The organism is Desulfuromonas versatilis (assembly GCF_019704135.1).
GTDB classification, from domain to species: Bacteria; Desulfobacterota; Desulfuromonadia; order Desulfuromonadales; family NIT-T3; genus Desulfuromonas_A; species Desulfuromonas_A versatilis.
In genome coordinates, this window is the sequence record NZ_AP024355.1 from 1,251,326 (window position 1) to 1,362,944 (window position 111,619).

The 111,619-nt window shown below is 62.6% G+C and carries 120 protein-coding genes and 7 tRNA genes (1 of these 127 only partly in view); 108 read left to right on the forward strand and 19 right to left on the reverse strand.

Going from position 1 to position 111,619, the window contains the following annotated elements; genetic code table 11:
* Positions 1-77: the end of a YceI family protein gene (locus tag DESUT3_RS05495; RefSeq protein ID WP_221251444.1), read on the forward strand. Its footprint begins 595 nt before the window's first position; only the last 77 of its 672 coding nucleotides appear in the window; the start codon falls outside the window, past its left edge; it ends in the stop codon at positions 75-77.
* Positions 78-105: 28 nt separating this feature from the next.
* On the opposite strand, the gene DESUT3_RS05500 is transcribed toward DESUT3_RS05495, so the two are convergent.
* The 4 genes from DESUT3_RS05500 to DESUT3_RS05515 form a co-directional block, all read right to left on the reverse strand.
* The gene (locus DESUT3_RS05500; RefSeq protein ID WP_221251445.1) at positions 106-894 is read right to left on the reverse strand and encodes a TIGR01458 family HAD-type hydrolase; all 789 of its coding nucleotides are present in this window, start codon (positions 892-894) and stop codon (positions 106-108) included.
* A gap of 603 nt (positions 895-1,497) precedes the next feature.
* Positions 1,498-2,199 carry an MgtC/SapB family protein gene (locus tag DESUT3_RS05505; protein WP_221251446.1) on the reverse strand — a complete coding sequence of 234 codons (702 nt, stop codon included), beginning with the start codon at positions 2,197-2,199 and terminating at the stop codon, positions 1,498-1,500.
* A 122-nt stretch (positions 2,200-2,321) separates the two neighbouring features.
* Positions 2,322-2,600 (reverse strand): hypothetical protein, encoded by a 279-nt coding sequence (locus DESUT3_RS05510; protein ID WP_221251447.1) that lies wholly within the window; start codon positions 2,598-2,600, stop codon positions 2,322-2,324.
* 106 nt (positions 2,601-2,706) lie between these two features.
* A complete protein-coding gene (locus DESUT3_RS05515) occupies positions 2,707-4,197 on the reverse strand; it encodes an AAA family ATPase (protein WP_221251448.1) in 1,491 nt (496 codons plus the stop codon).
* 242 nt (positions 4,198-4,439) lie between these two features.
* Here DESUT3_RS05515 and DESUT3_RS05520 point away from each other — a divergent pair, with 242 nt between their 5' ends.
* The 95 genes from DESUT3_RS05520 (at position 4,440) to DESUT3_RS05990 (ending at position 86,967) form a co-directional block, all read left to right on the forward strand.
* Positions 4,440-6,152 (forward strand): proline--tRNA ligase, encoded by a 1,713-nt coding sequence (locus tag DESUT3_RS05520; protein WP_221251449.1) that lies wholly within the window; start codon positions 4,440-4,442, stop codon positions 6,150-6,152.
* A gap of 35 nt (positions 6,153-6,187) precedes the next feature.
* Positions 6,188-7,420, forward strand: a complete 1,233-nt coding sequence (locus DESUT3_RS05525) for a DUF4388 domain-containing protein (RefSeq protein ID WP_221251450.1) — start codon at positions 6,188-6,190, stop codon at positions 7,418-7,420.
* Positions 7,417-8,151 carry an orotidine-5'-phosphate decarboxylase gene (pyrF, locus tag DESUT3_RS05530; protein WP_221251451.1) on the forward strand — a complete coding sequence of 245 codons (735 nt, stop codon included), beginning with the start codon at positions 7,417-7,419 and terminating at the stop codon, positions 8,149-8,151. Before DESUT3_RS05525 ends, pyrF begins: the two co-directional genes overlap by 4 nt.
* Before the next feature lie 5 nt (positions 8,152-8,156).
* Positions 8,157-8,906, forward strand: coding sequence for a 23S rRNA (guanosine(2251)-2'-O)-methyltransferase RlmB (gene rlmB / locus DESUT3_RS05535; protein ID WP_221251452.1), 750 nt, complete (start codon positions 8,157-8,159; stop codon positions 8,904-8,906).
* Positions 8,903-9,409, forward strand: a complete 507-nt coding sequence (locus DESUT3_RS05540; protein WP_221251453.1) for a hypothetical protein — start codon at positions 8,903-8,905, stop codon at positions 9,407-9,409. The genes rlmB and DESUT3_RS05540 overlap by 4 nt, the downstream gene beginning before the upstream one ends.
* Before the next feature lie 156 nt (positions 9,410-9,565).
* Positions 9,566-9,641: transfer RNA gene (locus DESUT3_RS05545), tRNA-Thr, on the forward strand.
* Positions 9,642-9,687: 46 nt separating this feature from the next.
* A tRNA-Tyr gene (locus tag DESUT3_RS05550) sits at positions 9,688-9,772 on the forward strand.
* Between the two features lie 117 nt (positions 9,773-9,889).
* Positions 9,890-9,966, forward strand: a tRNA-Gly gene (locus DESUT3_RS05555).
* Between the two features lie 40 nt (positions 9,967-10,006).
* Positions 10,007-10,082: transfer RNA gene (locus tag DESUT3_RS05560), tRNA-Thr, on the forward strand.
* 123 nt (positions 10,083-10,205) lie between these two features.
* Positions 10,206-11,405: an elongation factor Tu gene (gene tuf, locus DESUT3_RS05565; RefSeq protein WP_221251454.1), complete on the forward strand. Its 1,200-nt coding sequence runs from the start codon at positions 10,206-10,208 to the stop codon at positions 11,403-11,405.
* Between the two features lie 56 nt (positions 11,406-11,461).
* The gene (rpmG, locus tag DESUT3_RS05570; RefSeq protein WP_092054182.1) at positions 11,462-11,611 is read left to right on the forward strand and encodes a 50S ribosomal protein L33; all 150 of its coding nucleotides are present in this window, start codon (positions 11,462-11,464) and stop codon (positions 11,609-11,611) included.
* Positions 11,612-11,660: 49 nt separating this feature from the next.
* Positions 11,661-11,737, forward strand: a tRNA-Trp gene (locus DESUT3_RS05575).
* Positions 11,738-11,776: 39 nt separating this feature from the next.
* Positions 11,777-11,962 (forward strand): preprotein translocase subunit SecE, encoded by a 186-nt coding sequence (gene secE, locus DESUT3_RS05580; protein ID WP_221251455.1) that lies wholly within the window; start codon positions 11,777-11,779, stop codon positions 11,960-11,962.
* Between the two features lie 20 nt (positions 11,963-11,982).
* Positions 11,983-12,516, forward strand: coding sequence for a transcription termination/antitermination protein NusG (nusG, locus tag DESUT3_RS05585; protein WP_221251456.1), 534 nt, complete (start codon positions 11,983-11,985; stop codon positions 12,514-12,516).
* 100 nt (positions 12,517-12,616) lie between these two features.
* Entirely contained in the window at positions 12,617-13,039 is a 423-nt protein-coding gene (gene rplK, locus DESUT3_RS05590; protein WP_221251457.1) for a 50S ribosomal protein L11, read from the forward strand.
* A gap of 27 nt (positions 13,040-13,066) precedes the next feature.
* Entirely contained in the window at positions 13,067-13,771 is a 705-nt protein-coding gene (rplA, locus tag DESUT3_RS05595; RefSeq protein WP_221251458.1) for a 50S ribosomal protein L1, read from the forward strand.
* 240 nt (positions 13,772-14,011) lie between these two features.
* On the forward strand, positions 14,012-14,530 hold the full coding sequence (gene rplJ, locus DESUT3_RS05600) for a 50S ribosomal protein L10 (RefSeq protein ID WP_221251459.1): 519 nt from the start codon (positions 14,012-14,014) through the stop codon (positions 14,528-14,530).
* Between the two features lie 46 nt (positions 14,531-14,576).
* On the forward strand, positions 14,577-14,960 hold the full coding sequence (gene rplL, locus DESUT3_RS05605) for a 50S ribosomal protein L7/L12 (protein WP_221251460.1): 384 nt from the start codon (positions 14,577-14,579) through the stop codon (positions 14,958-14,960).
* Positions 14,961-15,043: 83 nt separating this feature from the next.
* Positions 15,044-19,153 (forward strand): DNA-directed RNA polymerase subunit beta, encoded by a 4,110-nt coding sequence (rpoB, locus tag DESUT3_RS05610; RefSeq protein WP_221251461.1) that lies wholly within the window; start codon positions 15,044-15,046, stop codon positions 19,151-19,153.
* Between the two features lie 92 nt (positions 19,154-19,245).
* A complete protein-coding gene (gene rpoC / locus DESUT3_RS05615) occupies positions 19,246-23,439 on the forward strand; it encodes a DNA-directed RNA polymerase subunit beta' (RefSeq protein ID WP_221251462.1) in 4,194 nt (1,397 codons plus the stop codon).
* Positions 23,440-23,590: 151 nt separating this feature from the next.
* Entirely contained in the window at positions 23,591-23,962 is a 372-nt protein-coding gene (gene rpsL, locus DESUT3_RS05620; RefSeq protein WP_221251463.1) for a 30S ribosomal protein S12, read from the forward strand.
* 22 nt (positions 23,963-23,984) lie between these two features.
* Entirely contained in the window at positions 23,985-24,455 is a 471-nt protein-coding gene (gene rpsG / locus DESUT3_RS05625) for a 30S ribosomal protein S7 (protein ID WP_221251464.1), read from the forward strand.
* 36 nt (positions 24,456-24,491) lie between these two features.
* Positions 24,492-26,570 (forward strand): elongation factor G, encoded by a 2,079-nt coding sequence (gene fusA, locus DESUT3_RS05630; RefSeq protein ID WP_221251465.1) that lies wholly within the window; start codon positions 24,492-24,494, stop codon positions 26,568-26,570.
* Between the two features lie 17 nt (positions 26,571-26,587).
* Positions 26,588-27,787 carry an elongation factor Tu gene (gene tuf, locus DESUT3_RS05635; protein WP_221251454.1) on the forward strand — a complete coding sequence of 400 codons (1,200 nt, stop codon included), beginning with the start codon at positions 26,588-26,590 and terminating at the stop codon, positions 27,785-27,787.
* 15 nt (positions 27,788-27,802) lie between these two features.
* A complete protein-coding gene (gene rpsJ / locus DESUT3_RS05640; protein ID WP_221251466.1) occupies positions 27,803-28,111 on the forward strand; it encodes a 30S ribosomal protein S10 in 309 nt (102 codons plus the stop codon).
* A 29-nt stretch (positions 28,112-28,140) separates the two neighbouring features.
* Positions 28,141-28,779 carry a 50S ribosomal protein L3 gene (gene rplC / locus DESUT3_RS05645; RefSeq protein WP_221251467.1) on the forward strand — a complete coding sequence of 213 codons (639 nt, stop codon included), beginning with the start codon at positions 28,141-28,143 and terminating at the stop codon, positions 28,777-28,779.
* 32 nt (positions 28,780-28,811) lie between these two features.
* Positions 28,812-29,432 (forward strand): 50S ribosomal protein L4, encoded by a 621-nt coding sequence (rplD, locus tag DESUT3_RS05650; RefSeq protein ID WP_221251468.1) that lies wholly within the window; start codon positions 28,812-28,814, stop codon positions 29,430-29,432.
* Positions 29,432-29,725, forward strand: a complete 294-nt coding sequence (locus DESUT3_RS05655) for a 50S ribosomal protein L23 (RefSeq protein ID WP_221251469.1) — start codon at positions 29,432-29,434, stop codon at positions 29,723-29,725. The genes rplD and DESUT3_RS05655 overlap by 1 nt, the downstream gene beginning before the upstream one ends.
* A 33-nt stretch (positions 29,726-29,758) precedes the next feature.
* Positions 29,759-30,583, forward strand: coding sequence for a 50S ribosomal protein L2 (gene rplB, locus DESUT3_RS05660; protein ID WP_221251470.1), 825 nt, complete (start codon positions 29,759-29,761; stop codon positions 30,581-30,583).
* Between the two features lie 36 nt (positions 30,584-30,619).
* A complete protein-coding gene (gene rpsS, locus DESUT3_RS05665) occupies positions 30,620-30,898 on the forward strand; it encodes a 30S ribosomal protein S19 (protein ID WP_221251471.1) in 279 nt (92 codons plus the stop codon).
* A 25-nt stretch (positions 30,899-30,923) separates the two neighbouring features.
* Positions 30,924-31,256, forward strand: a complete 333-nt coding sequence (rplV, locus tag DESUT3_RS05670) for a 50S ribosomal protein L22 (protein ID WP_221251472.1) — start codon at positions 30,924-30,926, stop codon at positions 31,254-31,256.
* A gap of 20 nt (positions 31,257-31,276) precedes the next feature.
* The gene (rpsC, locus tag DESUT3_RS05675; RefSeq protein ID WP_221251473.1) at positions 31,277-31,912 is read left to right on the forward strand and encodes a 30S ribosomal protein S3; all 636 of its coding nucleotides are present in this window, start codon (positions 31,277-31,279) and stop codon (positions 31,910-31,912) included.
* A 26-nt stretch (positions 31,913-31,938) separates the two neighbouring features.
* Positions 31,939-32,364, forward strand: coding sequence for a 50S ribosomal protein L16 (rplP, locus tag DESUT3_RS05680; RefSeq protein WP_221251474.1), 426 nt, complete (start codon positions 31,939-31,941; stop codon positions 32,362-32,364).
* Positions 32,354-32,542: a 50S ribosomal protein L29 gene (gene rpmC / locus DESUT3_RS05685; protein ID WP_221251475.1), complete on the forward strand. Its 189-nt coding sequence runs from the start codon at positions 32,354-32,356 to the stop codon at positions 32,540-32,542. The genes rplP and rpmC overlap by 11 nt, the downstream gene beginning before the upstream one ends.
* Before the next feature lie 21 nt (positions 32,543-32,563).
* The gene (gene rpsQ / locus DESUT3_RS05690; protein ID WP_221251476.1) at positions 32,564-32,830 is read left to right on the forward strand and encodes a 30S ribosomal protein S17; all 267 of its coding nucleotides are present in this window, start codon (positions 32,564-32,566) and stop codon (positions 32,828-32,830) included.
* Between the two features lie 10 nt (positions 32,831-32,840).
* A complete protein-coding gene (gene rplN / locus DESUT3_RS05695; protein ID WP_221251477.1) occupies positions 32,841-33,209 on the forward strand; it encodes a 50S ribosomal protein L14 in 369 nt (122 codons plus the stop codon).
* Between the two features lie 24 nt (positions 33,210-33,233).
* The gene (rplX, locus tag DESUT3_RS05700; protein WP_221251478.1) at positions 33,234-33,563 is read left to right on the forward strand and encodes a 50S ribosomal protein L24; all 330 of its coding nucleotides are present in this window, start codon (positions 33,234-33,236) and stop codon (positions 33,561-33,563) included.
* Between the two features lie 12 nt (positions 33,564-33,575).
* Positions 33,576-34,139, forward strand: coding sequence for a 50S ribosomal protein L5 (gene rplE, locus DESUT3_RS05705; protein ID WP_221251479.1), 564 nt, complete (start codon positions 33,576-33,578; stop codon positions 34,137-34,139).
* A gap of 1 nt (position 34,140) precedes the next feature.
* The gene (locus tag DESUT3_RS05710) at positions 34,141-34,326 is read left to right on the forward strand and encodes a type Z 30S ribosomal protein S14 (RefSeq protein ID WP_221251480.1); all 186 of its coding nucleotides are present in this window, start codon (positions 34,141-34,143) and stop codon (positions 34,324-34,326) included.
* Between the two features lie 23 nt (positions 34,327-34,349).
* Complete coding sequence (gene rpsH, locus DESUT3_RS05715; RefSeq protein WP_221251481.1) at positions 34,350-34,748, forward strand: 30S ribosomal protein S8; 399 nt, start codon at positions 34,350-34,352, stop codon at positions 34,746-34,748.
* Positions 34,749-34,774: 26 nt separating this feature from the next.
* Positions 34,775-35,314 carry a 50S ribosomal protein L6 gene (rplF, locus tag DESUT3_RS05720; RefSeq protein ID WP_221251482.1) on the forward strand — a complete coding sequence of 180 codons (540 nt, stop codon included), beginning with the start codon at positions 34,775-34,777 and terminating at the stop codon, positions 35,312-35,314.
* A gap of 35 nt (positions 35,315-35,349) precedes the next feature.
* A complete protein-coding gene (gene rplR, locus DESUT3_RS05725) occupies positions 35,350-35,718 on the forward strand; it encodes a 50S ribosomal protein L18 (RefSeq protein ID WP_221251483.1) in 369 nt (122 codons plus the stop codon).
* Positions 35,719-35,744: 26 nt separating this feature from the next.
* On the forward strand, positions 35,745-36,236 hold the full coding sequence (rpsE, locus tag DESUT3_RS05730; protein ID WP_221252482.1) for a 30S ribosomal protein S5: 492 nt from the start codon (positions 35,745-35,747) through the stop codon (positions 36,234-36,236).
* 24 nt (positions 36,237-36,260) lie between these two features.
* The gene (gene rpmD / locus DESUT3_RS05735; protein WP_221251484.1) at positions 36,261-36,440 is read left to right on the forward strand and encodes a 50S ribosomal protein L30; all 180 of its coding nucleotides are present in this window, start codon (positions 36,261-36,263) and stop codon (positions 36,438-36,440) included.
* Between the two features lie 19 nt (positions 36,441-36,459).
* Positions 36,460-36,900: a 50S ribosomal protein L15 gene (gene rplO, locus DESUT3_RS05740; protein ID WP_221251485.1), complete on the forward strand. Its 441-nt coding sequence runs from the start codon at positions 36,460-36,462 to the stop codon at positions 36,898-36,900.
* 1 nt (position 36,901) lies between these two features.
* Complete coding sequence (gene secY / locus DESUT3_RS05745) at positions 36,902-38,212, forward strand: preprotein translocase subunit SecY (RefSeq protein WP_221251486.1); 1,311 nt, start codon at positions 36,902-36,904, stop codon at positions 38,210-38,212.
* 17 nt (positions 38,213-38,229) lie between these two features.
* Positions 38,230-38,877 (forward strand): adenylate kinase, encoded by a 648-nt coding sequence (locus tag DESUT3_RS05750; RefSeq protein WP_221251487.1) that lies wholly within the window; start codon positions 38,230-38,232, stop codon positions 38,875-38,877.
* A 2-nt stretch (positions 38,878-38,879) separates the two neighbouring features.
* Positions 38,880-39,626, forward strand: a complete 747-nt coding sequence (gene map / locus DESUT3_RS05755; RefSeq protein ID WP_221251488.1) for a type I methionyl aminopeptidase — start codon at positions 38,880-38,882, stop codon at positions 39,624-39,626.
* Between the two features lie 87 nt (positions 39,627-39,713).
* Positions 39,714-39,827 carry a 50S ribosomal protein L36 gene (gene rpmJ / locus DESUT3_RS05760; RefSeq protein WP_066725456.1) on the forward strand — a complete coding sequence of 38 codons (114 nt, stop codon included), beginning with the start codon at positions 39,714-39,716 and terminating at the stop codon, positions 39,825-39,827.
* A 21-nt stretch (positions 39,828-39,848) separates the two neighbouring features.
* On the forward strand, positions 39,849-40,217 hold the full coding sequence (rpsM, locus tag DESUT3_RS05765) for a 30S ribosomal protein S13 (RefSeq protein WP_221251489.1): 369 nt from the start codon (positions 39,849-39,851) through the stop codon (positions 40,215-40,217).
* A gap of 11 nt (positions 40,218-40,228) precedes the next feature.
* Positions 40,229-40,624 (forward strand): 30S ribosomal protein S11, encoded by a 396-nt coding sequence (gene rpsK / locus DESUT3_RS05770; protein ID WP_221251490.1) that lies wholly within the window; start codon positions 40,229-40,231, stop codon positions 40,622-40,624.
* Positions 40,625-40,644: 20 nt separating this feature from the next.
* Positions 40,645-41,274, forward strand: a complete 630-nt coding sequence (gene rpsD / locus DESUT3_RS05775; protein ID WP_221251491.1) for a 30S ribosomal protein S4 — start codon at positions 40,645-40,647, stop codon at positions 41,272-41,274.
* 42 nt (positions 41,275-41,316) lie between these two features.
* On the forward strand, positions 41,317-42,333 hold the full coding sequence (locus DESUT3_RS05780; RefSeq protein ID WP_221251492.1) for a DNA-directed RNA polymerase subunit alpha: 1,017 nt from the start codon (positions 41,317-41,319) through the stop codon (positions 42,331-42,333).
* A 44-nt stretch (positions 42,334-42,377) separates the two neighbouring features.
* Positions 42,378-42,860 (forward strand): 50S ribosomal protein L17, encoded by a 483-nt coding sequence (rplQ, locus tag DESUT3_RS05785; protein ID WP_221251493.1) that lies wholly within the window; start codon positions 42,378-42,380, stop codon positions 42,858-42,860.
* Between the two features lie 143 nt (positions 42,861-43,003).
* A complete protein-coding gene (gene trpE, locus DESUT3_RS05790) occupies positions 43,004-44,485 on the forward strand; it encodes an anthranilate synthase component I (protein ID WP_221251494.1) in 1,482 nt (493 codons plus the stop codon).
* A gap of 2 nt (positions 44,486-44,487) precedes the next feature.
* Positions 44,488-45,054 (forward strand): anthranilate synthase component II, encoded by a 567-nt coding sequence (locus DESUT3_RS05795; protein WP_221251495.1) that lies wholly within the window; start codon positions 44,488-44,490, stop codon positions 45,052-45,054.
* An 87-nt stretch (positions 45,055-45,141) separates the two neighbouring features.
* Entirely contained in the window at positions 45,142-46,194 is a 1,053-nt protein-coding gene (gene trpD, locus DESUT3_RS05800; RefSeq protein ID WP_221251496.1) for an anthranilate phosphoribosyltransferase, read from the forward strand.
* Between the two features lie 44 nt (positions 46,195-46,238).
* Complete coding sequence (gene trpC, locus DESUT3_RS05805; RefSeq protein ID WP_221251497.1) at positions 46,239-47,021, forward strand: indole-3-glycerol phosphate synthase TrpC; 783 nt, start codon at positions 46,239-46,241, stop codon at positions 47,019-47,021.
* A gap of 19 nt (positions 47,022-47,040) precedes the next feature.
* A complete protein-coding gene (locus DESUT3_RS05810; protein WP_221251498.1) occupies positions 47,041-48,393 on the forward strand; it encodes a TrpB-like pyridoxal phosphate-dependent enzyme in 1,353 nt (450 codons plus the stop codon).
* A 48-nt stretch (positions 48,394-48,441) separates the two neighbouring features.
* Positions 48,442-49,062, forward strand: a complete 621-nt coding sequence (locus tag DESUT3_RS05815) for a phosphoribosylanthranilate isomerase (RefSeq protein WP_221251499.1) — start codon at positions 48,442-48,444, stop codon at positions 49,060-49,062.
* Positions 49,063-50,259: a tryptophan synthase subunit beta gene (trpB, locus tag DESUT3_RS05820; RefSeq protein WP_221251500.1), complete on the forward strand. Its 1,197-nt coding sequence runs from the start codon at positions 49,063-49,065 to the stop codon at positions 50,257-50,259.
* A 99-nt stretch (positions 50,260-50,358) separates the two neighbouring features.
* On the forward strand, positions 50,359-51,630 hold the full coding sequence (locus DESUT3_RS05825) for a DEAD/DEAH box helicase (protein ID WP_221251501.1): 1,272 nt from the start codon (positions 50,359-50,361) through the stop codon (positions 51,628-51,630).
* A 23-nt stretch (positions 51,631-51,653) separates the two neighbouring features.
* Positions 51,654-52,184, forward strand: coding sequence for an SRPBCC family protein (locus DESUT3_RS05830; protein ID WP_221251502.1), 531 nt, complete (start codon positions 51,654-51,656; stop codon positions 52,182-52,184).
* Positions 52,185-52,187: 3 nt separating this feature from the next.
* Positions 52,188-52,868: a uracil-DNA glycosylase gene (locus DESUT3_RS05835; protein ID WP_221251503.1), complete on the forward strand. Its 681-nt coding sequence runs from the start codon at positions 52,188-52,190 to the stop codon at positions 52,866-52,868.
* Positions 52,869-52,926: 58 nt separating this feature from the next.
* Positions 52,927-53,733 (forward strand): tryptophan synthase subunit alpha, encoded by an 807-nt coding sequence (trpA, locus tag DESUT3_RS05840; RefSeq protein WP_404827033.1) that lies wholly within the window; start codon positions 52,927-52,929, stop codon positions 53,731-53,733.
* Positions 53,734-53,790: 57 nt separating this feature from the next.
* A complete protein-coding gene (locus DESUT3_RS05845) occupies positions 53,791-54,573 on the forward strand; it encodes a 3',5'-cyclic-nucleotide phosphodiesterase (protein WP_221251505.1) in 783 nt (260 codons plus the stop codon).
* Between the two features lie 34 nt (positions 54,574-54,607).
* Positions 54,608-55,456: an acetyl-CoA carboxylase, carboxyltransferase subunit beta gene (accD, locus tag DESUT3_RS05850; RefSeq protein ID WP_221251506.1), complete on the forward strand. Its 849-nt coding sequence runs from the start codon at positions 54,608-54,610 to the stop codon at positions 55,454-55,456.
* A 3-nt stretch (positions 55,457-55,459) separates the two neighbouring features.
* Positions 55,460-56,731 (forward strand): bifunctional folylpolyglutamate synthase/dihydrofolate synthase, encoded by a 1,272-nt coding sequence (locus tag DESUT3_RS05855; RefSeq protein ID WP_221251507.1) that lies wholly within the window; start codon positions 55,460-55,462, stop codon positions 56,729-56,731.
* 54 nt (positions 56,732-56,785) lie between these two features.
* Positions 56,786-59,380: an LPS-assembly protein LptD gene (locus DESUT3_RS05860; protein WP_221251508.1), complete on the forward strand. Its 2,595-nt coding sequence runs from the start codon at positions 56,786-56,788 to the stop codon at positions 59,378-59,380.
* Between the two features lie 239 nt (positions 59,381-59,619).
* Positions 59,620-59,922 carry a ComEA family DNA-binding protein gene (locus DESUT3_RS05865; protein ID WP_221251509.1) on the forward strand — a complete coding sequence of 101 codons (303 nt, stop codon included), beginning with the start codon at positions 59,620-59,622 and terminating at the stop codon, positions 59,920-59,922.
* 108 nt (positions 59,923-60,030) lie between these two features.
* The gene (locus DESUT3_RS05870; protein ID WP_221251510.1) at positions 60,031-60,369 is read left to right on the forward strand and encodes an FtsB family cell division protein; all 339 of its coding nucleotides are present in this window, start codon (positions 60,031-60,033) and stop codon (positions 60,367-60,369) included.
* Positions 60,370-60,697: 328 nt separating this feature from the next.
* Positions 60,698-62,362, forward strand: a complete 1,665-nt coding sequence (argS, locus tag DESUT3_RS05875; protein WP_221251511.1) for an arginine--tRNA ligase — start codon at positions 60,698-60,700, stop codon at positions 62,360-62,362.
* A gap of 15 nt (positions 62,363-62,377) precedes the next feature.
* Positions 62,378-63,103 carry an SPOR domain-containing protein gene (locus DESUT3_RS05880; RefSeq protein WP_221251512.1) on the forward strand — a complete coding sequence of 242 codons (726 nt, stop codon included), beginning with the start codon at positions 62,378-62,380 and terminating at the stop codon, positions 63,101-63,103.
* Positions 63,100-64,104, forward strand: a complete 1,005-nt coding sequence (locus DESUT3_RS05885) for an SDR family NAD(P)-dependent oxidoreductase (RefSeq protein WP_225911634.1) — start codon at positions 63,100-63,102, stop codon at positions 64,102-64,104. Before DESUT3_RS05880 ends, DESUT3_RS05885 begins: the two co-directional genes overlap by 4 nt.
* Before the next feature lie 61 nt (positions 64,105-64,165).
* Positions 64,166-64,242, forward strand: a tRNA-Met gene (locus DESUT3_RS05890).
* A 48-nt stretch (positions 64,243-64,290) separates the two neighbouring features.
* A tRNA-Met gene (locus DESUT3_RS05895) sits at positions 64,291-64,367 on the forward strand.
* Between the two features lie 77 nt (positions 64,368-64,444).
* Positions 64,445-65,821, forward strand: a complete 1,377-nt coding sequence (gene tilS / locus DESUT3_RS05900) for a tRNA lysidine(34) synthetase TilS (RefSeq protein ID WP_221251513.1) — start codon at positions 64,445-64,447, stop codon at positions 65,819-65,821.
* 102 nt (positions 65,822-65,923) lie between these two features.
* Positions 65,924-67,798, forward strand: coding sequence for an ATP-dependent zinc metalloprotease FtsH (ftsH, locus tag DESUT3_RS05905; protein ID WP_221251514.1), 1,875 nt, complete (start codon positions 65,924-65,926; stop codon positions 67,796-67,798).
* Entirely contained in the window at positions 67,799-69,007 is a 1,209-nt protein-coding gene (gene folP / locus DESUT3_RS05910) for a dihydropteroate synthase (RefSeq protein WP_225911635.1), read from the forward strand.
* A 44-nt stretch (positions 69,008-69,051) separates the two neighbouring features.
* Entirely contained in the window at positions 69,052-69,828 is a 777-nt protein-coding gene (cdaA, locus tag DESUT3_RS05915) for a diadenylate cyclase CdaA (RefSeq protein ID WP_221251515.1), read from the forward strand.
* A gap of 2 nt (positions 69,829-69,830) precedes the next feature.
* Entirely contained in the window at positions 69,831-70,517 is a 687-nt protein-coding gene (locus DESUT3_RS05920; protein WP_221251516.1) for a CdaR family protein, read from the forward strand.
* On the forward strand, positions 70,514-71,884 hold the full coding sequence (gene glmM / locus DESUT3_RS05925; protein ID WP_221251517.1) for a phosphoglucosamine mutase: 1,371 nt from the start codon (positions 70,514-70,516) through the stop codon (positions 71,882-71,884). Before DESUT3_RS05920 ends, glmM begins: the two co-directional genes overlap by 4 nt.
* A gap of 2 nt (positions 71,885-71,886) precedes the next feature.
* On the forward strand, positions 71,887-72,606 hold the full coding sequence (locus DESUT3_RS05930; RefSeq protein ID WP_221251518.1) for a pyridoxine 5'-phosphate synthase: 720 nt from the start codon (positions 71,887-71,889) through the stop codon (positions 72,604-72,606).
* Between the two features lie 11 nt (positions 72,607-72,617).
* Entirely contained in the window at positions 72,618-72,995 is a 378-nt protein-coding gene (acpS, locus tag DESUT3_RS05935; RefSeq protein WP_318836028.1) for a holo-ACP synthase, read from the forward strand.
* The gene (locus tag DESUT3_RS05940; protein ID WP_221251520.1) at positions 72,992-74,566 is read left to right on the forward strand and encodes an NAD(P)H-hydrate dehydratase; all 1,575 of its coding nucleotides are present in this window, start codon (positions 72,992-72,994) and stop codon (positions 74,564-74,566) included. Before acpS ends, DESUT3_RS05940 begins: the two co-directional genes overlap by 4 nt.
* Entirely contained in the window at positions 74,553-75,002 is a 450-nt protein-coding gene (locus DESUT3_RS05945; RefSeq protein WP_221251521.1) for a CBS domain-containing protein, read from the forward strand. The genes DESUT3_RS05940 and DESUT3_RS05945 overlap by 14 nt, the downstream gene beginning before the upstream one ends.
* 3 nt (positions 75,003-75,005) lie before the next feature.
* The gene (gene tsaE, locus DESUT3_RS05950) at positions 75,006-75,497 is read left to right on the forward strand and encodes a tRNA (adenosine(37)-N6)-threonylcarbamoyltransferase complex ATPase subunit type 1 TsaE (RefSeq protein WP_221251522.1); all 492 of its coding nucleotides are present in this window, start codon (positions 75,006-75,008) and stop codon (positions 75,495-75,497) included.
* Positions 75,494-76,909 (forward strand): dihydrolipoyl dehydrogenase, encoded by a 1,416-nt coding sequence (lpdA, locus tag DESUT3_RS05955; protein ID WP_221251523.1) that lies wholly within the window; start codon positions 75,494-75,496, stop codon positions 76,907-76,909. The genes tsaE and lpdA overlap by 4 nt, the downstream gene beginning before the upstream one ends.
* A gap of 56 nt (positions 76,910-76,965) precedes the next feature.
* On the forward strand, positions 76,966-78,198 hold the full coding sequence (locus DESUT3_RS05960) for an aspartate kinase (RefSeq protein WP_221251524.1): 1,233 nt from the start codon (positions 76,966-76,968) through the stop codon (positions 78,196-78,198).
* A 104-nt stretch (positions 78,199-78,302) separates the two neighbouring features.
* A complete protein-coding gene (gene cimA / locus DESUT3_RS05965; protein ID WP_221251525.1) occupies positions 78,303-79,883 on the forward strand; it encodes a citramalate synthase in 1,581 nt (526 codons plus the stop codon).
* Positions 79,883-80,437 (forward strand): ComEA family DNA-binding protein, encoded by a 555-nt coding sequence (locus tag DESUT3_RS05970; RefSeq protein WP_221251526.1) that lies wholly within the window; start codon positions 79,883-79,885, stop codon positions 80,435-80,437. Before cimA ends, DESUT3_RS05970 begins: the two co-directional genes overlap by 1 nt.
* A gap of 664 nt (positions 80,438-81,101) precedes the next feature.
* Complete coding sequence (locus DESUT3_RS05975) at positions 81,102-82,205, forward strand: dihydrolipoamide acetyltransferase family protein (RefSeq protein WP_221251527.1); 1,104 nt, start codon at positions 81,102-81,104, stop codon at positions 82,203-82,205.
* A gap of 3 nt (positions 82,206-82,208) precedes the next feature.
* The gene (locus DESUT3_RS05980) at positions 82,209-84,626 is read left to right on the forward strand and encodes a Lon protease family protein (protein WP_221251528.1); all 2,418 of its coding nucleotides are present in this window, start codon (positions 82,209-82,211) and stop codon (positions 84,624-84,626) included.
* Between the two features lie 487 nt (positions 84,627-85,113).
* A complete protein-coding gene (locus tag DESUT3_RS05985; RefSeq protein ID WP_221251529.1) occupies positions 85,114-85,593 on the forward strand; it encodes a hypothetical protein in 480 nt (159 codons plus the stop codon).
* A 222-nt stretch (positions 85,594-85,815) separates the two neighbouring features.
* Complete coding sequence (locus DESUT3_RS05990; RefSeq protein ID WP_221251530.1) at positions 85,816-86,967, forward strand: sensor histidine kinase; 1,152 nt, start codon at positions 85,816-85,818, stop codon at positions 86,965-86,967.
* A 76-nt stretch (positions 86,968-87,043) separates the two neighbouring features.
* On the opposite strand, the gene DESUT3_RS05995 is transcribed toward DESUT3_RS05990, so the two are convergent.
* The 5 genes from DESUT3_RS05995 to truC all read right to left on the reverse strand — a co-directional run bounded on the left by DESUT3_RS05995 (position 87,044) and on the right by truC (position 89,582).
* Positions 87,044-87,424: an acyl-CoA thioesterase gene (locus tag DESUT3_RS05995; RefSeq protein WP_221251531.1), complete on the reverse strand. Its 381-nt coding sequence runs from the start codon at positions 87,422-87,424 to the stop codon at positions 87,044-87,046.
* A 63-nt stretch (positions 87,425-87,487) separates the two neighbouring features.
* Entirely contained in the window at positions 87,488-88,105 is a 618-nt protein-coding gene (locus DESUT3_RS06000; protein ID WP_221251532.1) for a pyroglutamyl-peptidase I family protein, read from the reverse strand.
* Positions 88,106-88,134: 29 nt separating this feature from the next.
* Entirely contained in the window at positions 88,135-88,383 is a 249-nt protein-coding gene (locus DESUT3_RS06005; protein ID WP_221251533.1) for a hypothetical protein, read from the reverse strand.
* Positions 88,384-88,396: 13 nt separating this feature from the next.
* Positions 88,397-88,747 (reverse strand): DUF3147 family protein, encoded by a 351-nt coding sequence (locus DESUT3_RS06010; RefSeq protein WP_221251534.1) that lies wholly within the window; start codon positions 88,745-88,747, stop codon positions 88,397-88,399.
* 67 nt (positions 88,748-88,814) lie between these two features.
* Positions 88,815-89,582, reverse strand: a complete 768-nt coding sequence (truC, locus tag DESUT3_RS06015) for a tRNA pseudouridine(65) synthase TruC (protein ID WP_404827034.1) — start codon at positions 89,580-89,582, stop codon at positions 88,815-88,817.
* An 89-nt stretch (positions 89,583-89,671) separates the two neighbouring features.
* On the opposite strand from truC, the gene DESUT3_RS06020 reads away from it, so the two are divergent.
* On the forward strand, positions 89,672-90,064 hold the full coding sequence (locus DESUT3_RS06020) for a phage holin family protein (protein WP_221251536.1): 393 nt from the start codon (positions 89,672-89,674) through the stop codon (positions 90,062-90,064).
* A 17-nt stretch (positions 90,065-90,081) separates the two neighbouring features.
* On the opposite strand, the gene DESUT3_RS06025 is transcribed toward DESUT3_RS06020, so the two are convergent.
* A complete protein-coding gene (locus DESUT3_RS06025; RefSeq protein ID WP_221251537.1) occupies positions 90,082-91,632 on the reverse strand; it encodes a phosphotransferase in 1,551 nt (516 codons plus the stop codon).
* Positions 91,633-91,883: 251 nt separating this feature from the next.
* On the opposite strand from DESUT3_RS06025, the gene DESUT3_RS06030 reads away from it, so the two are divergent.
* Both DESUT3_RS06030 and DESUT3_RS06035 read left to right on the forward strand, forming a co-directional pair.
* Positions 91,884-92,393 (forward strand): ferritin-like domain-containing protein, encoded by a 510-nt coding sequence (locus DESUT3_RS06030; RefSeq protein ID WP_221251538.1) that lies wholly within the window; start codon positions 91,884-91,886, stop codon positions 92,391-92,393.
* A 108-nt stretch (positions 92,394-92,501) separates the two neighbouring features.
* A complete protein-coding gene (locus DESUT3_RS06035) occupies positions 92,502-92,861 on the forward strand; it encodes a hypothetical protein (protein WP_221251539.1) in 360 nt (119 codons plus the stop codon).
* On the opposite strand, the gene DESUT3_RS06040 is transcribed toward DESUT3_RS06035, so the two are convergent.
* The 6 genes from DESUT3_RS06040 to DESUT3_RS06065 form a co-directional block, all read right to left on the reverse strand.
* Positions 92,851-93,834, reverse strand: a complete 984-nt coding sequence (locus tag DESUT3_RS06040; RefSeq protein ID WP_221251540.1) for a TAXI family TRAP transporter solute-binding subunit — start codon at positions 93,832-93,834, stop codon at positions 92,851-92,853. The genes DESUT3_RS06035 and DESUT3_RS06040 overlap by 11 nt on opposite strands.
* Positions 93,835-93,946: 112 nt before the next feature.
* Positions 93,947-94,435 carry a universal stress protein gene (locus DESUT3_RS06045; protein WP_221251541.1) on the reverse strand — a complete coding sequence of 163 codons (489 nt, stop codon included), beginning with the start codon at positions 94,433-94,435 and terminating at the stop codon, positions 93,947-93,949.
* 231 nt (positions 94,436-94,666) lie between these two features.
* On the reverse strand, positions 94,667-95,650 hold the full coding sequence (locus tag DESUT3_RS06050; RefSeq protein WP_221251542.1) for a TRAP transporter substrate-binding protein: 984 nt from the start codon (positions 95,648-95,650) through the stop codon (positions 94,667-94,669).
* 90 nt (positions 95,651-95,740) lie between these two features.
* Positions 95,741-97,024, reverse strand: a complete 1,284-nt coding sequence (locus DESUT3_RS06055; RefSeq protein WP_221251543.1) for a TRAP transporter large permease — start codon at positions 97,022-97,024, stop codon at positions 95,741-95,743.
* 4 nt (positions 97,025-97,028) lie between these two features.
* Positions 97,029-97,541 carry a TRAP transporter small permease gene (locus tag DESUT3_RS06060; RefSeq protein WP_221251544.1) on the reverse strand — a complete coding sequence of 171 codons (513 nt, stop codon included), beginning with the start codon at positions 97,539-97,541 and terminating at the stop codon, positions 97,029-97,031.
* A gap of 516 nt (positions 97,542-98,057) precedes the next feature.
* Positions 98,058-98,666, reverse strand: a complete 609-nt coding sequence (locus DESUT3_RS06065) for a DUF4126 domain-containing protein (protein ID WP_221251545.1) — start codon at positions 98,664-98,666, stop codon at positions 98,058-98,060.
* A 208-nt stretch (positions 98,667-98,874) separates the two neighbouring features.
* Here DESUT3_RS06065 and DESUT3_RS06070 point away from each other — a divergent pair, with 208 nt between their 5' ends.
* Entirely contained in the window at positions 98,875-99,129 is a 255-nt protein-coding gene (locus DESUT3_RS06070) for an FmdB family zinc ribbon protein (protein ID WP_221251546.1), read from the forward strand.
* Positions 99,130-99,212: 83 nt separating this feature from the next.
* On the opposite strand, the gene DESUT3_RS06075 is transcribed toward DESUT3_RS06070, so the two are convergent.
* The gene (locus DESUT3_RS06075; protein WP_221251547.1) at positions 99,213-100,202 is read right to left on the reverse strand and encodes a GGDEF domain-containing protein; all 990 of its coding nucleotides are present in this window, start codon (positions 100,200-100,202) and stop codon (positions 99,213-99,215) included.
* Between the two features lie 474 nt (positions 100,203-100,676).
* On the opposite strand from DESUT3_RS06075, the gene folD reads away from it, so the two are divergent.
* The 7 genes from folD to gcvPB all read left to right on the forward strand — a co-directional run bounded on the left by folD (position 100,677) and on the right by gcvPB (position 107,830).
* The gene (folD, locus tag DESUT3_RS06080) at positions 100,677-101,528 is read left to right on the forward strand and encodes a bifunctional methylenetetrahydrofolate dehydrogenase/methenyltetrahydrofolate cyclohydrolase FolD (protein WP_221251548.1); all 852 of its coding nucleotides are present in this window, start codon (positions 100,677-100,679) and stop codon (positions 101,526-101,528) included.
* 91 nt (positions 101,529-101,619) lie between these two features.
* Entirely contained in the window at positions 101,620-102,264 is a 645-nt protein-coding gene (locus tag DESUT3_RS06085; RefSeq protein WP_221251549.1) for a methylenetetrahydrofolate reductase C-terminal domain-containing protein, read from the forward strand.
* Between the two features lie 70 nt (positions 102,265-102,334).
* The gene (locus DESUT3_RS06090) at positions 102,335-103,198 is read left to right on the forward strand and encodes a methylenetetrahydrofolate reductase (protein ID WP_221251550.1); all 864 of its coding nucleotides are present in this window, start codon (positions 102,335-102,337) and stop codon (positions 103,196-103,198) included.
* A 33-nt stretch (positions 103,199-103,231) separates the two neighbouring features.
* Positions 103,232-104,332, forward strand: coding sequence for a glycine cleavage system aminomethyltransferase GcvT (gcvT, locus tag DESUT3_RS06095; protein ID WP_221251551.1), 1,101 nt, complete (start codon positions 103,232-103,234; stop codon positions 104,330-104,332).
* Positions 104,333-104,505: 173 nt separating this feature from the next.
* Positions 104,506-104,889 carry a glycine cleavage system protein GcvH gene (gene gcvH, locus DESUT3_RS06100; RefSeq protein WP_221251552.1) on the forward strand — a complete coding sequence of 128 codons (384 nt, stop codon included), beginning with the start codon at positions 104,506-104,508 and terminating at the stop codon, positions 104,887-104,889.
* A gap of 140 nt (positions 104,890-105,029) precedes the next feature.
* A complete protein-coding gene (gene gcvPA, locus DESUT3_RS06105; RefSeq protein WP_221251553.1) occupies positions 105,030-106,379 on the forward strand; it encodes an aminomethyl-transferring glycine dehydrogenase subunit GcvPA in 1,350 nt (449 codons plus the stop codon).
* Positions 106,376-107,830, forward strand: a complete 1,455-nt coding sequence (gcvPB, locus tag DESUT3_RS06110; protein WP_221251554.1) for an aminomethyl-transferring glycine dehydrogenase subunit GcvPB — start codon at positions 106,376-106,378, stop codon at positions 107,828-107,830. Before gcvPA ends, gcvPB begins: the two co-directional genes overlap by 4 nt.
* A gap of 51 nt (positions 107,831-107,881) precedes the next feature.
* Here gcvPB and DESUT3_RS06115 read toward each other — a convergent pair whose 3' ends face one another.
* Entirely contained in the window at positions 107,882-108,811 is a 930-nt protein-coding gene (locus DESUT3_RS06115) for an energy transducer TonB (protein WP_221251555.1), read from the reverse strand.
* Positions 108,812-108,995: 184 nt separating this feature from the next.
* Here DESUT3_RS06115 and pta point away from each other — a divergent pair, with 184 nt between their 5' ends.
* The gene (gene pta / locus DESUT3_RS06120; protein WP_221251556.1) at positions 108,996-109,997 is read left to right on the forward strand and encodes a phosphate acetyltransferase; all 1,002 of its coding nucleotides are present in this window, start codon (positions 108,996-108,998) and stop codon (positions 109,995-109,997) included.
* A gap of 93 nt (positions 109,998-110,090) precedes the next feature.
* On the opposite strand, the gene DESUT3_RS06125 is transcribed toward pta, so the two are convergent.
* Positions 110,091-111,356, reverse strand: a complete 1,266-nt coding sequence (locus DESUT3_RS06125) for an acetate kinase (protein WP_221251557.1) — start codon at positions 111,354-111,356, stop codon at positions 110,091-110,093.
* Positions 111,357-111,619: the final 263 nt, after the last annotated feature.

Consider the following 111,619-nt stretch of genomic DNA (forward strand, 5'->3'; position numbering starts at 1 on the left):
TGTTCGGCGGGTTGGTCAAGGTCGAGAACAAACTTAACGTCACCTTCGACATCGTGGCCAGGCCCCAGGGCCAGTAACCCCCCCCCCAAACGTCCCGTCAGCCCCTCAGCTTCCCCGGCGGCTTTCCCACCAGGCGGGAAGATCGGCCACCGAGTCCAGAACCCCCTCGGGACAAACCTCCAACCCCAGGTCCGTCGGCCGGAACTTTCCCGTCCGCACCAACAATCCTTGCAGCCCCGCCCGCTGGGCCCCCTCGATATCTCCGCGAATATCATCGCCGACCATGAAGGTCTGCTCCGCAGGCGTCCCGAGGGTCTCCAGCGCAGCCCGGAAGAACTCGGGGGCGGGTTTGCCCAAGACCCTGGCCTGGACCCCGGCGGCATGCTCCAGGGCCACCACGAAGGGAGCGACATCCAGGGACAGGCCCCGGGATGCGCGCCAGTAGCGGCTCATCCCCAGGGCGATGAGCTGCGGTCGGGGCTCCTCCATCAGCAGGCGGAAGGCGCGGTTGAGGCGGGCGAAATCCCACTGTTCCCCCAGAAAGCCGACAACCACTGCCGCCGCCCCGCTCTCATCCCCGGGGTCGAGAAGCGGCAACCCGGTGAACTCGGCCTGGGTCGCCTCGGGGACGAACAGGGCTACCGGGCCCGCATGGCGGCGGCGCAGCCAGTCGGCGGCCACCACCGACGGGGTCAGGATCTGCGATTCATCCGCCTCGATCCCCATCCGCGCCAGCCTCTCGACCAGCGCGCTGCGGGGGCGTGAGCTGGTATTGGTCAGAAAAAGGTGGGCGATCCCTTTTTTCCGGACCCAGGCAATGGTCTGCCGGGCCCCTTCGATCGGCTTTCCCGCCTGATAGATCACCCCGTCCAGGTCAAACAGTAAGGCTCCCATGCACATTCCTCATCGGGCAATCGAGATTGCTGCCGCAATTTTCCTAAGCTTAGCAGCAAAATCGTGCCGATGCAGCAGGGCTGCATGGTCGGGTTTCATAAATTCTAAGGGTGGCGGATTTGCAGCGGGGGGGGGCTGGCGAGGGCGGAGGTGTTGCTGATTAATGGGCCCGCCGGCAGACGAATTGAGCCCATCCCAGTTTCTTGCGAGCCCGGGAGGAGAACTGCAGGGAGATTGGTCTGACCTTTTTTGCGGTTTGCGGACGGTCCTGTTCCCTGGCCGGGCGGGAGCTGCGCAGCAGGAATGCCATCTGCTGCAAGGTGCATCTTTTCAGGATGAAGCCGATCATGTGGCGCCCGCCAAAGGAAAAGAGAGACCCCGATGCTCGCATCGAGGGTTTTGTCTTGTGGTTTACGCTAAATGGTAAGACCAACGACAGGCAAGTGTCAATGCTCTATTTTTCATAGAATAACGTTTGTGTTTTTGCTGTGGCGTCAGGGCTTTTCCGGGTTGAGGAGCGCGGGGGGAGGGGGGTGGAAAAAAATTAATGGCCGTGAAAGTCGCGAAAAATGAAACCCTGTCTCGTTTTCCTGAGGCGAAGACCTATTTGAAGTTTATCCGCCGGACCCCGGCCAGGGTGGAAATGGCCTGGGTCAGCTCGCGACCGATGCGGCGATGGTGATTGGTGATGATGAACTCGTAGCAGACCTCGCATTTGGCAAGATCGAGGCTGGATTCGATATTGTTCAAACGCAGGTTCCTCTCGGTAAGCAGGCCCTCCAGCTCTTCGTAGATTCCGCCGCGGTTTTCGGCGATCACCGTCAGAAACAGGTAGCGGTCTTTTTGGATGACCGGTTCGAGTTTTTTCAGCCAGATCAGGCTGGCCAGGGCCACCGCGGCGGCCATGGCCGCAGGTGCGACCAGCCCCATGCCGAAGGCCATGCCGAGGCCGGCGGCCATCCACAGCGAGGCGGCGGTGGTCAGCCCGCGGATATTGACCCCTTCCTTGAGGATCACCCCGGCGCCGAGAAAGCCGATGCCCGAGATGATCTGCGCCGCGGCCCGCGATGGGTCGAGGCGCACCACCCCGGTGCCGGCCAGGTCCCCGTACTTGAGATAGAAGGCTTCGGAGACCACCATCATCAGGCAGGCCGCCACGGCCACCAGAAGGTGGGTGCGCAGGCCGGCGGGGCGGCCGTGTTTTTCCCGCTCGACGCCGATGATGCCACCGGCCAGGGCGGAAAGGAGCAGTTTGACCAGGACCATGGCCTCGTAGCTGCCGTGGAGAGTGTTTGCCAAGAACATCGGGAACTCCTGTCGCGGGGAATGGGTTCTGCCAATGTACTCCCCGGACGGCCAGGATGCCACCCAAAACGACGAGCCCGGAGATTTCAGCGGGAGGGTGCGGGATTGGCGGAGGGGGAGGGTCAGCCCAGGACCTCGGGGGGGATATCGTCCTCGAGCGTGGCGATGGCGTCCTCGAGCAGGCCGGCGACCTCGAAGCATTCTTCCCAGCGGGCGAACTGCAGGATCTCCCGCCAGGGGGCGCGTCGCTCTATGGCCTTGGCCGTGGCGCTCTGCGCAGGCAGCCGTTCGCGCATCGCTTCGAGTAGCCAGCGCACGGCCTCGATCTCCTGGCGCACTTCGCTGCGCACCGCGGCCCGTTCGGCAAAGGGGACTTCGCGGATTTTGCCCTGGTCGCCCAAAACATGGTCTCCTACTTCAGGGGGGTGAAGGAGGGGGAAGCCGGTTCCTGTTTCAAGTTTAGGGGGTGGCGCGGCCAAAGCAAGCCTGGCGCAGGGGTGCCGCAGGCTATTTGGCACCCGCGCGGCCGGCGGGGACGGCCCGTTTGAAGGCCCAGGCCTCGATCTTCTTTAGTTGTTCGGCCATGGTCACCGACAGGGGGACGGTGCGGCTGATGGCTTCGAGAATGTCCTGCTGGGTCATCTCCCGCCCCTGGGCGGTGGCTTCGAAGCAGGCGCTGGCAACCGCCTGCTCGATCTCTGCTCCGGAGAAGCCCTTGGCCGAGTGGGCAAGCATGGCCGGGTTGAAGCTGCCGGGGTCGAAGTTCCGTTTCTGCAGGTGGATGCGGAAGATCGCCTCGCGTTCTGCCACCTCGGGCAGCGCCACGTAGAAGATCTCGTCGAAGCGCCCCTTGCGCAGGACCTCGGCGGGGAGCATCTCGATGGCGTTGGCGGTGGCAGCGACGAACACCGGGCGCCGTTTTTCCTGCATCCAGGTCAGAAAATAGCCGAGCACCCGCGAGGCGGCGCCCCCTTCGGCCTTGAACCCCTGGCTGGAGATGCCGGCTTCGATCTCGTCGATCCACAGCACGCAGGGCGCAAGCGCCTCGGCGGTGCGGGTGGCCCGGCGCAGGCTGGTTTCGGGAGAACCGAAGGCCCCCGAGTAGACCGTGGCCATATCGAGGCGCACCAGGGGCAGCTTCCAGCGCGCGGCGATGGCCTTGACGAACAGGCTCTTGCCGCAGCCGCTCACCCCCATCATCAGTACGCCCTTGGGGAGGTTTTTGCCCTCGGCCAGGGCGGCGGCGCCGAAGGCCTTCTCGCGCTTGGCCATCCAGTCCTTGAGGTTGTCCATCCCCCCGACCTGCTCGGGGCGCACGTCGTTGTCGACAAACTCCATGATGCCGGTCTTGCGCAGCTTCTGTTTTTTGTCGCGGTAGAGGGCGGCGACCACGGTCTCGAGCCCGGCCCCCCGGGTGACCCGGGCCAGCCGCAGCGCCCGTTCGAGATCGGGCAGATCGAGGCCCTGGGCGGCCAGGGTCAGGCGCGCCAGGGCCTCGGGTTCGGCGAGGATGGCGTCGTGGCCGAGTTCCTTGCCGCGGCTGGCCTCCAGCCAGGCGAGGATCTCGGCCCGGTCGGGCAGCCCGTGGTCGAGCAGCAGGAACTGGTCCTGCAGTTCCGCCGGTATCCGCGGCTCGCGGCCGAGAAAGACCAGGGTCTTGCCGGGCTGCTTGCGGGAGGCGGCAAAATCGAGGAGCAGGCGCTGGATGAAGGGGTTGTCCTGCCAGAACCAGTGAAAGTCCCTGAAGACGAAAATGCCCCGGGGGCCCTGGCCGATGGCCCAGCGCAGGGCCGCCTCGGGCTCGTCGGTGCCGGGGTGGCCGGCAAAGCCGCCGCTGCAGCTCCAGCTCAGCGGCTCGCCCAGGCCCTTGATGACGCCGGTGGCGGCGCGGTGCACCAGGGCCGCGGTTCGCCCTTCGTTGGGGGTGCTCAGGTACAGCAGCGGGGCGCCCGCCGCAACCAGCTGGCAGAAGTTGGCCAGGGTCAGCTGCTCTTCCATGTTTGCTCCTCGTGAAGTAGAGATCCGCCACTGTTATATATACCATTGACGGTGGCATGTCCATCGGCGCGACCCTTCTCCTCCCCGGGGAGGGCAAGAGGACGAGATTCCTTGCAATTGCTGGGGAAATAGGCTAGTTTCTCTGCGGAAATGCTCCGAGCTCCGGGCTCTTGCAGGCTTCTGTCCGATTGTCGCGGACCTGCCGCGTCCGGTTGAACCCAGTCTGGCTATCGAGGTTTTTCATGCGCTATACCCAATATATGCTCAACACGCTCAAGGAGACCCCCGCCGATGCGGAGGTGACCAGTCATCAGCTCATGCTGCGCACCGGGATGATCCGCAAGGTTGCCGCCGGCATTTACAGCTACCTGCCCCTCGGCCTGCGCTCGCTGCGCAAGGTGGAGAACATCGTGCGCGAGGAGATGAACCGCGCCGGCGCCATCGAGATCCTCATGCCGATGGTGGTGCCGGGCGAGCTCTGGCAGGAATCGGGGCGCTGGGAGCAGTACGGCAAGGAGCTGCTGCGCCTGAAGGACCGCAAGGAAGCCAGCTTCTGCCTCGGACCCACCCACGAGGAGGTGGTGACCGACATCGTGCGCCGGGAGATCCGCTCCTACCGCCAGCTGCCGCTCAACCTCTACCAGATCCAGACCAAGTTCCGCGACGAGATCCGGCCCCGCTTCGGGCTGATGCGCGGCCGCGAGTTCATCATGAAGGACGCCTATTCCTTCGATCTCGACGAGGCCGGCGCCGACAAGGCCTATGAAAAGATGTACCAGGCCTACCGGCGCATTTTCGAGCGCTGCGGGCTGAAGTTCCGCGCCGTCGAGGCCGACACCGGCGCCATCGGCGGCAGCTTCTCCCACGAGTTCATGGTGCTGGCCGAATCGGGCGAGGACGCCATTGTCTCCTGCGACAGCTGTGAGTACGCCGCCAACGTCGAGAAGGCCGAGCTGCGCGCCTCCGGCCAGCCGGCGCCGGCCCCCGGCCAGGAACTGCAGAAGGTACTGACCCCGGCCCGCAAGACCATCGAGGATGTCGCCCTGTTCCTCGAAACCTCCGCCGAGCGGCTGGTCAAGACCCTGGTGGTGCAGACCGATACCGGTGAAACCGTGGCGGTGCTGCTGCGCGGCGACCGCGAGCTCAACGACATCAAGCTCACCCGCCTGCTCGGCTGCAACTGGGTGGAGCTGGCCCCCGAGGAGATCGTGCTGAAGGTCACCGGCTCGCCGAGCGGCTTCGCCGGCCCGGTGGGGCTGAAGCTGCGCATCCTGGCCGACCAGGAGGTGCAGTCCATGGCCGATTTCATCACCGGCGCCAACGAGAAGGATGCCCATTTCACAGGCGTCAACCTGGGCCGGGACTTCACCGTGGAGCGCTTTGCCGACCTGCGCCAGGCGGTGGCCGGCGACCCCTGCCCGCGCTGCAGCGGCAAGCTGGAGAGCTGGCGGGGCATCGAGGTGGGCCACGTGTTCAAGCTCGGCACCAAGTACTCGGCGGCCATGGAAGCCACCGTGCTCGACGACAAGGGGCAGGAGCAGGTGCTGTTCATGGGCTGCTACGGCATCGGCGTAGGCCGCACCGTGGCCGCGGCCATCGAGCAGAACTACGACGAGAACGGCATCATCTGGCCCATGCCCATCGCGCCCTTCCAGGTGCTGGTCACCATGGTCAACCCCAAGGACCAGGAGGTCCGCGAGGCGAGCGAAAAACTCTACGCCGAGCTGCTCGAGCTGGGCGTGGAGGTGCTGCTCGACGATCGCGACGAGCGCCCCGGCAGCAAGTTCAAGGACGCCGACCTGGTCGGCATCCCGCTGCGGGTGACCGTCGGCTCGCGCGGCATCAAGGAGGGGGCGCTGGAGCTGCAGGAGCGCCGCAACGGCGAGCGCACCATGCTGCCGGTGGCCGACGCGGCCCGGCTGCTGGCGGAGCGGGTGAGCCAGGCGCTGGCCTGAGGTCCAGGCCGGGCCCCCCGCGAGGATGGCTATCGATGAGCAAGCTGAACATTGACAGCAACGGCCGCCTGCCGCTGCCCCACAGGGTGGCCCGCGAGCTGGGCAAGAACCCTCTGGAGGTGAAGTCCCTCTCACCCGCCCATCTGCTGCTGACCACCGAGGCCAGCGGCGAAGAGCTGGTGCTGGCCGGCAGCCTCGGTGGGGTGGAGGTGGCGGATCTGCTCTCCTTTTTCAACATGTTTCGCAAGACCGGGGTACTGAGCTTCGCTTTCGGCGGAGGCGGCAAGGATCTTTATTTCCAGAACGGGGAAATCATCTTCGCCGCCAGCAGCTTTCCCGAGGAGGATCTGGGCGAAATCCTCTGCGGATTGGCCAAGATCGACCGGGACACCCTGCTGCGGTTGCGCTCCCTGATTACCGCCCGCAATTCCATCGGCAAAGTGCTCGTGGAAAAGGGGGCGGTGACCCCCAAGGACTTGTGGCTGGCCACCCGTCAGCAGGTCGAGACCATCATCTACAATCTTTTCGCCCACCACCAGGGGAGCTATTTCTTCGTCAGCAAGTCCCTCGAGGGCGAAGAGATCGTCCGGCTCTCCATGAGCACCCAGAACATGATCATGGAGGGGTTGCGGCGGGTCGACGAAAGGGCTTTGTTCATGCGCCGCATCGGATCCCTGGAGGCGGTGCCCGTGCCTGGCGACAAGCCTGTGCAGGACGGTTTGCCGGCGCTGGCCAAGCGCATGATGCTGGTGATCCGGGAAGGGCGCTTCGACGCCCGCGAGGTGCTGCGCAAAAGCGGGGTGGAAGAGTTCGAGGGGCTGCGCGCCCTGCACCAGCTTCTGGAGAAGGGGGCGGTGCGCATGGAAGATGCCCCGGCCGTCGCCCTTGACGGGGAGCTTGGAAAGGTTTTGTCGGTATTCAACGGCGCCCTGGTGGCCCTTTTCGCCAGGGTTGCCGCCCGCCATGCCGGGTTCGGCGAAGAGATGCGGATTTTCATGCGCGATCTGCCGCAGCCGTTTTCCTACGTGTTTCGCGATGTCGCCCTGCGCGAGGACGGCAGCGTCGACGGGGGCCGCATTTTGAGAAATCTGGCCGGCCTTGAAGAGGGGGACAAGAAGAAGCTGCTCGCCGAGGCGCTCAGTGAGCTGGTTTTTGCCGAATGCGCCCTCGCCCGGCGGGAGCTGGGGGTGGAAGGGTCGGCCGAACTGGTCCAGCGGGTCCAGGAGGTGACGCGGCGGGTGAAGAATTTGATCGGGAGGCAGTCATGAAGAGCCAGGCCAGGGAGCGTTTGATCTTCGCTCTGGATGTTGACAATTTCGAAGCCGCAGAGAAGTGGGTCAAGCAGCTCCGCGAGCAGGTGGGGGTGTTCAAGGTCGGCAAGCAGCTGTTCACCCGCTGCGGGCCCGAGGTGGTGCACATGGTGCAGGCCGAAGGGGCTCAGGTGTTTCTCGATCTCAAATATCACGACATCCCCAATACGGTCGCCATGGCCGGGCTCGAGGCGGCCCGCATGGGGGTGAGAATGTTCAACGTTCACGCCTTGGGCGGGGCCGAGATGATGGCCCGCACCGTGGCGGAGATCGACAAGCTCTACCCCCGGGGGGATGAGCGGCGGCCGCTGCTGCTGGCGGTCACCATCCTTACCTCCTCAACAGAGCAGACCCTGCGCGAGGTGGGGATCGAGCGGCCGATGGCCGAGATGGTTCCCAGGCTGGCGCGGCTGGCCAAAGATGCCGGGATGGATGGGGTGGTTGCCTCGCCCAAGGAGGTGCCGCTGATCCGCGAGGCCTGCGGCGCCGATTTCGCCATCGTCACCCCCGGGGTGCGTCCGGCCTTTGCTGCCATGGACGACCAGAAGCGGGTGACCACCCCCGCCGAGGCCATTGCTTCCGGGGCCGATTATCTGGTTATCGGCCGGCCGATCTCTGCGGCCGCCGACCCGGTGGCTGCCGCGGACCTGATCCTCGAGGAGATGGCCGGGGCCCTCGCCCGCGGCTGAGATTTATGGCCGATCTGATCTATGGGGTCAACCCGGTGCGCGAAGGGCTGCAGGGACGGCGCCGCAAGCCGCTTGAGGTGCTGCTTGCCCAGGGCCTGCGCGGCCCGCGCATCGAACAGCTGCTTGGCGAGGCCGAGGCGGCGGGGATCCCTGTGCGCGAAGTGCCCCGCCGCGAGCTGGACCGCCTGGCCGGCCACTCGCACCACCAGGGGGTGATGCTGCGGCTCGAGCCCTTTGCCTACGCCGATCTCGACGAGCTGCTGGCCGGCTGGAAACGCAGCGGTCGTCCGGGATTCTTCCTGGTGCTGGATGGTATCACCGATCCGCATAATTTCGGCGCCCTGCTGCGCTGCGCCGATGCCGCTGGCTGCCATGGGGTGATCGTCGCCCGCGACCGCTCCTGTCCGGTGACGGGGGTGGTGGAGAAATCCTCCGCCGGGGCCCTGGAGCACATCCCCCTGGCCCAGGTGACCAACCTGTCCCGCGCCCTCGAGGTGTTGCAGGAGGCTGGACTTTGGATCTACGGCTTGGCCGGCGAGGCAGCGGCTGAGCCCCTTTACGGCTCCGACCTGGGGGGCGACCTGGCCCTGGTGGTCGGTGCCGAGGGGAGCGGCTTGCGGCCCAATGTCCGCCGGCACTGCGATCACCTGCTGGCCATCCCCATGCACGGCGGGGTCGGCTCGCTCAATGCTTCGGTCGCTGCCGGCGTTGCTCTGTTCGAGGTTGTGCGCCAAAGGGAGGCGTCCCCGACATGATCGTGACTGAAGACAATATCCGCGATGTGGTGGTGAGTCTGCCCAGTGAGCAGGCCGCCGAGCTGCGCCCCGGCTGTGAGACCTGGCCGGTGGAGGCTCATGGCCCCGCCAGCGGGCAGATCACGGTTTACCCCGAGTCGGGGTACGCCGCCGTGAGTTGGGGCCGAGGCTCGTTCTGGGGGCATTGGCGCAGTGAGGATCGGGTCATCGTGCTCGAGGAACTGGTCGACAACCAGCAACTGGTAGTGGATGAGGTGGGGCATCTGTGGGTTGCCCTGGACACCCAGGAGTTTCTCGACCGGGCCATGGAGCAGTTCATCCGCCCCTGGGACCTGAGTGCCCTTTCCGCCATTGTCGAGGGGGGAGATCTCGAGCCCTTGAAGATCAAGGTCGGCTGCTCCCGGGTGCCAATCTTCCGCGGCCGGGAACTGGCCGCTGGCCTGCTCGAGGCCATGCAGGCTCCCGATGGGCCCTTTGCCCGTTTTCGCCGGCCCGCCAATTGATTTGTTTCGGCCCGTGCAGAAAATCCTCAAAAAAAACCAAATTGCTGTTGACATCCCCCTTCGGATGCATTATAAGTTCTGCCTCGTGGCCGGCTCCCCCGCAGGCGGAAAAAAAGCTTGCAATTTGTCGGGGGCTGTTGTAGAAACGCCTCTCGTGCTGGCGTAGCTCAACAGGTAGAGCAGCTGACTTGTAATCAGCAGGTTGCGGGTTCAATTCCTGTCGCCAGCTCCAGCGAGCCGCAGGGAGTTTCCCTGAAAATTAAATAAACGCTTCCCCTGGAGGGGTTCCCGAGTGGCCAAAGGGAGCAGACTGTAAATCTGCCGTCGTAGACTTCGGAGGTTCGAATCCTCCCCCCTCCACCAATAAATTACATGCCGGGCAAGTTCCGGTTGCCGTTTCCCAGGAGGCCTTGGCCATTTTGACTGGGGGCGGGACGGGTAGCGAGTCCACAGAAAATCGCATAGGCTTCCAAGTTTTGGGCGGGAGTAGCTCAGTTGGCTAGAGCATCAGCCTTCCAAGCTGAGGGTCGCGGGTTCGAATCCCGTTTCCCGCTCCAAAATAAGCTGCAGTTTCTCCGCGGTCGGAAAGTGAGATAAGCCCACATAGCTCAGTTGGTAGAGCGCATCCTTGGTAAGGATGAGGTCACCAGTTCAAATCTGGTTGTGGGCTCCATTTGCTTTCACGGGGAGATTTTTCCGTTTATAAAACTTTCTTACGTTTGGCTCCGGGCTTGGCCCGGCGGCCGCACCCTGAGTCAAAAGAGATCGCTTCGAGAAAAACAAGGGAGGTAGACGCATGTCTAAAGCCAAATTTGAAAGAACCAAGCCCCATGTCAACATCGGCACCATCGGTCACGTCGACCATGGCAAGACCACGCTGACCGCTGCCATCACCCGGGTTCTCGCATCCCGCGGCGGGGCTGAGTTCAAGGCCTTCGACCAGATCGACAACGCTCCCGAGGAGCGCGAGCGCGGCATCACCATCGCCACCGCTCACGTCGAGTATCAGACCGACAACCGGCACTACGCTCACGTTGACTGCCCCGGCCACGCCGACTACGTCAAGAATATGATCACCGGTGCTGCGCAGATGGACGGCGCCATCCTGGTCTGCTCCGCCGCCGACGGCCCCATGCCCCAGACCCGCGAGCACATCCTGCTCGCCCGTCAGGTCGGCGTGCCCGCCATGGTGGTGTTCCTGAACAAGGCCGACATGGTCGACGACGCCGAGCTGATGGAGCTGGTCGAGCTGGAAGTTCGCGAACTGCTCAGCACCTACGACTTCCCCGGCGACGAGATTCCGATCATTGCCGGCAGCGCCCTGAAGGCCCTCGAGTGCGGCTGCGGCAAGGAAGACTGCGCTGCCTGCAAGTGCATCCTCGAGCTGATGGCCGCCGTTGACAGCTACATCCCGGAGCCCGAGCGCGCCATCGACCGTCCGTTCCTGATGCCGGTCGAGGACGTGTTCTCGATTTCCGGGCGCGGCACCGTGGCCACCGGCCGCGTCGAGCGCGGTGTGGTCAAGGTCGGCGAGGAAGTCGAGATCGTCGGCATGAAGGCCACCACCAAGACCGTGGTCACCGGCGTCGAGATGTTCCGCAAGCTGCTCGATCAGGGCCAGGCCGGCGACAACGTCGGCGTGCTGCTGCGCGGCGTCAAGCGTGAGGACATCGAGCGCGGTCAGGTTCTGGCTAAGCCCGGCAGCATCACCCCGCACACCAAGTTCAAGGCCGAGGCATACATCCTGACCAAGGAAGAGGGCGGGCGCCACACTCCGTTCTTCAAAGGGTACCGCCCCCAGTTCTACTTCCGGACCACCGACGTGACCGGGATCGTCCAGCTGCCCGAGGGGACCGAGATGGTCATGCCTGGCGACAACATCGCCATGACCGTCGAGCTGATCACCCCGATCGCCATGGACAAGGAACTGCGCTTCGCCATCCGTGAAGGGGGCCGCACCGTCGGCGCCGGCGTCGTCAGCGATATTATCGAGTAAATTAACAGTGGGCTCCCTCCCCGGGTTGCCGGGGAGGGGGTTGAAGGATAGAAGTCATGCGTGACATCGTTACTCTGGCTTGCACCGAGTGCAAGCAGCGCAACTACACCACCACGAAAAACAAGAAGAACACTCCGGACAAGCTGGAGTTCAGCAAGTACTGCCGGTTCTGTCGGAAGCACACGCCCCATCGCGAAACCAAGTAGGCGTTGAAACGTTAGGAAGGGCCATGATCAGCATGGCTCTTTTGAGTGCAGGCCAGTAGCTCTAATGGCTAGAGCACCGGTCTCCAAAACCGGGTGTTGGGGGTTCGAGTCCCTCCTGGCCTGCCATTGATTTAAGCCAATAATCCTCTGTGGGGGTTTAAGATAGTGCTCGGCAAAACGACAGAGTTTCTCCGCAACGTCAAGAGCGAATTGAAGAAGGTGACCTGGCCGACCAGGAAGGATACCTATGCCTCGACGCTCGTGGTAATTGCCCTGGTTACGGCTGTCGCTGTCTTTCTCTGGCTGGTCGATTCGGCCCTCTCGGGGCTGATCCGGGCTCTGCTTAGCTAAGCCGGAAAAGGAAGGGTCCCATGGCAATGAGATGGTATGGAGTGCACACTTACTCCGGCTATGAGAACAAGGTCAAGCTGAATCTGGAAGAGCGGATTCGGACTCTGGGTGCCGAGGAAATGTTCGGCGGGGTGCTCATCCCCTCCGAAACGGTGGTCGAACTCAAGAAGGGCGAGCGGCGGACCTCGACGAGAAAGTTCTTTCCCGGGTACATCCTGGTGCGGATGGAACTGAACAACGAGACCTGGCACATCGTCAAGGATACGCCCAAGGTGACCGGGTTCGTCGGCGGAGGCACCGCCCCGCCCGCCATCCCCGATGAGGAGGTGGCGAAGATCACCGCGCGGATGGAAGAGGGGGTCGAGCGGCCCAAGCCCAAGGTGGAGTTCGAAGTGGGCGAAACGGTGCGGGTCATCGACGGTCCGTTCCTCAACTTCACCGGTGTCGTTGAAGACGTCAAGCCCGACAAGGGGAAGCTCAAGGTCATGGTCAGTATCTTTGGCCGGGTAACCCCCGTTGAGCTCGAATTTATCCAGGTAGAAAAAACCAGTTGAGGTTCGATGTTCCAGGTTCGATGTTCCAGGTTCAGCTCTGGCCTCGAACGTCGGACGTCGAATATCGAACGTCGAACTTTTGTTTGTTAAGGAGTAGCTCATGGCCAAGAAGGTTGTTGGTTTGATAAAGCTGCAGATTCCTGCCGGCAAGGCGAATCCCTCGCCGCCGGTTGGTCCCGCGCTCGGTCAGCACGGGGTCAATATCATGGAATTCTGCAAGGCGTTCAATGCCAAGACGCAGGGTGAGGACGGGATGATCATCCCCGTGGTGATCACCGTTTACGCCGACCGTTCCTTTACTTTCATCACCAAGACTCCGCCCGCCGCGGTGCTGCTGATGAAGGCAGCCAAGATCCCCAAGGGTTCGGGCGTGCCCAACAAGAACAAGGTGGGCAAGGTGACCAAGGAGCAGGTGCGGGAAATCGCCAAGTTGAAGATGCCCGACCTCAATGCCTTTGATGTCGACGCTGCCGTGCGCACCATTGAGGGTACGGCCCGCAGCATGGGGCTTGAAATCGAGTAACTTTGTGGCGGAAGCTGGAGAATAGTGATGTCAAAGACTGGAAAACACCATAAAGAAGCAAAGGCCAAGATCGATCGGTCCAAGGCCTACAATCTGGACGAAGCCATCGCGCTGGTCAAGGAGGCCGCCTACGCCAAGTTCGACGAAACCGTCGACCTGTCGGTGCGCCTCGGGGTCGATCCCCGCAAGGCCGACCAGATGGTGCGTGGCGCCGTTGTGCTGCCCAACGGGCTTGGCAAAGCCGTACGGGTGCTGGTTTTCGCCAAGGGCGAGAAAGCCCAGGAGGCGACTGCCGCCGGTGCCGACTACGTGGGTGCCGATGACCTGGTGGCCAAGATCCAGGGGGGCTGGTTCGATTTCGATACCGCCATCGCCACTCCCGACATGATGGGGACGGTGGGCAAGATCGGTAAACTGCTCGGCCCCCGCGGCCTGATGCCCAACCCCAAGGTCGGGACGGTAACCTTCGAGGTTGGCCGCGCCGTCAACGAGGCTAAATCGGGTAAGGTGGAATACCGCGTCGAAAAGGCCGGCATCATCCACTCGCCCGTCGGCAAGGTCTCCTTTGAGCCCGAGAAGCTCAAGGGGAATATCGTGGCGCTGATGGACGCCCTGATCAAGGCCAAGCCCTCGACCGCCAAGGGTAACTACCTGAAAAAGATCTGCATCTCCAGCACCATGGGGCCCGGCGTCGTGATCGACGTCCCCGAGGTCCAGGCTCTGGTGAAGTAGAAAAACCTACGGGGAATTCTTTCCTGTAATCCAGACCCGGCACCGACGTGCCGGGTCTGCGTACTATAACGCAGTACGCTCCAGGTCAATGACAGCAGGCACCCCCTGCGGGGGTTTAATGGTTGTCCACCTGCCGAGGCTGTAGAAACGGGGCGACGGGTCCACCGTCTCTCCCAATGACCTCTGACCGGGGCTTGGGATTAGTAATATCCCGCAAATCACAAGAAAGGAGGAGAGACGTTGAACAGAAACAGCAAAGATCAGTTGATTTCCGAACTGGCGGAGAAGCTGGCGACTGCCAAAGCAGCGTTCCTGGCTGATTACCGTGGTCTGAACGTCGAGAAGGTCAACACCCTGCGTGGTGAATTGCGCAAGGCCGGCGTCGAGTACCAGGTGGTGAAAAACACCCTGCTGCGGATCGCTGCCAAAAACACCGGCGTCGAGTGTCTCGAGAAGTATCTCGAGGGGCCCACCGCCATTGCCATCGTGCAGCAGGATCCTGTTGCACCGGCCAAGGTGCTGAGCGATTTCGCCAAGGCCAATGACAAGTTCGAACTGAAAGTCGGCGCCCTGGATGGCAAGGTGCTGTCCATCGAAGACATCAAGGCCCTTTCCGAACTGCCGAGCCGCGAAGTGTTGCTGGCCAAGGTTCTGGGGTCGCTCAACGCTCCGGCGAGCAATTTCGTCGGCGTGCTGGCCGCCATCCCGCGGTCTCTGGTGCAGGTGCTGGCCGCGATCCAGGACAAAAAAGCTGCCTGAAATAACAACTACCCAACGATAAGAACAATTACGGAGGAAATGTACCATGGCTGAGATCACCAAAGAGCAGGTTGTTGAATTCATCGAGAAAATGACCGTCCTCGAACTGGCCGAGCTGGTCAAGGAACTGGAAGAGAAGTTCGGCGTGTCCGCCGCTGCTCCGGTTGCCGTTGCCGCCGGTCCCGTTGCTGGCGCCGAAGCTGCCGCTGTAGAAGAGAAGGACGAGTTCGACGTCGTTCTGGCCAGCGCCGGCGACAAGAAGATCAACGTTATCAAGGTTGTCCGGGCCGCTACCGGCCTCGGCCTCAAGGAAGCCAAGGACCTGGTCGACGGCGCTCCCCAGACCGTCAAGGAAGCTGTTGCCAAGGCCGAAGCCGAAGAGCTCAAGAAGCAGCTTGAAGAAGCCGGCGCCAAAGTGGAACTCAAGTAATACCTTCTTTATAGTTTCACCCCTAGCCAAGGTCGCCTTGCGCGGCCTTGGCTATTCTACTTTCGTTACCTAAAGGAGAAACCATGGCTTATTCGATCGCGAATAACCAGCTTCTGAGGAAACACTTTGCCGAGGTCACTCGGATTATCGACATCCCCAACCTCATCGATATCCAGAAAAACTCCTACAAGCGTTTTCTCCAGGCGGAGCTCCCTCCTTCGGCGCGGCAGAACATCGGGCTGGAGGCTGTGTTCCGTTCCGTTTTTCCGATCCGCGATTTCAGCGAAACCTGTTCCCTTGAATATGTTTCCTACTCGCTGGGCATCCCCAAATACGACGTCGACGAGTGCCACCAGCGGGGGATGACCTTCGCTTCCCCCGTCAAGGTGCGGGTCCGCCTCGTCTCCTGGGACGTCGACAAGGAGTCCGGAGTCCAGTCGATTCGCGATATAAAAGAGCAGGAGGTCTACTTCGGCGAGATCCCGCTCATGACCGAAAACGGGACCTTCATCATCAACGGCACCGAGCGGGTTATCGTCAGCCAGCTGCACCGCTCGCCGGGGGTGTTCTTCGATCATGACAAGGGCAAGACCCACTCGAGCGGCAAGATTCTCTACAGCGCCCGGGTGATCCCCTACCGCGGGTCCTGGCTGGATTTCGATTTCGATCACAAGGACATCCTCTACGTCCGCATCGACCGGCGCCGCAAGCTGCCCGCGACCGTCCTGCTCAAGGCCCTTGGATACTCCAACGAGGAACTGCTCAATTACTACTACGATACCGAGCAGATCGTGGTTGACGGCGATGGCTACAAGAAGCGCGTCAATCTCGACCTGCTGACCGGGCAACGCGCCAACAGCGATGTGGTGGCTGCCGACGGCGAGGTGATCGTCAAGGCCAACCGCAAGTTCACCAAGGCCGCCATCCGCAAGCTGGGTGAAAAGGGGATCGAATTCATCCCCTGCGGCGAAGAGGAACTGGTGGGCAAGATTGCCTCGACCGACGTGATCGACACCGCTACCGGTGAGGTCATTCTCGAGTGCAACGAAGAGATTTCTGCAGCCAAGCTGCAGGACCTTCGCGAGCGCGGCATTGGTGAATTCAGCATCCTGTTCATCGACAACCTGTATGTCGGTCCGTACCTGCGCGAAACCCTGCAGCTGGACAAGATCGCCACCTCCGACGACGCCATGATCGAGATCTACCGGCGCCTGCGCCCCGGTGATCCGCCGACGCTGAAAAGCTCACGGCTGCTCTTCGACAGCCTGTTCTTCAACGCCGAGCGCTACGATCTCTCCGCCGTTGGCCGGCTCAAGCTCAATTACAAGTTGGGTCTCGAGACCCCGCTGGAGCACACCACCCTGACCAAGGAAGATATCCTCGAGGTGGTGCGCTACCTGATCGACCTGCGCAACGGCAAGGGCGCCATCGACGATATCGACCACCTCGGCAACCGCCGGGTGCGCGCCGTCGGCGAGCTGCTGGAAAACCAGTACCGGGTCGGCCTGGTGCGCATGGAGCGCGCCATCAAGGAGCGCATGAGCCTGCAGGAAGTGGACAGCCTGATGCCCCACGACCTGATCAACTCCAAGCCGGTCTCCGCGGTGGTCAAGGAGTTCTTCGGCTCCTCCCAGCTCTCCCAGTTCATGGACCAGACCAACCCGCTGTCGGAGATCACCCACAAGCGGCGCCTCTCGGCCCTCGGCCCCGGCGGTCTGACCCGCGAACGCGCGGGCTTCGAGGTTCGCGACGTGCATCCGACCCACTACGGCCGCGTCTGCCCCATCGAGACCCCGGAGGGTCCGAACATCGGCCTGATCGCCTCGCTTTCGACCTACGCCCGGATCAACGAGCACGGCTTCGTCGAGACCCCCTACCGGCTGGTCAAGGAAGGCACCGTCACCACCGAGATCAAGTACTTCTCCGCCCTGGAGGAGGAAGGTCACGCCATCGCCCAGGCCAATGCGCCGCTCAACGAGGATAACACCTTCGTCAATGAGCTGGTCAACGCCCGTCAGAACGGCGAGTTCATGCTGATGAACCGCGAAGATATCGAGCTGATGGACGTTTCGCCCAAGCAGCTGGTATCGGTGGCCGCGGCGCTGATTCCGTTCCTCGAGAACGACGACGCCAACCGCGCCCTGATGGGTTCGAACATGCAGCGCCAGGCCGTGCCTCTGCTGCGCGCCGATGCGCCGCTGGTCGGCACCGGCATGGAGCGTATCGTCGCCCACGACTCGGGCGCCGCCGTGGTGGCCCGCCACAACGGGGTGGTCGAAAGCGTCGACGCGGCGCGTATCGTGGTCAAGATCGACGAGGGCGAAGTGGACGAAACCGGCACCGGGGTCGACATCTACACCCTGATCAAGTTCGCCCGCTCCAACCAGAACACCTGCCTCAACCAGAAGCCTATCGTGCGGGTCGGCGACCGGGTCAAGCGCGGCGAGATCATCGCCGACGGCCCCTCCACCCAATGGGGCGAGCTGGCCCTGGGCCAGAACGTGGTGGTCGCCTTTATGCCCTGGGAAGGGTACAACTTCGAGGACTCGATCCTGATCTCGGAGAAACTGGTCAAGGAAGACCGCTACACCTCGGTGCACATCGAGGAGTTCGAGTGCGTTGCCCGCGACACCAAGCTCGGCAAGGAAGAGATCACCGACGACATCCCCAACCTCGGCGAGGATGCCCTGGCGGACCTCGACGAGAGCGGGATCATCCGCATCGGTGCCGAAGTCGGTCCCGGCGACATCCTGGTCGGCAAGATCACTCCCAAGGGTGAAACCCAGCTCTCCCCCGAGGAGAAGCTGCTGCGGGCCATCTTCGGCGAGAAGGCCGGCGATGTCCGTGACACCTCGCTGCGGGTACCCCCGGGGGTTGAAGGGGTGGTCATCGGCGCCCGGGTCTTCTCCCGCAAGGGCGCTGACAAGGACGCCCGCACCGAACTCATCGAAAAGGCCGAGATCGACAAGCTGCAGAAGGACCAGAACGACGAGATCGCCATTATCCGCCAATCGTCCCGCAGCAAGATCCTGAACCTGCTGGTCGGCCAGACCCTGGCCATGCCTCTGGTCGATCAGGACGGGACCATCGTTCTGTCCAAGGGCAAAAAGCTCACCGCCGAGGTACTCGAGAAGGTCTCCTTCCGTTCCTGGAAGGAAATCTCCCTGGTCAAGGCCGAGGAGATCGAGGAGAAGATCAGCACGGCCTTCGACCGCTTCACCGAGCGTGAAGAGATCATCAAGAGCGTGTTCGCCGACAAGATCGAAAAACTCAAGCGCGGCGACGATCTGCCCCCCGGGGTCATCAAGATGGTCAAGGTCTACATCGCCATCAAGCGCAAGCTTTCGGTGGGTGACAAGATGGCCGGCCGCCACGGCAACAAGGGCGTTCTCTCCCGGGTGCTGCCCGAAGAGGACATGCCCTACATGGCCGACGGCACCCCCGTCGAGATCGTGCTCAACCCGCTGGGCGTCCCCTCGCGTATGAACGTCGGGCAGATCCTCGAGACCCACCTGGGCCTCGCCGCCCGCGGCCTGGGCCTGAAGATCCAGGAAGTGCTGGAGAAGAACTTCAGCACCAAAGCGCTCAAGGACAAGGTCAAGGAGGTCTACGGCAACAAGGAGCTGAACAAGTTCATCGACGGGCTCTCTGAAGAAGAGACCCTGGCTCTGGCTCGCCGGCTCTCCCATGGCGTGCCCATGGCTTCCCCGGTCTTCGAGGGGGTCAACGAAGTGCAGATGAAGGAAGAGATGACCCGGGCGGGCTTTTCCAGCAGCGGCCAGATGGTGCTGCACAACGGCAAGACCGGCGAGCCGTTCAAGGAGAAGGTCACCGTCGGCATAATGTATATGCTCAAGCTGCACCACCTGGTTGACGACAAGATCCACGCCCGCAGCATCGGCCCCTACAGTCTGGTCACCCAGCAACCGCTGGGCGGCAAGGCCCAATTCGGCGGCCAGCGGCTCGGCGAGATGGAGGTCTGGGCCATGGAAGCCTACGGCGCGGCCCACGCGCTGCAGGAGTTCCTGACCGTGAAATCCGACGACGTGGCCGGCCGCACCCGGATCTACGAGGCCATCGTCAAGGGCAAGCATACCCTGGAGGCCGGCCTGCCCGAGTCCTTCAACGTGCTGGTCAAAGAACTGCAGTCGCTGTGCCTCGACGTGGAACTCCTCGAAGAGGAAGAGGACTAAAAGGCAGCCGCCGGCCCGCCGAGGGCGAAGCCCTGGGCGGGCTGGCAGCTGACCGCTTTAAGCCAACCACCATCCCATAAGGAGGATGTGTCTTGGAAAATATTTTCAGTCTTTTTGAGCGGCCGAAGGATCCCCTGAATTTCAACGCCATCCGGCTCTCCGTCGCTTCGCCGGAGAAGATCCGCGAGCGTTCCTTCGGTGAGGTCAAAAAACCCGAAACCATAAACTACCGCACTTTCAAGCCGGAGCGCGACGGCCTGTTCTGCGCCAAGATCTTCGGCCCCACCAAGGACTACGAGTGCAACTGCGGCAAGTACAAGCGCATGAAGCACCGCGGAATCGTCTGCGAGAAGTGCGGCGTCGAGGTCATCCCCAGCAAGGTGCGCCGCGAGCGCCTGGGGCACATCGACCTGGCCTGCCCGGTGGCCCATATCTGGTTTCTCAAGTCCCTGCCTTCGCGCATTTCCACGCTGGTCGACCTGACCCTGAAGGAGGTTGAGAAAATCCTCTACTTCGAGGCCTATATCGTTCTCGACAAGGGAGACACCCCCCTGGCCAAGGGTCAGGTGCTCAGCGAGGACAAGTACCGCGAGGCGATGGACGAGTACGCCGGCCAGTTCACCGCAGGAATGGGCGCCGAAGCGATCCGCGAACTGCTTGCGGCCATCGAGTTGGAGGAACTCGGCGAGCAGCTGCGCGGCGAGATGAAGGAGGCCGCCAGCGAAGCCAAGCGCAAGAAGGTCTCCAAGCGCCTCAAGGTCGTGGAGGCTTTCCGCACCAGCGGCAACCGCCCCGAGTGGATGATTCTCGAGACCATCCCGGTGCTGCCGCCCGAACTGCGCCCGCTGGTTCCCCTGGACGGCGGCCGCTTCGCCACCAGCGACCTCAACGACCTCTACCGCCGGGTGATCAACCGTAACAACCGGCTCAAGCGCCTGATGGAACTTCGCGCGCCCGAGGTCATCATCCGCAACGAAAAGCGCATGCTGCAGGAGTCGGTGGACGCGCTGTTCGACAACGGCCGGCGCGGCCGGGCCATCACCGGCCCCAACAAGCGCCCGCTGAAGTCGCTCTCCGACATGCTCAAGGGCAAGGGCGGCCGGTTCCGCCAGAACCTGCTCGGCAAGCGCGTCGACTACTCGGGCCGTTCGGTTATCGTCGTCGGCCCCGAGCTTAAGCTGCACCAGTGCGGCCTGCCGAAGAAGATGGCCCTGGAGCTGTTCAAGCCCTTCATCTACAACAAGCTCGAGGAGCGCGGCTACTGCACCACCATCAAGAGCGCCAAGAAGATGGTGGAGAAGGAGAAGCCGGAGGTCTGGGACGTGCTCGACGAGGTCATCAAGGAGCACCCGGTTATGCTCAACCGCGCTCCGACCCTGCACCGTCTCGGCATCCAGGCTTTCGAGCCGGTGCTCATCGAGGGCAAGGCGATTCAGCTGCATCCCCTGGTCTGTACCGCCTTCAACGCCGACTTCGACGGCGACCAGATGGCGGTGCACCTGCCGCTCTCCATCGAGAGCCAGATCGAGGCCCGGGTGCTGATGATGTCCACCAACAACATCCTCTCGCCGGCCAACGGCAAGCCGATCATCGTCCCCTCGCAGGACATGGTCCTGGGGATCTACTACATGACCCGCGAGCGCGTCTTCGCCAAGGGCGAAGGTAAGGTCTTCGCCAACCCTGATGAGGTGCGCATGGCCTATGACGCCGGCGCGGCCGATCTGCAGGCCAAGATCAAGGTGCGCATGGTCACCGGACAGGGGCGCGATCCCGAGCCGGTGGAGACCACCGTGGGCCGTGTTCTGCTGCGCGAGGTGGTTCCCGACTCGATTCCCTTCGAGTACATCAACCGGGTCATGACCAAGAAGCAGGTCGGCGACCTGATCGACGCCAGCTTCCGCCTGGCGGGGAACAAGGACACGGTCATCCTGGCCGACCGGCTCAAGGATACCGGCTACAAGTTCTCGACCCTGGCGGGGATCTCCATCTGTCTCGACGACATGGTCATCCCCGAGAACAAGCAGCAGTACATCGACAAGGCCGTCGCCGAGGTGACCGAGATTCAGCAGCAGTACACCGAGGGTCTGATTACCGACGGGGAACGCTACAACAAGGTCATCGACATCTGGGCCAAGTGTACCGAAGATATCGCCCAGACCATGCTCTCCAACCTCTCGGTGGACCTGGTGGTCGAGCCCGGCACCGCCGAAGACGAGAAGCCCAACGCGGTCAAGGTCCCCTCCTTCAACGCCATTCACATGATGGCCGACTCGGGGGCCCGCGGCAGCGCCCAGCAGATCCGGCAGCTGGCCGGGATGCGCGGTCTGATGGCCAAGCCTTCGGGCGAGATCATCGAGACCCCGATCACCGCCAACTTCCGCGAGGGTCTGACCGTTCTGCAGTACTTCATCTCGACCCACGGTGCCCGTAAGGGTCTGGCCGACACCGCGCTCAAGACCGCCAACTCGGGTTACCTCACCCGGCGCCTGGTGGACGTGGCGCAGGACGCGATCATCACCGAGGCCGACTGCAACACCCTCGACGGCATCCTGGTCTCCTCGCTCACCGAGGGCGGCGAGGTCATCGAGCCGCTGGGCGACCGCATCCTGGGCCGTACCGCCCTCGAGGACGTGCTCGATCCGGTGACTGACGAGGTGCTGGTAAAAGCCAACCAGGAAATCGACGAAGACCTGGTGGCCAAGATCGAGAACGCCGGCATCGAGAAGCTGCGCATCCGTTCGGTGCTCACCTGCCAGAGCCGGCGCGGCATCTGCGCCTCCTGCTACGGGCGCGACCTGGCCCGGGGGCACATGGTCAACCTCGGCGAGGCGGTCGGGGTCATCGCCGCCCAGTCCATCGGTGAGCCGGGTACTCAGCTCACCATGCGTACCTTCCATATCGGCGGTACCGCCTCGCGGCGTGCCGAGCAGACCTCGCTCGAGGCCCGCTTCGACGGTTCGATGAAGTACATCAACCTCAATACCGTAGTCGACAAGAACGGCCACCACGTGGTCATGAACCGCAACGGTGAGGCCGCGGTCATCGACGAGACCGGCCGCGAGCGCGAACGCTACGGCCTGGTCTACGGTGCGCGCCTGCGCATCGGACCCGAGCAGCCGGTCAAGACCGGCGATCTGCTGGCCGAGTGGGACCCCTACACCATGCCCATTCTGACCGAGATCTCCGGTCAGGTCCGCTTCGGCGACGTGGTCGAGGGGGTCACCATGGAGGAGCAGCTCGACGAGGTCACCGGCCTGACCCGGAAGGTCATCATCGAGTCGAAGGCCGCCGACAGGCGTCCGCGGATCACCCTCAAGGACGCCGAGGGCAAGACCGTCAAGCTGCCCAACGGTGCGCCTGCCCGTTACATGCTGCCGGTGGGCGCCAACATCGTGGTCATGGAAGACGACATGGTTGGTGCCGGCGACATCCTCGCCAAGATTCCCCGCGAGACCACCAAGACCAAGGACATCACCGGGGGTCTGCCGCGCGTCGCCGAGCTGTTCGAGGCCCGCAAGCCCAAGGAATTCGCCGTCATCTCCGATATCGACGGGACGGTCGCCTTCGGCAAGGACTCCAAGGGCAAGCGCAAGGTCATCGTCACCCCCGAGGTCGGCGAGGCCAAGGAGTACCTCATTCCCAAGGGCAAGCACATCAGCGTCCACGAAGGCGATTACGTCAAGGCCGGCGAAGCGCTGATGGACGGCTCGAGCAATCCCCACGACATCCTGCGGGTACTTGGCGAGAAGGAGCTGGCCAAATACCTGGTGGACGAGGTGCAGGAGGTCTACCGGCTGCAGGGCGTCAAGATCAACGACAAGCACATCGAGGTCATCGTCCGCCAGATGCTGCGTCGGGTGCGCATCAAGGAGGTCGGGGACACCAAGTTCCTGCTCGACGACCAGGTCGAACGCTGGGAGTTCGAGGAGGAGAATCAGCGGGTGCTGGGCGAAGGTCAGGCGCCGGCGGTCGGTGAGCCGCTGATGCTCGGCATCACCAAGGCCTCGCTCTCCACCGAGTCCTTCATCTCGGCGGCCTCTTTCCAGGAGACCACCAAGGTTCTCACCCAGGCCGCCATCGAGGGGAAGATCGACTTCCTGCGCGGGCTCAAGGAGAACGTCATCATGGGCCGCCTGATCCCGGCGGGCACCGGTGTCTCCAAGTACCGCGGGGCCAAGCTGCTCATCGAGGAGCCCGAGGAGAAATTCGAGCCGATCGAGGAAGAAATCGACGACTCGATCGATCTTTCCGACAGCGAGGAAAGCACCGAACAGGCCTCCGAATAAGGGGCGTTGCGACACCCTGAAAAAAAAATGCGGGCCGGGCAAAAAAAGCGCTTGACATTGCCCGGCCCGATTGATAATTTGAGCGGGTTTTTCCCGCTAGAAGATAAGTGCTCTTTTAACATTAAGAATACGCGAATTCGGGAGTAAGTAGATGCCGACTATTAATCAGTTGATCCGCAAAGGGCGCGAGAAAAAAGAGAACAAGTCCACTGCGCCTGCGCTTCAGAGCAATCCTCAGAAGCGGGGGGTGTGTACCCGTGTTTATACCACTACCCCCAAGAAGCCTAACTCCGCGCTTCGTAAGGTTGCTCGTGTGCGCCTGACCAACGGGGTGGAGGTCACCTCCTATATCCCCGGGGTGGGCCACAACCTTCAGGAGCACTCCGTTGTGCTGATTCGCGGCGGCCGCGTCAAAGACCTTCCGGGTGTGCGCTATCACATGGTGCGCGGCACTCTGGACCTCGCAGGTGTCAAGGGTCGTATGCAGGGTCGTTCCAAGTACGGGGCCAAGCGGCCTAAATAAAGAGAAGGTCTGAGAGGACGTTATGCCGAGAAGAAGAGAAGTTGCGAAGCGGGTTATTCTCCCCGACCCCAAGTTTGGTGATCGCCTGGTTGCCAAGTTCATGAACGCCATCATGGTCGACGGCAAGAAGAGCGTGGCCGAGTCCATTGTCTACGGCGCGTTCGACATCATTGCCAAGCGCTCGGGCGACGAGCCGCTGGAAGTGTTCAAGAAGGCGGTGGACAATGTGCGGCCGATGCTGGAGGTAAAGTCCCGGCGTGTGGGTGGTTCGACCTACCAGGTGCCCGTCGAGGTCCGCGCTGAGCGCCGGAACGCCCTGGCGATCCGCTGGATCGTTTCCTACTCCAGGGGGCGTGGCGAGAAGACCATGCAGGAGCGTCTGGCTGGTGAGTTTCTCGATGCGGCGAACAATCGCGGCGCATCGGTGAAGAAGAAAGAAGATACCCACCGGATGGCCGAGGCCAACAAGGCCTTCGCCCATTACCGCTGGTAAGGCAGAGCATAAGGCTCTCTTGGAGGAAGTTCAGCTGTGGCACGCCAAGTCTCTCTACAGAAAACCCGTAATATCGGTATCATGGCGCACATCGACGCCGGCAAGACCACGACTACCGAGCGTATTCTTTTCTACACCGGTATTTCCCATAAGATCGGTGAGGTCCATGATGGCGCGGCCACTATGGACTGGATGGCTCAGGAGCAGGAGCGCGGCATAACCATCACCTCCGCCGCCACCACCTGTTTCTGGAAAGATCACCGTATCAACATCATCGACACCCCCGGGCACGTCGACTTCACCATCGAGGTGGAGCGTTCTCTGCGTGTTCTCGACGGGTCGGTCGCCGTGTTCTGTTCGGTCGGGGGCGTTGAGCCCCAGTCCGAGACTGTCTGGCGGCAGGCTGACAAGTATGGGGTTCCCCGTATCGCCTTTATCAACAAGATGGACCGCATCGGCGCCGATTTCGATCGTGGCGTCAAGATGATGCGTGACCGCCTGGGTGCCAACCCGGTGCCCATCCAGATCCCTATCGGCAAGGAAGAGTACTTCCGCGGCGTCATCGACCTGGTCGAGATGCGGGCCATCGTCTGGGACGACGAGTCTCTCGGTGCCAAATTCGAAATCATTGATGTTCCCGCCGATATGGCCGATGAGGCACAGGCTGCCCGCGACGCCCTGATCGAGGAGGTCTGCTCCCACGACGAGGAGTTGATGGAGAAGTACCTCGGGGGCGAAGAGATCTCCGTGCCCGAACTCAAGGCCGGGATCCGCAAGGTGACCACTTCGCTGGCCATCAACCCGGTACTCTGCGGCAGCGCCTTCAAGAACAAGGGCGTGCAGAATCTGCTCGACGCCGTCGTCGATTACATGCCCTCGCCCACCGACGTACCGGCCATCAAGGGGATTAATCCCGACACCCAGGAAGAGATCAGCCGGCCTGCCGATGACAACGGGCCCTTCGCTGCCCTGGCCTTCAAGATCATGACCGACCCCTTCGTCGGCCAGCTTACCTTCTTCCGCGTCTACTCCGGGGTGGCCGAGTCCGGCTCCTCGGTGCTCAACGCCACCAAGAGCAAGAAAGAGCGCTTCGGGCGCCTGCTCAAGATGCACGCCAACAAGCGTGAGGAGATCAAGCAGGTCTACTCGGGCGACATCGCCGCTGCCGTCGGGCTCAAGGTGACCACCACCGGCGACACGCTCTGCGACGAAAAGATCGTCTGCCTGCTCGAATCCATGGAATTCCCCGAGCCGGTTATTCATATCGCCGTCGAGCCCAAGACCAAGGGTGATCAGGAGAAGATGGGCGTCGCCCTCGGCAAGCTGCTCCAGGAGGACCCCTCGCTGCGCTGCCGCACCGACGAGGAGACCGGCCAGACCATCCTCTCCGGGATGGGTGAGCTGCATCTCGAGATCATTATCGACCGCATGAAGCGCGAGTTCAAGGTCGAGGCCAACGTTGGCGCTCCCCAGGTCGCCTACCGCGAAACCATCACCAAGAAGGTCGAGGTTCAGGGCAAGTTCGTGCGTCAGTCCGGTGGCCGTGGCCAGTATGGCGACTGCTGGCTGCGCATCGAGCCTCTCGAGCCCGGCTCCGGCTTCGAATACGTCGACGAGATCAAGGGTGGCGTTATTCCCAAGGAATACATCCCTGCTGTCGGCAAGGGTGCCGAAGAGGCCGCGGAAAACGGTGTCCTCGCCGGGTTCCCCATGGTCGACGTCCGGGTCGCCTGCTTCGACGGTTCTTACCACGATGTTGACTCTTCGGAGATGGCCTTCAAGATCGCCGGCTCCATGGGCTTCAAGGAGGGCGCCGCCAAGGCCGCTCCGGTGCTGCTCGAGCCGATGATGGCCGTCGAGGTCGTGGTCCCCGAGGAATACATGGGCGACGTCATGGGCGACCTCAACAGCCGCCGTGGGCGGATCATGGGGATGGAAGGGCGCGGTGGCGCCCAGGTGATCAACGCCCATGTGCCGCTGGCCAGCATGTTCGGGTATGCTACCGACTTGCGCAGCGCCACCCAGGGCCGCGCCACTTACACCATGGTCTTTGACCACTATGAGCAGGTTCCCAAATCCATTGCCGACGAGATCGTCGCCAAGGTCAAGGGCTAATCAGGGAGGGTTCCAGCATGTCCAAAGCCAAATTTGAAAGAACCAAGCCCCATGTCAATATCGGCACCATCGGTCACGTCGACCATGGCAAGACCACGCTGACCGCTGCCATCACCCGGGTTCTCGCATCCCGCGGCGGGGCTGAGTTCAAGGCCTTCGACCAGATCGACAACGCTCCCGAGGAGCGCGAGCGCGGCATCACCATCGCCACCGCCCACGTCGAGTATCAGACCGACAACCGGCACTACGCTCACGTTGACTGCCCCGGCCACGCCGACTACGTCAAGAACATGATCACCGGTGCTGCGCAGATGGACGGCGCCATCCTGGTCTGCTCCGCCGCCGACGGCCCCATGCCCCAGACCCGCGAGCACATCCTGCTCGCCCGTCAGGTCGGCGTGCCCGCCATGGTGGTGTTCCTGAACAAGGCCGACATGGTCGACGACGCCGAGCTGATGGAGCTGGTCGAGCTGGAAGTTCGCGAACTGCTCAGCACCTACGACTTCCCCGGCGACGAGATTCCGATCATTGCCGGCAGCGCCCTGAAGGCCCTCGAGTGCGGCTGCGGCAAGGAAGACTGCGCTGCCTGCAAGTGCATCCTCGAGCTGATGGCCGCCGTTGACAGCTACATCCCGGAGCCCGAGCGCGCCATCGACCGTCCGTTCCTGATGCCGGTCGAGGACGTGTTCTCGATTTCCGGGCGCGGCACCGTGGCCACCGGCCGCGTCGAGCGCGGTGTGGTCAAGGTCGGCGAGGAAGTCGAGATCGTCGGCATGAAGGCCACCACCAAGACCGTGGTCACCGGCGTCGAGATGTTCCGCAAGCTGCTCGATCAGGGCCAGGCCGGCGACAACGTCGGCGTGCTGCTGCGCGGCGTCAAGCGTGAGGACATCGAGCGCGGTCAGGTTCTGGCTAAGCCCGGCAGCATCACCCCGCACACCAAGTTCAAGGCCGAGGCATACATCCTGACCAAGGAAGAGGGCGGGCGCCACACTCCGTTCTTCAAAGGGTACCGCCCCCAGTTCTACTTCCGGACCACCGACGTGACCGGGATCGTCCAACTGCCCGAGGGGACCGAGATGGTCATGCCTGGCGACAACATCGCCATGACCGTCGAGCTGATCACCCCGATCGCCATGGACAAGGAACTGCGCTTCGCCATCCGTGAAGGGGGCCGCACCGTCGGCGCCGGCGTCGTCAGCGATATTATCGAGTAATAGAGGAATCAACCAATGCAGAACCAGAAAATCAGAATCCGTTTGAAGGCTTATGATCATAAGCTGCTCGATCTCTCCGTGAACGAAATCGTCGACACCGCCAAGCGCACCGGCGCCCGGGTCGCAGGTCCGATCCCGCTGCCTACGGTCATCAACAAGTACTGCGTGCTGCGTGGCCCGCATGTCGACAAGAAGAGCCGCGAGCAATTCGAGATGCGCACCCACAAGCGGCTTCTCGATATCCTGGAGCCGACTCAGCAGACTGTGGACGCGCTGATGAAGCTCGACCTCTCTGCCGGGGTCGACGTTGAAATCAAGCTTTAAGAATTTTTTTCAGGATAAGGGTACCAGCAATGATAAAGGGAATTTTGGGTAAGAAGCTGGGGATGACCCAGGTCTTTGCCATGGACGGGCGGCGTATCCCGGTGACGGTCGTCGAAGCCGGCCCCTGCGTGGTCCTGCAGAAGAAAACGGTGGACACCGACGGTTACAATGCGGTTCAGCTCGGCTTCGGCGCCAAGAAAAGCCACCGGGTCAACAAACCGCTGATGGGGCACTTCAAGCAGGCCGGCAAGGGCGCTTTCGGGGCTCTGCGTGAATTCCGCGCCGAAAACGTCGATGACGTTAATGTCGGGGATGAAATCACCTGCGAAGGAATGTTTGCCGCCGGCGACGTCATCGACGTCATCGGGACCAGCAAGGGCAAGGGGTTTCAGGGGGTTATCAAGCGCTGGAATTTCGCCGGTGGTCGTTCCACTCACGGCTCGATGTTCCACCGCGCTCCTGGCTCCATCGGCTGCAGCGCCTGGCCCTCGAGGGTCTTCAAGGGTAAGAAGATGGCCGGCCAGATGGGTAATGCGCGGGTGACCACCCAGAACCTCCAGGTTGTGGAGGTGCGTCCCGAACAGAACCTGATTCTGGTCAAGGGCGCCATTCCCGGGCCGAAAAATGCGGTTGTGATGGTCCGTAAGGCCGTCAAGGCTAAAAAATAGGCCCGGTGAATTAGGGATTTGGGAGACAGACCATGGCTAAGATAGCAGTTTACGATATCAACAAAAAACAGGTGTCCGAGCGTGAGCTTGCCGATAACGTCTTCAACGACGATGTCCGGGGCTACCTGATTCACGATATGGTGCGCTACCAGCTGGCGGCTCGCCGGCAGGGTACGGCGGATACCAAGACCCGCGGTGAAGTCCGCGGCGGCGGGAAGAAGCCCTACAAGCAGAAGGGCACCGGCAACGCCCGGCAGGGGACCATTCGCGCCCCCCATTTCGTCGGCGGCGGCACCGTGTTCGGACCTACCCCCCGGGACTACCAGTTCAAGCTCAACCGCAAGGTGAAGAAAGCCGCCCTGCGCAGCGCCCTGTCGGCGCGCTACAAAGGTGAGCAGCTGACCGTCCTCAACGCCCTCGAGCTTGAGAAGATCAGCACCAGGGGGTTCGTGGAGGTTCTGAAGCGCTTCGAGCTCGACAGCACCCTGGTGGTCATCGACCAGGCCAATGTCAACGTCGAACTCTCGGCCCGCAATCTTCCCAACGTCAAGGTTCTGCGTGCCGAAGGGGTCAATGTCTACGACGTGATGAGGTATTCCAACCTCGTCATCACCGAAGGGGCCGTGTCGCAACTGGAAGGAGCGTTAGGGTAATGAGACCGTTGCATCAGATCATCAGGAAACCGCTGATCACCGAAAAGACCAGCCTCCAGAAGGACGCGGTCAAGGAAAAGGTCGTCGCCTTCGAAGTGGCCATCGATTCCAACAAGATCGAGATCAAGCAGGCAATCGAAAAGGCCTTCGACGTCAAGGTGAAAAAGATCAATACCAGTCTGGTCGCTGGCAAGACCAAGCGTCTCGGTCGTAATATCGGCAAGCGCTCCAACTGGAAAAAAGCCTACGTGACCCTGGCCGAGGGGAGCGACATCGACTTTTTCGGCGTCTAAACGACTGTTACCAAGCGATACGGAGTTACTATAATGGGGATCAAAAAGTTCAAGCCGACCTCGCCGGGTCGCCGTAGCATGACCGCCTCCACCTTCGAGGAGATCACGACAGGGGCACCTGAGAAATCGCTTCTGGCTCCCTTGAAGAAAAACGGCGGACGCAACAACTACGGCCGGATCACCAAGCGCCATACTGGCGGCGGGCACAAGCGCAAGTACAGGATTATCGATTTCAAGCGGGACAAGAGAGAGATCCCAGCGACGGTCGTCTCCATCGAGTACGACCCCAACCGCTCCGCCAATATCGCCCTGCTCAACTACGCCGACGGGGAGAAGCGCTACATCCTGGCGCCCCTGGGCATCCAGGTCGGTGACGCCATCATCGCCAGCGAGCAGGCCGACATCAAGCCGGGCAACGCCCTGAGCATCCGCTCGATTCCGCTGGGCACCTGGGTCCACAATGTCGAGCTCAAGGTCGGCAAGGGTGGTCAGCTCGCCCGCAGCGCCGGCACCTACGCCATGATCGCCGCCAAGGAAGGCAAGTACGCCCAGCTGCGTCTGCCCTCCGGCGAAGTTCGCCTGGTGCTGCAGGATTGCTGCGCCACCATCGGCCAGGTGGGCAACGCCGATCACGAGAACATCAAGATCGGCAAGGCCGGCCGCAACCGCTGGCTCGGCAAGCGCCCGCAGTCGCGCGGCGTGGCGATGAACCCGGTCGACCACCCCCACGGCGGTGGCGAGGGCAAGAGCTCCGGTGGCCGGCATCCGGTTACCCCCTGGGGTATTCCGACCAAAGGGTACAAGACCCGTTCCAACAAGCGTACCGACCGGTTCATCGTGCGGCGCAGAACCAAGTAACAAGGTCTATTTTTTTTAGCGATAGAGGAGACGGAAGTGGCTAGATCAATCAAGAAGGGGCCGTACGTCCAGGACAGTTTGAGCCGCAAGGTTGACAAGGTTGGTGGCGCTGGCAGCAACAAGGTCATCAAGACCTGGTCGCGGCGCTCGACCATCGTCCCTGAGTTCGTGGGTTATACCTTTGCCGTGCATAACGGCAAGAAATTCGTCCCGGTTTTCGTAACCGAAAACATGGTCGGGCACAAGCTGGGGGAGTTCGCTCCCACCCGCACCTACTACGGCCACGGCGCGGACAAGAAAAGCAAGAGAAAATAGCGATTCCGCCAAGGAGTTTTAGTTTATGGAAGCCAGAGCTAAGTTGAGCTACGTGCGGCTGTCCCCCCAGAAAACCCGTCTGGTTGTGGATATGATCCGCGGCAAAGGTGTTCAGGACGCCCTGAACGCTTTGAAATTCTCCCCGCAGAAAGCCGCCGCTGTGGTGTCGAAGCTGGTCAGCTCCGCGGTTGCCAATGCCGAGCAGAAGGGCGTGGGGGACGTGGATAAGCTGTATGTGAAAACCATTACCGTGGATCAGGGCCCGGCCCTGAAGCGCTTTCTTCCCCGTGCACAGGGGCGCGCTACCCGCATCCGCAAACCGACCAGCCACATCACCGTGGTGCTGGACGAGAAATAAGCCATTAAGGAGGTGATAGTTTGGGCCAGAAAGTTCATCCTGTAGGGTTTCGTCTCGGGGTCATCAGGACCTGGGACTCGAAGTGGTACGCCGAAGGCGATTACGCCAGTCTGCTCCATGAAGACATCAAGCTGCGCAACTACCTCAAGAAGCGGCTGTATCACGCCGGCATCTCCAAGATCGAGATCGAGCGTGCCGCCAGCAAGGCGAAGGTTAACATTTTCGCCGCGCGTCCCGGGATCATCATCGGGAAGAAGGGTTCCGAAGTCGAGGCTCTGAAGAAAGAGCTGGCCAAACTCACCGACAAGGAAGTCTTCATCAACATTCAGGAAGTCCGCAAGCCCGAAGTCGATGCTCAGTTGGTGGCGGAAAACGTCGCCCTGCAGCTCGAGCGGCGCGTTGCCTTCCGCCGGGCGATGAAGAAGAGCGTCAGCATGGCGCTGAAATTCGGCGCGCAGGGCGTCAAGATCAACTGCAGCGGGCGCCTCGGCGGGGCCGAGATGAGCCGCACCGAGTGGTACCGCGAGGGTCGTGTGCCTCTGCACACCCTGCGGGCCGATATCGATTACGGGTTCGCCGAGGCGAAGACCACTTACGGCATCATCGGTGTCAAGGTTCTCATCTTCAAGGGCGAAGTCCTCTCGCGGGAACAGTAAAGAGTTCGGATAGGAGTAACTAAGTCATGTTAATGCCCAAGAAGGTTAAACATAGAAAAACGTTTAAGGGGCGCATGAAAGGCGCCGCTGCAGGGGGAACCGAGCTGAACTTCGGCGATTTCGGGCTGCAGGCCACCACTTGTGGCTGGCTCTCTTCTCGCCAGATCGAGGCCGCCCGTCGTGCCATGACCCGCTACATCAAGCGTGGCGGGAAAATCTGGATCCGGGTTTTCCCCGACAAGCCGTTGACCCGTAAGCCTGCCGAAACCCGTATGGGTAAGGGCAAGGGTTCTCCCGACAGCTGGGTAGCCGTTATCCGGCCGGGGGTGGTGCTCTACGAAATGCAGGGTGTCGAGGAGAGCATCGCCCGTGAAGCCTTCCGCCTTGCGGCGCACAAGCTGCCTGTGAAAACCAAGTTCGTAATGCGTGAGGAGGCAGGGCATGAAGGCTAAGGAATTGCGGGATCTCGGTGTCGACGAGCTCGAAAAGAAGAGCAGCGAATTGAATCAGGAACTGTTTAACCTGCGCTTTCAGCTGCATACTGGCCATCTGGAGAACAGCTCCCGGATTAAAGAGACCAGGAAGGACATCGCCCGGGTCAAGACCCTGCTGCGCGAGAAGCAGGGCTAAAGAGGATTGTCGAGGAAAGTTATGACGACTGAACGTGGAAATCGGAAAACCCGGGTCGGGATCGTGATCAGTGACAAGATGGACAAGACCGTCGTAGTAAAGGTCGACCACCTGGTCAAGCATCCCGTCTACAAAAAATACATCAAACGCAGAATCACCTTCAAGGCGCACGACGAGCAGAATGCCTGCGGTGTTGGTGACAAGGTGCTGATCGTGGAGACCAGGCCGCTGTCTCGTGACAAGCGGTGGAGAGTCCGCGAGATTCTGGAAAAAAACGTTATCGTTTAGGAGATAAACCATGATTCAGATGCAGACCACGCTTGATGTCGCGGACAATTCCGGGGCCCGGAAACTCTGCTGCATCAAGGTTCTCGGCGGCTCCAAGCGCAAGTATGCCGGCCTCGGGGACATCATCATCTGCTCCGTCAAAGAGGCGCTGCCGAATTCCAGGGTCAAGAAGGGCGACGTGGTTCGCGCCGTGATCGTGCGCACCGCCAAGGAAGTGCCCCGACCTGACGGATCGTACATTCGCTTCGACAAGAATTCGGCCGTGGTCGTCAACGCGGCTGGTGAGCCGGTCGGTACGCGTATTTTCGGTCCCGTCGCCCGCGAACTTCGGGCACGCCGCTTCATGAAGATCGTGTCGCTGGCACCCGAGGTTCTTTAATAAAGCAAGTGGGAGAATAGACAGATGGCGGCAAAAAAACTTCATGTCAAAAAAGATGACATGGTGATGATCATAGCGGGGAAGGAAAAGGGCAAGTCCGGCAAGGTCTCCCGTGTTTTCCCCGAGAAGGGCCGACTGACCGTTGAAAACCTCAATGTGGTCAAGCGGCACACCCGCCCCACCCGGGCCAACCAGGAGGGGGGGATCGTGGAGAAGGAGGCAGCAATCGACGCATCCAACGTCCTGCTGCTCTGCGGCGCCTGCAACAAACCGACTCGGACCGGAATGCGGGTTCTCGAGGACGGCAGCAAGGCTCGCTATTGCAAGAAGTGCAACGAGATCGTGGACAAGTAACGGAGAGTTTCCATGGCCAGACTTAAAGAGATGTACCAGACCGAGGTGGCTCCTCGCCTGATGAAAGAGCTTCAGCTCAAGAACATCATGCAGGTCCCCCGGATCGAAAAAATCGTCGTCAACATGGGGCTCGGAGAAGCGATCCAGAACATCAAAGTTCTCGAATCCGCGGTTGAAGAGCTTGGCCGGATCACGGGCCAGAAGGCGGTTATCACCAAAGCCAAGAACTCCATCGCCACCTTCAAGCTGCGCGAGGGTATGCCCATCGGCTGCATGGTGACCCTGCGCCGCGACCGGGCCTACGAGTTCCTGGACCGCCTGGTGAACATCGCTCTGCCCCGCGTACGTGACTTCAAGGGGGTTTCGCCCAAGGCCTTTGACGGCCGCGGCAACTACACCCTGGGCATCCGGGAGCAGATCATCTTCCCCGAGATCGACTTCGACAAGATCGACAAGGTCAAGGGCCTGAACGTGACCATCGTCACCTCGGCCAGGACGGATGAGGAAGGGCGCGCCCTGCTGACTCAGCTCGGGATGCCTTTCAGAACCGGCCAGCAACGGAAAGCGGAGGATTAAAGTGGCTAAGAAATCGATGATGATCAAGGCTGCCCGGGGCAAGAAATTCGCCGTCAGGGAATACAACCGCTGTCCGCTGTGCGGGCGCCCCAGAGCCTATTATCGTAAATTTGACATGTGCAGAATTTGTCTGCGGAAACTGGCGTCCGAAGGGAAAATCCCGGGTGTCGTCAAGTCTAGCTGGTAACGAGAACTTAAGGAGTTGCATCCATGGCAATGACCGATCCTATCGCGGATATGCTGACCCGCATTCGCAACGCGGGCCTGGCGAAGCACCAGAAGTTGGACATGCCTTCGTCCAACCTGAAAGTGGCCGTAGCCACGGTGCTCAAGGATCTCGGCTATATAAAGAATTTCAAGGTGGTCAGCGACGACAAGCAGGGCGTGCTGAGGATCTACCTGAAATTCGACAATGATAGCAAGCACGTGATCCATGAAATCAAGCGGGTATCGACCCCCGGGCGGCGCGTCTATGTGGGCAAGGATGAGATCCCTCTGGTCAAGAACGGCCTGGGGTGCGCTATCCTGTCGACTTCCAAGGGCGTGATGCACGACGGGGCCGCCCGTGAGGCCCAGGTCGGTGGCGAACTTCTCTGCACTGTCTGGTAAGAGACACCGCCTAAGGAGTTTTAACGATGTCGAGAATTGGGAAAAAACCGATTGATATACCTTCTGGTGTGAAGGTCGCCGTCTCAGGCGAGACGGTCAACGTGCAGGGGCCCAACGGCAAACTCAGCCGTTCCATCGCCGCCGGCGTCACCGTGGCTGTGGAGGCGGACAAGATCACCGTCAAGTCGCAGGACGAAAAAAACACCGATACCTCCATGCTGGGGCTGACCCGCACCCTGATCGCCAACATGGTCGAAGGGGTTACCAAGGGGTTCCAGAAGGTCCTGCAGATCAATGGCGTGGGTTACCGCGCCGAGCTCAAGGGCAGCGTGCTTAACCTGGCCCTGGGGTATTCGCATCCCATCGAATACGCCCTGCCGGCCGGAATCACCGCCGAAGTTGAAAAGCAGACCAAGGTCACCGTCAAGGGGATCGACAAGGAACTGGTCGGCGCCACTGCCGCCAAGATCCGCTCCTTCCGTGAGCCCGAGCCCTACAAGGGCAAGGGTGTCATGTACGCCGACGAGCGGGTTCTGCGCAAAGCCGGCAAAACCGGTAAGAAATAAACAGATAAGTTATTTATAGGCCAAGGAGAAAGACTGTGAACGTCGCTAGCAAAAGGTCACTGGCACGCGCCAAGCGTCAGGTGCGGGTGCGCCGCAAGGTAAAAGGCACCCAGGAGCGTCCCCGGCTGAGCGTATTCCGTAGCGCCAAGCATATCTACGCTCAGATTATCGAGGACTCCACCGGGCGTACCCTGGTTACTGCCTCGACCGTCTCCAAAGACGTCGCCGAGGGTCAGAAATATACCGGCAACGTTGAGGCTGCCAAAGCGGTGGGTGTCGCCATCGCCAAAAAGGCCCTGGAACAAAACATCAAGCAGGTGGTCTTTGACCGCAACGGATTCCTGTACCATGGCCGCGTCAAGGCGCTGGCCGATGCGGCACGGGAAACTGGCCTGTCTTTCTAGGTAAAGGAAGGTATAAGAGGATGTCTTTGCATCGCATCGATCCCAACGAACTGAACTTGAACGACCGCGTCATCCACATCAACCGCTGCGCCAAGGTCGTTAAAGGTGGACGTCGCTTCAGCTTCTCCGCTCTGGTGGTGGTTGGCGACGGCCAGGGCCATGTCGGCTTCGGGCTGGGCAAGGCCAAAGAAGTGCCCGAGGCGATCCGCAAGGGGGTTGAGCAGGCCAAGAAGAGCCTGATCAAGGTCCCCTTGAAAGGGCGGACCATCCCCTTCGACGTGCAGGGGCGGTTCGGCGCCGGGAAGGTTCTGCTCAAGTCTGCCTCTGAAGGTACCGGGGTTATCGCCGGCGGTGCCGTCCGCGCCATCCTCGAGGTGGCCGGGGTGGGTGACATCCTGTCGAAATGCCTCGGTTCCAACAACCCCCATAATGTGGTCAAGGCGACCATCAACGCGCTTTCCCAGCTCAAGAGCCCTGAAGAGATCTATGAGCGCCGGGGAATTGCCGCCGGGGAATAAGGCATCATCGCCAAGGAGATTGTCATGGCCGATCAAATTAAAGTTACCCTTAAAAAAAGCGGCATCGGCCGCAATGAATACTTCACCAAGGTCCTTAAGGGGCTTGGTCTGACCAAGCTGCACAAGACGGTGGTTGTTCCGGATACCCCGGAGATTCGCGGGATGATCCGTAAAGTTGAACACATGGTTTCGGTCGAAGACTGATTCAATAAGGATTGTGGAAATGGATCTGAGCAATTTGAAACCGGCAATCGGTTCGACGAAAAATAGAAAGCGTATCGGCCGTGGCGCCGGATCTGGTATCGGCAAGACTGCCGGCAAGGGCCACAAGGGGCAGAACGCCCGCAGCGGCGGCGGTGTAAAGGCCGGCTTCGAGGGGGGGCAGATGCCCCTGCAGCGGCGGCTTCCCAAGCGTGGCTTCAAGTCTCTCGACAAGAAGGTGTACGCTCTGGTCAACCTGCGGGATCTCGAGCTGTTTGAGGCCGGGACCGTGGTCGACGTGGCCGCCCTCGGCCAGGCCGGTCTGGTGAAGAAAATTCATGATGGCGTCAAGGTGCTTGGTGATGGAGAACTGACCAAGGCCCTTACCGTAAAGGCTCACAAATTCAGCCAGTCGGCCGTGGAGAAGATCGAAGCAGCCGGCGGCAAAGCTGAGGTTATCTAAGGTGTTCACCGCCATCCAGAATATCTTCGGTATCCCCGAACTGCGGCGCCGGATTCTTTTCACCCTCGGCATGCTGGCAGTTTACCGGGTCGGTTGTCATGTGCCGACCCCCGGGGTTGATGCGCAGGTTCTCGCAAAATTCTTTGAAGGAACTCAAGGGACCCTGCTTGGCCTGGTCAGCGCCTTTACCGGCGGTGCTCTGGAGCGCATGACGGTCTTCGCTCTGGGCATTATGCCCTACATCAGCGCCTCGATCATTCTGCAGCTGCTGACGGTTGTCTTCGAGCCGGTCGAGCGGCTCTCGAAAGAAGGCGAGCAGGGGCGCAAGACCATCACCAAGTGGACCCGCTACGGTACCATCCTGCTTTCGATCATTCAGGGGGCGGGGATTGCCATCGGACTGCAGACCATGCGGGGACCGGCCGGTGAACCGGTGGTCCCCGACCAGGGCTACGGCTTTATTCTGCTGACCATCATCACTCTGACTGCCGGAACCGCCTTCATCATGTGGCTGGGCGAGCAGATCACCGAGCGGGGGATCGGCAACGGGATCTCGCTGATCATCTTCGCCGGGATCATGGCCAACGCACCGGCGGCGGTGGTTAACTCGATCCGGCTGATGAAAACCGCAGCCATTTCGCCGGTGGTGATGCTCTTTCTCCTGGTGGTCATGGTTGGCGTCATCTGGGCCATCATCTTCATGGAGCGCGGTCAGCGACGGGTACCGATCCACTACGCCAAGCGCGTGGTGGGGATGCGCAACTACGGTGGACAGACCAGCCATCTGCCCCTGAAGATTAACATGAGCGGCGTCATCCCGCCGATCTTCGCCAGCTCGATCATCATGTTTCCCGCCACCGTTGCCAACTTGGTGGACGTGCCCTGGGTGCAGACCCTGGCCGGCATGATGACGCCGACGCACTGGCTATATAATGTTTTTTTCGTTGCATTTATAATTTTCTTCTGCTATTTCTACACGGCTGTAACCTTTAACCCTGTCGATGTGGCGGACAACGTCAAGAAACAAGGGGGGTATATCCCCGGGATTCGGCCTGGTAAGGCGACTGCCGAATACCTGGATACCACTCTTGGCCGGCTGACCTTTGCTGGCGCACTCTACGTTTCTGCCGTTTGTGTTTTGCCCACCGTGCTTATCGGGCAGTTCAATGTGCCTTTTTACTTCGGTGGGACTTCTCTGCTGATCGTGGTCGGCGTCGGCCTGGATACCGCCTCGCAGATTGAGGCGCATCTCATCTCCCGGTCGTATGAGGGGTTCATGAAGGGTGTGACCCTTAAGGGACGACACGGATAGGAAGGCGGAGAACTGTTATGAAATTGATTCTGCTTGGTCCTCCGGGTGCCGGTAAGGGTACCCAGGCCAAAATGCTTACCGAACGTTTCGATATCCCCCAGATCTCTACCGGGGATATCCTCAGGGCGGCCGTCAAGGAAGGGACGCCCATGGGTGTCAAGGCCAAGGCGTTTATGGACGCCGGCGGGCTGGTCCCCGACGAGGTGGTGGTCGGCATCGTGCGTGAGCGGCTGCAGAAACCGGACTGCGAAAAGGGGTTCATTCTGGACGGGTTTCCGCGCACCGAGGCGCAGGCCGATGCGCTCAAGGCTACGCTGGCGTCCCTGGGCAAGGAGTTGGATGCGGTGATCTCCCTCGAGGTCGACACCGAGGCTCTGGTCGAGCGGCTCACCGGGCGGCGGACCTGCCGCGGCTGTGGTAAGGGCTATCACATCAAGTTCGACCCTCCGGGAGAGGCCGGTCGCTGCGATGCCTGCGGCGGCGAGCTCTTTCAGCGTGAGGACGACCAGGAAACCACGATCCGCAACCGGCTTCAGGTTTATCATCAGCAGACCATGCCGCTGATCGATTACTATCGGCGCGACGGGCTGCTCTCGGCGGTGGACGGCATGCTGCCCATGGACGCCGTCAGGGAGCGGATTCTGGCCATTCTGCAGGCGGCCTGAAAGTGATTATCATCAAGTCCCGCGAAGAGCTGAGGTTGATGCGGGAAGCCGGGGTCATCGTCGCCGAGATCCTCCAGGTGCTGAAAGAGCGGGTCGTGGCAGGGGTAACTACCCTGGAGCTGGACCGGCTCGCCGAGCAAGAGTGCCGGAAGCACAAGGTGCGTCCCGCGTTCAAGGGGTACGGAGGGTTTCCCTTTACGATTTGCGCCTCGCCGAACGAAAAGGTGGTTCACGGTTTCGCCGACAGTGAGCCGCTCAAGGCCGGGGATATCCTGAGTATCGATTTTGGGGTTATCCACAAGGGGTTCTACGGGGATTCCGCCCTGACCATTGCGGTCGGTGATGTTGGCGAAGAAAAGCTTCGGCTGCTGCGGGTTACCGAGAAGTCGCTGGAGTTGGCCATCGAGGCCACGGTGGTCGGGGGACGTTTGTCCGACATCTCCCACGCGGTTCAGGCGTATGTCGAGGCCGAAGGGTTCAGTGTGGTGCGCGAGTTCGTCGGCCATGGCATCGGCCGGCAGTTGCACGAATCGCCACAGATCCCGAACTTCGGTCCGCCCCGGCAGGGGCCGGTGCTCAAGGCCGGTATGACTTTGGCTATCGAGCCCATGATCAACGCCGGGGTTCCAGGCGTCAGGATCCTCTCTGACGGGTGGACGGCGGTGACGCTCGACGGGAAGCCCTCGGCTCACTTCGAGCACACGGTAGCTGTAACCGAGAACGGGCCGGAAATTCTTACCCGGCTGTGAGTGATTGTTTGGCGGGCTGGCAACCCGGAAGTCCGATGCCGGCTCGTTTCTATTTTTGAAAAACATTCAACCCCAGAGGAAACGCACATGAAAGTCCGAGCTTCGGTAAAGACGATCTGCGACAAATGCAAGGTCATCAAACGCAAGGGCATTGTCAGGATCATCTGTGAAAACCCCAAGCACAAGCAGAAACAGGGATAAAGGGATTAGGAGGATCAGACATTGGCACGCATCGCTGGTATCGATTTACCGAGAAATAAACGCATCGAGGTGGCTCTCACCTACATATACGGCATTGGTCGTTCCACCTCCCAGGACATCCTGGCCAAGGCCGGGATCGATTTCAACACCCGGTCGGACGATTTGACCGAGGCTGAAGTCGGCAAGATCCGCGAAGTCATCGACCGCGAAAACAAGGTCGAAGGCGACCTGCGTCGGGAAATTTCCATGAACATCAAGCGGCTCATGGACCTCGGCTGCTACCGCGGTCTGCGTCACCGTCGCGGTCTTCCGGTGCGCGGGCAGAAAACCAAAACCAACGCCCGCACTCGTAAGGGTCCGCGCAAGACTGTGGCCGGCAAGAAGAAATAATTGGAGGAACCATGGCTAAGCCTGGCAAGAAAGTCGTAAGAAAAAAGGTTGAAAAGAAAAACATCGCCAACGGTGTTGTTCATATTCAGGCGACGTTCAACAATACCATCGTCAGCATCACTGACGTGGCAGGTAATGTGATTTCCTGGGCCACCGCTGGGGGGATGGGCTTCAAAGGCTCGCGCAAGAGCACCCCTTTCGCTGCCCAGATGGCGGCGGAGAGCGCTGCCAAAAAAGCCCAGGAGCATGGGTTGCGCAGTGTCGAGGTGCATGTCAAGGGCCCCGGTTCCGGCAGGGAATCGGCTCTGCGTGCGCTGCAGGGAGCGGGGCTGACCATCACGGTCATCAAGGACGTTACCCCCATCCCTCATAACGGCTGCCGTCCCCCCAAGCGCAGAAGAGTTTAACCAGACAAGGAGGATGAACGTTGGCTAGATATACAGGTCCCGTCTGCCGGCTGTGCCGCAGGGAAAACATGAAGCTGTTCCTCAAGGGGGACAGATGCCATACCGACAAATGTGCCGTTGAGCGGCGCAACTATGCTCCCGGCCAGCATGGCCAGGGGCGCATCAAGGTGTCCGATTACGGCACCCAGCTGCGTGAAAAGCAGCGCGTCAAGCGCACCTACGGTCTGCTCGAGAAGCAGTTCCGGGGTTATTTCGCAAAGGCCGATCGGATGAAGGGGGTTACCGGCGAGAATCTGCTGGTGCTTCTCGAGCGGCGGCTGGACAGCATGATCTATCGCCTTGGTTTCGCCACCTCCCGTAGTGAGGCGCGGTCGCTGGTTCGTCAGGGACACTTCCTGGTGAACGGCCGCAAGGTCAATGTTCCTTCGTATCTGGTTCGCCCCGGAGACACCGTGGAACTGCGTGAGAAAAGCCGCCAGGTCGCCCGCATCAACGAGGCGCTGGACGGCGTCATGCGTCGCGGGATCCCCTCCTGGGTGGAGCTCGACCGGGCCGCTTTCAAGGGGACGGTCAAGACCCTGCCGGTTCGCGAGGAGATGACCACGCCGGTATTCCAGGAGCACCTCATCGTCGAGCTTTACTCCAAGTAATCCTGGCATCCACCGGATGTAACCTCAATACGGAGGATACGAATGTATAAAAACTGGAGAGACCTCATCAAGCCCAAGCGCCTCCAGGTCGAAGCCGATACCCTGACCGCCACCTACGGCAAGTTCTTTGCCGAACCCTTCGAGCGCGGTTTCGGTACCACTCTCGGCAACGGGTTGCGGCGGGTGCTGCTCTCCTCGCTGCAGGGTGCGGCCATCACCTCGGTGCGGATCAAGGGTGTGCTTCACGAGTTCTCCACTGTCGCCGGGGTTACCGAGGATGTCACCGATATCATCCTCAACCTCAAGGGCGTGTTGCTCAGGCTGCACGGCACCGAGGCCCGCAACATTCGCATCGTAAAGAAGGGTGCTGGCGTGATCACCGCCGGGGACATCATCACCGATTCCCATGTGGAGATCCTCAACCCTCAGCATCACATCGCCACCTGCTCCAAGGAGGCCGATGTCGAGATGGATATGGTGGTCGCCCTGGGCAAGGGGTACGTGCCTGCCGAGCGCAACCGGGACGAAAAGTCCCCGGTCGGAACGATCCCCATCGACGCGATCTACTCGCCGGTTAAAAAGGTCAACTTTGCGGTGACCAACGCCCGCGTCGGGCAGATCACAGACTACGACAAGCTGACCGTCGAAGTCCACACCGACGGCAGTGTCCGCCCTGACGATGCCGTGGCTTACGCGGCCAAGATCCTCAAGGATCAGCTGCAGATCTTCATCAACTTCGACGAGCAGGAAGAGCCGGAGTTCGAGGGCGAAGCCGAGGAGTCACGCAAGATCAACGAAAACCTCTACCGGACCGTGGAGGAACTCGAGCTGTCGGTGCGCAGCGCCAACTGCCTGAAAAATGCCGATATTCGCCTGATCGGCGAACTGGTGCAGAAGAGCGAGGCGGAAATGCTCAAGACCCAGAATTTCGGCCGCAAGTCCCTGAACGAAATCAAGGACATTCTTGCAGAAATGGGTCTTACTCTCGGGATGAAGCTGGAAAATTTTCCCGATCCCGAATACCTCAAAATGATTCAGAAGGGTGGCGAGGAAGACTGATCGCCGGCCCGAGTCGGGTTTATTAAAGAAAGGACCAGAGAAACATGCGCCACAATAAGACCGGCAGACGGCTCGGCCGTAATTCGAGCCACCGGGCGGCCATGATGCGCAATATGGTGACCTCGCTGATCGAGCACGAAAAGATCACCACGACCGATGCTCGCGCCAAGGAGCTGCGCAAGGTGGCCGAGAAGATGATCACCCTGGGTAAGCGTGGTGATATGCACTCCCGCCGCCAGGCCCTGCAGGTCATTCGTGACCGCAAGGTGGTCGGCAAGCTGTTCGAAATGGTGGCTCCGCGGTACAAGGACCGCCCCGGCGGTTACACTCGGATCATCAAGCTGGGGGCCCGCGCTGGCGACAACGCGGCGTTGTCCCTGATCGAGCTGGTGGAAGAGGAATTCACCGCCAAGCCGAGCAAGAAGGCTGCCGCACCCAAGGCTGCCGCCAAGGCAGCGGCCGTCGAAGCACCGGCTGTCGAGGCGCCCGCCGAAGCTGCCGAGCCAGCAGAAGAAGCCAAAGAATAGCCAGCTTATCCTCCTGCGAGGTGAAGAAGGGCAAGGGAATCAATCCCTTGCCCTTTTTTTTTCCGGGGTTTCCCCGGGGGGCGTTTCTTGACCGTGCGGGGTTTTTCGTGCTACCTTTACGCACTTTACTCTGCGGAGATTTCATGTATTTTCCGAGCCTCGAACAGTTTGTCGATCTTAGCGGAAAGGGGAACCTGATTCCGGTTTACCGCGAGATCCTCGCGGACATGGAGACTCCTGTGTCCGCTTTCAAAAAGATCGACGACGGCCGCACCGCTTTTCTTCTGGAAAGTATCGAGGGGGGAGAGAAGTGGGCGCGCTATTCCTTTCTCGGCAGCGGTCCGGGGCTGGTGTTTCGCAGCAGCGGCACCCGGTTCGAGGTCCTTGAGGATGGCCGGATCCTCAAGCAGGGCGACTCGGTCGACCCGCTGGCTGAGTTGCGACGCTTTCTCGAGCCTTACCGGCCGGTGCAGGTGGAGGGGCTGCCGCGATTTTTCGGCGGCGCGGTCGGCTATCTCGGCTATGACATGGTGCGTTTCGTCGAACAGTTGCCCGATGCCAACCCTCGGCAGATCGGGGCCTACGACAGCTGTTTTCTGCTCACCCGCACCCTGCTCATCTTCGACAACATGCGGCAGAAAATCAAGGTGGTCAGTAATGTCCACCTGGCTCCCGGGGCCGATCCAGCAGCGGCCTACCGGCAGGGAATTCGAGAAATAGAGGCCCTGATCGAAAAGCTGCGCCGCCCGCTGGAGCATAGTGCAACCAAAACCAATGCCTCCCTGGGGGGGGAGCTCAGCGCCAATTTCTCCCGCGAAGGCTTCATGCAGGCAGTGGGACGCTGCAAGGAATACATCCGCGCCGGGGACATCTTCCAAGTCGTGCTCTCCCAGCGCTTCTCCGGGCATCTGGACACCGATCCCTTCGATATCTACCGGGCCCTGCGCACCATCAATCCTTCCCCTTACATGTTTTTCCTGCGCTTCGGCGAGACCCTGGTGGTGGGGGCCTCTCCGGAGGTGCTGGTCCGCAAGGAGGGGGAGCAGGTCGAGGTGCGGCCCATCGCCGGAACCCGGCCGCGGGGCGCATGCCCCGAGGAGGACCTGCGCTTCGAACAGGAACTGCTGGCCGACCCTAAAGAGCGCGCCGAACATATCATGCTGGTCGACCTGGGGCGCAACGATCTCGGCCGGGTCTGTGCCACCGGCAGCGTCGAAGTCAGCGAGCTGATGGTGATCGAACGCTACTCGCACGTCATGCACATTGTCTCCAACGTGCGCGGGCTGCTCGACGGCCAGCGGGACGCCTTCGATGTTTTCCGCGCGACCTTTCCCGCCGGGACGCTCAGTGGTGCGCCCAAGATCAGGGCCATGGAGATCATCGACGAACTCGAGCCGAGCCGGCGCGAGGTCTACGGCGGGGCGGTGGGCTACTTCTCTTTTTCCGGCAACATGGACATGGCCATCGCCATCCGCACCCTGGTGATCCAGGGGGATCGGATCCATCTGCAGGCCGGGGCGGGAATTGTCGCCGACTCGGACCCGGACGCCGAGTATCAGGAAACGGTGAACAAGGCGATGGGGGTCAAAAAGGCGATCGAAATGGCGCGCAGGGGATTGGACTGACGATGTTGCTGATGCTCGACAACTACGACTCCTTCACCTATAACCTGGTCCAGTACCTTCAGGAACTGGGCGAGGAGGTGGAGGTCCACCGCAATGACAAGATCACCGTGGAGCAGATTGCGGCAAGGCGCCCCCGGCGGCTGGTGATCTCGCCCGGGCCCTGCTCCCCCGCCGAAGCCGGCATCTCGGTGGAGGTGCTGCAGAGGCTGGCCGGGCAGATTCCCATGCTCGGCGTCTGTCTCGGCCACCAGGCCATCGGCCACGCCTTCGGCGGCCGGGTAATCCGCGCCGGTGAACTCATGCACGGAAAAACCAGCCCCATCTTTCACGACGGCAGCGGTGTGTTCCGCGGTCTCTCCAACCCCTTTGTGGCAACCCGTTACCACTCGCTGATCGTGGAGCGCCCCTCCCTTCCCGAGTGCCTGCGCGTTTCGGCCTGGACCGAGGACGGCTGCATCATGGGGCTGGAGCATCGCGAGCTGCCCCTCTGGGGCGTGCAGTTCCACCCCGAGTCGATCCTGACGGTAGAGGGGAAGCGGCTGCTGCAGAACTTTCTGGAAATGACCTGACTAAGCGTGCGGAGAGAGGCGTGAGGAGAGAGGCGCAATTCTTTTTTCTCCTCACCCCTCACTCCTTACGCCTCACGGGGGTTGCACATGATCAAAGAGGCGATTGCCAAGGTGGTTGAACGGATCGACCTGAGCGAAGCGGAGATGGTCGACGTCATGGATCAGGTCATGGGTGGCGAGGCGACTCCAGCCCAGATCAGCGCCTTTATCACCGCGCTGCGCATGAAGGGCGAAACCGTGGCGGAGATCACCGGTGCCGCCCGGGTCATGCGTGCCCGCGCCACGCCGATCCGGGTCGGCAGGGTGGTGGGCCTCGACCGGGATGAGATCAACCTTGACCGCGAGACCATCCTCGATACCTGCGGCACCGGCGGCAGCGGCACCAAGAGTTTCAACATCTCCACCACCGTGGCCTTCGTGGTCGCCGCCTGCGGCGCCAAGGTGGCCAAGCACGGCAACCGCAGCATCTCCTCGGCCTGCGGCAGCGCCGATGTGCTCGAGCGCCTCGGGGTAAGCCTCGAGCTGAGCCCTGTCCAGGTCGAGGCCTGCATCAACCAACTCGGCGTTGGCTTCCTGTTTGCCCCCGCCCTGCACGGCGCCATGAAGCATGCCATCGGCCCGCGCCGGGAGATCGGCATCCGCACCATCTTCAATATCCTCGGCCCCCTCACCAACCCCGCAGGCGCCGACCGCCAGGTGCTGGGTGTCTACCGCGAGGACCTGGTCGAAACCCTGGCCCGGGTGCTCAGCCAGATGGGGTGCCGGCGCGGCTTCGTGGTGCACGGCATGGACGGCATGGACGAGGTGACCTTGACCGGGCCGACGCGGGTCGGCGAAATTCGCGACAGCGAGGTCAACTTCTATACCATCGACCCCGAAGACTTCGGCCTGAGCCGCTGCTCGCTGAGTGACCTGCAGGGGGGGGACGCCGAGCGCAACGCGGAGATCGTCCGCGAGGTGCTCTCCGGGCAGGCCGGTCCCAAACGCGAGGTCGTCCTGCTCAACAGCGCTTTCGCCCTGGTTGCCGCCGGGCTTGCCGAGGACGTCCCCGCCGGACTGCAGAGGGCGGCAGGGGCCATCGACGGCGGCCAGGCCCTGGCCAAACTGGAAGCCCTGGTGAAAATGAGCCGGGAGTGCTGAACTCCCAGGGCGGCTTTGCAGAGATCTCAACAGCTGGCAGGAACATGATTCTCGATCAGATACTCGAACACAAGCAGCAGGAGGTGGCCCAGGCCAAGGCCCTGGTTTCCCTTGAGCGGCTGCGCGAAGCGCTGGCCGGGCTGCCGGCACCCCGCGGCTTCGCGCGGGCGCTGCGGACCCAGGCGCAGGGCGGCACCGCCATCATCGCCGAGGTGAAAAAAGGGTCGCCCTCCAAGGGGGTGATCCGGCCCGATTTCGATCCGCTGGCCATTGCCCGCGGCTACGAGCGGGCCGGGGCCTGCTGCCTGTCGGTGCTCACCGACAGCCGGTTCTTTCTCGGCGAACTCGCCTATCTCTCGCGGATTGCCGAAGCGGTGCGCTTGCCGCTGCTGCGCAAGGAATTCATCATCGACCCCTACCAGATCGTCGAGGCCCGGGTGCACGGGGCCGATGCGGTGCTGCTGATCGCCGCCGCCCTCGACCTCGAGACCCTCGGCCGCTTCAGCGAAATTGCAGGAGAGCTCGGCCTCGATGTGCTGCTCGAGGTTCACGACGAGGCGGAACTGGAGATGGCGCTGCAGCTTCCCGTCGAGCTGATCGGCATCAACAACCGCAACCTGAAGACCTTCCGGACCGACCTTGGCACCACCGAGCGGCTGCTCGGCATGATCCCCTCCGAACGCCTGGTGGTCTCCGAGAGCGGCATCGGCAGCCGCGCAGATATCCGGCGACTGCAGGCCGCTGGGGCCCGGGCTTTTCTCATCGGCGAGAGTCTGATGCGCGAGGCGGATTTCGAAGCCAAACTGCATTCCCTGTTAGTCGACTGAATTTTCAATGGAGGCGGCGTTGCAGACCAAGATCCTTCTGGAGGAGAGCCAGATCCCCAAACAGTGGTACAACGTGATCCCCGACCTGCCGGGTCCGCTCGCTCCGGTGATCAACCCCCGGACTCTCAAGCCGGTGACCCCCGATGACCTGACCCCGATCTTCCCCATGGCGATCATCGAGCAGGAGGTTTCCACCCAGCGCTGGATCGACATCCCCGAGCCGGTCCGGGAGATCTACCGGCTTTGGCGTCCATCTCCCCTGTTCCGGGCCCGACGCCTCGAGCAGGCCCTGGGCACCCCGGCCAAAATCTACTACAAGTACGAAGGGGTTTCACCCGCCGGCTCGCACAAGCCCAACAGCGCCATCCCCCAGGCCTATTACAACAAGCAGGCCGGGATTCGCCGGCTGGCCACCGAGACCGGCGCCGGGCAGTGGGGGAGCTCGCTGGCGCTGGCCTGCAGCATGTTCGGCCTGGAGTGCACCATCTACATGGTCAAGGTCTCCTGCACGCAGAAGCCCTACCGCAAGAGCCTGATGGAACTCTGGGGCGGCAAGGTGATCCCGTCCCCCTCCGAGTTCACCAATGCCGGGCGCAGCATCCTGGCCCAGGATCCAAGCAGTCCCGGCAGCCTGGGAATCGCCATCTCCGAGGCGGTGGAGGACGCTGCCAGCCACGCCGACACCAACTACGCGCTGGGCAGCGTGCTCAACCATGTCTGCCTGCACCAGACGGTGATCGGCCTCGAGGCCAAGGAGCAGCTCAAGATCGCCGGCGATTATCCCGATGTGGTCATCGGCTGCTGCGGCGGCGGCTCCAACTTCGGCGGGGTCGCCTTCCCCTTTCTGGCCGACCGTGCCGCCGGACGCCAGGTGCGCTGCCTGGCGGTGGAGCCGGCATCCTGCCCGACCCTGACCAAGGGCGTGTATGCCTTTGATTACGGCGATACCGCCAAGATGGCGCCCATCGCCAAGATGTACACCCTGGGCCACGACTTCATGCCGCCGGGTATTCACGCCGGCGGGCTGCGCTACCACGGCGATTCGCCGCTGGTCTCCCAGCTCTACCACTTCGGGCAGATCGAGGCCAGGGCCTACCGGCAGAACGCCTGCTTCGAAGGGGCGGTGTTGTTCGCCCGCCACGAGGGGATCGTGCCGGCGCCGGAGTCCTCCCACGCGGTGCGTGCCGCCATCGACGAGGCGGTGCTGGCCAAGGAGGAAGGGAAGGAGAGGACCATCCTGTTCTGCCTCTCGGGGCATGGCCAACTCGACATGGCCGCCTACGATTCCTTTCTGTCGGGTAACCTCGAGGACTACGAGTATCCCGAGGAGAGCATCCGCAAGTCGCTGGCCAACCTGCCCGAGGTTGAATAAGGAAATGTTGCGGGCGGCTCACCGCGCCCGGCAGCCGATGGTGGTATCATGGTACGGGTAAAGATCTGCGGCATCACCTGCGTCGAGGACGCCCTGCACGCCGCCGCCTGCGGGGCCGACGCGCTGGGTCTGGTTTTTTACCAGAAGAGCCCGCGCTGCGTGACCCCGGGGCAGGCCCGGAAGATCATAGCGGCCCTGCCGCCCTTTATCACCAGTGTCGGGCTGTTCGTCAACGCGCAGCCTGAGAGCATTTCCAGCATCGCCGCGGAATGCGGGCTGGACGTGATCCAACTGCACGGCGACGAACCCCCGGCGGCCTGCAGCTTCCCGCCGCGGCGGGTGGTCAAGGCGCTGCGGGTCAAAGATGCCTCCAGCCTGGCCGGCGCCGAGGCCTATCCGGTTTCGGCCCTGCTGCTCGATGCCTGGGTGGCGGGCGCCTACGGCGGCACCGGGGAGAGCTTCAACTGGCAATTGGCCGCCGAGGCCGCAACTCGCCGCCCGGTGATCCTGGCCGGCGGGCTCAATCCGGACAACATCGCCGCCGCGGTAGCCGCCGTGCGGCCCTACGGCGTCGACGTCTCGAGCGGCGTCGAAGCGTCCCCCGGGCGCAAGGACCCGCAGAAGGTGGCGGCCTTCATCCGCAACGCAAAGCAAGTATCGGAGTTGTAAATGACCTACCGTTTTCCCGATGACAAGGGGCACTTCGGCCAGTTCGGCGGCCGCTACGTGGCAGAAACGCTGATGCCCTCGCTGGTGGAGCTGGAGCAGGCCTACCAGCAGGCTCTGGCCGACCCCGGCTTCCAGCAGGAGGTCGACTACTACCTCAACCACTACGTCGGCCGCCCGAGTCCCCTCTACTACGCCGGTCGGCTGACCGAAAAGCTCGGTGGGGCGCGCATCTATCTCAAGCGTGAGGACCTCAACCACACCGGCGCCCACAAGGTCAACAACACCGTCGGCCAGGTACTGCTGGCGCGGCGGATGGGCAAGAATCGCGTCATCGCCGAAACCGGTGCCGGGCAGCACGGGGTGGCCACCGCCACCGTCGCGGCGCTGTTCGGCATGGAGTGCGAGATCTTCATGGGCAAGGAGGACATTCGCCGTCAGGCCCTCAACGTTTTTCGCATGAAGCTGCTCGGCGCCAAGGTGCACAGCGTCACCAGCGGCACGGCCACCCTCAAGGACGCCATGAACGAGGCCCTGCGCCACTGGGTCACCCACGTGCGCGACACCTTCTACATCATCGGCACCGTCGCCGGCCCCCACCCCTACCCGATGCTGGTGCGCGATTTTCAGGCGGTGATCGGCCGCGAGGCCCGGCAGCAGATCCTCGAGCTCGAGGGGCGCCTGCCCGACGTGGCGGTGGCCTGCATCGGCGGCGGCTCCAACGCCATGGGGCTGTTCTACCCCTTTCTCGAAGACCGCCAGGTGCGCCTGGTGGGAGTCGAGGCGGCCGGGCTCGGCGTCGGCACGGGCAAACACGCGGCGAGCATCAGCGCCGGCTCCGTGGGCGTTCTGCACGGCAACAAGACCTTTCTGCTACAAGACGACGAGGGGCAGATCGAGCATGCCCATTCCATCTCCGCCGGCCTCGACTACCCCGGGGTCGGACCCGAGCATGCCCATCTGCACGAGATCGGCCGGGCCGAGTACGTCTCGGTGACCGATGCCGAGGCGCTCGAGGCCTTTCAATTGCTCACCCGGCAGGAGGGGATCATCCCCGCCCTGGAGAGTTCCCACGCCATCGCCCACGTGGTCAAGCTGGCACCGACCATGGCCAGGGACCAGGTGATCGTGGTCTGCCTTTCCGGCAGGGGCGACAAGGACATCCACACCGTGGCCGAGGCCATGGGCGTGGAATTCTAACATCTGTTCGACGTTCCATGTTCCGCGTTCGATGTTGTATTGACCAGTGTTGAACCGCAGACAACGAACATCGAACCTCGAACCTCGAATGAGGATACAATGAAATTTACCGAACTGGCACTGCCCGAACAGGTCATGCGGGGCATCGAAAACATGGGATTCACCGACCTGACCCCGGTCCAGGAGGAGTCGATCCCCCTGGCCCTGGACGGGCGGGACGTGGCCGCCCAGGCCCAAACCGGCACCGGCAAGACCGCGGCGTTTCTCATCTCCCTGTTCACCCGCCTGCTGAAACAGCCGGCTGAAACCTCCGGGGATCCCCGCGCCCTGATCCTGGCCCCCACCCGGGAGCTGGTCGTGCAGATCTGCGAAGACGCCAAGGGGCTCGGCATCGGCTGCCCCTTCAAGGTTCAGCCGATCTTCGGCGGCGTCGACTACGACAAGCAGCGCCAGGCACTCCAGGCGGGGGTCGATGTCATCGTCGCCACCCCGGGGCGGCTGATCGATTACGCCAAGCAGCGGGTCTTTTCCTTCAAGCGCATCGAGGCGCTGGTGATTGACGAAGCCGACCGCATGTTCGACATGGGCTTCATCCGCGACCTGCGCTACATCCTGCGCAAGCTCCCGCCCTTCGAAAATCGGCAGACCATGCTGTTCTCGGCCACGCTCTCCACCCGGGTCATGGAGCTGGCCTACGAATTCATGGATCTGGCGGAAAAGGTCTCCATCCAGCCCGAGCAGGTGACCGCCGAGCGCGTCGAGCAGATCCTCTACCATGCGGCGCGGCGCGAGAAGTTTCCGCTGCTGCTCGGCCTGATGAAAAAGGAACCCGGCGCCGACCGGGTCCTGGTCTTCGTCAACACCAAGCGCGAAGCCGAGCACCTCACCGAGCGGCTCAAGGCCAACGAGTTCAAGGCTGCGGTAATTTCCGGGGACATCCCCCAGCGCAAGCGGATGCGGATCCTCGACGACTTCAAGGAGGGCAAGCTGCGCTTTCTGGTGGCCACCGACGTGGCCTCGCGGGGAATCCATATCGAGGGGGTCACCCACGTCGTCAATTACGATCTTCCCCAGGATGCCGAAGACTATGTCCACCGCATCGGCCGCACCGCCCGCGCCGGGGCGGTGGGCAAGGCGATCAGCTTCGCCGATGAGGACCTGGTTTTTCACCTGCCGGATATCGAGGAATACATCGGGCGCAAGATCCCCAGCGATTTCCCCCACGAGGACGACCTGGTCTGGGACTACAAACGCACAACTCCCCGCAAAAAGGCCCCCACTCCCGAGAAAAAGGGGGGCGGGGAGAAAAAGCCGGCTCGGCGCCGGCCCCGGCGTCGCTCCCAAGGGGGGCGGGGCCCGGAAAAGGCCTGATACGGGCAGCGGGAGAATCTGACGTGCTGAAAAAACTCGCAGTGCTGCTGGTTCTGCTGGGGGTGGCCTTTGGCGTGATGATGCTGACCACCCGCTCGAGCACCTTCGTCGTCGCCAACTCGCTGGGCTTTGCCCAGTCGCCGGAGCAGATCTGGCCGACCCTGCTGGCCGTGGAAGACTGGCCCCGATGGTGGCCGGGGGTGGAGAAGGCGTGGCTCCCCCAGGGGTGGCAGCGGGGGGCGTCCTTCGAGCTGGAGCTGCGGGGGACCCCGACGGACCAGCCGGCGAGCGTGTCGGCCATGGTCGAGGCCAAGGAGTTGGCCTGGCGCCGCCCCGGGGTGCTGGGCAGCTACACGCTGACCACCTTCAAGCTGGTGAAGATGGCCGAAGGGACGGAAGTTTTCCTGGAGAGCTCGATCCATGGGCCGCAGGCCTTTTTGGCCCGCATCACCGGCCGGGATGAGTTCGGCCAATACCACGACCAGGTTCTGGGAGCGCTCAGGGCCTTTCTGGAGCGCGGGGGAGAAACGGCCCCCGCCGGACTGGAGCAGTAACAGATGCTGGGAGCCGACCTTCCGGGGCTGCGCGACTGTCGAAAATGTTCGAGGCTGGCCGAGTATATCGCCAAGCTGCCGCCCACCGGCGGTCGTACCCGGGAGGCCTATTGGAATGCTCCGGTCCCCGGGTTCGGCGATCCGGCGGCCCGGGTCTGCCTGGTGGGGCTGGCTCCCGGGGCCCATGGGGCCAATCGCACCGGGCGCCCCTTTACCGGGGATGGGGCCGGGGATTTCATGTACCCCCTGCTGCACCGTGCCGGGTTCGCCAGCCAGGCGCAGGCCACCCATGCGGGGGATGGTCTGGAGCTTCGCGACCTGTACATCACCAACGCGGTCAAGTGCGTGCCGCCTGAAAACCGCCCGCGCCCGGACGAGTTCGAAACCTGCCGCCCCTTCCTCCAGCAGGAGCTGGCTGCCCTGGAGAATCTGCGGGTGGTGGTCGCGCTGGGGCAGGGGGCCTTCACCAGTTATCTCCGGCGGCTCAAGCAGCAGGGACAGATCCGGCGCCTTGCCGAACTGCCCTTTGCCCACGGGGCGGTCTATCGGCCGGCTGCGGGCCCCTGGCTGGTGGCCAGCTATCATACCAGCCGCTACAACGTGCAGACCGGGCGGATCACCGAACCGATGTTCCTGGATCTGCTGAACCGCGTGCGGCAGCTTGCCCGGGGAGAAAACGGTTGAAATGCCCCGGGGGTTCGATTAAGATTTCAGGATTCGCATTCGGGGAAGAGCTATGAGTATTGGACGCATCGAGGCGACATTCAAGCGCCTGAAACAATTGGGGGAGGCGGCCCTGATCCCGTTTGTCACAGCGGGTGACCCCAGCCTCGAGCGGACCGAGGAGATCATCCACACGCTGGTCGATGCGGGCGCCGACCTCATCGAGCTCGGTTTTCCGTTTTCCGACCCCATGGCCGACGGGCCCACCATCCAGGCCGCCTCCGAAAGAGCCCTGGCTGCCGGGACCACGCTGCCCGGAATTCTGCAGATGGTCGCGCGGGTCCGGCGGCATACCAACGTTCCCATCATCCTGATGGGTTATTACAACCCGGTGTTTCGCTACGGGGCCGAGCGGTTTGCCAAGGATGCGGCCGCCGCTGGGGTGGATGGCCTGCTGCTGGTCGATCTGCCGCCGGAGGAGGCCGGCGAGATTCACGGCTTTTTGCGGGATGCCGGGGTGAACCTGATTACCCTGCTTTCCCCCACCACCCCGCCGGAGCGGGCCAGCCGGCTGGCCGCGAGCGGGGAGGGGTTTATTTACTATGTCTCCATGACCGGGGTGACCGGAGCCCGCCAGGTCGATGCCGGCGGGATTGAAACCGCGGTTCGCGAGCTCAAAGCCTTCAGCCCGGTTCCCGTGGCGGTTGGCTTCGGTATCTCTACCGCCGCGGACGCCCGGTCCGTCGGGCGTTTCGCCGATGCCGTGGTGGTCGGCAGTGCCCTGGTCAAGGTCATCGAGGCCTACGGCACCTCAGGCGAACTGCTGGTCCAGGTGGGGACATTCGTCCGGGGCCTGAAGAGCGCCGTGCGCGGCCAGGCCGCCTGAACCCCGCTGGCCGGGGGGCTGAGAGCAACTGGCGGGGGCAGGGGGGGCTCGGAGCCGATGCCGGAAGAGAACCGATTGACAGTCAAGGTGCTGGGTTGCTACGGGTCGCGCATGCCCGGCCACCAGACCAGCAGTCTGCTGGTGAACGGCCGCCTGCTGCTGGATTCCGGCACCGCCACCTCGCTGCTGCCCCTGGAGCAGCAGTTGGCCATCGACGATATCCTGCTGACCCATGCTCACCTGGATCATATCGTCGATCTGGCCTTTCTGGCGGACAACGTCATGACTCTGCGCAAAACCCCCTTGCGGGTATGGGGGCCCGAGCAGGTTCTGGAGGCTGTGCAGGAGCACCTGTTCAACGATCGGATCTGGCCTGATTTCACCCGCTTGCCCGGGCCGGACGGTCCCGCTGTGGAACTGGCGCCGCTGGCGGCCGGCCGGGATGCCCGGATCGGCGGCGTCGCTGTTCGCTGGGTGCAAACCAACCACCCGGTGTTTGCCGCCGGCTACTGCCTGAGTCAGGGTGAGTCGGCCGTTCTGTTTTCCGGCGATACCGGTGTGACCGAGGAGCTCTGGGCCATGGGGCGCTGCTGCCCGGGGCTGGCGGCGGCATTCGTGGAAACCACCTTTCCCGACCGCCTGGAGGGTCTGGCCCACGCCAGCGGCCATCTGACTCCGGCCCTGCTGGCCGCCGAATTACGCAAGCTGGATCGCGGCTCTTTGCCGATAAAGATTCTGCACATGAAGCCCCAGTTTCTCGACGAGATCCTGGGGGAGCTTAGCGCCCTGGGCGAGGATCGATTGCAGGTCCTTCGCGGCGGCGAGGAATTTTCCTTCTGAGTGCATTTTTTCTGGAAAAAACGAGGTAACCAAAATGGCCTGGTTCAGAAAATCCAAGGCGCCCATCGCGTCGGCTGACACCAAGAAAATGCAGATGCCCGAAGGCGTCTGGACCAAGTGCAAAAACTGTAATGAAATCATCTATACCAAGGAAATCGAGCGCAATCTCAATGTCTGCCCGAAGTGCGACTACCATTTCCGCATCAGTGCCCGGGCCAGGATCGATCTGATCCTCGACGCCGGCTCCTTTGCCGAACTGGACGCCGAGATGCTGTCGGTGGACTTCCTCGATTTCAAGGACTCCAAGAAATACAAGGACCGGATCAAGGCGGCGGTGAAAAAAAGCGGCCCCGGCGATGCCGTGGTCTGTGGCACCGGAGCCATCAACGGCCTGCCCGTGGTGGTTTCGGTCTTTGATTTCGGCTTCATGGGCGGCAGCATGGGCTCGGTGGTGGGCGAGAAGATCACCCGGGCCATCGAAAAGGGGCTCGAGGATCGGCGCCCGGTCATCGTGTTCTCCTCCTCCGGGGGGGCCCGCATGCAGGAGAGCATCCTGTCGCTGATGCAGATGGCCAAGACCAGCGCAGCCCTGGCCAAGCTCAAGGCCGCCGGCATCCCCTTCATCTCCGTGCTGACCGATCCCACCACCGGCGGGGTCACGGCCAGCTTCGCCATGCTTGGCGACATCAATATGGCCGAACCCCGGGCGCTGATCGGGTTTGCCGGCCCGCGGGTCATCGAGCAGACCATCCGGCAGAAGCTCCCGGACGGGTTTCAGCGCTCCGAATATCTGCTCGAGCACGGCATGGTCGACATGATTGTCCGTCGCCAGGAAATGAAGGCGCGGCTCTCCCAGATCTTGCGGATTTTCACCAAGAGCTGAGCCGTGGGGTACGAGCAGACCCTGGATTACCTCTACGGGCTGCAGCGTTTCGGGATCAAACTCGGGCTCGAGAATATCCGCCTGCTCCTCGAACGCCTGGGGCATCCCGAGAGAGATTTCGGGATCGTGCATGTCGCCGGGACCAACGGCAAGGGGTCCGTCACCGCCTGTCTGGCCGAGATCCTTACCCGGGCCGGTTACCGGACCGGCCACTACAGCTCTCCCCACCTGCATTCCTTCACCGAGCGGATTCGCGTTGACGGCACAGCCATCGCGGAGCCCGAGGTCGTTCGCCTGACCGAGGAGCTCCGCCTGCTGTGCCAGGACATCCCCGTCACCTTCTTCGAGTTCACCACGGCCCTCGCCTTGCTGTACTTCAGTCGGCGGGGAGTCGATTTCGCGGTGCTGGAGGTGGGGATGGGCGGCCGGCTCGATGCCACCAACGTGGTCATGCCTCGCCTGTGCGTGATTACCCCGATCAGCCTCGACCATGCCGAACATCTCGGCGCCGACTTGGTCAGCATCGCTGCGGAAAAGGGGGGGATCATCAAGGACCGGGTGCCGGTAGTGATCGGCCGGCAGGCGCCGGAAGGCCTGCAGGAGCTCCGCCGGTTGGCGCGTGAGCGGCAGGCCTCGACCGTAATTTTCGGTGCGGATTTTTCCGCCGCCGCCGAGCCCGGGGGATTTTCCTACCTGGGGCTCGACGTGCAGCTGAGCGGCCTGCGGCCAGCGCTGGCCGGCGCCCACCAACACGAAAACCTCTCGCTGTCCCTCTGCGCCGCCGAGCTGTTGCGCCGGCAGGGGAGCGCCATCCCCGAGGGGGCGCTGCGGGCCGGAGTGGAGCAGGTCCGCTGGCCCGGCCGGCTCGAATGGTGGCAAGGGCGGCGCGAGGTGCTACTCGACGGTGCGCACAACGAGGGGGGCGCCCGGGCCCTGGCTGCCTATCTGGCCACCCTGGAGATCAGCGGGGTGCGTTGGGTTGTCGGGCTGAAGGCCGACAAGGCCGTCGCTTCGGTGTTGGCCCCGCTGCTCCCCCTGGTGGCGGCCGTGTATTGCACGGTGCCGCCGGTTGATCAGCCCGTCGCGGCCGAGCGGTTGGCCGCCGAGGCCACCGCTGCGGGCAGGCCTGCCAGGGTTTTCGCCTCCCCCGCTGATGCCCTGCAGGCGGCCCTGACCGAGCGCCGCCGGGGAGAGATCGTCTTGGTCGCCGGTTCGCTGTTTCTGGTGGCCGCAGCCCGCGAAGCCCTGTCCGGTATGCTGATCCAGAGCCCCTGAGCCGACCGGCTCGCTCGGCCCCTGGCCTGCTTGGCCACTACATCGTGTGATTTTATGCTGTTTCGACTGCTGACTTTTTTTCTGCTGATCGCCTGCTTCGGTTCCGGCTGTGCCTGGGGGCTCACGCTTGGCTTCGTCCCGCGGGCCAACGCCGTGCTGGTCAACGATCAGCAGGTCCGCAGCCTGCAGGAGTACCTGGAGGCGCGGCTCGAGGAGCCCGTCGATCTGCAGATCTTCGCCGATGGTGAAAAGCTGCGCGAATGGATCAGCCGCCACCGCCAGATTGACTTGGCGGTATTTCCCGAGGCGGTTTTTTCCGCCAGCCCGGCGGGAGAGGTTTTACCTCTCTGTCAACTGAGACGGCTCGCGGATGAGGGCTCGGGGGAGGTTGATCATCTGGTGGCGAGGCAGGGACTTGGCGCCGAATCCCTGGAGCGGCTTCGCCTGCTCCCCGGGGTGCTGGGCGTTGACGAGTCGGGGCTGGCCGGCCGGTCCGACGCCCCAGCCGCGCCTGCGGAAGCTACGCCCGCCGTCGAAACCCAGCCCGGAGCCGGACCGGAACCGACTCCGGAAGTTTCCGGCCAACCGGCCCCAACCGCCCCGCCCCAGTCTTCCATCCCGGCTCTGCCCGGGGAGGGGCTTAAAGACCTGGGAGAGTTCTCTCCCGTATCCCTCGAGGCCGACCAGCTCGACTTCGACCAGGCCAACAACCTCTATCGGGCCGCCGGTCAGGTCAGGTTGCGTAAGGGGGGCGTGACCCTTACCTCCGATTCAGTCACCTGGGACGACGCCAGCGGGGTCGCCACCGCCGAGGGGAACGTGCTGATCACCGAACCCTCGGGAACCATGGAGGGGGAGCGGGTCGCCATCAATCTGGGCGAAGACCGCGGCCGGGTCATCAATGGCAGGATCCTGCTGCGCGAGAACAATTTTCACATTGCCGGGGCCGAAATCGAAAAACTCGGAGAGCAGACCTACCAGGTGAAAGACGGCAGCTTCACCACCTGCGATGGCGAAACACCCAGCTGGAAATTCGGTGCCGGCCGCCTCGACGTCACTCTGGGCGAGTATGCCAAGGCCCGGCATGTGGTCTTCTATCTGCACGAACTGCCGGTTTTCTACCTGCCCTACCTGATCTATCCTGTGAAGACCGAACGTGAATCCGGGCTGCTGATGCCCCGCTACGGTTACTCGGACAATCGCGGTCTCCAACTCTCGCTGGCCTATTACCAGGTGATCGACCGCAACATGGACGCCACCTTCTACCTGGACTACCTTTCGGAACTCGGGGTGGGGACCGGACTGGAATACCGCTATATTTTCGGCGAAGATACCGCGGGTGAGGCGACCGCCTACCATGTTGCCGGCACCAGCGGAGAGGACGACCGTTATGCCCTGAACTGGAACCACAGCGGCCTGCTGCCGGGCCGGGTGCGGATGGCCGCTGATGTTGAATACGTAAGCAGCCGGGATTATTTCGAGGATTTCGGCGAGGTTTCCGGGGAGTACAACAAGGACAAGGCCCAGTCGGTGCTTTACCTGAGCCGCAATTGGGACAAATCCCACCTCGGAGGGCAGCTCAAGTACACCAAGGACCTCGAAGGGGACAACGACCTGACCCTGCAGCGCCTTCCGGAGGTGCGTTTCAACCTGCTGCGCCAGCGGATTGCCGACAGCCCCCTGTTTTACGAGGTGGAGAATTCCTACACCTACTTCTGGCGCCAGGGGGGAGTCAAGGGGCAGCGACTGAGCGTGCGGCCTGCCCTGGCTGCGGTTTTCCAACCCGGGGGCATGCTGGGGATCGAGCCTGAGATCGGTTACCGGCAGCGTTTTTACACGACTTCCCACGATGGCCCCGGCGAGGAGCAGGAAGGAATCTTCGATTTCACCACCCGTATCTCCACCCAACTCGAAAGAATCTACAACCGCCCTGGAAAGCGGATCGAGAAGATTCGCCACAGCCTGGTTCCGGAGGTGGTTTACAGCTACATCCCCGACGAGGACCAGAGTCACCTCCCCCAGTTCGATGCCGAGGACGGCATCGGTCCCGACAATTCCATCGAGTACGCCCTGACCAACCGCTTTACCGCCCGGCTCGAACCGGAAAACGGGGAGTTCGCCTACCACGAATTTCTCTACCTGCGCCTGTCGCAGGAGTACGACATCGGCGAGAGCCGCCGCGACGTCCTCGATCCGTCGGATCAGCGTCGCCCGTTTTCCGACCTGCGTACCGAATTGATTCTGCGGCCGACCCGCTGGAGTTATCTCGACCTGGACAGCAGCTACGACATATTCTATGCCCGAGACGGTTTTTCCGCCTTCAACCTGGGAGGGGGAATCCAGGATGGCGCCGGCAACGGACTCAGCCTGGATTACCGCTACGCCCGCGATGCCCAGGAATATTTTGCCGGGGCCGTGGACACCTCCTGGCTCAAACCGGTCTATCTCAACTATCAGCACCGCTACGATTTTACCGACAGCAAAACCCTCGAGCAGGTGCTGAACCTGGAATACCGGGCGCAGTGCTGGAGCCTTTTTCTCACCCTGCGCGACCGGCTCGACGACCAGGAATACCTGGTTTCCTTCGCTCTGTCGGGGCTCGGACGGGTCGCCAAGCTTGGCGGAAGTCTTGGCACCACGGCCGATTGAGGCTCTTCCAAGGTACAGCCCCCAACCCGCTTCTCTCCTCCGCACCCTGCCTTGCTCCTGTCCGACCCACGGCCGCCACCAGTCCAGCCCCCTTCTTCGTGGAAGTATTTTTTCATGAAAAAAGCAAACTAATGGTTGATTAATGTCTTAAGGGGTGGTAATAAAAACCGATCAATGCATGGCGAGCAGAGTATGCAGCAAGGTATTTCAATCAGTTAAATGAACAAGGAGGAAAAAAGATGAAAAAAATGCTTTACCTCGCTATTATCGTGCTGGCAATCTGCGTCAGCCAGCCCGCGAACCTATTTGCCGCAGCCACCGCGGCGGCCGGCCAGGAGCAGACGCTGGTCAGAGTCAATCTCAACCAAGCGACTCTCCAGGAACTGCAGACGCTGCCCGGAATCGGCAAAGTTACTGCCGAGCGGATCCTTGAATATCGCGCGCAGAAGCAGAGCTTCGCAACTGCCGAAGAGATCATGGCGGTCAAAGGGGTCGGCAAAAAGACCTTCGAAAAAATACAGAATCTCATTTACGTGGAATAGCCCCTGGGGAGAGTCGGCTGGTGACCGGGTCCGAAAGGGGCGCAGTAATGCCGGGAGCCCAGCATGTCGGAGCCGGAAAAGGCGGCATCTCCAAGGAAAATTCCCCTATTGCCCCTGCTGATCGTCCTGCTGTTGCTGGCCGTGGCGGTATTCGGGGATAAGGGACTGGTTCAGGTGATAAAGCTCAACAGCCAGAGGGCTGCTCTCGAGGATGAGATCCGTCGCCTGGAGGATGCCAACCAGGCCTTGCGGGAAGAAATCCAGGCCCTGCGCTCCGACCATCGTCGCCTGGAGGCCATCGCCCGCAGGGAATTCGGCATGGTCCGCGAGGATGAGTTGATTTATCAGTTCCGCACCCAGGAAAAGCGCCCGGCGGAACAGGGCGCCGTCGTGCCGCCCGAAGAACTCCAGGGCGGCCCGGACCTCGCCCCGGCCCCAGCCCAGTAGCCGATCAGACCGTTCGCTGTTCGCCTTGCCAGCCCCGGGAAAATAAGCCCGGGGCTGATTTATTTCCGGCTTTCGGGTTTTCTTGACAGCCCGCTCAGCGAAGGGCTAACATACAGCCCTCCTTTTTTGCCAGGCCAGAATGGAGAATGTCCAGTGAGCCCCTGGGCCTGCCGACCCCTCGCGCCGTCGGCCTGGCGAGGCATCCGTCGTGAACCGCTCAGTACGGGGGAATCGCAGGATTGTTGGGACTTCAGTCGGCATCTTGGATTGCGGTCCTCATTCCTCAATGGCCCCCGGCACGAAAATTCCCAAGGAAGACCGAACATCCATGAAAGAACGCCTCAAACTGCACATCCATCGTGCCCTGGAGATCTGCTACCGCGAAGGGTCGCTCGATTCGGGCACCTTCCCCGAATTCACCCTGGAGGTTCCCGCCCACCCCGAACATGGTGATTTTGCCACCAACCTGGCAATGGTCCTGGCCCGCGCGGAAAAGAAGGCGCCACGAAAAATTGCCGAGGCCCTCATCGCCGCCCTGGGTGAAAGCGACGGCCTCTGGCGAGAGGTTTCGATCGCCGGTCCGGGTTTCATCAATTTCTTTCTCACCAACCGCTGCTGGTACGGTGTGCTGGACGAGGTCGTACGCAGTGGCGAGAGTTACGGCCGCAGCAAAAATGGCGCCGGGGTCAAGGTGCAGGTCGAATTTGTCAGCGCCAACCCTACCGGCCCCCTGCACATCGGCCATGGTCGCGGTGCCGCGACCGGTGACGCCGTTGCCGCCCTGCTCGAGGCCGCCGGCTACGAGGTGCAGCGCGAATACTACGTCAACGATGCCGGCAACCAGGTGGCCATGCTCGGCCGCTCCATCTGGGTGCGCTGTCGGGAACTGCAGGGCGAAACCCTGCCGTTTCCGGAGGACGGCTACAAGGGCGACTACGTGCGGGACATCGCCCGCTCGCTGCTCGCCGAGGGCCAGGCCGAACTGGCAGGGCTCGACGAGGCGCAGGCCATCGCCCTGTGCAGCGATTACGGCGTGCGGAAAATGACCGAGTGGATCGACGGCGACCTGCGCGAGTTCGGGGTGCATTTCGACAACTGGTACAGCGAGCGCACCCTCTATCAGCGCGACCTGGTCACCAAGGAACTGGGCAAGCTGCGGGAACGGGACCTGACCTTCGAGCAGGATGGCGCCCTGTGGCTGCGCACCACCGATTTCGGCGACGACAAAGACCGCGTTTTGCTGCGTTCCGGGGGCGAGCCGACCTATTTCGCTTCCGACGTTGCCTACCATATCGAAAAATTCGAGCGGGGCTTTGACAAGGTCATCGACGTCTGGGGCGCCGATCACCACGGATATGTGCCGCGCATGAAGGCGATGCTGGCCGGCCTCGGCCATCAGCCCGATGACCTCGAGGTGCTGATGATTCAGATGGTCAACCTGCTGCGGGACGGGCAGCCGGTAACCATGGGCAAGCGCTCCGGCGAGTTCGTGACCCTGCGCGAAGTCATCGACGAAGTGGGGCGGGATGCCTGCCGCTTCTTTTTCCTGACCCGGCGCTCGGACAGCCAACTCGATTTCGACCTGGCGCTGGCCAAGAAGCAGAGCAACGAAAACCCCGTGTTTTATGTCCAGTATGCCCATGCCCGGGTCTGCAGCATCAACCGCAATGCCGCCGACCAGGGAGTGCAGGCGCCGGCCATGGGCGAGGTCGATTTCGACCGCCTGGTTCTCGAGGAAGAACTGGCTCTGGCCAAGCTGCTGGCCCGTTACCCCGAGGTGGTGGAAGGGGCGGCCCGGGTGCTGGAGCCGCACCGTATCACCTTCTACCTGCAGGAGTTGGCCGCCCAGTTCCACAGCTACTACAACCGCCAGCGGGTTTTGAGCGATGACCTGGAAACCAGCCGCGCCCGGCTTTACCTGGTCAACAGTATCCGTATCGTCCTGAAAAACGCACTGCTTCTGCTGGGGGTTTCGGCACCGGAGCAAATGTAGCGGGGAGGCTTTGGCATGGTTCGACAAGTGGTGACCCGGACCGAGCGCCGGATGGAGAAGAAGCAGGCCCTGGTCCTGCTGTTCCTGGTTCTTGGAGTGTCCCTGGTGAGCTTCGTGCTGGGGGTGATGGTTGGGCGCGGCGGCTCGGACCAGCCGGCGCCCGTTGCGGTCGCCGAGGAGCGCAAGCCGGTGCCCATTGCCGCCGAGCCCCCGCCGGCGCCCCCCGCCGACCCGGCGACCCCGCCGGCTGAAGCAGCTGCGGCCGCGGAGGCCCCTGCGCCGGCCGCTGAAAAAGGGGCGTTGACCTTCTTCGACACCCTTCCCAAGGGGGAGCAGACCCCGCTGGGCAGCGGCATCAACCGCCCGCCAGAGACCAAACCCGCCGAGGAAGCCCCTGCCGCGGCGGCCACCGGCTCCCAGCCGGCCAAGGCCGAAACCCGTCCCGCCCCCGCCGTTGTCGAGACTCCCTCAGCCCCTGCAGCGGCCATGCCCGCGGCCAGCGCCCAGGGCGCCTACGTGGTGCAGGTGGCCTCCTTCAAGGACGCTGCCGACGCCCAGGGGCTGAGCGGCAAGCTCGTCGCCAAGGGCTACCAGGCGTTCACCCAGCAGGCGGACCTCGGCGACAAGGGGGTCTGGCATCGGGTCATGGTCGGCCCCTTTGCCGACAGCCAGGCCGCGGGCCAGGTCGTGGACCGGCTCAAGGCCCAGGAGAAGCTCTCCGGCCTGGTGAAGAAGCGTTGAGCGGGCCCAAGGCGGAAATCACCTCGGTCCTGGTCACCGGAGGTGCCGGCTTCATCGGCTCCCACCTCTGCCAGGAACTGCTGCGGCTGGGACGCAGGGTGGTGATCCTCGACAACCTGAACGAGTTTTATGCCTCTTCGCTCAAGTTGGCCAACCTCGCCGCGGTGCGCGCCTCGGCCGCTGCCGGAAGACTGGCGGTGCTCAAGGGGGACATCCGCTCGGCGGCGGATCTCGAACGGGCCTTCCGCGCCCTGGGGGACCCACAGCAGGGTGCCGTTGTCCACCTGGCCGCCATGGCCGGGGTGCGACCCTCCATCGAGCAGCCGCAGCTCTATCACGATGTCAACATCGGCGGCACCCTGCAGGTGCTCGAGGCCTGTCGCCGCTTCGGGGTGATGCGGCTGGTCTTCGCCTCCTCCTCTTCGGTGTACGGCAACAATGAAAAGGTGCCTTTTGCCGAGAGCGATGCCGTCGACTACCCCATCTCTCCCTATGCCGCGACCAAGAAGGCTGGGGAGCTGCTCTGCCACAACTACCATCACCTCTACGATATCTCCGTGGCCTGTCTGCGCTTTTTCACGGTCTACGGTCCCCGCCAGCGCCCGGACCTGGCCATTCACAAGTTCGCCCGGCTGATGCGGGCTGGCAAGCCCATTCCCTTTTTCGGCGACGGCACCACCCGGCGCGACTATACCTACATCACCGACACCCTGCAGGGGGTGACCGGCGCGCTGGAATGGCTGTCAGGGCAATCCCGCCCGGGCTACGAGATCTTCAACCTCGGTGAATCGCGCACCGTGGATCTCTCCACCCTGGTGCGGCTGCTCGGTGAGGCACTCGGTTGCCGACCCGCTCTCGAGCGTCTGCCCATGCAGCCGGGGGATGTCGAGCGCACCTTTGCGGATATCTCCAAGGCCCGTGCCACGCTCGGTTATGACCCACAGGTGGCCATTGAGGAGGGGATTGGGCGGTTTGTCGACTGGTTCCGGAACCAGGGGTGAAACAGGCCAAAAAAAAATCTTGACATTTGTAGCCGAAGTAGATAAATTCCGGGCTCCGTGACGCGGGGTGGAGCAGTCTGGTAGCTCGTCGGGCTCATAACCCGAAGGTCGGAGGTTCAAATCCTTCCCCCGCAACCAAAGCAAATCGGGTCCTGCAATCTGGACCGTTCAAATATAGCAGTCTTCGGCGGTGTAGCTCAGTTGGTTAGAGCATGCGGCTCATATCCGCAGTGTCCGGAGTTCGAATCTCTGCACCGCCACCATTTTTCCATAAACCCTCTCCGGAATCCGGAGGGGGTTTTTGTTTTCTCGCTCCCTGCACCCTTGCCAAGAGTCTCCCATGCAGGATGATCTGCTCAGCGACCTCGAAAAGCTCAGTCTGTTTCACCCCGGCGACCGGGTGCTGGTGGCTGTCTCCGGCGGCGCCGACTCGGTAGTTCTGCTGCACCTGCTGCTCGAGCTTTCCCGACGGGTCCCCCTGGTGCTCCAGGCGGCCCACCTTGATCACGGGATGCGGCCGGAGAGCGCGCAGGACGCCGCCTTCGTTGGACGGCTTTGCCAGAAATGGGGGGTGGCACTTGCCTCGGGCAGTGAGGATGTCCCGGCCCTCGCCCGGCAGGCGGGGGGCGGGCTCGAGGATGCGGCGCGCCAGGCCCGGCGGCGTTTTCTATGCGAGACGGCAGAGCGCAGCGGTTGCGGGTGGATCGCCCTGGGGCAGCACCGGGATGACCAGGCCGAGACCTTCCTGCACCGGCTGCTCAGGGGCTCCGGGACCGGCGGATTGGCCGCCATGCGTCAGCAATCCCCCCCCTTCGTCCGTCCCCTGCTGCATTTCGAGCGCAGCCGGCTGCGCGCCTATCTTCGCCAGAGGGAGATCCCCTTTGTCGAGGACCCAAGCAATGCCGACCCGCGGTTTACCCGCAACCGGATTCGTCATGACCTGCTGCCCCGGCTGCGGGAGTTCAACCCCCGCATCGAGGAGCAACTGGCCGACCTCTGCGCCAGTCTCGCCCTGGAGGAAGATTTCTGGCGTCGGCAGGAGGAGCCGGCGCTGGCCGCTCTCGCGATGGAGGTAGACGGCGGGCTGGCCCTGGACCATGGGGGCCTGCTCGAGCTGCACCCCGCCCTGAGGCCGCGGGTGCTGCGCGGGGCCATCGCCAGGGTGCGCGGGGGCCTGACGGGGATTTCCAGGCGCCACATCGAGGCGCTCGACGGTCTGCTGCTGGGCGATGCCCCCCAGGCCGAGGCACATCTCCCCGGGCTGTGGGCCGGGCGCCGTTATGACCGTTTGCTGCTTCGTCGGCAGCCGCCCGCCATCGAGGAGGATTTTTCCCTGCAGATCAGCGGGCCCGGAGTCTACCTGCTCCCCCAGGGGCGGGTCATGACCGTGAGTATCGAAACCGACGCCCGGGGGGAGGGGCCTTTGGCGGTTGAGTTCGCCGCAGACCGGGTGGGGTTCCCGCTGGTGGTGCGCAATTTCCGTCCCGGAGACCGGTTTCGCCCGGCGGGGGGACGGGGAGAGAAGAAGCTGAAGGACTTTTACATCGACGCCAAGCTCGAGCGGGAGCGGCGGGCCGCGCTGCCGCTGGTGGTCGGCCGCGAGGTCCTTTGGGTGGTGGGGATCAGGCGTTGTGACGGCATGCGGCCCGAACCGGGCGGCGGGAAGGTCCTGCGGATGGTCGTAACCCAGCAGAATTTGACGAGAATTGGGTTGTGAATTGGGGGGCTTTGTGGTAAATTTCCGGGTGATTCCAAGGGGCCGAAGCAGGTTCACCCGAGCCTGGCTGTCGGCAAAAAAACCAAGAATTCAGGGGGTAAAGTGAACCAGTTCTATAAAAACCTGGCTCTCTGGCTGGTCATCTCGCTGGTGATGATTCTGCTTTTCAACATGATGACCCAGAAAGAGCGGGACCATAAGCCGATCAGCTATACGGCGTTTCTCGAGGCTGTCGAGCGCGGGGATGTGCGGGAAGTCACCGTGCAGGGGTCCAACATCGATGGCAAGTACAAAGACGACACCATGTTCAAAACCTTTGCTCCCGATGATCCCGGCCTGATCGCCGAACTGCGGGGCAAGGGGGTGGCCATCCAGGCCAAACCTGCCGAGGATCGCAGCTTCTGGTTCACCCTGCTGGTTTCCTGGGGGCCGATCCTGCTGTTGATCGGGGTCTGGATCTTCTTCATGCGCCAGATGCAGTCCGGCGGCGGCAAGGCCATGAGCTTCGGCAAGAGCAAGGCCAAGCTGCTCTCCGAAACCCAGGGGCAGGTCACCTTCAACGACGTGGCCGGCATCGACGAGGCCAAGGAGGAACTCGAGGAGATCGTCTCCTTCCTCAAGGATCCCAAGAAATTCTCCCGGCTCGGCGGGCATATTCCCAAGGGGGTGCTGCTGGTCGGCTCTCCCGGTACCGGCAAAACCCTGCTGGCGCGCGCCATCGCCGGCGAGGCCGGGGTGCCGTTCTTCTCCATCTCCGGTTCCGACTTCGTCGAGATGTTCGTCGGGGTCGGTGCCAGCCGCGTGCGCGACCTGTTCGTGCAGGGCAAGAAGAACGCTCCCTGCATCATCTTCATCGATGAGATCGACGCTGTCGGCCGCCACCGAGGCGCCGGCCTGGGCGGCGGCCACGACGAGCGCGAGCAGACCCTCAATCAGCTGCTGGTGGAGATGGACGGCTTCGAATCCAACGAAGGGGTCATTTTGATCGCCGCCACCAACCGCCCCGACGTGCTTGATCCGGCGCTGCTGCGCCCCGGGCGTTTCGACCGCCAGGTGGTGGTGCCCCGCCCCGACATCAAGGGGCGCACCAAGATCCTCAAGGTTCATGCCCGCAAGGTACCCCTGGCCGAGAACGTCGACCTCGAGGTGGTGGCCAAGGGGACGCCAGGCTTCTCCGGCGCCGACCTGGCCAACCTGGTCAACGAGGCCGCCCTGCTGGCGGCCCGGGCCAACAAGGACAAGGTCGACATGGACGACCTCGAGGCGGCCAAGGACAAGGTTATGATGGGCGCCGAGCGCCGTTCCATGGTGATCACCGAAAAGGAGAAGAAGGTGACCGCCTACCACGAGGCGGGCCATGCGCTGGTTGCCCTGATGATCCCCGGCGCCGACCCCGTGCACAAGGTCTCCATCATCCCCCGGGGCCGGGCCATGGGCGTGACCATGTACCTGCCCGAGGAGGAAAAGTACAACGAGACCAAGGAGGGGCTGGAGACCATCATCTGCACCCTGATGGGCGGCCGGGTGGCCGAGGAGATCACCTTCCGCAGCATCACCAGCGGCGCCAGCAACGATATCGAGCGGGCCACCAACATCGCCCGGCGCATGGTCTGCGAATGGGGGATGAGCGAGAAACTCGGGCCGCTGGCCTTCGGCGAGAAAGAGGGCGAGGTCTTCCTCGGGCGCGACATGGGGCACGTGAAAAACTACAGCGAGGCCACCGCCATCGAGATCGACAACGAGATCCGGCGCCTGGTGCAGCAAAACTACGACCGCACCAAGGGGATCCTGGAAAAAAACAAGGACCACCTGGGGGCCATTGCCGAGGCCCTGCTGGAGAGGGAAACCCTTGACGGCGCAGAGATCCGCCAGATGGTGTTTGGTGCCGCGGGTGCCGATGCCCCCGCGGGGAAGGGCGAAACCGTGTCGCCTTCAGCCGGCCCCTGCATCGAGGAGTCGGCTCCCCTGGAGAGCTAAATGGCACACCCGCCCCGCCTACTCTGGGTCGAAAGCGAAATCGATATCCGCCGTGAGCTGCTGGCGGTGGGCATGGACGCCGGCGGGGCGGATCGGCTGGCGCGCGAGGCCGGCAGTCGCATGCTCAAGCTCAGCGGGGTCCCCTGCGAGGCTCTTGCCTCCCTGAAGGAGGAATTCGCCGCCCTGGGGGGGCGGATGGGGGCCGCCCGGGGCGGTATGGTCTGTGCCGTGGCCGAAAGCGACGTGATCCTGTCGGGCTCCCTGGCCTGCCTGGGCGATTTCAGCAGGAAATTGGCCAGCGGCAATCCTGCCCTGGCCGACATCGGGGCGCGGATCGGCAGTCTGCTCGAGGTGCTTGAACATCCGCCCAGAGTCCTTAGGGGGCGCACCTGCCAGCTTGAGCTGAATCGGCCGCTGATCATGGGGATCTTGAATGTCACTCCGGATTCGTTTTCCGACGGGGGCGCCTTCAATTCCGTGGAGCGGGCGCTGCAGCGGGCGCGGGAGCTAGCTGCCGAAGGAGCCGACCTGATCGACGTGGGCGGGGAGAGCACCCGTCCCGGCGCGGCCCGGGTCGCCGACGACGTGGAGATCTCCCGGGTGGTCCCGGTGATCCGGGCGCTGCGGGACGAACTCGATCTGCCCCTCTCGGTGGACACCCGCAAGAGCCGGGTGGCCGAGGAGGCCCTGGCCGCCGGCGCGGAGTTTATCAACGACATCAGCGGGCTGGAACACGACCCCAGGATGGTGAAGGTTGCAGCCGCACAGGGGGCCGGGCTGTTTCTGATGCACGCCCGGGGCGAGCCCGAAACCATGCAGCGGGACACCCGCTATGGCGACCTGGTCGGGGAGATCCTCGGCAGTCTGCGCCGCTCTCTGGATACCGCTCTGGGCGAGGGGATCGCACCATCCCGCCTGGCGGTCGACCCGGGGATCGGGTTCGGCAAGAGCGCCGAGGGAAACCTGGAAATTCTGCGGCGGCTGAACGAATTTCGCTGCCTGGGCCGCCCCATTCTGCTGGGGACCTCGCGCAAGAGTTTTATCGGCAAGGTGCTTGGGCAGTCCGATCCCCAGGGGCGCCTGCACGGCTCCAATGCCACCGTGGCCCTGGGCGTGGCCCGTGGTGCCCAGATCTTCAGGGTGCATGATGTCGGCCCCGCCCGCGAGGCGGCCCTGATGGCCTGGGCGATCTGTCATGGAGCCCGATAACCCATCCCGTTTTTTCTAAACCTTTCCAGTGTGACGTTGGCGGCATGCTCGATTTTCTAAAAAATTTCAGGTGGTTGCTCGACCTCCTCGATATCGGGCTCGTCGCCTTCATCATTTATCGGATCATCTTGCTGATCAAGGGGACCCGGGCGGTGCAGATGCTGCTTGGCCTTGCGGTCATCCTGATCGTCTATGTGGCCTCGCAGCTGGGCGGACTCTATACGCTGCACTGGCTGCTCGACAATTTCCTCTCCTCGATCATCCTGGTCATTGTCGTGCTGTTCCAGAACGACATCCGCCGGGCCCTCATCCATGTGGGACGCAATCCGTTCTTCGCCGATCTCTCCTACAAGGAGGAGACCGAGGTCATGGAAGAACTGGTCAAGGCCTGCGTCAGCATGGCCAACAAGCGTATCGGCGCCCTGATCGTCATCGAGCGGGAGACCGGCCTGAAGGATTTTCTCGAGGTCGGCGTGGAGATCGACGCCAAGGTCTCTTCCGATCTGATCACTTCGATCTTCTTGCCCTTTTCGCCGATCCATGACGGTGCCCTGGTCATTCAACAGGGGCGGCTCAAGCGCGCCGGCTGCTTTTTGCCCCTGTCCCAGAACCCCGACATCAGCAAGACCCTCGGCACCCGGCATCGGGCCGCCATCGGCCTGACCGAACTGGTGGATGCGGTGGCCATCGTCGTTTCCGAGGAGACCGGCAAGATTTCCGTGGTGGTCGGCGGGCGGATCACCCGCGATCTTGACTCCACCTCGTTGAAGCGGGTGCTCAAGCGCCTGCTGGAACCCCGGCTGAGCAAAAAGAAAAAGTAGCCATGTTCAAGACGCTGACGGAAAACTGGGTCGCAAAACTGCTCTCCTTCATCTTTGCGGTGATCCTCTGGTTCTTTGTGATGGGAGAGCAGAAGCTCGAGGTCGGCTATGCGGTCCCCCTGGAGTTGAGGAACATGCCCTCGGGGATGATGGTGGCCAACGAAGTGCCCAGCCTGGTGGATGTGCGGATCAGCGGTCCGCGCACCCTGCTGGTGAATCTGCGTCCATCAGACATCAGCCTCGCTGTCGATCTCAAGGACCTGCAACCGGGGCTGACCTCCTTCAAGCGCCTCGAGGAGCGGCTCAATATCCCCAGTGCCCTCAAGGTGACCCGGCTTTCCCCTTCCTTCGTCGACGTGAAACTGGAGCGCATCCAGGAGAAGAAGGTGCCCGTCCGTGTCGAGCTCTCGGGCCTGCCGGCGGAAGGCTTCCAGGTGGGCGCGGTCAAGGCCAATCCCGTCCAGGTCCTGGTGCAGGGAGCGGAAAGCGAGCTGAAAAACGTCAGCGAGGTGGTCACCGAGCCGGTCGATCTCGAGGGGGTCAAGCAGAGCTTTACCATGATCGTCCCCATCAACTACCGGGGAAAGTACACCAACCTCAAAGACCAGAAAACCGTCGACGTCGGGGTCGCCATCGAAGAAATGCCCCAACCCGAGGCGGAAACCAACTCCGGGAGCAGTCAGCAATGAAGAAAAAACTGTTCGGCACCGACGGTGTCCGCGGTGTCGCCAATATCTACCCCATGACCACCGAGATGGCCCTGCAACTCGGGCGCACCGCGGCCTACCTGTGCAAAAAGGGCGACAAGCGCCATCGCATCGTGATCGGCAAGGACACCAGGCTCTCCGGCTACATGCTGGAAAACGCCCTGGTGGCCGGGATCTGCTCCATGGGGGTCGACGTGCTGCTGGTCGGTCCGCTGCCGACCCCGGGGATCGCCTTCATCACCGCCTCGATGCGCGCCGACGCCGGGGTGGTGATCTCCGCCTCACACAACCCCTACCAGGACAACGGCATCAAATTTTTCTCCCGCGACGGCTTCAAGCTGCCCGACGAGGTGGAGTACAAGATGGAGGAGCTGATTTTCTCCAAGAAGATCGACTCGCTGCGCCCCATCGCCTCGGAGGTCGGCAAGGCCTTCCGCATCGACGACGCCCAGGGGCGCTACGTGGTCTTTCTGAAAAACTCCTTCCCCAGGGACCTCGACCTGAACGGGCTCAAGATCGTGCTGGACTGCGCCAACGGCGCGGCCTACAAGGTCGCCCCCGCGGTGCTCACCGAGCTGGGCGCCGAGGTCATCCCCATCGGCGTTTCGCCCAACGGCACCAATATCAACGCCGGCAGCGGTTCGCTTCACCCGCAGGTGATCGCCGAGGCGGTGCAGCAGCACCGCGCCCACCTGGGCATTGCCCTCGACGGTGACGCCGACCGGGTGATCTTCGTCGACGAATTCGGCAACCAGGTCGACGGCGACCACATCATGGCGATCTGCGCCACCGACCTGCTGGCCAAGGGGCAGCTCAATAAAAAGACCCTGGTGGCGACGGTGATGAGCAATATGGGCCTCGACATCGCCATCAAGAAGGCCGGCGGCCAGGTGGTCAAGACCGCCGTGGGCGATCGCTACGTGGTCGAGGAGATGCTCAAGCACGGCTACAACCTCGGCGGCGAGCAGTCCGGGCATATGATTTTCCTCGACCACAACACCACCGGCGACGGCATGATCAGCGCCCTGCAGGTGCTGGCGATCATGCAGCGCACCGGCAAGCCCCTGTCGGAACTGGCCGAGGTGATGATCGCCCTGCCCCAGGTGCTGCTCAATGTACGCGTCGAAAAGCGCCGGGAGCTCGAGGAGGTTCCCGCGGTGCAGAAAGCGATCGCCGACGCCGAGCAGAAGCTGGGGGAAACCGGCCGGGTGCTGATCCGCTATTCGGGGACCGAGCCGCTGCTGCGCATCATGCTCGAGGGGCAGGACAAGTACCAGATCACCGAAATGGCACACAACATCGGCGAGGCCATCGAGCAGCACCTCGGCGGCAAGCGGGAGGCTAAGTGAGCATGGCCAGGCTGGGAGTCAACGTCGATCATGTCGCCACGGTGCGCCAGGCCCGGGGCACCAGCGAGCCCGACCCGGTGACCGCCGCCGCCCTGGCCGAACTGGCCGGCGCCGAAGGGATCACCGTGCATCTGCGCGAGGATCGCCGCCATATCCAGGATCGCGACGTGGAGCTGCTGGCCCGCACGGTCAAAACCCGGCTCAATCTGGAGATGGCCGCCACCGACGAAATGGTGGAGATCGCCCTGCGCGTCAAGCCGCATTGCGTCTGCCTGGTGCCCGAGAAGCGCCAGGAGCTGACCACCGAGGGGGGGCTCGATGTGCTGGGTAACCGCGATCTGCTCACCCGCCAGGTGGGCCGGCTGGTGCAGGGGGGGATCTGCGTCAGCCTGTTCGTCGATCCCGACCGGGCGCAGATCGAGGCCGCCCGGCAGGTCGGCGCCGACTACATCGAGATTCATACTGGCACTTACTGTGAAGCCGCCGGCCCTGTCGCCCGCCAGCTCGAACTGGACAAGATCGAGGCCGCCATCCAGGCCGGTCACCAGTTGGGGCTGGGGGTCAACGCCGGCCACGGCCTCGACTACCGCAACATCGCCCCGGTGCTGGCGCTGGGCGGGGTGGAGGAGTTCAACATCGGCCACAGCATCATCTCCCGCGCCGTCCTGGTCGGCCTGGAGCGGGCGGTGCGCGAGATGGTTACCCTGGTCAAGGGGGGCTGAGCTTGTCTGCGGTGGCGGGGATCGGCATCGACCTGGCCCGTGTCGAGCGTTTTCGCAGGTTTCTCGCCGAGGGGAAGGCCGGGGTGATCGACCGGATCTTTACCGCGGGGGAGAAGGCCTACTCTTTGGGCAAGAAAGACCCGGCGCCCCATTTGGCGGTGCGCTTCGCGGCCAAGGAGGCCTTCCTCAAGGCCCTCGGCCTGGGGCTGCGCGAGGGAATCAGCTGGCAGGACATGGAGGTGGTCCGTGACGAGCTGGGCGCCCCCTCGCTGCGTCTTACCGGGCGGGCCGCGGAGATCTTCGCCGAGCGTGGGCTGAGCGCCCTCCATCTGTCCTACAGCCACGACGGCGATTACGGCGTGGCCAACGTGGTGCTGGAGAAGCCATGAAGCTGCTGACGGCCGAAGAGGTGCGGGAACTGGATCGGCAGACCATCGAACAGGTCGGCATTCCCGGCGCCGTGCTCATGGAGAACGCCGGCCGCCAGGCGGTGGCGCACCTGCTGCGCCGTTTCGGCTCGCTGCGCCCCGGGCCGGTGCTGGTGCTGGCCGGCAAGGGGAACAACGGCGGCGACGGCTACGTCATCGCCCGCTGCCTGCTCGATCTCGGCTGGCGGGTGCGGACCCTGGTCCTCGGCGAGCGCCAGGCGATCGGCGGCGACGCGGGCATCAACCTCGAGGTCCTGCTCAAGCTCGGCGGCGCGGTTGAGTTCGCAGCCGACGCCGCCGCCCTGGCCGAAGCCCTGCAGCGCCAGGAGCCACCGGCGCTGATCGTCGACGCCCTGCTCGGCACCGGGCTCTCCAGCCAGGTGGGGGGGCTTTACGCCCGGGCCGTCGATTGGATCAACGCCAGCGGCGCCAGGGTGCTCGCCGTGGATGTCCCCTCGGGGGTGGACGCCACCACCGGGCGCATTCTCGGCAAGGCGGTGCGGGCCGACCTGACCGTCACCTTTGCCGCCGCCAAGGTGGGGCTGGCAGTCTACCCGGCCGCCGAGCGGGTGGGGGAGCTGGCCGTGGCGGAAATCGGCATCCCCGCCGCGCTCAGCCGGGCGCTTCCCGACCGGCACCTGCTGGTGGAGGCCGGCGAAGCTGCGGCGCTGTTGCCGGCGCGGCCGGCCGCGGGGCACAAGGGGACCTTCGGGCACCTGCTGGTGGTGGCTGGCTCCACGGGCAAGTCCGGCGCGGCCGCCATGACCGCCGAAGGGGCTCTGCGGGCCGGGGCGGGCCTGGTGACGGTCGGCTGCCCGCGCTCGATCCACCCGACCCTCGAGGTCAAGCTCACCGAAGCGATGACCGCGCCCCTCGACGAGGTCGACGGCGGCCTGAGCCTGCAGGCCCAGGAGCAGGTCCGCGAGCTTTGGGCCGGCAAGCAGGTGCTGGCCATCGGGCCGGGACTCGGTCTGGCCGACGAGACCCGGGCCCTGGTGCGCCACCTGGTGCGCGAATGTCCGCTGCCGGTGGTGCTCGACGCCGACGGGCTCAACTCCCTGGAGGGAAAACCTGCTATTCTGAACCAACGCACCGCGGGGACGGCGGTGCTCACCCCCCACCCGGGGGAGATGGCGCGGCTGACCGGGCTGAGCATCGCCGAGGTCGAGGCGGACCGGCTCGGCGTCGCCCGGCGCTTCGCCACGGCCTACGGGGCCGTGCTGGTGCTCAAGGGGGCGCGTACCGTCATCGCCCTGCCCGACGGGCGGCTGCGGATCAATGCCAGCGGCAACCCGGGGCTGGCCACGGGGGGCATGGGGGATGTGCTGACCGGGCTGATCGCCGGGTTGATCGCCCAGGGAAGCCCGGCCGAAGAGGCGGCCGTGCTGGGAGTCTTCCTGCACGGGCTGGCCGCCGACCGGCTGCGGAAAACCCTTGGCGAGGCAGGCATGACCGCCTCCGACCTGCTCAGGGAGTTGCCCGCAGCCAGACGGGAATTAACTCAACAAGGAGAATGCAATGCTCAAGGCTAAAGATATCATGACCACCGAGGTGTACTCGGTGACCCTGGATACCGGTCTCGAGGAGCTTGGCCGGTTGTTCGAGGAGAAAAACGTCAATGCCATGCCGGTGGTCGACGATCAGGGAAGGCTACAGGGGATCGTCACCCAGACCGACCTGGTGGAACAGGACAAGCCCCTGCACATCCCCACGGTCATCTCCATCTTCGACTGGGTTTTCTACCTGGAGAGCGAGAAGAACTTCAAGGACGAAGTCGCCCGGATCACCGCTCGCACGGTGGGCGAGATCTGCACCCGCGAAGTGGTCACCTGCACCCCGGAAACCCCGGTCAGCGAGGTTGCCGCGCTGATGGTCGATCATGCGGCGCACCTGGTCCCGGTGGTGGAGGAAGAAAAGCTGGTCGGGGTGGTGGCCCGCCTCGACATTATCCGCTCCATGGGGAAATAGCCCTTGCGCGAACTTGTCCTGACCACAGCCTCGCCGGAAGAGACCCGGGAGCTGGGCAGGCTGCTCGGCAGTCTGCTGAGCGGGCCGATGACCCTGCTGATCTCGGGCGATCTGGGCGCAGGCAAAACCTGTTTCACCCAGGGGTTCGCCCGCGGGCTCGACGTCCCGGCGGAGGAAGCGGTGGCCAGCCCCTCCTACACCCTGATGAACCAGTATCACGGCCGGCTCGAACTGGCCCACTTCGATCTGTACCGGCTCAACCACCCGGATGATCTCGATGACCTGGGGTTCGACGAAGTGGTGGCCGGCGACGGGGTGACCGTCGTGGAGTGGGCGGACCGCTTCCCCGATCTGAAGCTGCCGGGACTGGTTCTGCACCTGGAGTACCTGGATGAACAGCGCCGCAGCATCGCGTTGCGGGCCAGGGGGACGGCGGCCGAAAAGGAACTGGAGAAGCTGGCGGTGCAGTGGCAGCAGAAAAGGGGTGATAAATGATCGAGTTCGATCTCGCCGTCATCGGCGCCGGTCCCGGCGGCTACGTCGCCGCCATCCGCGGCGTCCAGAAGGGGGCCAAGGTCTGTGTCATCGAAGAGGACAAGGTGGGTGGCACCTGCCTGAACCGCGGCTGTATCCCGACCAAGGCCCTGTGCAGCACCGCCCATACCCTGGAGCGGATTCGCCATGCCGCCGCCCACGGCATCCTCGTCGAGGAGCCGCGAATCGATTATGCCCTGGTGGCCGAGCGCAAGGACAAGATCGTGGCGACCCTGGTCGGCGGCATCGAGCAACTGCTCAAGGGCAACGGCATCGAGGTGTTTCGCGGGCGCGGTTCCATCGAGGGCCCGGGGCGGGTCAAAATCCGCTGCAAGGACGTGGTCGGACATATCCGGGCCAAGCAGATTATCCTCGCAACGGGGTCGGTTTCCGCCCGCCCGAAAGCCCTGCCCATCGACGGGAAAAATATTTTGACCAGCGATGAAATTCTTGCTATTAAAGAGCTTCCCAAGAGCCTGTTAATTATCGGCGGTGGCTACATCGGCTGCGAGTTTGCCAGTATTTTCGGAACCCTGGGCACTGAGGTCACCCTCGTCGAACAGCTTCCGCAACTGCTCAGCTACACCGATCGTCAGGCGGTGCGGGAACTGGAGAAAGCGTTCAGGGAAAGCGGGGTCAAGGTCCATACCGGCACCTCGGTGGAGAGCCTGGAGGTCGGCGATGGCGCGGTGAGCGCACGACTCTCCAGCGGCGAAACCCTGAACGTGGAAAAGGCGCTGGTCGCCGTGGGTCGGGTGCCGAACAGCGCCGGGTTGGGCCTGGAAGAGGCCGGGATCAAGGTGGAGAAGGGCGCCGTGGTGGTCGATGAGCGCCTGCGCACCAGCCTCGAGAACGTCTATGCCATCGGCGATGTGACCGGCGGCATCCAGTTGGCCCATGTCGCTTCCTACCAGGCCGCCGTTGCGGTGGATAACGCATTGGGGGGCGATGTGCGGGTCGACTACAGCACCGTGCCCAGCGTGATCTTCACCCTGCCCGAGATCGCCCAGGTCGGACTGACCGAGGAACAATGCAAGGAAAAGGGGCTGGCCTACCGGGCCGGGCGGTTCGCCTACCAGGCCTCGGGCAAGGCGCTGTGCGACGGCGAGCCCAGGGGCAGCGTGAAGGTCCTGGCTGCCGAGGCAGATGGCCGGATTCTCGGCGCGGTGATCGCCGGCAACGAAGCCTCGTCGCTGATCTCGGAAATCTCGACCGCCATGCACAACGGCCTGAGCGTCGCCGAACTGGCCCACGCTATCCACGCCCACCCGACGCTGCCGGAGATGATCATGGAGGCGGCCGAGGATTGTGAGGGTGTGGCGGTGCACAAGGTCAGCCGCAAGACCCGCGAGCGGGCATCGTCCAAAAATTAGAGTGCGTACGGCGACCATCACGGCCGCCTTTTTGCAAAAAGGAGGAAGAGGGAACTATGGCCCTTGTCGTGCAGAAGTACGGCGGAACGTCCGTCGGTACTATTGAAAGAATTCGCAACGTGGCCCGTCGCGTAGCCAAGACCTACGACGACGGCAATGATGTCGTGGTGATCGTTTCGGCCATGGCCGGCGAAACCAACAAGCTGGTGGCCCTGGCCAACGAGATGTGCGAATTCCCCAGCGAGCGGGAATACGACGTGCTGGTCGCCACCGGCGAGCAGGTCACCATCGCGCTGCTCTCCATGTGCCTGCAGTCCATGGGGTACAAGGCGAAAAGCTACATGGGGCACCAGATCCCTATCTGGACCGACAATTCCTTCTCCAAGGCCCGCATTGAAAAAATCGAGGACAAAAAGGTCCGCGAAGACTTGAAGAACGGCAACATCATCGTGGTGGCCGGCTTCCAGGGGGTGGACAAGGAAGGCAACACCACCACCCTCGGCCGCGGCGGCTCCGATACCTCGGCGGTGGCAGTGGCGGCGGCACTCAAGGCCGACGTGTGCGAAATCTACACCGACGTCGACGGGGTCTATACCACCGATCCCCGGATGGTGCCCGACGCCTCCAAGATCGACAAGATCTCCTACGACGAGATGCTCGAGATGGCTTCGCTCGGAGCCAAGGTCCTGCAGATCCGCTCGGTGGAGTTTGCCAAGAAATACGGCGTGGTGGTCCACGTCCGTTCCAGTTTCAACGACAATCCAGGTACGCTGGTGATGAAGGAGGATGCTGATATGGAGACCGTTCTGGTTTCGGGGATTACCTACAACAAGGATGAAGCCAAAATTTCCGTGATGCACGTCCCCGACAAACCGGGGATCGCCGCTCTGCTGTTCACCCCCCTGTCCCACGCCAACATCACCGTGGACATGATCATCCAGAACGTCTCCCACGACGGCTACACGGACATGACCTTCACCGTGCCCAAGGCCGATTTCAAAAAGTCGCTGAAGATCGTCGAGGAGACCGCCAAGCAGATCGGCGCCGGCGGCGTGCGCAGCGACGAGAACATCGCCAAGGTCTCCATCATCGGCGTCGGCATGCGCTCCCACTCGGGTATCGCCAGCAAGATGTTCCAGACCCTCTCCCAGGAAGGGGTCAACATCCAGATGATCTCCACCAGCGAGATCAAGGTCTCCTGCATCGTCGACGCCAAGTACACCGAGCTGGCGGTACGCGTGCTGCACGAGGCCTTTGGCCTGTCCAAGAAAGACGTCAAGCCTGAATAATCCGCGACGGACCACTGAAGTAGCTTTGTAGTCTCGGGCAGGGCCGGTCTTTTCCTCTTCGGGAGGAGCCGGCCCTGCCTGTCCATAGCAGGGGATGAAATGCAATGAGCCTGATCCGACTGTATGACACCACCTTGAGAGATGGAACCCAGGCGGAGGATGTCTCCTTCCTGGTGGCGGACAAGATCCGCATCGCCCAGAAGCTGGACGAACTCGGCATCCACTACATCGAAGGCGGCTGGCCCGGCTCCAACCCCAAGGACATCGCTTTTTTCAAGGACGTCAAGAAGGTTTCCCTCAAGCAGACCAAGATCGCCGCCTTCGGCTCGACCCGCCGGGCCAAGACCACCCCGGACAAGGATGCCAACATCCGTACCCTGGTCCAGGCCGAGCCGGACGTGGTTACCATCTTCGGCAAGACCTGGGATTTTCACGTTCACGAGGCGCTGCGCATCAGCCTGGAGGAGAACCTCGAGCTCATCTACGACTCGCTGGCCTATCTCAAGCAGCACGTGGCCGAGGTCATCTACGATGCCGAGCACTTCTTCGACGGCTACAAGGCCAACCCCGAGTATGCCCTGAAGACCCTCAAAGCGGCCCAGGACGCAGGCGCCGACTGCATCGTGCTCTGCGACACCAACGGCGGAACCCTTCCCTACGAGCTGCCGGCGATACTCGCCGAGGTGAAAAAGGCCGTTTCCACGGACCTGGGGATCCACACCCACAACGACAGCGAATGTGCGGTGGCCAATTCGCTGGTGGCCGTCGAGCACGGCATCGTCCATGTCCAGGGGACCATGAACGGCTTCGGGGAGCGCTGCGGCAACGCCAATCTCTGCTCCATCATCCCGGCGCTGCGCCTGAAGATGGGCCGGGAGTGCGTCAACGACGCCCAACTCAAGGCCCTGCGCTCGACCTCGCGCTACATCTACGAGCTGGCCAACCTGGTGCCCAACAAGCACCAGGCCTACGTCGGCAATTCAGCTTTTGCCCACAAGGGCGGGGTACATGTCTCGGCCATCCAGCGCCACCCCGAGACCTACGAGCACATTCGCCCCGAACAAGTCGGCAACGTCACCCGGGTGTTGGTCTCGGACCTTTCTGGGCGTTCCAACATTTTGGCCAAGGCCGAGCAGTTCAGCATCAACCTCGACAGCAAGGATCCCATCACCCAGGAGATCCTCGAGAACCTCAAGGAGATGGAGAACAAGGGGTTCCAGTTCGAAGGTGCCGAGGCCTCCTTCGAACTGCTGATGCGCCGCGCCCTGGGGACCCTGCGCCAGTTCTTCTCGGTGATCGGCTTCCGGGTCATCGACAGCCGCCGCCACGAGGACGAGATGCCGCTGTCCGAGGCGACCATCCAGGTCAAGGTCGGCGGCAAGATCGAACACACCGCGGCCGAGGGTAGCGGTCCGGTCAACGCCCTGGACAACGCCCTGCGCAAGGCGCTGGAGAAGTTCTATCCCCAGATCAGGGAAATGCGCCTGCTCGATTACAAGGTGCGGGTGCTGCCGGCGGGCAAGGGGACCGCATCGATCACCCGGGTACTGATCGAATCCGGGGACAAGGATGGCCGCTGGGGGACCGTGGGGGTCAGCGACAACATCATCGACGCCTCCTACCAGGCGTTGGTGGATGCGCTGATCTACAAACTGGTCAAGGACCTGGAGGAAAAGAAAGGCTGATGGTACCGCGCGGCACCACGGCGCTGGTGCTTCTGCTGTGCTTTTACCTGCTGCTGCAATCTGGCCGGGCGGTTTTCCACGAGGAAAACCCCCCGGCCTTTTTCGTCAGAGAGGGCGAGGGTATCTGGGTCCTGTTGGGATCGGGATTTCCCAGGCCGGGCCTCCATCAATTTTATGACGGTTGCACTCTGGCGGGCGCCATTGAAATGACGGTCCCGTTTGGGGCCGGAAAGGAGATTTGCGGGGCAGATCCCGAGCACATCCTGCTCCCGGGCGAAGCCCTGGAAATCCTGGCATTAGAAGAGCAAGTCATTGAAATTGAATTGAAATGGATGCCTGCCGAACAGCGGATGGCGCTGGGGATTCCGCTGCATCCCGATCGCATGGTTTGCACGGACTGGCAGGCGCTACCGGGCATTGGCCCGAAACTGGCTGAACGAATCGAGCTGGAGCGTCAATCGAATGGCGATTTTGGAGCCCTTGAGGGGCTCCGGCGGGTCCGGGGGATTGGAGAGCGGCGTATGGAGGCCTGGAAGAAATTTTTCGGAGGCTAAGCCGTTAACCTTAACTTGCTGAAAATAAACGAAAAAATAAAGCGTAATGAAGATTTGTTCTCCATGCTGATGGCGCACCTGGTGGAGCTGGCACGTCTCGTGTAATTGATAGGACCGTACTAACCAGCCACACCTAAATGAACAATAGCGCAAACCACATTACTTGCAAGGGGGAAAACCATGAAATGTCCGAAATGCCGCGGCAGGATGTACGCTGAGAAATACTACGATTTCGTACGGTCCTTCGATGCATGGAAATGCTGTTCCTGTGGGGAGGTTGTTGATCCTACCATTCTGGCCAACCGGGCCCGCAACCATAACCTGGTGCTTGGCTGATCAGTCAGCGCCAGCTGCAAATCAATATAAGACCAAAGGCCGGAGATGTTCTCCGGCCTTTTTATTTGGTGCGCTTGCCAGGGTCACGGCGACTTGTCAATGCTCCCGGGGTTGTTAGAATTTTAGCGTTGCCCAAGCCGATTCGAGGCCTGCCGACGTGCTCGAGGAATCTGTCGTGCCTGACTGGGCTGTTGGACCAGGCATCCCTCTTTGGCGTATCGGAGAGGCGTCCTGCGTTGAGCCCGGGGCGGAAAGAGGAGACCGGTTGGCATCGCCGGTTCAGGTGTCGAGCAGGCTTCACCCCTGCTGATTGATATGGAGGAACCAGATGGCGGTTGAAGTTACCATGCCCAAGCTCAGCGATACCATGGTGGAGGGGACGATTCTCAACTGGCGTATCAAAGAGGGGGATCGGGTGGCCAAGGGGGATATCATTGCCGATATTCGGGCCGAAGATGCGGCCATGGTGCTGGAGGCGGTCGAGGACGGGGTGGTGGCCGCCTTGAGGGTCGATGCGGGAGAGTCGGTCAGGGTAGGGTGGGTCATTGCCGTTTTCGCTGGTACGGGGAGCGTGCCCCAGGTGGCCCAAGGACGAACCGCTCGGCCCCGGGGGGCTGACCTGGACAAGGTCGGCGTGCGCAGCCCGGCCGGACGGCGGGCGCTTGGCGGGGTTGAGGGCAATGCACTGGATCTGGCCGGGGCAGCCGCCGGCCGCACCCCGGAGAGCGGCCCGGGAACCGCAGAGCCGCGAAAGGCTGAAAAAGCTGTGAGAATCCGCAGGATTCTGGCTCGCAAAATGGTCGAGAGCTGGCAGAGCATTCCGCATTTTTTCGTCACCATTGCCGTCGACATGACCGACGTGATCAAGTTCCGCAAGGATTTGAAGGTTTCGGTCAATGATTTCGTCCTCGCGGCCGTGGCCCGTTCGCTTCAGGAGCATCCCTGGGTCAACAGCCTCTGGATGGAGGGCGAGGCGGTGGAGCAGAAAACGATCAATCTGGCCATGGCTGTGGCCTCCGAGCGAGGACTCTACAGCCCGGTGCTCAAGGACTGTGGCCAACTGTCCCTCAAGGAAATCAGTCGCAGGGCGGCTGATTTGGCGGCCCGCTCCCACCTGGGACAGCTGCGCCAGGATGACCTGGAAGGGGGGACCTTCACCGTCTCCAACATGGGGATGCTCGGCGTGGAGTCTTTCAGCGCCATCATCACCCCGCCCCAGGCCGCGGTTCTGGCGGTGGGAACAATCAAGGGGGAGGTGGTGGTGGACGACAACGGCGAGCCGGGGATCGCTCCAATGCTCAGGCTGACCCTCTCGGCGGACCATCGCATTCTCGACGGCGCCGACGCCGCCGAATTCCTGGCCACGCTCAAGAGCTATCTTGAAGCGCCCGTCACCCTGGTGACCTGTAATTACGGAACGGAGGGGAATTGAACCGTGAAAGCGAACCGTCTTGATCCCCAGCAACTGTCCTGGCGCTGCGACCCCCTCCAGTTCGAGTTCCAGAGCACCGAGGAGCTCCCCGAGCTGGAAGGGACCATCGGCCAGTCCCGCGCCATGACCGCCATCGAATTCGGCCTCGGCATCAAGGACAGCGGGTTCAACCTCTTCCTGATCGGCGAGCCTGGGTCCGGGCGCTCCTCGACGATAAAAAAGCTGCTCAAAGCGCGAGCCGGCGGGGAGTCCGTTCCCAGCGACTGGTGCTACCTCAACAATTTCGAAGACGCAACCCGTCCCCGCTGCATTCCCCTGCCGGCCGGGCTTGCCCGGGATCTGCACCGAGACGTCGAAGAGTTGGTGGCCAGGCTGGCAGAAGAGATTCCCAAGGTTTTCGAAAGTAAGGAGTACGAACAGCAGAAAAACCGGATCTCCGGCGATTACCAGGAGAAAAACCGCAAGCTTTTTCAGGAGCTCGAGGAGCAGGCCAACGAGGAGGGGTTCCTGCTGCAGCGCTCGGTCAGTGGCATGGTGCTGGTGCCGCTGCGTGACGGGCACCCCATATCCCAGCAGGATTACGAAGATCTCCCCGATGAGGAGAAGGCGGCCCTCGACGAAAAGGGGACCGGCCTGCAGGAGCGGCTCAACGAGGTACTGCGCAAGGGGCGAGACCTGGAAAAGGAGTTGCGCGAGGCCACCCTGTCCATGGAAAAGGAGATCCTGCTGTTCGCCGTGGGCCACCTGTTCGAGGAACTGGAACAAAAATACCAGGAACAGCAGGAGGTGCTCGATCACTTCCAGGGGTGCAAAAAGGACATCCTCGAGCGCATTGACGAGTTTCGCCCCGCCCAGGGCCCGCAGATTTCTCTGCCGGGCCTGAAGCAGGGCGGCCAGGAGCCATCCTTCGACCGCTACCGCATCAACCTGTTCATTGACAACCGCGACCTCCAGGGGGCGCCGGTGGTCTACGAGGCCAACCCCACCTATTTCAATCTCTTCGGGCGTATCGAGCATGTCATCCACATGGGGGGCGCCACCACCAATTTCACCATGATCAAGGCGGGGGCCCTGCACCGGGCCAACGGCGGGTATCTGATCCTCGACTGCCGGGAGGTGTTGCTGAATGTCTTCTCCTACGAGGCGCTCAAGCGCTGCATCCGCAACAAGGAGGTCAAGATCGAGGACATGGCCGAGCAGTTTCGCCTGTTCGCCACGGTTTCCCTCAAGCCCCACCCGGTCCCCCTGAAGTGCAAAATCATCATGATCGGCACGCCCTTGTTCTATTACCTGCTCTACCGGCTGGATCCCGATTTTCGCAAGTACTTCAAGGTCAAGGCCGATTTCGATTTCATGATGAAAAACACCTGGGAGAATGTGCAGCAGTACGCCCTGTTTATCGGTGCCAAGTGCCGCGAGGAGCAACTGAAGCATTTCGACCCCTCGGGGGTGGCCCGGGTGGTCGAGTACTCGGCGCGGTTGATCGAGGACAAGGAAAAGCTCTCCTCGCGCTTTATCGACATCGCCGACCTGATTCGCGAGGCCTCTTTCTATGCCGAGCAGCAGGGTCGCGAGCGGGTCTCCGAGGAGCACGTCAATCTCGCGGTCGAGGCCAAGATCTACCGCTCCAACAAGGTCGAGGAGCGTATCCAGGAGGCCATCGAGGAGGGCTCCCTGCTGGTCGATACCGAGGGCGAGGTGGTCGGGCAGGTAAACGGGCTCTCGGTCTACCTGTTGGGCGATTACGCCTTCGGCAAGCCGTCGCGGGTTACCGCCCGCACTTTTCTGGGCAAGGCCGGGGTGGTCAACATCGAGCGCGAGGCCAAGCTCTCCGGACCCATCCATGACAAGGGGCTGATGATTTTGAGCGGGTTTCTCGGCGACCGCTACGCCCAGGACAAGCCGCTTGCCCTGGCCGGATCGGTCTGCTTCGAACAGTCCTACGGGGGGGTCGAGGGGGACAGCGCCTCCTCCGCCGAACTCTACGCGCTGCTCTCCTCCCTCGCCGCTCTGCCCCTGCGCCAGGAGATCGCCGTTACCGGCTCGGTCAACCAGCGCGGGCAGATTCAACCCATCGGCGGGGTCAACGAAAAAATCGAGGGTTTTTATGCCGTGTGCAAGGCCAAGGGGTTGACTGGAGGCCAGGGGGTGATCATCCCGGTGCAGAACGTGAAGAATCTCCTGCTCAAAGAAGAGGTTGTCGACGCCGTGCGCGAAAACAGGTTTCACGTCTGGGCCATATCCACCGTCGACGAAGGGATCGAAATCCTCACCGGCGTTGCGGCCGGCACCCGGCAGGAAGACGGCTGCTGGCCCCAGGGAAGCGTAAACCAGCGGGTCGACCAACGCCTGCTGGAGATGGCCGAAGCGATCCGCAGATTCGGCAAGGGGAGCGAAAAAAACGGCAAGGAAGATTCCTGAGGGGCAGCTTTCGTTCCTGGCGGATCCCCATCCCCCCGGCCTGGTGCCCGACCCATCCCGATGCCGTAACGGCGGAGTCAATGCCATCCGTGCGTAAAGGCAAAGCTCCAATCCTTCCCTTCAGTAGAGCCCCCCTCCAACCCCCTTTTCGTTTCGGGAGCCGGGATCATTCCGACAATGGACCCGAAATGGGCGGGCGAACTTGGGCGGCAACCCCGCGATGTAAAAAAGCTTTACAGGCCCTGTCGGAAAAAAATACAGGGGCGGGCCTCGTTCTTGAGCATTTTTCCTGTAAAATTATGATAATCAAACCACATAAATCAGTTGGCGGGGTTTATGCAGTTTGAAAAACCCAAAGGCAGGGTTGCAAAGGCCAAGACCTGCCGGGTTCTCCGGAGGGGTTCCGAGCCGGCCACTACACCGACCAGACCGGCATCACTTTCCATTCCCGGCAGGATTGAACGTATGCTGTTGAAGGGAGTGGGATATGAAAACGTTGCTGTTGCTCCTGATGGCACTGATGTATCCACTGAAGGTGCTTGCCGGCGAGGTTGATGAAGAGCCCTCCGGCAAATATGATGCGGCCCGGGCTCTCGCCAGCGAGGTCTTGGTGCGCTATGCCCCGGACGTGGAGGAGGCGATGAGGAAGATGGCGCAGAAAATCAAGGACCTCACCCGGTATTCCGGCCGCATCGCCTACGAAAAGGACAAAAGGACCCTGCTCATTGAAACCCTGGATCCCGACGACCGGGTCGTGGAGGTTCTGCGGAAGAAAAAAGAGCCGCCATTGGTGCGCTGGGAGACCCGGGGGAACTTTGAATACGTCAAGGGGGGGCTGGAACTCAACCTCAGCCGCGCTTTGGGCGAACACAGCAAAATCGCCCTGAGGGGGCTGGTTACCCAGGAATTTTTTGAACCGCGGGATTCGGAGTTTTCCATCCAGGCCAAGGTCACCATCCGCTTCTGATCAAACTGGCCGATCCACCTCAACCCTTCTTCTGCCGCTCCCGGGCCAGGGGCCTGCCTTGTCCCTTTGCTCTGCCCCTTGGGGGTGCGGTCTTATGTGTGCGGTCACGCCTTTTCCCCAGCCAGCAATTTCGCAGGAAACCATTGGCAACTTGCATTTAGACCGGTACCTGTGGTCAAATGGGCGGAATTAATTTTCTCTCCGGCCGAAGGACTGGCGCCCATGGACACAGCCCGCACCGAAGAAACCCGCTTCGCCCCTCCCCATCGGGCCGACGCTTGCACCATCAAGCGCCAGGCCGATTATTTCCGTGAGGACTTCATCACCAAACACCTCCTCGATGCCGTCCCCAACATCCTGATGATCCTCAACCGGCAACGGCAGATCATCTACACCAATCGCGCCTTGGTGGAACTGGTCGGCAGTGGTGACGAGGCGATGATCCATGGCCTGCGGCCGGGCGAGGTCCTGGGCTGCCACGAAACCGGCGAGGCCCCGGCGGGGTGCGGTACCGGCGAGGCCTGCAACACCTGTGGCGCGGTGCTGGCCATCCTGGCAGGGCTCTCGGGTCAGCGGGATGTGCGCGAATGCTGCATCACCCGCACCGTAGACGGCCGGACCGAGTCCCTGAATCTCAGGGTCTGGGTGACCCCCCTGGAGTTCGAAGAAGAAAAATTCTGCATCTTTGCCGTTTCCGATATCACCCATGAAAAACGTCGTCGCACCCTGGAGCGGATATTTTTCCACGACATCCTCAACGTGGCCGGCAGTATCCGGGGCTTTGCCGAACTGCTCCGGGATTACGATCCCGCCGACAAGCAGGGGATCTTCAACCTGATCCACGCTACCGCCGGGAGGGTGATCGACGAAATCGAAGCCCAGCGCACCATTACCGCTGCCGAGAACCATGAACTGCATCTGGACCCCGAACTGCTCGATGCCAAAATGGCGCTGGTGAAGACTGCCGAACTGTTCCGGCATCACGAGGTGGCCAAAGATCGCCGCCTTCTGGTGGATCCAGAGAGCGAGCATGTCATGTTTACCAGCGATGAAACCCTGGTCGGCCGGGTAATCGGCAACATGATAAAAAATGCCCTGGAAGCCTCCTCTCCGGGGGAGACAGTGACCCTGTGGTGCGGCCGCAGCAGCACGGGGGTCGAGTTCCGGGTGCACAACCCCGCCGCCATGCCCCCCGAGGCTCAGCTCCAGGTTTTCCGTCGCTCCTTTTCTACCAAGGGCCCCGGGCGGGGGCTGGGAACCTACAGCATGAAACTGCTCAGTGAACTGCTCAACGGTGAGGTTGGCTTTAACAGCACCGAGAAAGCCGGCACCACCTTCTGGGCACGCTACCCGAAAAAATTCTCCAAGAACTGATTCCTGCTGCAGGGAACTGAAAGCCAGGCGAGGCGGGCCCCGTGGTCTGTCTCGCCTGGCTGTTTCCGGGGTCGGCTCACCCCTCGGAGCGCATGCGCTCCAACTTCGGCAGCGGCTGACTGTTCCCCTCCTCATCGACACGGACGAAGGTTATGGTGGTGGAGAAAACCTTTTTCTCCTCCGGCCCCCCCGGTTCGTCGGCAAACACCTCCACGCCATAGGTCACCGAGGTCCTCCCCTGCCGTTGCGGCAGGATGCTGAAACGCAGGATGGAGCCGTTGCGCACCCGGTGCTTGAACTGGATGTCGTCCATGGCGATGGTCACCAGCGTGCAGCCGGTGAAATCAAGGGAAGCGACCAGCCAGGCGTATTCGTCGATCCACTTGAGCAGCGCTCCCCCGAACAGGTAGCCGTGGTGATTGAGGTGCTCGGTTCGTACAATGGTGAAATTGTCCATGCCGCTCCTTTTTCGATGGGTAACTTGCCCGGGGTCAAGGCCGAAGCCCGCGGAAACAGTTTCTCAGCCGCAGCCTTCGATGATCTGCAGAGCTATCAGGCTGATGGCTTTTCGGACCATCTCCAGAGGCATGAAGGGGTCCCCCGGGTAGCTGTCGAGCTGCAGGGGATTGACGGGCAGGTGCACGAACCCCGCCAGCGGCCCCCCGCCCTGCATCTGGGCAAGGCGCAGCGCCGAGTAGAGCAGGTGATTGCAGAGATAGGTTCCGGCATGGCTGGAGAGTTCAGCGGGGATGCCATGCTTCAGCAGCAGCCCCGCTAACCTCGGCAGGTCGGGCAGCGTGCTCCAGCAGCCGACCGGACCGCCGGGCTCGATGACCTCCCCGCCAAACAGGTTCAGGGCCAGCCGCTCGATGGAGATGCGGTTACGTCCCGGCGCCTGGCCGGTGAACAGGCAGATCTGCGGAGCGTGCCTGCTGAGAATTTCACTCAGCTGGCGCTGCAGGCGCGCCTGCTGGCTCGGGCCATCGGCGGCCTCATCGTAATCGAGCAGTTCAAACCGCAGCAGTCGGGCCTGGAGGCGCAACTCTTCGGGCAGATCCCGGCGCAGCGAATCGACCAGCAGGGCGGAGGCATTCGCTGCGCCGTCGGCTCGGCGAAATCCGCTGATCAGAACGGTCATGACACGCCTCGCAGCCAAACGCCCATCGCTCATTCCCTGGGGGGATAAAAGCCGCTCAGGGCCCAGGCGGTCAGCATCACCATCCCCCCCACCAGCAGTGCCCAGAGTGCGCCGATACGCAGCCAGGAGCCCCATTGGATGCCGGCGCCGGAGCGCACTTGCTCGCCGCCGGCAAGCAGCCAGGCGGCATACATGGCCACGGCTCCGGCGAACAGCCCGCTCAGGGTGCCGAACCAGAGCACCGCTTTCAGCCGTTTGGGTTTCCCCTTTCCCGTCATGTTCCCTGCCCGACTAGAAGTGCACGCCGAATTGGCGCAGCAGCAGGATGAGCAGCAGGTACAGCGCGATCATCACCCCCATGGAGGCTCCCAGCGCCCAGAAAAAGCCGACCTGCTGGCGCAGCAGCAGCGGCAGCAGCACGAACAGCGACAGCGAAGGGAGCACCAGCCAGAAAATGCCGGCGGAGAGTTTCGCCACCTGCTCGGTGCTGCCGGTTTCCAGGTAGAGCCACAGCAGAGCGAGCACCGAGACCAGCGGCACCGAGGCAAGCAGGGCGCCCAGCAGGGTGCTGCGTTTGGCGATCTCGGAGACGGCGACCACCAACAGCGTCGTCAGGACGATCTTTACCAGGTAATAGGCCATGTTTTCCCAGACTTGCGCGAAAAGGTCGGTCGCTCTTCAAGCATAGCCGATTTTTCCTCCCTGTGGCTCACCCCCGCCCGCGTTCCTGCTGGCCCATCCAGCCCGTGGGGAGCGCTTTCTGCCAGCCAAGCTGCTCCAGCACCCGCAGAAAGTCGCGGTCCAGGGGGGACCGTAGGGTGATCTCGCAATCGCTCGCCGGGTGGGGAAAGGAGAGCTCCACGGCGGAAAGCAGCAGGCGGTGGCAGGCGAAATGATCTCTGAAAAAGCGGTTGTGCCGCCCTTCGCCGTGCTTGGTGTCGCCGATGATGGGATGGAAGATATGCTTGAAATGGCGCCGGATCTGGTGCTTGCGCCCCTGCCGGGGATACGCCTCGAGCAGAGCATAGCGGCTGCTGGGGTAGCGTCCCACGGCGAAGGGGAGTTCCACCTCGGCCAGCCGGCGGAATCCGGTGACGGCGGGCTTGGGGCCTTTTCCCTGCCGGGCGCGGGCATCGCTCATCCGGTCGAGCTCTTCGCTGAGGGGGTGATCGATCACCCCCTGGGCCTCGGGAACCCCTCGCACCACCGCCAGGTAGCTCTTGCGCACCCGCCCCCCGCCGAAGGCCTCGCTCAGGCTTCTGGCCGCCTGCGGGGTCAGGGCAAACAACAGCACCCCCGACGTAGGCTTGTCGAGGCGGTGCACCGGGTAGACCCGCTGGCCGATCTGGTCGCGGACCATCTGGATGGCGAAGCGCTTTTCCCGCCGGTCGATTTCGCTTCGGTGGACCAGCAGCCCGGCCGGCTTGTTGACGGCAACACAGTGCTCGTCGCGGTAGATCAGATCGAGAGTCTCCAGGTTGGCCTCCAGGGGAGCGGGGTTCTTGTTATACTGAAGCGAGCGGTAGAGTAAAACCACCCAGCCCATTCGTCAAGAAGGAGAACGCCATGCCCGGACTGCTGATTCGCTGGGGCATCCAGACCCTCGCCATTCTGGCAGCTGCCTACCTGCTGGAGGGGGTGGAGGTGACGGGGTTCTTTTCCGCCCTGTTCGCCGCCGCCCTGCTGGGCATTCTGAACGCCTTGTTTCGCCCGGTGCTGCTGCTGTTGACCCTGCCGTTCAACATTCTCACCCTGGGGCTGTTCACTTTCGTCATCAATGCGCTGCTGCTGATGATGGTCAGCGGGGTGGTCGGAGGCTTTGTGGTGCAGGGCTTCTGGCCCGCGGTGTTCGGTTCGCTGATCATCAGCCTGGTGAGCTGGCTGTTGACCACCCTGGTCAGCGACCAGGGGCGGGTCGAGGTCATCGCCCTGCAGCGACGCGGCGGTCGCTGGGAGTAGGCTCCGGGCGAGACGGCTTACCCTGCGCCCGCTTCGGGGAGCTGCCCCGAGCTCGCCCCGTCGACCATGGTCAGGGCCTGTTCGGCTTCGACCAGCACCCGCCACAGGTCGGCGCTGTCGCCAAGCCCAACCTTAATCAGGAACGCGGCGATGCCAAGGTTGGTGCGGGCCCGGTAGAGTTCGACCTGGCGCAGGAAATCCGCCGCCGGGGTTTCCCGGTGTTCGAGGTAGGCGTCGAGAAACACCGCCTCGGGACAGTTTTCGAGAACCTGCGGGTGCCTGAAGAACTGGTTGCGGAACTGGGCAAGGAAACAGCCGACGTCGAAGGCCGGCGGCAGGCGAAAGGAGCTTTCGAAATCGATGGCGGCGACGAACAGGGTGTTGGGATTGTCCAGGTTGTCCTGGCCGATGAAGATGTTTTTCGGGTGGTAATCCCCGTGCCCCTGGATCAGCAGCTCCGGCTGCTCGACACCCAGGCGCTGCTCCTCGGCGGCGATGCGTTCCATGATCTCCTCGGCACGGCGGGTGTGGGGGTGGTCGATCTCCCTGAAGCGCTTGACATAATTTTCCAGCCGTTTCTGCTCGCGCTCCGCGAACTCCCCCGCCGGGGTGAGCTGCAGGCGGCCGTTGTGCAGGCGGGCAAGCCAGCAAGCCGCCAGGCGCACGAAGTGCTGGCCATCCTCCACCGGGGCCTTGAGCAGTTTGTCGAAAAGGGATTTGCCCCGCAGCCCCTGCTGAATCAGGGTGCGCGTGGCGGGGTCCTCGTCGATGGCCCGCGGCACGCGGAAGCGCCCCTCGCTGAATCCCTGCGCGGCGATGGCCGCCATGATTTTGTGGGCCCGTTCGGCGGAACGCCACTTGTAGGAACTGTCCAGGGTCTGGATGATGATGCGTTCGCGGACCTCGTCCTGACCCTTGGCGCCGAAGGTGACCTCGGTGACCTGGCTTTTGGAGCCGGCCCGGGGGATCTCCTTGAAAAAGGGGCGACAGCGCCCCCGGCGGATTTCCAGCGCGAGTTCGTCGATCGTTTTCACCGGGTGATCGAAGATGGTCGGATAGAGCCCCGCGTAGTCGGCGCCGTGGGTATCGGTGCCGGCGATGGCGGTGAAGCGATGGCGGTGCCAGTCGCAGAGCCCCCGGCTGTTCTCGCGGACCGTGTGGTTGGAGTTGAAAATCTCGATGGCGTCCAGCAGCGGATGGTTCAGCTTGGCGGCTGTGGGAAGGCGCTGCTTGCGATAGGGGTGGGCCCACACCAGGGCGGCATCGGGAGCGCTCTGGCGGATCCGGGCCAGCGGCGTCCCCCTGGCGAAGGTTTCCCGGGCCCCGTAGATCAGCACGTCGCCCAGTTCGGCCGAACAGGTCTCCTGCCCGGAAAGGATCAGGAAGTGGTCGGGAACCCCCGCCTGCCGCCGGAGCCTTGCCAGCTCGAGCGGGTCCCAGAGGAAATGATGATCGGTGAACACGACTCCCTGCAGCCCCTTGGCGAAAACCCGCTCAATCAACTCCAGGGCTCCAATATGGCTGCAGGCCGAGTGCTCCCGGGTATGGCAGTGCATTTCGATGAGCATGAATGCCTCAGCTTAGAGGTTTGAACAGGTTTGACCAGGGCGACACTTCGATTTTACAATAAACGGATAAAAAATATATCCTGCCCGCAATGATCCTTTAAGCGTGGAATCTGGGGGGAGTTTCTTGACATGTCAGGGAATGGGGATACAATCAAGGTATTCAGTGTAACTCACTGTTTAGTAAAGGTTTTGGCCTTGTGGGTGCGGAGGGGACCGTAACCCTGAGACCTGGAAAACAGAAGGAGTCCGCTATGAATGTGTTTGATTTTGCCATGGATGTCGAACGCAGCGGCATGAAATATTACCGCAGGCTGGCCAATAAAACCGAAAACAAGGGCATTCGCAGAATATTTTCCATGATGGCCAAGGATGAAGAGATGCTGCTGCGACGCTTCCAGGCGATGCGCGGCCGGGTGCAGAATACCACCATGGAAGACAGCCGGGTGCTGGATTATGCCGCCAACATCTTCGAGGGGTTGCTCGATGACAACGACGCCCTGCGGATGGAAACCGACCTTGACGCCTACAATTACGTCCTCGAGGTGGAAAAGGCGATCTGCCAGCTTTACCGGGATGCAGCCGAGCGCGAAAAAAACGACGAGGTTCGCGGTCTGCTCAGAAAGATCGGTGCCGAGGAGCACCGGGAACTGGAAAGCCTGGAGAAAATCTACGATTTCGTCAATGCCCCCAACGAGTACCTGGCGTGGGGCGAATTCAGCAACCTGGATGAGTTTCACAATTTCGGCCGCTATGAAGGCTGAGCGGAAGCCGGGGTGTGGGCACGCCCGTCAAGCCCTCCCGACCGGGAGGGCTTGACCGGTTTTTGCCTGCCGCTTGCCGTCCCACCACATCGTTGCAGGAGCCCTGTCATGAACAAAGTCGCAGGTTTGGCGTTTGCGATGCTGGTTGCCCTGTTGCTGGGCTGCGCAGCTGGCGGAACCCGCGATAAGGCCCCCCCGACTGTCGACGAACTGGCGGAGAAGGACCTCAAAGCCCTGTCCGACAGCGAGCTGTTGGCCTATTATTACGACCTCGACGAGCAGATCCGGCGCCGGGAAGGCAGCTACGGCGGAACCTCCATCGGCTTCGGGGTGGGCAGCGGTGGTCGTGGCGGCGGGGTCGGCGTGGGGGTTACCCAGCATGTGGGGGGCGGGAGCGTGGCGGAGGCGCTGCGGGCACGGCGTACCGAGGTCCGGGTGGAGCTGTTGCGGCGGGGGATCAATCCCTAGGCAGGGCGGAGGCCGTAGCCTGCTCATCCCAGTAGTGTTCAGCTCCCGGGTGAAGCGGGGTCAGGATGTTCTCGAGGCCTCCGTCCCGGGGCATCTGCCGGGCCGTGGTCTTTACTCTGGCCAGATGGACCAGCCCGGCGGCGGAGAAGACCTCCCGCAGCGCTGCCGAAACCTGTTCAGCCCTGAGCTGCTTGCCGGCGACCCAGACCGCGGTGTCCTGAAAACTCTGCACCGCCCTGTCCTGGCCGGGGTAGGTGCCTGCGGGGATGAGAACCTCGGAATAGAAGGGGAAGGGGGCAGAAAAATCGGCTTCTTCAGCCGGGGGCGGGATATCGAGAAACCGGATCTCGTGGCTGGCAGCCAGCTCAACAACCGCGCTGTTGGGCACTCCCGCCAAAATCCACAGGGCATCGATCTGCTCACCTGCCAGGGCTTTCGCCGCATGGCTGTAGCCGATGAACCGCGGCTCGATCCGGCTCCAGAGGTCCAGGGAACGGAAGTAGCGCTCGGCGGAGGCCGCCGCGCCGGAACCGACCCCGCCGACGGCCACCCTTTTCCCGACCAGCTTCGCCACTGAATCTATGCCGCTGCTGCGCAGGGTTACCAGGTGGGCGGGGGCGTCGTAAAGGGAGGCCATGGCGAGGACCCCTTCATATTTTTTTTGGTCCTGAGGCAGTTTCCCCTGGCGGGCCAGAAACAGGTCGCCCGCATAAACGATGGCAAAATCAGCGGCCCCCGCGTTCACTCGGCGGATGTTCTCCACCGATCCAGGCGAGGTCCTGTTGATGACCACCAGATTCCCGGCGTTTCTCGAGAGGTGTTCGGCAATGCCTGCCGAAAAGAAGTCGAAGGTCCCCCCGGTCGGGCCGCCCGAAAAAATCAACTCGAGCTTCACTGCCTGGCCGAAGATCGTAAGGGGGGCCAGAAGCAGCAGGTTCAGGGTCAGAATGATGATGCAGGCGCTACGCTTCATCCTCGGTTCGCTGGGTAGCCGCGCGGCAGGGATTGCCGCCGGAGGCTTGGAGAGACGACCCTGGGCGCCGCAAACCGGCCCCCAGGGGATTTGCCATTGGAAACCGCGACCGTCAGTCCGGCAGGGGGATGACGAACACCGGTCGCTTGGATTTGCGCAGGACCTTTTCCGTGGTGCTGCCGAGAAAGGCGTGCTCGATGGCACCCTTGCCGTGTGAACCCATGACGATCACGTCGATTTTGTTCTGGTCGGCAACCTGGAGAATCTTGGCCACCGGGTGCCCATGGGACACCTCGATGCTGGCGATCCTCTGCAGGTCTTCGGGGTGGTCGGCCAGTTCGTCCTCGGCGAATTTCTTCAACCGTTTCTGAATTTCCTGACGCGCTTCCTCCTCGTGCTGGGCCTCGAACTTGTCCAGGCTTCCCTTGACCATCATCGCCGAGATGTAGGCCCGCATCGAGGCGTCGACTTCTGGAACCACGTGAAGCAGGTGGATTTTCGCCTGGTTGCGCCGCGCCATCATGACGGCGTGCTTGAAGGCGTGAACGGAGTTTTGACTCAGGTCGGTTGCCACCAGAATATTGCTGTAGTTGGGTAGCATGGTACTCTCCTTGTTCCCGGTCCGTCGTTGCTACGCTATAAGTTTAGCACTATAACCTGAAACCGTGGGCTCGGGGCGGGAAACGAATGCAAGCCCAGGCAGGTCAATGACTTTCGCAAATGCCCGCTTCGGACTCACCGATTCAGCGCCAATACAGGAGATAGGTCAGCCGTTCCACGAAAGAAGGGGAGGCTTGGTGCCTCCCCTTGGCTTTGGTGGAAGTCCCCGACCTTATTTGCCTGCGGCCAGGGCCCCTTCGATCAGGTCTTTGCCGACGGCATCATAAAACTCGGAATAGATCGGCAGCAGCTTGTCTTTCCATGCCTTGCGCTGCTCCGGGGTCAACTCATGGATCTTGGTAGTGCCGGCGGTCTTGATCTCGGCCAGGTACTTTTCATCCAGTTCCACCGCCAGTTTGTTGGCATACTCGGTGGACTCCTTCATCGCCTGGGTGATCAGCGCGCGCTGGTCGTCGTTGAGCTTCTTCCAGAAAATCTTGCTGGCGACCACCATGTAGCCGAGGTAGCCGTGGTTGGACATGGTCAGATCGGTCTGCACTTCATAGAATTTCTGGGTGTAGAAGTTGGACAGCGGGTTCTCGCAGGCGTCCACGACCTTCTGCTGAAGGGCGCTGTAGACCTCGGAGAAGGGCAGCACCTGGGGATTGGCGGCGAGGGCTTTGAACTGGGCCTCGAGAACCTTGGAGGACATGATGCGGAATTTCAGCCCGGAAGCATCCTCAGGCTTGATCAGGGGCTTGTTGGCGGAGAGTTGCTTGAAGCCGTTGTCCCAATAGGCCATGCCGACCATCCCTTTTTTCTCGACCATGTTGAGCAGCTTCTGGCCCACTTCACCGTTGAGCACCTGGTGCAGGTGGTCGATGTCATTGAACAGGAAGGGGAGGTCGAACAGCTCGAGCTGGGGGACGAAGGTGGTGAACTTGGAAAAGCTGGGGGCGGCCATCTGCACGGCGTTCATGCTCAGCGCCTCGAGGGCGGCGCGATCGTCGTAAAGCGAGGCGTTGGGGTAAACCTCAACCTTGATCTCGCCATTGGAGCGCTCCTCCACGAGCTTCTTGAAGTACTCCGCGGCCTGGCCCTTGGGGGTGTCGACGGCTACGACGTGGGAGAATTTGATGGTTACCGGTGCTGCCATGGCGGGTACCGCAACCAGTGACAGGATCATCAGTCCGACAAGAAATCCAAATTTGCGCATGTGTTACTCCTCCTCTGTTTTTGCGGGAGCCTGGCCAGGTTCACAACGACCCCGGCCAGCTCCCAGGCGTTCGAGTGGTGTTTCCGGGCTTTAACGGCCGAACATCAGGTTGGGAAGCCACAGGCTGATGGCCGGCACGTAGGTGATGATCAGCAGGCCGATCAGCAAGGCGAAAAACCATGGAATCGCCGCTTTTACCACGTCGCCAAGGCTCAGCCCCGATATGCCGCTGGCCACGAACAGGTTGAGTCCGACCGGCGGGGTCAGCATGCCGATCTCCATGTTGACGGTAATGATCACCCCGAGGTGGATCGGGTCAATGCCGAGCTTCATGGCCACCGGGAAGATTAGCGGCGCGATGATCATGATCAGGCTCGAGGGTTCCATGAAGTTGCCAGCCAGCAGCAACAACAGGTTGACGAAGATCAGGAAGGTGACCTTGCTCAGGTTCATGTCGATGATCCAGGCGGCCAGCTGCTGGGGAATCTGCTCGATAGTCAGCATGTAGGCGAAGATCATCGCGTTGGCGATGATGAACATGATCATCGCCGCGGTTGCCGCGGAGGCCTTGATGACGTCGGGAACCTGTTTCCAGGAAAGATCGCGGTAGATGAACTTGACCACGATGAAGCCGTACACCGCGGCGACGGCGGCCGCCTCGGTGGGGGTGAACAGGCCGCCGTAGATGCCGCCGATGATGATGATGACCACCAGCAGCGCCCAGACGGCATCCTTGAAGGCCACCCAGATCTCCTTGCCGGAGGCGGCCTTGGTCTTTTTGAACCCACCCCTTACCGCGGCGATGTAGGTCACAACCATCAGCATCCCGCCAAGGAAGATCCCCGGAACCACCCCGGCCATGAACAGCTTGCCGATGGACTGGTCGACGGTGACCCCGTAGACGATCAGCACAATGGACGGCGGAATCAGGATCCCCAGCGAGCCGGCGCAGACAATGCCGCCCACCGAGAAGCTGTCGCTGTAGCCGTCCTCGCGGATGGCGCCGATCATGATCGAACCGATGGCTGCCACGGTCGCCGGGGAGGAGCCGCTTACGGCGGCGAAAATGATGCAGGCGAAGATCGCCGAAATCGGCAGGCCCCCCGGCAGGTGGCCGACCACCGAGCGGGCAAAGCGGATGATGCGCGCCGCCGCCCCCCCCTGGGAGAGAAAGTTCCCGGCCAGGACGAACAGGGGGATGGCCATCAGGGCGAATTTGTCCAGCGAGGTGAACATTTTCTGGGCGATGATCAGCGTCGGCTGATCGGTGAACAGAAGCAGCGCCGCGGTAGTGGAAAGGCCCAGGGCGACAGCGATCGGCACCCCGATCAGCAGAAGAATCACCAGCAGTCCGAATAGAGTCAGGGTAGCCATCAGGTCAATGCTCCTTCATAACCATGTCATAGGAAAATTCATCTCCCGGCACTTTCAGGAGCTTGACGATCTTCAGAATTACCTGGTAGGCGGCGATTCCCATGGTGATCGGGACACACCCGTAGATGATCCAGAAGGGGATCCCCATGTCGACCGAGGACTGTTCGAGTTCATAGTTGAAGACGCAGAAGTTGTAGCCCCAGACGATCAGGGCGAGCAGGTAGCCGAGAATGATCAGCAGGCTGAAGGTCAGTACGACCTTGGCGACCTTCGGCTTGAGTTTGTGGATGACGATGGTCACCCCCAGGTGCATGCCTATCTTGAAGCCGTAGGCGGCCCCGAACAGGGCGCTCCAGATGAACAGGTAGGAGGTCATCTCCCCCGCCCAACTGAGCGACATGTTGAATCCGTAGCGCAACACGACGTTGATGAACGCCACCAGGGTCGCCAGCGACATGGTGATCATCATCACGGTGGTGCTGAAAATTTCCAGGTACCTGTCTAGTCTGTCAAACATTCTCGGCCTCTGTCCTTCCTTGAAATGTCATGGGTATGGCACTCCCCGCGCGGGCGCTCTTGCCCGACGCAGGCACGCTGAATGGGCTCGGGGGAGGGAGGACCGGGAATGGCTGACGCCAAATATAACGCAGTTACCAAGTCGGCCCACAAGTCCATTAGGCAAGGAAGATGCCATTTTTAAAAAGGCGTTTTTCTTTGGTGGCCGACCAGGTTTTTCGCGGGTCTGTCTTTAGGTTCTGGCAGTTTAAGTAGCGATTTTGGCGGATGGATGTGGCGTAAAATCGCCAGCTGTGGCCAAAAAAAGCCTTAGCTGGATCTGGTCTTGGTTTTTGATAGAACCATGTTTATGGTGTCTCAGCCGGCTGCTTGTAATGCTTGTGTGGGGGAAAATAACCCTATTTCAATGGTGTTGGCGTGGGGGCGACATTTTTTTCCGCGCCCCGGGCGGGGCTCGGCGGGCAGTTTTCTCCCGCGGTCAATAGCGGTGAGCCGACTGGCTTTTTCTGGAGGGTGATCAGGCTTCGCGGAAGATCCTGCCGAGAAATCCGAAGGCCTTCTTGATGGCCACCCAAAGCTTGGGGAGCAGCCAGATCATGAACAGGATAAACAGGATGAGCAGGCCTATGAATACCAGCGGATAGTTCAAGGCAACCCACAGGCCGCCGATCACCGCGATGTCTTCGCCCAGCGAGGCGACCCAGTTGCTTACCGGTTCGGGGGAGGTGTTGATTACCACCCGGGAGCCGGCCTTGGTGGCATGGGTGGCGGCGGTCAGGCTCCCGCCGAGGATTGCCGCGGCCAAGGCCAGGGCGGGGTTGACCTCTCCGACGGCGCCCGCGGCCAACAGGGCTCCGGCGGGAATGCGAATGAAGGTGTGCAGGCCATCCCAGCCGGTGTCGGCTCCAGGCACCTTGTCGGCGACAAATTCCACCGCATACATCAGCCCGGCCGCTGCGATGACCACGGGCTCGGTGAGAACCATCAGGTTCTCTGGCAGGGTTATGTTGCCTGTTGCGCCGAGCAGTCCAAGCACCAGGATGGCGGCATAGAGGTTGATTCCGCTGGCCCAGGCAACCCCCATGGTCAGGGCGATGGTACGGGCGACCTCGTGCAACTGTTCCATCTTGATTCCTTTCCGGTGGCTGCTCCGCTGAGGAGCGCACGGGGAGCTTTCGGACGGCGATGGTGAAGTTTTTTTATTTTAGCACGAAATGTCGCAGAAATGCGGGAGGCTCCGTGTCGGGTTTCCTGGAGAATTTCCCGGAGGACTTGACAAGGGCCCCGCCAAGCCATTAGATTGACGATGAATTTATTCGCTGGAGGATTCAGTTATGCCGTTGTACGAATATCAGTGCGAGAGCTGCAATCAGGTTTTCGAGGTCCGTCAGAAGTTTTCCGATCCGCCGGTAGCCGAATGCAGCGCCTGTGGCGGTCCGGTAAAAAAGCTCATATCCCAGGCCGGTTTCGCTTTGAAGGGCGGGGGCTGGTACCAGCAGGGCTACGCCGGCGGGTCGCAACCCGCGGCCTGCCCTTCCGGTGGCGGCGGTGCGGCATGTGGCGGTTGCCCGAAGGCCGCCAACGAGTGACAGATTGAATTTGAAAAAAAATCCCCGGCCGCAAGGACCGGGGATTTTTTTTCCTGATTATTGATTGGTTTGCTCGGCCGCGATCAGATGGCCCTGGCCAGGGTGGCGGGGTCGATCTGCCCGGAAAAAAAGGCGGAGGGGAAGAATCGCTTGCCGTCGGCATAGACTTCGGTTCGGTTGCGGCCGTTTTCCTTGGCTCGATACAGGGCCTGGTCGGCCTCCTCGATGATTTCGAGGTGGCCGGCGCTGCCTCGACCGCTTGCGGTGCTGATGCCGATGCTGGCGGTAACCCGCAGGTCGATGCCCAGCTCGGCGGGAGTCAGGGAGGCGATCCGGGCCCGAACGCGCTCGGCGACCAGGTGGGCCGCGTCTGAACTGGTCCCCGGCATGATCAGGGCGAATTCTTCGCCGCCGAATCTGCAGACGGTATCCGGTTTTCTCAGGCTGCGGCGCAGGGCGGCCGAGACCGCCCGGAGCACCGCGTCACCGGCCGGGTGGCCGTAGGTGTCGTTGATCGACTTGAAATGGTCCAGGTCTACCAACATCAGCGAGTAGGTGGTTGCGGAGCGACTGCTGCGGGAGGCCTCGGCTTCAAGGGTCTGGTGGAAAAATCGCCGGTTGCCCAGCCCGGTCAACTCGTCGGTCAGGCTCTGGCGCGCCAGGTCGGCATTGGCCTTGCGCAACTGATCCATGCGTCTCTTGTTGGCGAGGTAGCGGTGAATGCGCGCGGCGGCCTCCTTGGTCGAGGTGGCGTAGGTCAGGCAGTCGCTGGCCCCGGATTCGAAACCGATGATTCTATCTTCTTCACTGCCTTCTGCTGCGAGAGCAAGCAGGGGGATATCGCTCCACTCGGCGCGCTGTTTCAGATAGCGGGTCCACTCGAAGGCCTCCTTCGATAGTTTCTCCATCCCGAAGAAGATCAGGTCGATTCTGAAATTCTCCAGCATCGCCAGGGTCTCCCTGGGGGTGCTGCTGTGCAGAATGCGGTCGAACAGTTGGGTCGATTCGGCCAGGTCGGAGATTTCCTGCCTGCGCCTGGTGGATTGTCCGATGATGAGGGTCGTTGCGGCCATCGAATTTACCTTATCGCGAAAATTTGCATGCTGACATGGATGTTGTTCATGAGAAGCCGGCATGGTCAACCTTAAAGCATCATGCGTGCCAAGATGGGAGGGGGTACCCCTGCTGTCAAGCCAGAGGCGCCGGGTTTGAACCTGATGTTGGTTTAAGGTGTTGAAATGAAGCATGAAAAGTAGGCTGGCCAAGATTTTTCCGGGGCGAAGAAAATGAATTTCATCGCCGGGGCAAGGCTGGCCCGGCTGCCTCAAAGACATAGTTTTGACCCGAAGCTGGGGACTTTTGCTGCATCGGAGGTTGTGACTGCGATTTGACGTCATTTTGACATGTTGGGTGTAAGGTGCTGAAATTTCATCGATGGTCGCAGAAATGAAAGGCTTGGCTCAATTTGACTGGATCAGGGGTTTCTGGGCCTTTACAATCCTGATGGTGTTTCGTATAGTTGCTGCATTTCCAGGGAGGTGTTTTTAGTGAGCAAAATTATTGATGGCAAGGCGATTGCCGCTGATATCCGCAAGCAGATCGCGGCCGAGGTTCAGGTTCTCAAGGCCGAAAACGTGACTCCGGGGCTGGCGGTGGTACTGGTGGGGGACGACCCGGCCAGCCGGGTGTACGTGTCGATGAAGGAGAAGGCCTGCGAGCAGGCAGGGATTTTTTCGGACGAGCACAAGCTGCCGGCCGAAACCTCCGAGGCCCAGCTCCTGGCCCTGATTGACGAACTCAACCGCGACCGGCGCATCGACGGCATCCTGGTCCAGTTGCCGCTGCCGGGACATATCGACGAGAGCAAGGTGCTCGAGGCGATTTCTCCGGAAAAGGACGTGGACGGTTTTCATCCCTATAACGTCGGGCGCCTGGCGACCGGCAATCCCCTTTTTCAGCCCTGCACCCCCTATGGGGTAATGAAGATGCTGGAGCACAGCGGCGTTGAACTGGCGGGCAAGGAAGTCGTCGTGGTCGGCCGCTCCAACATCGTGGGCAAACCGGTGGCCTTGATGTGCCTGGCCAAACACGCCACGGTCACCATCTGCCACTCCCGGACCCGGGACCTGGCCGACCAGGTGCGGCGCGCCGATGTGGTCGTCGCCGCCGTGGGCCGACCGGAGATGATCAAGGGCGATTGGATCAAGCCCGGCGCGGTGGTGATTGACGTCGGCGTCAACCGGGTGGGCGAGAAGAAACTCGTAGGCGATGTGGATTTCGCCGCGGCCAGCGAGCGGGCCAGTGCCATCACCCCGGTCCCCGGCGGGGTCGGCCCCATGACCATCACCATGCTGCTTTACAACACCGTGGAAAGCGCAAAGCGCCGCGCCGCAAAATAGCTCGATTGGGGATCAGCGCCCGGGTATGGCAAACCGTACCTGGGCGTTGGTGTCTCATGGCGCCTGCGCAAGGGCGCCGAGGGTGACAACGATGATCATCAGCAAGCAGAAGGACCGGCAGGAGTTGCTCGCCGCCCTCGAGGGCCGCGACCGGATCTTTCTGGTGGGGTGCGCCGCCTGCGCCACCGCCTGCAAGTCCGGCGGCGAGGAAGAGGTGTTTCAGCTCCAGGAGTGGCTTGGCGGCCAGGGCAAGGAGGTCACCGGCAGCGTTGTCATCGATGAGGCCTGTCACATCATGCGCGCCGCCAGGGACCTGCGCCAGCACTATGCTCAGATCGAGGAGGCGCAGGCCCTGCTGGTTCTCGCCTGCGGGGCGGGGATCCAGTCGGTCTCAGGCAGTACGGACAGGCTGGTGATCGGCGGGGTAAACTCACTGTTTCTCGGCAACGTGCGGCGATTCGGCCAGTATGAGGAGAAGTGCTCGCTGTGCGGTGAATGTATCCTCAACGAAACCGCCGGCATCTGTCCCGTCACCAATTGCGCCAAGGGTTTGCTCAACGGACCCTGTGGCGGAATGGAGGAGGGGCGTTGCGAGGCTGATCGCGACAGCGAATGCGCCTGGGTGCAGATCTATGAGCGGCTCAAGACGCAGGGCCGCCAGGGCGTGTTCGCCCGCACCGTCGCCCCCAAGAACTGGGCCAAGGGGGGCAAGCCGGGGAAACATAAACTCAAGTGATCCGTGGACCGTGGTCCGTGGGCAGTAAATGCTTCTCACGGCCCACGGCCCACGGCCCACGGGTTCTCAAATGTCCAAACTTCAACAGCAGCTGGACGCCGGTCAGTTCGTCGTCACCGCCGAAATTGCCCCGCCCAAAGGGTCCGACCCGAGCGAGGCACTGGCCAAGGCGCGGTCCTTTTCCGGGGTGACGGCGATCAACGTCACGGACAACCAGGGGGCCAACATGCGCATGTCCCCCCTGGCGCTGGCGGCGCTGCTGGTGCGCCAGGGGCAGGAGCCGGTCCTGCAGCTGACCTGCCGGGACCGAAACCGCCTGGCCCTGCAGTCCGACCTGCTCGGGGCCGCGGCGCTGGGGGTGGAGAACCTGCTGATTCTCTCGGGCGACCATGCGCGCTTCGGCGACCACCCCGAAGCGAAATCGGTGTTCGATCTGGATTCGGTTCAATTGCTGCAGGCGGTCGAAGGCTTGACCCTTGGCCAGGACCTGGCGGGGCGTTCCCTGGAGGTCGCTCCCAGATTTTGCTGCGGGGCCGCGGTGAGCCCCTCGGCCGAACCCTTTGAGCTGATGTTTCAGAAATTTGCCAAGAAGGTGGAGGCGGGGGCCGGTTTCTTCCAGACCCAGGCGGTTTTCGACCCCCCGGCCCTGGAGCGATTCATGGCCGCGGCTCGGCCGCTGGGCGTTCCTGTGCTGCTCGGGGTGCTGCTGGTCAAAAGTGCCCGGATGGCGCGATTTCTCAACCAGCATATCCCTGGGGTGCAGGTGCCCGAGCCGCTTGTCGAACGCCTCGAGCAGGCAGCCGACCCCCTCGACGAGGGGGTGGCCATTGCCCGGGATATGGTGGCCCAGGCCCGCAGCCTCTGCCAGGGGGTGCACCTGATGACCCTGGGGCACGAGGAGCGCATCCCGGAAATCCTGCATCAGACTGGCTGATCATCCAACCCGCATCCTTACCGGAGGGAATTCATGTTGAAACAAACGCCCCTGAACGCGGCGCACAAGAGACTGGGTGCGCGCATGGTCGATTTCGGCGGCTGGGAAATGCCGGTGCAATACCGGGGAGTCATCGAGGAACACCTGGCGGTGCGCAACGCTGCCGGGCTTTTCGATGTCTCTCACATGGGCGAGATCGAAGTGAAGGGGGAGGGCGCCTTCGCCTTTATCCAGGAGCTGACCGTCAACGACGCGGCCAAACTGGTCAACGGCCAGGTGCAGTACAGCGCCATGTGCTATCCGCATGGCGGGGTGGTCGACGATGTCACCCTGTACCGCTTCGACCAGAACCATTTCCTTTTCTGTGTCAACGCGGCCAATATCGACAAGGATTTCGCCTGGATGGAGGAAGTCCTGGAAGAGGGCGGGTTTGCCGGGGTCACCCTGCGCAACCGCAGCAATGAATTCGCCCAGTTGGCCCTGCAGGGGCCGGCCGCGGACGCTATTCTTGCCCGGCTGACGGCAACCGACCTGGGGAAAATCGCCTATTACCATTTCTACGAGGGGCTGGTCGGCGGGGTCCCGGCGATCATCTCCCGCACCGGCTACACCGGGGCGGGCGGCTTCGAACTCTATTTCGCCCCCGAGGCCGCGGAGAAGCTCTGGGATGCCCTGCTCGCGGCCGGCGAGGCCGATGGCCTGGTTCCGGTGGGCCTGGGGGCCCGCGACACCTTGCGGCTGGAGATGAAATACGCCCTTTACGGCCATGAGCTGAGTCCCGAAATCACCCCCCTCGAGGCCGGGCTCGGCTGGATCACCAAGCTCGACAAGCCGAGCTTCATCGGTCGCGAGGCCCTGGTGAAAATGAAGCAGCAGGGGATCCCCCGCCGCCTGGTCGGCTTCGTGATGACCGAGCCGGGGGTGCCCCGCGCCGACTATCCGGTTCTGGCCGGTGGGCGCGAAGTCGGTGTCGTGACCAGCGGGACCATGTCCCCCTCGCTGCGCGTCGGGATCGGGCTGGCCCTGGTGGAGAGCGGCCAGGCTGCCGTCGGGACCGATTTGCAGATCGGCATCCGCAGCCGCCAGGTCGGCGCCCGGGTCGCCCACACCCCCTTTGTCAAACAGAATTCCTGATTCCCCCCCCCTCGGGACGGCAAGAAGGTCCCGAAGCCGGGTTAGAACCGGGCCTGGGGCAACGGCCTGCGCCCGGCCCGGCGGGAACCCGGGGATTCTGAAATCAGTCATCAGCTCAAGGCGATTCGCCCGTTAGAGAATTTTGCCAGCCGCATGGCCAAGGAGGATGAAAAATGGAATTTCCCGAGGACTTGAAGTACACCGAAGAGCACGAATGGGTTCTGCTCGAGGACGGCATCGTCACCGTAGGGATCACCGATTTTGCCCAGGACTCCCTGGGGGACGTGGTATTCGTGGAACTGCCCGAGGTCGGGACCATGGTCGAGGAAGGCAAGGCCTTCGGCGTGGTCGAGTCGGTCAAGGCGGTCTCCGATGTCTATGCCCCGGTCTCCGGGGAGGTGGTCGAGGTCAATGAGGACCTGCCCGATACCCCCGAGCTGATCAACACCTCCCCTTACGAGGACGGCTGGATGATCAAGATCCGCCTGACCGAGCCCGGGCAGGTCGACGATCTGATGGACGCCGAGCAGTACCAGGCATTCGTCGAGAAGGAATAACCCGATCCCCTCCCGGGGAGAGGTACTGCCCGAAGGGCGATAATCGATCCGCCCGGCAACAATCCCGACACCCGGCGACCCCCATGGGGCCGCCGGGTGCTCGTGCTGGATGGGCCGGATGGATTTTCCAGGAGATACCCATGCGCTATATTCCCCACACCCAGGAAGACATCCAGCAGATGCTGGAAACCGTCGGGGTCGGATCGCTGGAGGAGCTGTTCGAAGAAATCCCCAAGTCGGTGCGTCTGCAGCGGCCCCTCGACCTTTCCGCGCCCCTGTCCGAACCGGAACTGCTCCGTCATCTGCGGAGCCTGGCCGATCGCAATGCCACCCCTGACTCCATGCCGAGTTTCCTCGGCGGCGGCGCCTACAATCATTTCATCCCGGCGGCGGTCGACCAGTTGATCTCCCGCAGTGAATTCTATACCGCCTACACCCCCTACCAGCCGGAGATCAGCCAGGGGACCCTGCAGGCGATCTTCGAATACCAGACCCTGGTCTGCCAGCTGACGGGGATGGACGTGGCCAACGCCTCCATGTACGACGGTGCCTCGGCCTGTGCCGAAGCGGTGTTGATGGCGGTGCGCGCCACCCGGCGCAAACGGGTCCTGATTTCCGAGGCCCTGCATCCGGAGTACCGCGAAACGGTGGCCACCTACTGCCGCTACCTCGATGTGGAGCTGGTCCCGGTCCCCTTCGATGCTTCGGGAGGCACCGACATGAGCGCGCTCTCCTCGCTGCTCGACAAGGAGACCGCCGCGCTGGTCGTGGGCTATCCCAACTTTTTCGGCGTAGTCGAGGATCTCGCGGCCCAGGCCGAAGTGGCCCATGGGCTGGGGGCGCGGCTGGTCGCTGCGGTGCAGGAGCCCATCGCCCTGGGATTGCTCAAATCCCCCGGGGAGTTGGGTGCCGACATCGTCGCCGGCGAGGGGCAGAGTTTCGGGATCCCCGTTGCCTTCGGCGGCCCCTACCTGGGGTTCTTCGCCGCCCGCCAGAAGGATCTGCGCACCATGCCCGGCCGGCTGGTGGGGGAGACCCTCGATACCCGGGGGCAGCGCGGCTTTGTCCTGACCCTGGCCACCCGCGAGCAGCACATCCGCCGCGAAAAAGCCACCTCCAACATCTGCTCCAACGAAGGCCTCTGTGCCCTGATGGCGACCATCTACCTGTCGCTGATGGGCAAATCCGGTATCCGCGAGGTCGCCGTGCAGAACTTCTCCAAGGCCGAGTATGCCAAGCGGGCCATCGGCGCCCTGCAGGGCTTTTCCATCCCCTTTGCCGGGGCGACCTTCAACGAATTCGTGGTCGAGGCCGGCGTGGAGGCCGGGGCGGTGCTGGAGCGGCTGGAACGCCAGGGGATTCTGGGCGGCATCGCGCTGGGAGGGTATTTTCCGGAAATGTCCAACCGGTTTCTGGTCTGCGTCACCGAGCAGAACAGTCGGCAGGAGATCGACGCCCTGGTGGCGGCCCTGGCAGGAGGTGAAAAATGAGCAGTGTCGGTACCAGCGGACTGGTTCTCAACGAAAAACTGATATTCGAGCATTCGGACCCCGGGCGCAAGGGCTACAGCCTGCCGGCGCTCGACGTGCCCGAAGCGCAGCTCCCCACGGCGCTGGTCCGGGAGGAGGTTGCCGGCTTCCCCGAACTCTCCGAGGTCGACGTGGTGCGCCACTTCACCCGGTTGTCCACCTGGAACTACGGGGTTGATTCGGGCTTCTATCCCCTGGGCAGCTGCACCATGAAGTACAACCCCAAGGTCAACGAGGCCGCGGCGCGCCTGGCCGGCTTCGCCGGGGCGCATCCGCTGGCCCCCGAGCATCTCAGCCAGGGGGCGCTGGAGCTGATGTTCAGCCTGCAGCAGGAACTGGCCGAGGTCTCCGGGTTCCCCGCCGTCACCCTGCAGCCGGCGGCCGGAGCCCACGGCGAGTTGACCGGCATGCTGATCATCCGCGCCTGGCACGAGGCCCAGGGCAACCCGCGCAGGAAGGTGCTGATCCCCGACACCGCTCACGGCACCAACCCGGCCACCGCGGCTCTGTGCGGCTACGAGGTGGTTTCCATCCCCTCCGACGGGGTGCTCAGCGCCGAGCGGGTCGCCGAACTGATGGACGAGAACGTGGCCGGGCTGATGGTGACCAACCCCAACACCCTGGGGCTGTTCGAATCGCAGATCAAGGAGATCTGTGAGGTGGTGCATGCCAAGGGCGGGCTGGTCTACTGCGACGGTGCCAACCTCAACGCCCTGATGGGGATCGCCCGGCCCGGGGATATGGGCATCGACGTGATGCATTTCAACCTGCACAAGACCTTCTCCACGCCCCATGGCGGCGGCGGGCCGGGGGCCGGCCCCGTCGGGGTCACCGCGGCCCTGGAGCCGTTTCTGCCGGTGCCGGTGGTGGTGCGCGAGGCGGGGCAGTATCGCCTCGACTCCCAGCGGCCGCAGAGCATCGGCCGGATGCGGGCTTTTCACGGCAACTTCGGCATCCTGGTGCGGGCCTATGCCTACATTCGCACCCTGGGCGGCGCGGGGCTCAAGCACGCCAGCCAGATGGCGGTGCTCAACGCCAACTACATCCGCGCCCGCCTGGAGGGGACCTACCATCTGCCCTACAAGCAGCGCTCGCTGCACGAGGTGGTCTTCTCCGAGCGCAACCTGCCCAACGACTGCCATACCCTGGATGTGGCCAAGCGGCTGATCGACTACGGTTACCATCCGCCGACCGTCTACTTCCCCCTGGTGGTCAAGGGCGCGATCATGATCGAGCCGACCGAAACGGAAAGTCAGGAAGTCCTGGATGAGTTCTGCGAGGCGATGCTGGCCATCGCCGCAGAAGCCAGGGACAACCCCGAACTGCTGCACCAGGCACCGGTCCGCACGCGGGTCGGGCGCATGGACGAAACCGCAGCGGCGCGCAATCCGCGGCTGAAGTGGGAAGGGTAGGAGGATAACGACGAAGGGCGCCGCGAGGCGCCCTTCGTCGTTGCCGGAGCTTCAGTAGATGACCCGGCGGGTCAGGTTGTAGCGGAAGAACGCGAAAATGCTCAACTCGTCCTTGGTAAAGGAGCGCGGCAGGGGGCCGAAGGGCGAGCCCTTCTGCACCGCCTGGAGGGCTTCCTCGTCGAGGACCTTGTGGCCGCTGCTTTCCATCAGCTGCACCTGGCGCAGCGTGCCGTCGCGGTTGACGGTGATTTTCAGCAGGCAGGTCCCTTCGTCGCCGCGTTCCGCCGAGCGGGCCGGATAATTCCAGACCGCGTAGATGTTGTCCCGGAAACGCTTGAAAAACGAATAGAGCAGGTCCCTTTCCATGTCGAGCCAGACCGCGTCGCCCTGCTCGACATCCGCCCGGTATTTCTGGCGCCATTCGCTCTCGAGGCGGGCGACCGTCGTCTGGGGCAGCGTCAGCAGCGACTGCAAGTCGGGGAGCTTCTCCCTCGGCGGAGCCGTCTGCGGGGCGGCCTGGGGCTCCGCTTGAGATTGCGGGCGCGCCGCCTCCTCGGCGGCGGCCCGGTTGCGCGGCTCCTGCTGCCGCGGCGCGGCGGGCGCGGCAGGCTTCGGTTGGGGTCGGGTCTGGGGCTGCGGGCGGGGCTGGGGAGCCCCCCGCGGTGAAGGCGCAGCGGGCAGCCTGTCCTCGACGTCCGCGCCGCGGGGGGCCGTCTCCCGGGTCACGACCTGGTCCTGGGGCCCGAGGCGCCTGGCCGGGGTTTCCCGGGGCTGCTCCGGCTCGGGCGGGGCAGGCACGTCGAGTTCGCGCTCGCGGGGCGGCGCGGGGCGGGGGGGGCGCACCTCGACATAGACCGGTTCGGGCCGGGGGGCCGGGACCAGGGAGCGCTGCGGCAGCAGGTAAATCAGCAGCAGGTGCAGCAGCAGCGAGAGGATGAAAAAGGCTGCCAGGAGGTGGCTTTGTCGGCGTTCTTGAAACATCGTCAGGGGCAGGCCATTGGGAGGTCAGTGTCGCCACATTATACATGAAGCCCGCCGCCGGGAGGCAGAAATGTTTCGTTTGCCAAAATCTGTGACCCGGTCATGAAAAGCGGGTTGACCACCTCTTCCGCATCGGCTATAAGTTAACCTTTAAAATCAACGCTTTCCACACGGAGGATGTTCCATGCACTTAGTCGATCAGATAAAAGCCAAGGCCCGTCAGAACCTGCAAACCGTGGTCCTGCCCGAGGGGTACGACGACCGCATGGTCCAGGCTGCCGGCCAGATAGTCAAGGACGGCCTGGCCAAGGTGGTCCTGCTGGGCAACCCCGCGACCCTCGGGACCAAGGCGCAGGAACTCGGCGCTTCCCTCGATGGGGTGACCCTGCTCGACCCGAAGAGCGCCCCCAAGCTGGAGCAGTACATCGATGAACTGGTGGAGCTGCGCAAGAAAAAAGGGCTTTCGCGCGAGGCGGCCAAAGAGCTGCTCACCGGGGACGACAACCTCTACTTCGGTGCCATGATGGTGCGCATGGGCGATGCCGGCGGCGCCGTGGCCGGGGCCTACAACACCACCGGCGACGTGCTGCGGGCCGCCTTCCAGGTGGTCGGGACCGCGCCGGGCATGAAGACCGTATCCTCGGTATTCCTGATGGTCACCAAGACCCCCGAGTTCGGCGAGAACGGCACTCTGCTGTTCGCCGACTGCGCCGTCAACCCCAATCCCGACGCCCAGGCCCTGGCCGAGATCGCCGTGGCCACCGCCCGCAGCTGCAAGAGCTTCCTGGGGGTCGAGGCCCGGGTCGGCATGCTCTCCTTCTCCACCAAGGGGAGCGCCAAGCACGAGGACGTGGACAAGGTCCTCAAGGCCCTGGAAATCGCCAAGGGGATGGACCCGGCCCTGCAGATCGACGGTGAACTGCAGGCCGACGCCGCGCTGCTGCCCAAGGTCGGGGCGAAAAAGGCCCCCGGCTCTCCGGTGGCGGGCAAGGCCAACACCATCATCTTCCCCACGCTGGACGCGGGCAACATCGGCTACAAGCTGGTCGAGCGCCTCGCCGGCGCCGAGGCCGTCGGCCCCATCATCCAGGGCCTGGCCAAGCCGGTCAACGACCTGTCCCGCGGCTGTTCCGTGGAGGATATCATCAGCGTCTCGGCGATCACCGCGGTGCAGGCGCAGGCCTGACATTGCCGACTGGTGAAAATCGCAGCAAACAAGAAGGCCGGCGGGGTTTCCCGCCGGCCTTCTTGTTTGCTGCGCAACCTGGCGCCGGTTGTCCTACTTGCGCTGAAATTCGCTGCTGGCGAAGGAATAGCGGAAGTTCATGTGGTCTGCGTAGGTCCCCTCGAGGATGGCGACCACATCCTCGGTGAACACCAACTCCTCGTCCGTCGGGATGACGAAAACCTTGACCGGGGAGTCGGGGCGGGTGATCACGCTCTCCCGCTTGCGGGTCATGGTGTTGCGGTTTTTCTCCTTGTCCAGGTGGATGCCCATGAACTCGAGCCCCTCCAGGGTTTTTTCGCGGATCTGCCAACCCATCTCCCCCACCCCGGCGGTGAAGACCACCGCGTCGATGCCGCCAACGGCAGCCGCGTAGGAGCCGATGTACTTTTTCAGCCGGTAGGCTTCGATCTCCAGCGCCAGCTGACAGCGCTCATCGCCGTTTTCGGCCCCTTCGATCACGTCGCGCCGGTCGGTGTAGTGCCCGGTGATCCCCAGGACCCCCGATTTCTTGTTGAGGATCGAGTCGATCTGCTTGGGGCCCAAGTTCTCCTTCTCCATGATGAAGGCGGGGATGGCCGGGTCGATGTCGCCGCAGCGGGTCCCCATGACCGCCCCCTCGAGGGGGGTCAGGCCCATGGAGGTGTCCACTGAAACCCCGCCCTTGATCGCCGAGTGGGAGACTCCGTTGCCGATGTGCATGGTGATGATGTTGCAGTCCTTGGGCGCCTTGCCGAGCAGGACCGCCGCCCGCTTGGAGACGTACAGGTGGCTGGTGCCGTGGAACCCGTAGCGGCGCACGCCGTATTTCTCATACCACTCCAGGGGCAGGGGGTAGGTGTAGGCGGCCTTGGGCATGGTCTGGTGGAAGGCGGTGTCGAAGATGGCGATGTGCGGCACCTGCGGCAGCACCGATTTGGCGGCCTCGATGCCGGAGATGTTCGGCGGGTTGTGCAGGGGGGCCAGGTGCTGAACTTCCTTGATCGCCTCGAGCACCGCGTCGTCGATGAGGACCGAGCGGGTGAACTTCTCCCCGCCGTGGACCACGCGATGGCCGACCGCGGAGATCTGCTGGATGTCCTTGACCACCCCGTGCTTGGTGTCGGCCAGCATCTTGATGATCAGATGGATGGCGACTTCGTGGGTGGGGCATTCGTATTCTTCGCGGTAGGTTTCGCGGCCGGGGACCTCGTGGATGATGAACGAGTCGCCGATGGTGACCCTTTCCACCATCCCCTTGGCGATCACTTCCTTCTTCTTCCAGTCGAAAAGCTGGTACTTGACCGATGAGCTGCCGCAGTTCAAAGCGAGAATGTCCATTTTAAATCACTCCTCCTCGGGTTTCGCGCTATGGAAAAAGGTTATGCCAGTATACGGAAAAACTATGTTTTGAAATTTATCATGACTGAAAAATTTCAGCGATATTTTATAGGTGCAACGCTAGTACTCTAAGCCTGTTGCGATGTGGAAAGGCGTTATGAAAGACTAGCGAATGCCACCCCCATTTGCAAGGTTTTTGTTCCCCCTGGGCCCGTGCAAGGGGGTGGACAGCGGCGGCCGATTTGGTGTACTATTTTGCGAAT

Bases quoted from the DNA above. Each gene is read 5' to 3' on its own strand.
- rplB (WP_221251470.1), top strand. From the start codon at position 29,759: ATGGGGATCAAAAAGTTCAAGCCGACCTCGCCGGGTCGCCGTAGCATG.
- pta (WP_221251556.1), top strand. From the start codon at position 108,996: ATGCACTTAGTCGATCAGATAAAAGCCAAGGCCCGTCAGAACCTGCAA.
- DESUT3_RS05880 (WP_221251512.1), top strand. From the start codon at position 62,378: ATGGTTCGACAAGTGGTGACCCGGACCGAGCGCCGGATGGAGAAGAAG.
- rplD (WP_221251468.1), top strand. From the start codon at position 28,812: ATGGCTAAGATAGCAGTTTACGATATCAACAAAAAACAGGTGTCCGAG.
- rplE (WP_221251479.1), top strand. From the start codon at position 33,576: ATGGCCAGACTTAAAGAGATGTACCAGACCGAGGTGGCTCCTCGCCTG.
- DESUT3_RS05505 (WP_221251446.1), bottom strand. From the start codon at position 2,199: ATGTTCTTGGCAAACACTCTCCACGGCAGCTACGAGGCCATGGTCCTG.
- DESUT3_RS05515 (WP_221251448.1), bottom strand. From the start codon at position 4,197: ATGGAAGAGCAGCTGACCCTGGCCAACTTCTGCCAGCTGGTTGCGGCG.
- DESUT3_RS05780 (WP_221251492.1), top strand. From the start codon at position 41,317: ATGTATAAAAACTGGAGAGACCTCATCAAGCCCAAGCGCCTCCAGGTC.
- trpB (WP_221251500.1), top strand. From the start codon at position 49,063: ATGACCTACCGTTTTCCCGATGACAAGGGGCACTTCGGCCAGTTCGGC.
- gcvH (WP_221251552.1), top strand. From the start codon at position 104,506: ATGGAATTTCCCGAGGACTTGAAGTACACCGAAGAGCACGAATGGGTT.
- rplQ (WP_221251493.1), top strand. From the start codon at position 42,378: ATGCGCCACAATAAGACCGGCAGACGGCTCGGCCGTAATTCGAGCCAC.
- DESUT3_RS06000 (WP_221251532.1), bottom strand. From the start codon at position 88,105: ATGACCGTTCTGATCAGCGGATTTCGCCGAGCCGACGGCGCAGCGAAT.
- DESUT3_RS05920 (WP_221251516.1), top strand. From the start codon at position 69,831: ATGTTCAAGACGCTGACGGAAAACTGGGTCGCAAAACTGCTCTCCTTC.
- cimA (WP_221251525.1), top strand. From the start codon at position 78,303: ATGAGCCTGATCCGACTGTATGACACCACCTTGAGAGATGGAACCCAG.
- DESUT3_RS05930 (WP_221251518.1), top strand. From the start codon at position 71,887: ATGGCCAGGCTGGGAGTCAACGTCGATCATGTCGCCACGGTGCGCCAG.
- rpsK (WP_221251490.1), top strand. From the start codon at position 40,229: ATGGCTAAGCCTGGCAAGAAAGTCGTAAGAAAAAAGGTTGAAAAGAAA.
- DESUT3_RS05835 (WP_221251503.1), top strand. From the start codon at position 52,188: ATGCTGGGAGCCGACCTTCCGGGGCTGCGCGACTGTCGAAAATGTTCG.
- rplX (WP_221251478.1), top strand. From the start codon at position 33,234: ATGGCGGCAAAAAAACTTCATGTCAAAAAAGATGACATGGTGATGATC.
- DESUT3_RS06005 (WP_221251533.1), bottom strand. From the start codon at position 88,383: ATGACGGGAAAGGGGAAACCCAAACGGCTGAAAGCGGTGCTCTGGTTC.
- DESUT3_RS05960 (WP_221251524.1), top strand. From the start codon at position 76,966: ATGGCCCTTGTCGTGCAGAAGTACGGCGGAACGTCCGTCGGTACTATT.
- rpmC (WP_221251475.1), top strand. From the start codon at position 32,354: ATGAAGGCTAAGGAATTGCGGGATCTCGGTGTCGACGAGCTCGAAAAG.
- folP (WP_225911635.1), top strand. From the start codon at position 67,799: ATGGCACACCCGCCCCGCCTACTCTGGGTCGAAAGCGAAATCGATATC.
- pyrF (WP_221251451.1), top strand. From the start codon at position 7,417: ATGAAGAGCCAGGCCAGGGAGCGTTTGATCTTCGCTCTGGATGTTGAC.
- DESUT3_RS06090 (WP_221251550.1), top strand. From the start codon at position 102,335: ATGTCCAAACTTCAACAGCAGCTGGACGCCGGTCAGTTCGTCGTCACC.
- rpsQ (WP_221251476.1), top strand. From the start codon at position 32,564: ATGACGACTGAACGTGGAAATCGGAAAACCCGGGTCGGGATCGTGATC.
- DESUT3_RS06035 (WP_221251539.1), top strand. From the start codon at position 92,502: ATGAACAAAGTCGCAGGTTTGGCGTTTGCGATGCTGGTTGCCCTGTTG.
- DESUT3_RS06115 (WP_221251555.1), bottom strand. From the start codon at position 108,811: ATGTTTCAAGAACGCCGACAAAGCCACCTCCTGGCAGCCTTTTTCATC.
- rpmD (WP_221251484.1), top strand. From the start codon at position 36,261: ATGGCCGATCAAATTAAAGTTACCCTTAAAAAAAGCGGCATCGGCCGC.
- trpE (WP_221251494.1), top strand. From the start codon at position 43,004: ATGTATTTTCCGAGCCTCGAACAGTTTGTCGATCTTAGCGGAAAGGGG.
- nusG (WP_221251456.1), top strand. From the start codon at position 11,983: ATGGCAATGAGATGGTATGGAGTGCACACTTACTCCGGCTATGAGAAC.
- rplO (WP_221251485.1), top strand. From the start codon at position 36,460: ATGGATCTGAGCAATTTGAAACCGGCAATCGGTTCGACGAAAAATAGA.
- DESUT3_RS05865 (WP_221251509.1), top strand. From the start codon at position 59,620: ATGAAAAAAATGCTTTACCTCGCTATTATCGTGCTGGCAATCTGCGTC.
- DESUT3_RS05940 (WP_221251520.1), top strand. From the start codon at position 72,992: ATGAAGCTGCTGACGGCCGAAGAGGTGCGGGAACTGGATCGGCAGACC.
- DESUT3_RS05975 (WP_221251527.1), top strand. From the start codon at position 81,102: ATGGCGGTTGAAGTTACCATGCCCAAGCTCAGCGATACCATGGTGGAG.
- rplL (WP_221251460.1), top strand. From the start codon at position 14,577: ATGGCTGAGATCACCAAAGAGCAGGTTGTTGAATTCATCGAGAAAATG.
- DESUT3_RS05970 (WP_221251526.1), top strand. From the start codon at position 79,883: ATGGTACCGCGCGGCACCACGGCGCTGGTGCTTCTGCTGTGCTTTTAC.
- DESUT3_RS05540 (WP_221251453.1), top strand. From the start codon at position 8,903: ATGATCGTGACTGAAGACAATATCCGCGATGTGGTGGTGAGTCTGCCC.
- rplK (WP_221251457.1), top strand. From the start codon at position 12,617: ATGGCCAAGAAGGTTGTTGGTTTGATAAAGCTGCAGATTCCTGCCGGC.
- lpdA (WP_221251523.1), top strand. From the start codon at position 75,494: ATGATCGAGTTCGATCTCGCCGTCATCGGCGCCGGTCCCGGCGGCTAC.
- tuf (WP_221251454.1), top strand. From the start codon at position 26,588: ATGTCCAAAGCCAAATTTGAAAGAACCAAGCCCCATGTCAATATCGGC.
- DESUT3_RS05815 (WP_221251499.1), top strand. From the start codon at position 48,442: ATGGTACGGGTAAAGATCTGCGGCATCACCTGCGTCGAGGACGCCCTG.
- DESUT3_RS05525 (WP_221251450.1), top strand. From the start codon at position 6,188: ATGAGCAAGCTGAACATTGACAGCAACGGCCGCCTGCCGCTGCCCCAC.
- DESUT3_RS05520 (WP_221251449.1), top strand. From the start codon at position 4,440: ATGCGCTATACCCAATATATGCTCAACACGCTCAAGGAGACCCCCGCC.
- DESUT3_RS05985 (WP_221251529.1), top strand. From the start codon at position 85,114: ATGAAAACGTTGCTGTTGCTCCTGATGGCACTGATGTATCCACTGAAG.
- DESUT3_RS06125 (WP_221251557.1), bottom strand. From the start codon at position 111,356: ATGGACATTCTCGCTTTGAACTGCGGCAGCTCATCGGTCAAGTACCAG.
- cdaA (WP_221251515.1), top strand. From the start codon at position 69,052: ATGCTCGATTTTCTAAAAAATTTCAGGTGGTTGCTCGACCTCCTCGAT.
- rpoB (WP_221251461.1), top strand. From the start codon at position 15,044: ATGGCTTATTCGATCGCGAATAACCAGCTTCTGAGGAAACACTTTGCC.
- glmM (WP_221251517.1), top strand. From the start codon at position 70,514: ATGAAGAAAAAACTGTTCGGCACCGACGGTGTCCGCGGTGTCGCCAAT.
- DESUT3_RS06055 (WP_221251543.1), bottom strand. From the start codon at position 97,024: ATGGCTACCCTGACTCTATTCGGACTGCTGGTGATTCTTCTGCTGATC.
- rpsG (WP_221251464.1), top strand. From the start codon at position 23,985: ATGCCGAGAAGAAGAGAAGTTGCGAAGCGGGTTATTCTCCCCGACCCC.
- DESUT3_RS06045 (WP_221251541.1), bottom strand. From the start codon at position 94,435: ATGCTACCCAACTACAGCAATATTCTGGTGGCAACCGACCTGAGTCAA.
- trpC (WP_221251497.1), top strand. From the start codon at position 46,239: ATGATTCTCGATCAGATACTCGAACACAAGCAGCAGGAGGTGGCCCAG.
- rpsL (WP_221251463.1), top strand. From the start codon at position 23,591: ATGCCGACTATTAATCAGTTGATCCGCAAAGGGCGCGAGAAAAAAGAG.
- DESUT3_RS06070 (WP_221251546.1), top strand. From the start codon at position 98,875: ATGCCGTTGTACGAATATCAGTGCGAGAGCTGCAATCAGGTTTTCGAG.
- DESUT3_RS06065 (WP_221251545.1), bottom strand. From the start codon at position 98,666: ATGGAACAGTTGCACGAGGTCGCCCGTACCATCGCCCTGACCATGGGG.
- rplP (WP_221251474.1), top strand. From the start codon at position 31,939: ATGTTAATGCCCAAGAAGGTTAAACATAGAAAAACGTTTAAGGGGCGC.
- tilS (WP_221251513.1), top strand. From the start codon at position 64,445: ATGCAGGATGATCTGCTCAGCGACCTCGAAAAGCTCAGTCTGTTTCAC.
- DESUT3_RS06020 (WP_221251536.1), top strand. From the start codon at position 89,672: ATGCCCGGACTGCTGATTCGCTGGGGCATCCAGACCCTCGCCATTCTG.
- DESUT3_RS06030 (WP_221251538.1), top strand. From the start codon at position 91,884: ATGAATGTGTTTGATTTTGCCATGGATGTCGAACGCAGCGGCATGAAA.
- DESUT3_RS05945 (WP_221251521.1), top strand. From the start codon at position 74,553: ATGCTCAAGGCTAAAGATATCATGACCACCGAGGTGTACTCGGTGACC.
- DESUT3_RS05990 (WP_221251530.1), top strand. From the start codon at position 85,816: ATGGACACAGCCCGCACCGAAGAAACCCGCTTCGCCCCTCCCCATCGG.
- rpmG (WP_092054182.1), top strand. From the start codon at position 11,462: ATGCGTGACATCGTTACTCTGGCTTGCACCGAGTGCAAGCAGCGCAAC.
- trpD (WP_221251496.1), top strand. From the start codon at position 45,142: ATGATCAAAGAGGCGATTGCCAAGGTGGTTGAACGGATCGACCTGAGC.
- rpsH (WP_221251481.1), top strand. From the start codon at position 34,350: ATGGCAATGACCGATCCTATCGCGGATATGCTGACCCGCATTCGCAAC.
- DESUT3_RS05845 (WP_221251505.1), top strand. From the start codon at position 53,791: ATGCCGGAAGAGAACCGATTGACAGTCAAGGTGCTGGGTTGCTACGGG.
- rplV (WP_221251472.1), top strand. From the start codon at position 30,924: ATGGAAGCCAGAGCTAAGTTGAGCTACGTGCGGCTGTCCCCCCAGAAA.
- tuf (WP_221251454.1), top strand. From the start codon at position 10,206: ATGTCTAAAGCCAAATTTGAAAGAACCAAGCCCCATGTCAACATCGGC.
- accD (WP_221251506.1), top strand. From the start codon at position 54,608: ATGGCCTGGTTCAGAAAATCCAAGGCGCCCATCGCGTCGGCTGACACC.
- rplC (WP_221251467.1), top strand. From the start codon at position 28,141: ATGATAAAGGGAATTTTGGGTAAGAAGCTGGGGATGACCCAGGTCTTT.
- DESUT3_RS06060 (WP_221251544.1), bottom strand. From the start codon at position 97,541: ATGTTTGACAGACTAGACAGGTACCTGGAAATTTTCAGCACCACCGTG.
- DESUT3_RS05860 (WP_221251508.1), top strand. From the start codon at position 56,786: ATGCTGTTTCGACTGCTGACTTTTTTTCTGCTGATCGCCTGCTTCGGT.
- DESUT3_RS06075 (WP_221251547.1), bottom strand. From the start codon at position 100,202: ATGGCCGCAACGACCCTCATCATCGGACAATCCACCAGGCGCAGGCAG.
- rpsJ (WP_221251466.1), top strand. From the start codon at position 27,803: ATGCAGAACCAGAAAATCAGAATCCGTTTGAAGGCTTATGATCATAAG.
- DESUT3_RS05500 (WP_221251445.1), bottom strand. From the start codon at position 894: ATGGGAGCCTTACTGTTTGACCTGGACGGGGTGATCTATCAGGCGGGA.
- gcvT (WP_221251551.1), top strand. From the start codon at position 103,232: ATGTTGAAACAAACGCCCCTGAACGCGGCGCACAAGAGACTGGGTGCG.
- DESUT3_RS06010 (WP_221251534.1), bottom strand. From the start codon at position 88,747: ATGGCCTATTACCTGGTAAAGATCGTCCTGACGACGCTGTTGGTGGTC.
- DESUT3_RS05750 (WP_221251487.1), top strand. From the start codon at position 38,230: ATGAAATTGATTCTGCTTGGTCCTCCGGGTGCCGGTAAGGGTACCCAG.
- DESUT3_RS05655 (WP_221251469.1), top strand. From the start codon at position 29,432: ATGAGACCGTTGCATCAGATCATCAGGAAACCGCTGATCACCGAAAAG.
- DESUT3_RS05825 (WP_221251501.1), top strand. From the start codon at position 50,359: ATGAAATTTACCGAACTGGCACTGCCCGAACAGGTCATGCGGGGCATC.
- rplN (WP_221251477.1), top strand. From the start codon at position 32,841: ATGATTCAGATGCAGACCACGCTTGATGTCGCGGACAATTCCGGGGCC.
- argS (WP_221251511.1), top strand. From the start codon at position 60,698: ATGAAAGAACGCCTCAAACTGCACATCCATCGTGCCCTGGAGATCTGC.
- rpmJ (WP_066725456.1), top strand. From the start codon at position 39,714: ATGAAAGTCCGAGCTTCGGTAAAGACGATCTGCGACAAATGCAAGGTC.
- gcvPA (WP_221251553.1), top strand. From the start codon at position 105,030: ATGCGCTATATTCCCCACACCCAGGAAGACATCCAGCAGATGCTGGAA.
- rplF (WP_221251482.1), top strand. From the start codon at position 34,775: ATGTCGAGAATTGGGAAAAAACCGATTGATATACCTTCTGGTGTGAAG.
- DESUT3_RS06040 (WP_221251540.1), bottom strand. From the start codon at position 93,834: ATGAAGCGTAGCGCCTGCATCATCATTCTGACCCTGAACCTGCTGCTT.
- DESUT3_RS05795 (WP_221251495.1), top strand. From the start codon at position 44,488: ATGTTGCTGATGCTCGACAACTACGACTCCTTCACCTATAACCTGGTC.
- DESUT3_RS06085 (WP_221251549.1), top strand. From the start codon at position 101,620: ATGATCATCAGCAAGCAGAAGGACCGGCAGGAGTTGCTCGCCGCCCTC.
- gcvPB (WP_221251554.1), top strand. From the start codon at position 106,376: ATGAGCAGTGTCGGTACCAGCGGACTGGTTCTCAACGAAAAACTGATA.
- DESUT3_RS05995 (WP_221251531.1), bottom strand. From the start codon at position 87,424: ATGGACAATTTCACCATTGTACGAACCGAGCACCTCAATCACCACGGC.
- DESUT3_RS06050 (WP_221251542.1), bottom strand. From the start codon at position 95,650: ATGCGCAAATTTGGATTTCTTGTCGGACTGATGATCCTGTCACTGGTT.
- rplA (WP_221251458.1), top strand. From the start codon at position 13,067: ATGTCAAAGACTGGAAAACACCATAAAGAAGCAAAGGCCAAGATCGAT.
- DESUT3_RS06025 (WP_221251537.1), bottom strand. From the start codon at position 91,632: ATGCTCATCGAAATGCACTGCCATACCCGGGAGCACTCGGCCTGCAGC.
- rlmB (WP_221251452.1), top strand. From the start codon at position 8,157: ATGGCCGATCTGATCTATGGGGTCAACCCGGTGCGCGAAGGGCTGCAG.